This window comes from Rhodococcus sp. KRD175 (genome assembly GCF_017168275.1).
Classification (GTDB): Bacteria; Actinomycetota; Actinomycetes; order Mycobacteriales; family Mycobacteriaceae; genus Rhodococcoides; species Rhodococcoides fascians.
The window spans coordinates 1-115343 of the sequence record NZ_JABFAQ010000002.1 but is presented as its reverse complement, the minus strand read 5'-3'; the positions used below and the strand labels follow the sequence as shown (position 1 = coordinate 115343).

Genomic DNA, 115343 nt, shown 5'->3' with positions numbered 1-115343 from the left:
ACCGAGCACTCCGCCGAACATCACTGCGTAGAGGTGTGGGTTGGCCATGGCCCAGCGGCGGTACGCAAATGCCAGTTCGCGCAGGTCGACCTCGGATTCCCCGGTGACAGGAACGCTGCGTTGCGCGTCACCGAAACTCGAGAACGACGCGCCGAACAGAGCCACCAGCAGCTCCGCTCGACCGCCGAACAGCGAGTAGATGGCCGTGGTCGAGGTACCCTGCGCGGCCGCGAGTTTACGCAACGACAACGAGTCGACGCCATGGCGCGCAACGGTTTCCGCTGCGGCTTCGAGTAGCCGGGTGCGCAGTTCGGCATCGTGAATTCTGGGTCTCGCCACTTGCGCAATCTATCACAACAGTGTTTTATAACAGTGTCACGCCATGTGCTCGGCCCCGAAACGAACAGACGGGAATACGACATGCAATCCATCATCGACGGCCGCACCACGGTCGAATCCGACCGCGACACCGTCACGGTCTTCCTCATCGGAATGCGCATCAACAATCCCCTTGCCGTTCGCTCCTGGCTTCCCGCCGCGCGCGCGATGCCGCGGATGCTCAGCCACCTCGAGCAGGATCCCACCTCCGGACTGCTCGGCTACCACTCGTGGTTGGGCCGCACCACCATGCTCGTCAGTTACTGGCGCAACGCGGAAGACCTGACGCGATTCGCCTCCGATCCCGACGCACCACATGCCCCCGCCTGGCGTGCCTTCAACCGATCGGTCGCTGCGACCGGCCATGTCGGCGTATGGCACGAAACCTATACCGCGACAGCCCAGGACAGTGAAGCGATCTACGTCAACATGCCGAATTTCGGCCTCGCGGGAGCTATCGGTGGGATCCCCGTCGGCACCGGCTCGCACACGTGGAAGCAGCGAATGAAGTCCGCGAAGTAGGCCCGTACGTGCTAGAGGAAGTTCCCGGCCCGCGCGGCGATATCGAGAACGGGCTGAGGAAAGACTCCCAGTGCCACGGTGACGACCACCGACACCCCGATCGCACAGGCCACCGGCGCGGTAGGACGCACCACCGTGGCGGTCCGTTCGCTGGGTTCGGTGAAGAACATCAGCACGATCACGCGCACGTAGAAGAACGCTGCAATCGCACTGCACACCGCTCCGACCACGACCAGTGCGGCTCCCCCCGCACCCGAGGCTGCGCTGAACACCGCGAACTTACCGATGAACCCACTGGTGAGCGGGATCCCGGCGAACGAGAGCAGAAACAAACCGAACACAGCGGCGACGAGCGGCGAGCGGCGACCGATACCCGCCCATCGCTCCAGGTCGCTCACCTCACCGCGTTCGTCTCGGGCCAGACCGATGACCGCGAATCCACCCAGCGTGCTGAAGGCATAGGCAAGCAGGTAGAACATCGTGGCCGACACCCCCGAATCACGTACATCACCCGAACTACCCAGCGCAGTCACTCCGGTGAGGATGAACCCGGTGTGCGCCACGGACGAGTAGGCCAGCATCCGTTTGACGTCGGTCTGCGTCACCGCGACAACCGAACCGAGCACCATCGTGGCGATGGCGATCACCCACAACATCGGACGCCAACTCGACTCGAGACCGGGCAGCGCCATTCCGAAGATTCGCAGAATCGCACCGAAGGCCGCCACCTTGGTCACGGTGGCCATCAGCGCCGTCACCGGAGTGGGGGCACCCTGGTAGACGTCGGGAATCCACGAATGGAAAGGCACGGCACCGACTTTGAACAGCAGACCCACCGCAAGCAAGGCGGTTCCGATCAGTGCCAGTGATCTGCCCTGACCGTCTGCCGTGATGGCGTCGGCGATTCCGTCCAATCGGACCGTCCCGGCGTAGCCGTAGAGGAACGCGACTCCGAACAGGAAGAACGCAGACGAGAACGCGCCCAGCAGAAAGTATTTGAGGGCTGCTTCCTGAGAGAGCAGTCGTCCTCGTCTCGCCAGTCCGCACAGCAGATACAGCGGCAACGACAGCACTTCCAGCGCCACGAACATCGTCAGCAGATCCGTGGACGCCGGAAACAGCAGCATGCCTCCGATCGCGAACATCGCCAGTGGAAAGACCTCGGTCTGGGCGACGCCTGCATCGATGGCCTGCTTCTCTGCCACGCTGCCCGGCGTGGTCGAGGCCTGCGGAGTGAACGAGTCGATGCGGCGCTCGGCCCCGGCCCCGGTGACGGCGACGGTGCGCTCCGCCAACAGTGCGATGGCCGGAATTGCCACGAGCACAATGGTTCCCTGCAGGAACAGAGTCGGTCCGTCGATCGCGACGGCCCCGTTCATCGCGGCTGCCTCGGTGCCGGCCAGGCCGAGCACTGCCGCGAGGGCGCCGACCAGCCCTGCCAGAGCGAGACCCACGTGGGTTGCGCGACGAGCACGTAGCGGTACGAACGCCTCGACGAGAACCCCGAGAACCGCGACACCGAAGACGATCAACATGGGCGACAGCAGACCGTACTGCACTTCGGGAGTGGTCATCGTTGACCTCCTGCACTGTCGACGATCGTGGATTGCACTGCCGGAGTGATGATGTCGAGTGCCGGTTTCGGGTACACCCCGAACACGATCAGCAGCGCGAGCAACGGGACCACCACCAACGCCTCACGGGGAACGAGATCGGAGATCTTGTCGCTGCCCTCTCGGACGGGCCCCGTCATCACCCGTTGGTAGAGCCAGAGAATGTAGATCGCCGACAGCACGAGCGCACCGGTGGCCACGATTGCGGCGACGCCGTAGCGACCGAATGTGCCGATCAGCAACAAGAATTCGCTGATGAACGGGGCAAGACCGGGTAGCGAGAGCGTGGCCAGACCAGAGATCAGAAACGTTCCGGCGAGCACCGGCGCGACCTTCTGGACGCCGCCGTAGTCGGCGATCGCGCGTGAACCACGACGGGACACGAGAAAGCCTGCGATCAAGAACAATGCGGCGGTGGAGATTCCATGGTTGACCATGTACAGCGTGGCACCGGCCTGACTCTGACCGGTCATCGCGAAGATGCCGAGGATGATGAATCCGAAGTGCGAAATCGAGGTGTAGGCAATGAGTCTCATCATGTCGGTCTGACCGATCGCCAGTATCGCGCCGTACACGATTCCGATTACTGCGAGCGTGATGATCCACGGGGCGAACGTCTGCGACGAACCGGGAAAGAGCTCGAGGCAGAAGCGCAGCATGGCGAAGGTGCCGACCTTGTCCACCACCGACATCATCAGCACAGCAGTCGCCGGGGTGGACTGCACTGCAGCGTCGGGTAGCCACGTGTGGAACGGCCACAGCGGTGCCTTGATCGCGAACGCGAACATGAAGCCGAGGAACAGCGCGTTCAGAACCATCGGATCCACACCGAGTCCCCCCGATGACGCCGCATCCGCGATCGCGCGTAAATCGAACGTCCCGCCGTCGAACGGGCCGTCGGGCCTGGCCGTGACGACGTACAACCCAATGACGGCAGCCAGCATCACCAGGCCACCGAACAGGTTGTACAGCAGGAACTTCACCGCGGCACGCGTGCGCTCGGTACCACCGAAACCACCGATGAGGAAGTACATCGGAATCAACATCGCCTCGAAGAAGATGTAGAACAGCAATACGTCCAACGCGAGGAACGAGACGAGCACCATGGACTCGACCACCAGGATCAACGCCATGTAGGTGTGCGAGACCCGGCGCGATCCGTAGTTCGCCACACGGCTGCCGTCGTGCCAGCCCGCGACGAGGAGCAATGGGGTCAGAACGGTGGTGAGCAACACCAGCACGAGGCCTATTCCGTCGAGGCCGAGCGTGTAGCGCGCACCGAATGCCGCTATCCACGAATGGTCTTCGAGGAACTGGTAGCGATCGCCACCGGAGTCGAATGCCACGGCGAGTACCACCGACACCGCGAGTGTGCCGGCGGCGAAGCCCACGGCGACGCTGCGTGCGATCGTCGGTCGATCGGCCGGCACCAGGGCGACGACAATCGCGCCGAGAATCGGCAGAACCCACAGGACGGTCAGCCAGGGGAACGTCACAGGACCACCACCATCAGCACGACGAGAACTGCCCCCGCGAACATCGCCAACGCATAGGACCGTACGAATCCGGTCTGCAGCCGCCTCGATCGAGTGGATACTCCGCCGATGGATCTCCCCACCCCGTCCACGACCGCGTCGATACCCGCCTTGTCGGCGAATACCATTGTGTTCGTGAGCTTTTGACCGGGCCGCATGAATGCTGCCTCGTTGAAGACGTCGCCGTACAGGTCAGCGCGTGCGGCTCTGGTCAGCACCGATACGTCCTCGGGTGGAGTCGGGGGAACGTCACGAGCGATGTACTTCCGGTACGCGACGCCTGCACCCACGAGTACCACCGCCAAAACTGCGACCGTCACGACCCAGGCAGGTATCGCGTGTTCTTCGTGCGCCGATCCCACCACCGGTTCCAGCCACGTCTCGAGGCGTCCACCCACCGCAAGGAAGGCACCCGATGCCACCGAGCCGACGGCCAACAGAATCATCGGAGCCGTCATGGTCGCCGACGCTTCGTGCGGATGTGCCTGCGCCGACCAGCGTTTCGGGCCGAAGAACGTCATCAGCATCACCCGAGTCATGTAGAAGGCCGTCAAGCCCGCACCGAGCAACGTGACGCAGCCCAGCACCACACCTGCCGCTCCCCCGGCCGCGAACGCAGTCTCGATGATCGGATCCTTGGCGAAGAAACCGGAAAACGGCGGAACTCCGATGATGGCGAGGTAGCCGAGACCGAACGTGACGAACGTGATCGGCATCGCGGCACGGAGCCCGCCGAACCGTCGCATGTCGGTCTCGTCGTTCATCGCGTGCATCACCGAGCCGGCCCCCAGGAACAGGCCTGCCTTGAAGAATCCGTGCGACAGCAGCAGCACGATGGCGAAGGCATAACCGGACGGGCCGAGTCCGGCCGCGAGCACCATGTACCCGATCTGACTCATCGTCGAGGCGGCGAGCGCCTTCTTGATGTCGTCTTTCGCACAACCGATGACGGCACCGAACAGCAACGTCACCGCGCCGACCGTGACGGTCGCCGCCCGCGCCACCGGCGAGGCCTCGAACACCGGTCCGGATCGGACGATGAGATACACCCCGGCGGTGACCATCGTCGCCGCGTGGATGAGTGCGGAGACCGGCGTCGGGCCCTCCATCGCGTCGCCGAGCCACGACTGCAGCGGCACCTGGGCCGACTTTCCGCAGGCCGCCAGCAGCAACATCAGTGCCATGGCGGTCGCCACCGATTCACCCGCGTTCCCGATTCCCGCGAACACCACGTCGTACTGCACAGACCCGAAGTTCACGAACATGATCATCAGGGCGATGGCCAAGCCGATATCGCCGACGCGGTTGACCACGAACGCTTTTCGAGCAGCCGTCGCTGCCGATGGCTTGTGTTGCCAGAATCCGATGAGCAAGTACGACGCCAGACCGACACCCTCCCACCCCAGATAGAGGCCGAGGAAATTGTCTGCCAGCACCAGCAGCAGCATGGCTGCGAGAAACAGATTGAGGTACGCGAAGAAGCGTCGCCGCTCCGGGTCATGGCTCATGTACCCGATCGAGTACACGTGAATGAGTGATCCGACCCCGGTGATCAACAGGACGAAACAGATCGAGAGTTGATCGGCACGCATGCCGAAATCGACCTGCAATTCGTCGACGGGCACCCAGCGGAACAGCGTGTGAGTGAGTGTTCTGTCCGACTCGTCCCGTCCGAGCATCGACGAGAACACCAGCGCCGCAACAACGAACGACGACACCGCGGCGGCCGTCGCGAGAAGGTGGCCCCACGAGTTGCAGCGCCGGCCACCGAGCAGAAGGACGGCCGCACCGAAGGCCGGCAGAGCCGGGAGAAGCCACAGGATCGACATCGTTTCTGCTCCCCCGTCAGTTCTTCATCAGATTGTTCTCGTCCATCGAGATCGAGCGACGAGAACGGAAGATGGCCATGATGATCGCCAGGCCCACCACCACCTCGGCTGCAGCGACCACCATGGTGAAGAACGCGAACAATTGGCCGTCGAGATTGCCGTGCATGCGAGAGAACGTGACGAACGCGAGATTGACTGCGTTGAGCATCAATTCGATGCACATGAACACGATGATGGCGTTGCGCCTGACGATGACGCCCGCTGCGCCGATCGTGAACAGCAGAACCGACAGGTAGAGGTAATTTTCTGGATTCATCGCGCGTCACCCCCGTCCACCTTGTACTCGATGCCTCGATCGGCGAACAGTGCGTTGACGGACGAGTCCGACTCGCTTCCGTCCGGGAGCAGAGCCCGTCGATCGACGCCGTTGTGACGAGCGAACACACCGGGGCTCGGCAGCGGCGTCACCCTGGAGCCGTCACGGAACCGGTCCTGCGACATCTCCCGCTGACCCTTCACCGGTCCCAGAGCCTCCCGGTGCGCCAGAATCATCGCCCCGATGGTGGCCGTGATCAACAGCGCGCCGGTCAGCTCGAACGCCCAGACGTACTCGACGAAGATCAGCTCGGCCAGGCCTTCTACGTTTCCGGTGGAGTTGGCCGCGTCGAGTCCGGCGAAATCGAGTCGCCCGGCGCGGGCCGAGTCGCGCAGCAGCACCCCGATGATCAACAGCCCGAAGCCGATTCCGATGACGACGGCCGCGATACGGTGCCCGCGCAGTGTCTCGGTCAACGACTCCGAGGTGTCGACCCCGACGAGCATCAGGACGAACAGAAACAGCATCATGACCGCGCCGGTGTAGACGACGATCTGCACGACACCGAGAAACAGGGCCCCTTGGGCCATGTAGAAGGTAGCGAGAACGACCATGGTGGCCGCGAGGAACAGTGCCGAGTAGACGGCCTTCGTGCTCATCACCACACCCAGTGCACCCATGACCGCAACGACACCGAGGGTCCAGAACTGCACGGCCTCGCCGGTGGAGGTTGCCTCGAGCGCGAGCTGAACGGCGGCAGTCATCGAACCGGCCCTCGATCGGTGTCGGCCTCGCTCTCGGCACCGGTGACGGCACCGCGGTAGTAGTCCTCTGCCGAACACCCCGGTGCCATCGCGTGCGGCGGCGGCACCATGTCCGGCTCCAGCGGTGCCAGCAGCGAATCCTTCTCGTAGATCAGGTCGGCTCTGTTGTCACCGGCCAGTTCGTATTCGTTGGTCATCGTCAGAGCCCGTGTGGGACAGGCCTCCACACACAGTCCGCAGCCGATGCACCGGAGATAGTTGATCTGGTAGACCCCGCCGTATCGCTCGCCCGGCGAAAACCGTTCGGTCTCGGTGTTGTCGGCACCTTCGACATAGATCGCGTCGGCCGGGCAGGCCCACGCACAGAGTTCGCAACCGATGCACTTCTCGAGCCCGTCGGCGTACCTGTTGAGCTGATGGCGGCCGTGATAACGCACCTCGGTCGGCTTCTTCTCCTCCGGATACAGCTCGGTTTCGGGCTTTTTGAACATGGTGGCGAAGGTGACACCGAAACCTGCTATAGGACCGAGGAATTCAGGCATCGGCGTTCTCCTTCTGGGACGCGGCCACGGTGGACCGTGCGCCGGCGTGCCGGCTCGCGATGTTCGTGCCCTGCTTCGGAATGGGAGGTACGGGAAACCCGCCCGCCGCAGCGTCGAACGGTGCGACGGGTGCAGCAGGCGGCAGGTTTCGTGTGCGCGCGCGGCGGCGCAGTAAGAGCAGCAGCGAACCCAGGACGGCGACTGCAAAGATCGTCGACACCACGAACGTGACCAAAGGTACGTCGTATCGCCCGGCCCCCAGTACCCGCACCGTCGCGATCACCATCACCCAGATCAGAGCGACGGGAATGAGGATCTTCCAGCCGAAGTTCATGAACTGGTCGTAACGCAACCGCGGCAACGTCGACCGCAACCAGATGAAGACGAACAGGAACACCCACACCTTGGCGACAAACCACAGCACCGGCCACCACCCGGAATTGGCACCGCTCCACAGACTCAACGGAATCGGAGCCCGCCAGCCACCCAGGAACAACGTGGTCGCGAGCGCCGACACCGTGACCATGTTGATGTACTCGGCAAGCATGAACATCGCGAAACGCAAGGAGGAATATTCGGTGTGGAACCCGCCCACCAACTCCCCCTCGGCCTCGGGCAAGTCGAACGGCGCGCGGTTGGTTTCACCCACCATCGCCGTCACGTACACCAGAAACGACGGCAACAACAGGAACACGTACCAGGTGTTCTGTTGCGCACCAACGATTCCGGACGTCGACATGGTGCCCGCGTACAGAAACACCGCAGCGAACGAAAGCCCCATCGCAACCTCGTAGGAAATGACCTGAGCCGTCGAACGTAGTGCACCCAGCAACGGATACGTCGAACTCGACGCCCAACCGGCCAGGACGATCCCGTACACACCCACCGAGGTGACCGCGAGGATGTACAGAACCCCCACCGGCAGGTCGGTCATCTGAAGCGGAGTCGTAGTGCCGAACACCGACACCTCGGGACCGAACGGAATCACCGCGAAGGCCATGAAGGCAGGGACCACCGAAATGATCGGAGCCAGAATGTAAATCGGCTTGTCGACGCCGGTCGGAGTGATTCCCTCTTTCAGAGCGAGCTTGATCCCGTCCATCAGAGACTGCAGCAGTCCCCACGGACCCACACGATTGGGCCCGACGCGCATCTGCATCCACGCCATGATCTTGCGCTCGGCATAGATGGCCACGAGCGGTGTGAGCACCAGAAAAACGAAGACTGCCAGGGCCTTGCCGACCACCAGCCACCACGGGTCGGTGCCGAACATCGACAGATCGGTCGGCGCTGCGACAATCACGATGCACCACCCTCGGGTCGTTCCGCAGGCTCCACTCCTGCACCCTCGGGTCGATCCGCAGGCTCCACTCCTGCACCCCCGGGTCGATCCGCAGGCTCCACTCCCGCACCCTGGGGTCGATCCGCAGGCTCCACTCCCGCACCCTCGGGTCGTTCCGCAGGCTGATCCCTGCAAATCCTCACCACCGCACCCGACTCTGCGCCGAGTGAGCGGTACACCGAAGAACCGGGCGAGTTCATCGGTACCCACACCACGTTGTCGGGTAGATCGGTGATCTTCAGTGGCAAGGTGATCGAGCCCCGGCCCGTCTCGACCCTGACCAGGTCGCCGGGCGACGCTTCGATGCTCGACGCCGTCGTCTCGGACAGCCTGATCACGGGTGCCCGGCCGGTCTGCGCGAGATTGTCCTCGCCGTCCTGCATCCGTCCCGAATCGATGAGCATTCGCCAGGTGGCCAGAATTGCCTGGCCGATGGAGAGCGTCGGCATATCTCGCCGTGGTGCCACTCGAGCCACAGGAATCCGTGATCCGCTCCAGGCTCCCAGCCGTGCCAACTCGCCGCGCGCCGCAGCCGCGTCGGGTAGCGACAGTTCGACTCCCATCTGCGCGGCAATGGCGTCGAGAACGCGTTGGTCGGGCAATACTGCGCCGGCACCGAGTGCCGTGTCGAACGTGCGAGGCCTGCCCTCCCAGTCGACGAAGGTTCCGGGCTTGTCGACCACCGGTGCCACCGGAAACACCACGTCGGCCCGCTCGGTGACGGCGCTGTGGCGTAGTTCGAGGCTGACCACGAATGCCGATCGGTCCACCGCGTCGAGCACACCCTGCGGATCGGGCAGATCGTCCGGGTCGATCCCTGCGGTGATCAGGGCGCGGTCAGGCCCGGCATCCGCCAGTATCGCCGCGGTATCTCGGCCCGCGTCCGTAGGGAGTTCTGTCACTCCCCACACGGCTGCCACCTCGGCGCGGGCGGCGGCGTCGGCGACGGGCCGCCCGCCCGGCAGCAGGTTCGGCAACGCGCCTGCGTCGAGGGCACCGCGCTCTCCTGCCCGTCGCGGAATCCATGCCAGGTTCGCTCCGGTGTCGTCGGCCAACTTCGACGCTGCGGACAATGCACCGGGAACGGAACCGAGCCGCTCGCCCACGAGCACGATCGCTCCCGGGCTCCGGAGGAGCTGGGCGATCGATTCGGTACCCCGGTCACCGACGTGCAGTGCGTCGAGCCACTGTGGTTCCTCGCCGGGAATCGACTGCAGGAGCACCCCGTCGAGCTTGCGCAGACCGCGGCTGGCCCAGGGTGCGATCGACGCCACGACCACGCCGCGCGTCCGGCGCGCCTTGCGCAACCTGAGGAACATCAGCGGTGACTCTTCTTCCGGCTCGAACCCCACCATCAACACCACAGGAGCGTTTTCGAGATCCGAGTAGGTCACGCCCAGCCCCGTCGCCGCTATACGACCGGCCAGGAACTCCGCTTCCTCGGCGCTGTGAGCACGGTTGCGGAAGTCGATGTCGTTAGTGTGCAGCACTGTTCGCGCGAACTTGGCGTATGCGTAGGAGTCTTCGACAGTCGATCTTCCGCCCACGAGTACCGCAGCGTTCCCGATCGACGCAGCCAGTCCCGTTGCCGCCGCCGCCAATGCAGCCGACCAGGACGTCTCGACCAGAGCCCCCGATTCGTCTCTGACCATCGGTGCGCCGATGCGGTCCGGCTCGCTGGCGTACTTGAATGCCCACCGGCCCTTGTCGCAGTTCCACTCTTCGTTGACCTGGGGATCGTCACCAGCCAACCGGCGGAGGACCTTGCCACGACGATGATCCGTGCGTTGCGCACAGCCTCCTGCGCAGTGTTCGCACACGCTCGGCGAGGACGTCAGATCGTACGGGCGCGCTCGGAACCGATACTCGGTGTTCGTCAGTGCACCCACGGGGCAGATCTGGACGGTGTTTCCCGAGAAGTAGGAGTCGAACGGCTCGGTGCCGAAGATGCCGACCTGTTGCACGGCACCGCGTTCGAGCAGCTCGATGGATGGATCACCGGCAACCTGCGCCGCGAAGCGAGTACATCGAGCGCACAGGACACAGCGTTCGCGATCGAGCAGAACCTCGGCCGACAACGGAATCGGTTTGGGATACGTACGTTTGGTCTCGGTGAACCTGGACTCGGTGCGACCCGCGGCCATCGCCTGATTCTGCAGTGGACACTCACCGCCCTTGTCGCACACCGGGCAATCGAGAGGATGATTGATCAGCAGCAATTCCATGACGCCACGTTGCGCTTTGCCCGCGACCTCCGACGTCACCTGAGTGCGCACCACCATGCCCTCGGCCACGGTCGTCGTACAGGACGCCAACGGCTTGCGTTGCCCCTCGACATCGACCAGACATTGGCGGCAGGCACCCACCGGATCGAGCAGCGGGTGATCGCAGAATCGCGGAATCTGTACGCCCATCAACTCGGCCGCGCGAATCACCAACGTGCCCTTGGGAACACTGATCTCGTGGTCGTCGATGGTCAGTGTCACCATCTCTACTGGGGCGACCGACACCTCAGGAGATGCAGGAGTGGAGCCCGCGGAACGACCGTGTGCTGCTGCAGTCATGACGTCAGCTCCTCTGCCATCAGGGTCGATCGGTGTGGATCGAAGGGGCATCCCTGCTCGGTGACGTGACGGATGTATTCGTCACGGAAGTACTTCAGCGAAGACACGATCGGGCTGGCGGCACCGTCTCCCAACGCGCAGAAGGATTTTCCGGCGATGCCGTCGGCGATGTCGAGCAGGGTCGTCAGGTCGGCCTCGGTGCCGGTTCCACCGTCGAGGCGGCGCAGGATTTGCACCAGCCAGTACGTGCCCTCCCGGCACGGTGTGCATTTGCCGCAGGATTCGTGTGCGTAGAACTCGGTCCAGCGCAGCACCGCTCGCACCACGCAGGTCGTCTCGTCGAATATTTGCAGGGCCTTGGTGCCCAGCATCGATCCGGCGGCACCGACGCCCTCGTAGTCGAGTGGGACATCGAGATGCTCGCCGGTGAACATCGGCGTCGAGGATCCTCCCGGCGTCCAGAACTTCAGTTCGTGTCCCGGTCTGATCCCGCCCGCGTAGCCGAGCAACTCCCGCAGCGTGATCCCCAACGGTGCCTCGTACTGGCCTGGACGGCAGACGTGGCCCGAGATGGAGTACAGCGTGAAGCCGGGCGACTTCTCGCTACCCATCGATCGGAACCACTCGATTCCCTTGCGTAGGATCACTGGAACGCTGGCAATCGATTCGACGTTGTTCACCACCGTCGGGCGCGCGTAGAGGCCCGCCACTGCGGGGAACGGTGGCCGCAGCCGAGGTTGTCCGCGCCGACCTTCCAACGAGTCGAGGAGGGCTGTTTCCTCGCCGCAGATGTAGGCGCCGGCTCCGGCGTGGATCACCAACTCCAAGTCGAATTTCGTTCCGAGAACACCCTTTCCCAGATAGCCCGCCGCGTAGGCCTCGGCGACCGCAGCCTGCAGCCTGCGTAGCACCGGCACTACCTCGCCGCGGACGTACACGAATGCATGGGATGCGCGAATTGCGTACGCGGCGATCACTATTCCTTCGACCAGCGTGTGCGGGCTCGCCATCAGCAGGGGCATGTCCTTGCAGGTACCCGGCTCGGACTCGTCGGCATTGACCACCAGATAATGCTCTTTACCGTCGTTCTGCGGGATGAAGCTCCACTTCGTTCCGGTCGGAAATCCTGCGCCGCCGCGACCGCGTAATCCGGATTCCTTGACGAAGGCGATGAGGTCGTCGGGGTCCATCGCGAGGGCCTTCTCGAGCCCGCGGTATCCGTCGTGGCTGCGGTAGACGTCGAGCGTCCAGGAATTCTTCTCGTCCCAGAACTCGCTCAACACCGGCGTCAGGGCCATGTCACGCTCCGTTCGTCGGTGGATCGGTCTCGGTGGTGTTCGGTTGTGGTGGCACAGTCGCCGAGGGTGCCGGTGCGGGCTTGTCTCGCACCGTCTCCGGTGCGGCCGCGGCGCCGACGTCCGGGTGATCGTCGTTCGGTCGTGCCCCGGCCTCGGGTGCCGACATCGCGTGTTCGCGCGCGTATCGCAGTCCGGCCAGGGTGGCATCGCCTGCACTACCGGTCGCTTCGAGTGCCTCGGGCCGATCGTCGGAAAATCCGGCGAGAATCCGCTCGGTTTCGCGGAACGTGCACAGCGGTGCTCCACGCGTCGGTGTGACCTGGGTGCCGGATCGAAGTGCATCGACCAGATCCCGCGCAGACGACGGGGTGCTGTTGTCGAAGAACTCCCAATTGACCATCATCACCGGGGCGTAATCGCATGCGGCATTGCACTCGATGTGTTCGAGGGTGATCGTGCCGTCCTCGGTGGTACCTCCGTGCTCGACGTCCAGGTGATCACGCAGCGCGTCCATGATGGCGTCGCCGCCCATGACAGCACACAGCGTGTTGGTGCACACGCCGACGCGGTACGTCCCGGTGGGTTCGCGTCGGTACATCGAGTAGAAGGTCGCGACTGCAGTCACCTCCGCCCCGGTGAGTTCGAGTACCTCCGAGCAGAATTCGATTCCAGCGGGCGTGAGGCAGCCGTCCTCGGCTTGCACGAGATGGAGCAGCGGCAGCAGGGCCGATCTGGCCTGCGGATAGCGCGCGACGACGATATCGGCGTCGGCGTGCAGCCGGGCGAGCACCTCGGGGGGATACGACGTTCGTGCACCCGGCGTGGCCAGTTGCACCGGTTCGTCCGGCCGGGCTCCGAGTTGAATCAGAACCGGTTCCGACTGGGGCTGCGCGGTCATCGATCCACCCCACCCATCACCGGGTCGATACTGGCGACCGCGGCGATGACGTCGGAGATCATTCCGCCCTCGCACATTGCCGCCACCGCTTGCAGGTTGGTGAAGGACGGATCTCTGAAATGCACTCGGTACGGCCTGGTTCCACCGTCGCTGACGATGTGTACCCCGAGCTCCCCTCGCGGCGACTCCACCGAGGACAACACCTGGCCGGCCGGGACCCGCATTCCCTCGGTCACCAGTTTGAAGTGGTGAATCAGCGATTCCATCGAGGTGTCCATGATGGTCCGCACATGCTCCTGAGAGTTGCCCAGGCCATCGGGTCCCGAGACCAGCTCGGCCGGCCACGCGATCTTCTTGTCGTCGATGACGACCGGCCCGGGACGCAGGCGGTCGAGGGCCTGTTCGACGATCTTGAGCGATTCCTTCATTTCTTCGACGCGAATCAGATATCGCCCGTAGCAGTCGCATCCGGTGTCGGTCACCACGTCGAACTCGTAGTTCTCGTACCCGCAGTACGGATCGGACCGTCGCAGGTCGTAGGGCAGTCCGGTCGAACGCAGCACCGGACCGGTGACGCCCAGCGCCATACATCCGGTGAGATCGAGATAACCTACGTTCTCGGTTCTGGCTTTCCAGATCGGATTGTCGTTGAGCATGAGTTCGAGGTCGCGCAGGCGTCCCGGCAGCACGCGAAGGAGCTCACGTACTCTGCCGACCGCGTCCTCGGGTAGGTCCTGCGACAGTCCGCCCGGCCGGATGTAGGCGTGGTTCATGCGCAGCCCGGTGATGGCCTCGAAGACGTCGAGTATCAGCTCGCGCTCACGGAACCCGAACAGCATCGCGGTGACCGCTCCCAATTCCATTCCGCCCGTGGCCAATGCGACGAGATGCGACGAGATGCGATTCAGCTCCATCAGCATCACCCGGATCACCGTGGCGCGCTCGGGAATGTCGTCGGTTATACCCAGTAGCTTCTCTACGCCGAGGCAGTATGCGGTTTCGTTGAAGAACGGCGACAGGTAGTCCATGCGGGTGACGAACGTGACGCCCTGGGTCCAGTTTCGGTACTCGAGATTCTTCTCGATTCCCGTGTGCAGATACCCGATCCCGCAACGAGCCTCGGTGACGGTCTCGCCCTCGATTTCGAGAATCAACCGCAGCACACCATGGGTGGACGGGTGCTGCGGGCCCATGTTGACCACGATCCGTTCGGTACTCGATCCGCGGGCCAACTCGACGACGTCGTCCCAGTCCTGTCCGGAGACCGCGTAGATGGTTTCGTCCGTTGCACTCATCAGTTGTACGACCTGCGCTCGTTGGGAGGCGCGACGCGAGCGCCCTTGTACTCGATGGGAATTCCGCCCAGCGGATAGTCCTTGCGTTGTGGGTGACCGACCCAGTCGTCGGGCATCTCGATCCTCGTCAATGCAGGGTGACCGTCGAAGACGATGCCGAAGAAGTCGTAGACCTCGCGCTCGTGCCAATCGTTGGTGGGATACACCCCGCACAGCGACGGACTGTGTGGATCGTCGTCGGGGACGGCAACTTCGAGTCGGAGCCGACGGCCGTGCGTGATGGAGACCAGATGGTACACAACGTGCAACTCCCGGCCGACCAGGTCCGGATAGTGCACACCCGATGCGCCGGTACACAATTCGAATCGCAATTCTTCGTCGTCCCGTAGCGCCTGGGCGACGGCAGGCACATACTCCCGCACCAGATGCAGCGTCAATTCGCCGCGATGAATCACCACCCGTTCGACGGCGGCGTCGAACGTAGCGACGGGATTCACGGCCGGAAGGACGGTGGCCAACCGATCGACGAGGGCATCGAAGTAGCCGCCGTAGGGCCGCGTCGCGGTGTCCTCGGCTGCCGCCGGCGGCACCAATCGACCGTAGCCCGACGTGTCGCCACTACCGCGAACCCCGAACATCCCGCGTGGCCGCTGAGACATTTTTCCTGGCGGCTGAGACATCCCACCCGGCGGCTGCGCCGTCATCGGAGCAAACCCTTCAGATCGATCGTCGGGGTGGACGAGAGTGCGGCCGCCTCGGCGGCCGCTCGCACCTGTTCCCGGTTCACACCCAACGGCATCTGCTGAATCTTTTTGTGCAACTCTAGGATTGCGTTGAGCAGCATCTCGGGCCGAGGCGGGCACCCGGGCAGATAGATGTCGACGGGCACGATGTGGTCGACTCCCTGGACCACCGCGTAGTTGTTGAACATTCCGCCCGAGGATGCACAGACACCCATGGCGAGAACCCATTTCGGTTCTGCCATCTGGTCGTAGACCTGCCTCAACACCGGAGCCATCTTCTGGCTGACGCGGCCGGCCACGATCATCAGATCCGCCTGCCGGGGGGACGCGCGAAACGCTTCCATTCCGAATCGCGCGAGATCGAAACGGCCGGACGTGGTGGCCATCATTTCGATGGCACAACATGCGAGCCCGAAGGTGGCGGGCCACAGCGAGCCCTTACGTGCGTATCCGGCCAACCCCTCGACGGTGGTCAGCAGGAATCCGCTGGGTAGCTTCTCTTCGAGTCCCATCGATCACGCTCTTTCGCTTCCGCAGAATGAGAACAGTGCATCGTGCCGTCGTCGTATCCGAGATCGTGTGGTCAGTCCCAACCGAGCCCGCCTCGCCGCCACTCGTACACGTAGGCCACCGACACGTTCACGACGAACAACGCCATCGCGACGAGCCCGAACGCACCGAGAACGTCGAGGTGGACGGCCCAGGGATAGAGGAAGACGATCTCGATGTCGAAGATGATGAACAGCATCGCGGTGAGATAGAACTTCACCGGAAATCGTTGTCCCGTAGGCGCATGCATCGTGGGTTCGATTCCACATTCGTACGCGTCGAACTTCGCTCGGTTGTATCGGGCGGGTCCCACCATCGTGCCGACCATCACCGAGAAGACCGCGAACGCGACTGCGACGGCACCCAGGACGAGAATCGGAACGTAGGCGTTCATTCGGGCATCCGCTCCCTCGATCGACGACCGCGCCGCCGCGAAAGTAAATGCGACGGCCGTACCAATGTGACCTGAACCACACAGTATGGGTTCGGTGTGGATCTCGCGGGATTTCGAGCAGTCCAGTTTCGTAAACCGTTGACGCGCATGGGCCACCCACCCTCGGACCCACTCATCTATGTGATTCACATCACTCTCGCCTCACATGCGGTCCACACCGCGAGGGACGACCAATCACCGAACATTTCCGGCCACCCGACCCGGGCTGCCGCCATCACTAAGGAGAGACGATGAAGTCGATTTCCGTCTCGGCGCTCGCCGCCGAGGGACTGGGAACTGCCCTGCTCGTGATATTCGGCGTCGGCACCGCCGTCATCACGGGCGACACCGTCGGAACCCCGGGCATCGCCCTGGCGTTCGGACTCACACTGCTTGCCCTCGTCTACGCGATCGGCCCGATCTCGGGCTGCCACATCAACCCGGCCGTGACGATCGGAGCCCTGATAGCTCGCGCCATCACCCCGATCAAGGCTGCGTTCTACATCGCCGCCCAGGCCGCAGGTGCAGTGATCGGCGCGCTGGTCGTACTGTTGGTCGCATCAGGCCGTCCCGGGTACGACATGTCGTCGGACGGTCTGGGCACCAACGGATTCGGCAGCTCCTCGCCCGGAGCGTACGGCTTGGCGTCGGTCGCGGTGTTCGAGACGATCGCGACCGGCCTGCTCGTCCTCGTTGTACTCGCCACCACGGCCCCCACCGTTCACCCCGTCGTGGCGGCCGGCATCCCGATCGGCCTGACCCTGACCGTGGTTCACCTGCTGGGCATAGGAATCGACTCGACCTCGGTCAACCCTGCTCGGTCCCTCGGCCCCGCCCTCGTCGCCGGCGGCCCTGCCCTGTCACAACTGTGGGTGTTCGTGGTGTTCCCCGTGCTCGGAGCTGCTGTCGCCGGCTCGATCCACCGGTTCGTGCTGACGGTGCCCGCATCGGAGAAAACGGTCTGATCTACCGCGATCGAGAGACCCTGGCACCGACGCGACCCGAGTGCTGCCTCAGCAGATCGACCACCGCGCGCCCGAGTCGGATCGGATCCACTGGATGGGGAACTGCGGCCTCGGCGCGCGACCAGTCGGCCAACCACCGGTCGTCGGGGCGTCCGATGAGCACCAGCACCGGCGGGCAGTCGTCGATCTCGTCCTTGAGTTGCTTTGCCAAACCCAGTCCGCCGACGGGCGAGGACTCACCGTCGAGGATCGCCACATCGATTCCACCTGCGTCCAAGTGCTCGATGACCACGGCCGCGGTGGCAACCTCGACGAAGTCGACGACGCCGAGCGCCGGATCGGGCCGGGTGCCCACCGCAGACATCACCTGAGCGCGCGTGGCCGCGTTACTGCTGTACACGAGCACATGCACCTGACCTGCCGAACTTGCTCTCGCTGTGGCGTCGGACACACCGCGATGGTAGCGCGGCCCCCGGTGGACCGGGCCCGAACGCACGTCGCAGAGGTACTTTCGCGTCGTCGACGTCGTGTGGCGGCAGCTCAGGAGATGGTGACGACCACGGCGGCCGGTTCCTCGGTGCTGTGCACCGCGAAGTCCGGACGGTCGGACGCCACGGCGACGAAGGACTGTGAGATTCCATCGGCATCGGCCAGGAAGTCGACTGCCACCACGGCGGAGTCCGGCTCGTTGCGAATCCGATCCGGCCCGGCATACGGAACGACGGTGACATCCGGCTCGGTCGAGGTACCGGCGATGTCGACCTGGAGTACGGCTCGCCCGGGAAGCGCGACCGGCTCACTGGTTCCGTATCGGACGGCCTCGTCGACGTAGCGCACCGTGTAGGACACCGGCCCGTTGCCGCCCAGTCGATACTCGACGGAGGAGGCTCCCAACACCACGTCCGTCACCGCCACGGGTGAGCCGGAGGGTTGACCGACTCCCTCCAGCGACAGTCCCGGCACGACCGGCGGCAGTGTTTCGGTCGGGGCGGTCGGCGCGGTGAACGGGTCACCGACCACGAGCGAGCCGGTGGCGGTCTCGAAGTTCGGTGACGACGACGCATCGGGCGTCGGGCGAGCGGCCTCACCGGCGGAGCAACCGACGAGCAGCGCAGCAGCGAGCAGTAGCGTTAAGACCGACCCGGCCGCCACAGGCCTGCGATACCCCTCGCTCATCGACTCACCGTACAGATGAAACCGATCGGTTCGATAGTGTCGATCGGCCGCAGTTCGGTCACGGTCCCACCTGCCGCAAATCCTGCTAGCGTCGTCGAGCATGGAGCCCACGAGCTATTCGTCCGGTGAACGCGTGTTCGGACCTCCCAACGGGACGTTCGACGCGGACTGGGCGGCCACTGCGCTGCGGTCCAACCGACCGGAATTGGACCATCCGACCTCGGTGCGACTGGTCGAGCGGGCCTGGGAGTTGCTTCGATCGTCGAATCTTCGCGGCGAGCCACTCGCGACGGCTCTGGATCTCGAGCCCGGCCTCGCCTCGGCGGTCGCGGCCGTGGCAACGGAGACGGCGGAGCTCTACCTCGACCGACGGTAGGTCTATCGGTCGACCACCTCGGTCGCCAACCTCGCATTGCGGCGCCCGTAGGCGAAGTAGATCAACAGACCGAGGGCCAACCAGACCAGAAACCGTATCCACGTCTCCACCACCAGGTTGGCCATCAGGTAGACGCACGAGAGCCCGGACAGAATCGGTACGACGGGAGACAGCGGAACCCGAAAGGGCCGCTCGAGATCCGGCTTGGTCCGACGCAGGATCGGCACTGCCGCCGAGACCAGCAGAAACGCGAACAGGGCTCCGATGCTGACCATCTCGGCCAGTTCTTTCAGCGGTACCAGGGCCCCCAGCAGCGCCACGAACACCACTACGCCGACGGTCAACCGGGTCGGAGTCCCGAAACGGGGAGACACCTTCGCAACCGACTTGGGTAGCAAACCGTCCCGGCCCATCGCGAAGCCGATTCGGCTGATGGTCACCAACTCGACCAGAATGACCGACGTCAGACCCGCGACGGCCGCTATCGAGACCAGAACACCCGCCCAGCCTGCGCCCACAGAATCGAACGCCTTGGCAATGGGTGCGCTGTCGTCGAGCTCGGTGTATTTCACCATGCCGGTGACGACGAACGCGACCATCATGTACAGCAACGTGCATGCCACGAGCGTGCCGATCAGTGCACGAGGCAGATCATGGGCGGGCCGCTCGGCCTCCTCACTGAGATTGGCAACGGCCTCGAATCCTGTGTAGGCGAAGAACACGACCGCTGCAGCGGTGACGACGCCGGCAAATCCGAACGCCGAGGGTGCGATTCCGGCCACGGCCTGCATCAGGGGCTGATCGAGCGTCGAGCCACCGGCCTCGGCGGGCACGGACTCGGGCACGAACGGAACCAGGTTCGACTTCTGGACGAAGAACAGGCCGGCGATCACGATGAACACCGAAATGGCGACCTTGATCAGAACCAGCACGTTGGTCACTCGCGCCGACTCCTTGACTCCCACAGCGGCAATGACGCCCAGCACCGCGACGATGGCAACAGCACCGACGTTCACCGGCGCTTCCTCCGTGAACAAGCTGGGTGGCAGAGAAAAGAGATCCGCGAGGTAGCCGGACCAGCTTCGAGCGACAACGGCAGCACCCAAAGCGAATTCGAGGATCAAATCCCATCCGATGATCCACGCGAACAGCTCCCCCAGGGTGGCGTACGCGTACGTGTACGCACTGCCCGCCGTCGGCACGGCCGATGCAAGTTCCGCATAACACAGTGCGGCAAGCAAACTCACGACACCGGCGATGACGAAGGAGATCACGACCGCCGGGCCGGCATTTTCTTTGGCCTGTACACCGGTGAGCGTGAATATGCCGGTTCCGATGACGATGCCGACCCCGAAACCGACCAAGTCGCGTAACCCGAGCTGCTTGCGCAGACTGCCGGACCCCTCGTCGTCGACGTCGCTCTCGATCTCGTCGACGGACTTCGTGCGAAACATTCCCATTTCCCGACGCTAAGCCATCCACTGTTTCCGCGCCGGAGGAAAGGTGGTGTTTGTTCTCGCGATTGTCGGTTATTCGGACAAATCGGAAATGCTTGCGTCACAACCGTCCTCGGGACCGAGCGACACTAGGACCGTCCCAAGAATTGTTCGGCAAAAAATCCGGCCAGCAGTACCGCGGTCCCGCCGATCTCGCCGACGATCAGAGCGAGCATGAACAGGTGCGTCCCCGGAACGGGATGGACGAACTGATTCTCGGTGTCTCGCCGGATCCCGTGCACGGTGTAGCCGGCGATCGCGGCGACGAAGAACACCAGCACCACCACCGCTGCGGTCAGGTCGACCACCGTCGGCCAGGCGCTGTAGTGCGCGAGAGCCGCCAGAACGAGCGCAGCGAAGGAGTACATCAACGCTGCCCGATGCGCGATGTCGACGTATCGGTGCGCGGTTCCGTCGCTCGACGTGGACATCTGGTGGTACTTGAGCACTCCGAGCGCCAACGCCCACATCAGCAACACACCCGACGCGAACACGATCACTTTCGTGTCGATCTCCAGCTGCATCCGCGCCTCCCCTTGGGTCCGCTGTCCGGGCCGAACGTAGCACCGGACACAATGTTGGTTACGGTTCCGCAATGCCGGTCGACTCCGCCCACACTCAGAACGACTGCGCATTGCGCTTCGAGTGGGGCCTGTCCGCGATCGACGCTGTGGTCGCCGGTGCCGACATCGCCGTCGTCGTGGACGTCCTGTCGTTCACGACCACTCTGACGGTGGCGGTGGACGCCGGAATCGAGGTCGTACCCAGCCGATGGCGCGACGACCGTGCCACCCACCTGGCCGAGCAACACGACGCCGTTCTCGCAGTCGGCCGTTCGGTTGCCACGCCGGGCGACATCAGCTTGTGTCCTGCCACCGTGCGCGCCGCCGCACCGCCACCGAGTCGACTCGTGTTGCCGTCGCCGAACGGTTCCACGATCGCCCACGCACTCGCCGCCCGGGTCGACACGTGCGTGGGCGCATCGCTCCGCAACGCCGCCGCGATCGCGCAGTGGGTCGTCGATGACCATCCCCACAGCGTGATTGCCGTCATAGCCGCCGGTGAGAGATGGCCCGATTCGTCGTTGCGGCCCGCAGTGGAGGACTTGTGGGGTGCCGGAGCCGTGCTGGCACCGCTCGTGGAGTCCGGACTGTTCGATCCATCCCCCGAGGCGGTGGTCGCTGCGACCGCGTGGCACGCGGCCGCGGCGGATATAGCTACCGAGCTGCGGCGATGCGGCTCGGGGCGGGAGCTCATAGCGATGGGCCACCCCGAGGACGTCGACATCGCCGCCGAAGTCGGTTCGAGTTCCTGCGTGCCGATACTGCGCGGCGATACCTTCGTCGAGCACCGAGGCCGATAGCCCCATCGGGCCTCCGAAACCCGCACCGACGCGGCCGATCGTGTCCGAAATTTTGATCGGAACACGGAATCACGGATCATACGGTGGTGAGTACGGAACGAGTCGCCCCGAAGACCACCGTCGTTGTACCGACGTACAACGAACGCGAGAACCTCCCCAAGCTGGTCGAACTGCTGGCCGGGCTGAAGGTCGAGGGGCTCGGTGTTCTCGTGGTCGACGACAATTCCCCCGACGGAACCGGCGACATCGCCGACAAACTCGCCATCGACGGTCCCCTCGAGGTCTCCGTTCTGCACCGCACCGAGAAGAACGGTCTGGGCCGCGCATACGTGGCCGGCATGACACGGGCCCTCGACGAGGGAGCCGACATCGTGATCCAGATGGACGCCGATCTGTCGCACCCCACCGAGGTGATTCCGGCGATGATCGACAAGCTGCGGAGCACCGACGCCGCGGTCGTGCTGGGTTCGCGCTACGTCCCCGGCGGTTCGGTCGCGGCGGACTGGCCGTGGCACCGCAAGGCGCTGTCGGCGTGGGCCAACTTCTACGTGAACACGATTCTTCGTCTCGGAGTCAAGGACGCCACCGCCGGCTTCAAGGCATGGCATGCCCGCACGCTCCGCACGATCGACGTTGAGTCGGTGGAGAGCAACGGGTACGCGTTCCAGGTCGAGATGAACTACCGCACCGTCAAACACGGGCTCACGCTCGCCGAAGTCCCCATCACGTTCGAGGAGCGCAGCGAGGGCGAATCCAAGATGAGCCTGTCGGTCCAGCTCGAATCTGCCTTGGTGCCCTGGAAGTTGTTGCGGAACCGGAAGAAGCTCTGACCGAGGCACCGCGCCGTGATCACGGCGTGAAGCGTCGGAATCCGCCTTCGGCCCCGATGACCTGTCCGGTGATCGAACCCGAATCGGGCGAGAGCAACATCGCCACTACCGCTGCGGCCTCTTCTGGTGAGTTCCACCGACCGCGCGGCATGTGACGCTCTACGAATTCGTTCAGATCCGCACTTGCCCAACCGGTATCGGTCGGACCCGGATTGATCGTGTTGACGGTGATGCCACGTTCGATCAGGGAATCGGCCACGGTCGGTGTTATCGCGGCGATGGCACCCTTGGTCACCGCATAGGGAATCTCGGTTGGCATCGGCCCCTCTCCCTGCCCGGACGTGAACAGCACGACGCGTCCGCCGTCAGGATGATCGACGTACCGTTGCGCGAGTTCCTGCACCAGAAGCAACGACGCGCGCACGTTCACCGCCCACGTCAGGTCGAGGTTCTCTGCCGTCAGAGAACCCAGTTCGCCCAGCTGTGATCGCGCATGGTTGATCACCAACGAGTCGACGGCACCGAACCTGGATTCGACAGCATCGAACAGGACGGCAGGCGCTTCGACATCGGAGAGATCGATGTCCAGATTCCCGAGTCTGCTTGGCGCAGTGCACAACTCGGCGAGAACCTGTACCGCTCCCGGCGTTCCCACTCCCCACGGTTCACTGGCGTCGTAGGCATCGCATGATTGCGCGAAGACGCGGGCGCGCTCGTCCTGCAGCAATCTGCGGGTGATGGCGAAGCCGATTCCTTCCCTCCGACCGACGCCGGTGACGAGGACTGTTCTTCCGCGTGCCTGCGCGTCCGACGTCATGCCGCGTCCTTCACTGTCGCGGCGTACACGTCGACGTAGTCCTGCCCCGACAGGTTCGCCAGCGCTGCCATCACCTCATCGGTGGTCGCCCGCAGAATGGCTTTACTGTTTTCTCCCCCTGCGTATCTCGTGAAATTCAATGGTTCGCCGACGACCATGCGCACCTTGCCCGGCCGCCACATCCTCGAGCCCACCGGGTTGACTCCGAGCGTCCCGTGCATCACCACCGGCACGACGGGCGCTCCCGTCTCGAGCGCTACTCTTGCCAGCCCGGTCTTGCCCTTGTACAACCGGCCGTCGGGAGATCGCGTCCCCTCCGGGTACACCGCCCACACCTTCCGTTGTCGCAGAATGTTTTTCGCGGCATCGAGCGCCGGAGCCGAAGCACCTGCCCCGCGGCGGTCGACGGGAACCTGACCTGTCGCGCTGTAGAACCAACGAAGCGCCGCACCCTTGATTCCCCGGCCGGTGAAGTACTCGCTCTTGGCGATGAACGTGACTCGGCGACGAACCAGGAGGACGAGAAAGAACGAGTCGACGACGGTCAGGTGGTTGCCGGCGATGATCACCGGTCCCGTCTTCGGGATATTGTCTGCGCCGACCACCGAAGGACGGCCGAGAACTCGGAGAACCGGGCCGATCAGGACATATTTCAAGAGCAGGTACCACATCTATCGATCCTCTCGGCTGGACAACAGCAAGGCCGAGAGTAGACAATGTCTACGTGCCAGACAACCTCCGGACGCGGCTGATCGACGCGGGTGTACGCCTACTCGACAGCGAAGGGCCGGAAGGGCTGACCATCAGAGCGGTCACTCGCGAGGCCGGTGTTTCGCACGGCGCTCCCAGGCGGTACTTTCCGACGCTGAGCGCACTGGCCGCGGCCGTGGCCCGAGTCGGTCTGGTCGATCTCGAGACCGCACTGAATTCTGCTGCACAGCAGTCGGATGCGCCCCGAGATGCACTGGATGCGATGGCGCACGCGTACGTGCAGTTCGCGGCGCAGCGCCCCGCGATGTTCGCGCTCATCTTTCGACACGACCTGCTCGAGGGCTCCGGCGAGAATCTGCGCGGACAATCGCGACCCCTGTTCGAGGCTCTCACCTCGACACTCGATGCCGTCGTGCCGGAGAATCCACAGTTCACAGCGCTGAGACTGTGGACCTCCGTGCACGGAATTGCGGCGCTCCACGCCACCCGAGCGTTCGAGCCGATCACCGACACCTCGGCGGTGCCGGACCTGATCCGATGCGCAGTGCGCGACGCGATCAGGAACGTCAGCGAATCAGAGACTTGACCGACGCCGGCAGCTGGCGGACGTTCTTGTAGGGGCCGACCACTGCGGCACCGAAAGGCCGGTCGAGCAACACCGCCGCGACCTCACGCACCTCGTCGTTGCCGACACTGTCGATACGCGCCAGGGTGTCGGTGATATCTCGGTGATTGCCGTAGTTCAGTTCGCTGCGACCGATACGGTTCATCCGAGAGCCCGAATCTTCCAGTCCCAGCACCAATCCACCGCGCAACGAACCCTTGGCGCGAGCGCACTCGGCATCGGTGATGCCCTCGGCCGCAACCTTGGCGAGCACCTCGCGAATCACCGTGGTGACCTCGCCCAGGTTCTCCGGCTGGCATCCCGCGTACACCGAGAACGCCCCGCTGTCGGCAAACGTATCCACCGAGGAGTACACCGAGTAAGCCAGTCCGCGCTCTTCCCTGATCTCCTGGAACAGGCGAGAACTGAGCCCACCGCCGACAGCAGAATTCAGTACCGACAATGCCCAGCGGTGTCCTTCGTGACGTCCGAACGCCCGTACGCCCAGGCACAGATGCGCCTGTTCGCTGTCCCGGGTGGTCAGGCTCAGCGTCGGATTCTGCCGCAATCGCGCTGTACCGCTACGCCTTTCGGCCGGCCGCAGGCCTTTTTCCAGATGACCCGCGAAGGCGCGACGTACGAAGGACACAATCTGCTTGTGATCGACGTTGCCTGCGACGGCGACGACCATCCGTTGCGGCGTATAGCGGCGAACATGGAACGAATGCAGTTGGGAACGGGTCATCGATTCGATGGATTCGACAGATCCGATGATCGGACGCCCGATCGGGTGATCACCGAACATCGCTTCCAGGAAGGCATCTCCCAGGAGATCCTCGGGATCGTCGTCCCGCATGGAGATCTCTTCGAGTACGACCTGCCGCTCGACGTCCACGTCTGCCGATCTACACCGACCACGAAGCACCACATCGCTGACGAGATCGATCGCGAGCGCGACGTCCTCGTCGAGCACGTGCGCGTAGAAGCAGGTGCTCTCTTTCGAGGTGAACGCATTCAGCTCTCCGCCGACACCGTCCATCACCTGAGCGATCTCGAGTGCACTGCGCGTCGGAGTCGACTTGAACAGCAGATGTTCGAGGAAGTGCGCTGCACCGGCGACGCTGGGTTGCTCGTCGCGCGAGCCGACGCCGACCCACACACCGACCGAGGCCGAGCGGACCCCAGGAACGAACTCGGTGACGACCCGAAGGCCGCCGGGCAGAGTCGTGCGTCGAACGCCCGTATCGGTGCCGCTGGTCTCTGGAACGGCCGAACGGTACGTCCCGAGGGGACGTACCGTTCGACTCGCTTGCTTCTTACTCAGCGCTGACCTCGGCGGGTGCCTCGGGAGCGTCGGCGGGAGCAGCCGCGTTGTCGTCTTCGACGGGAACGAGGCTGATCTTGCCGCGGTTGTCGATATCGGCGATCTCGACGCGCAACTTCGATCCGACGCTCACGACGTCCTCGACCTTGTTGATGCGCTTGCCGTTACCGAGCTTCGAGATGTGCACCAGTCCGTCGCGGCCCGGGAGCAGCGAGACGAATGCACCGAAAGCCGTTGTCTTGACGACGGTTCCGAGGAATCGCTCGCCGACCTTCGGCAACTGCGGGTTGGCGATGGCGTTGATCATGTCGATCGCGGCCTGTGCGGACGGGCCGTCCGCTGCACCGACGTAGACAGTGCCGTCATCTTCGATCGAGATGTTGGCACCGGTCTGCTCGGTGATGGAGTTGATCATCTTACCCTTGGGCCCGATGACCTCGCCGATCTTGTCGACCGGCACCTTGATTGCGGTGACGCGAGGTGCGTACGGGCTCATCTCGTCCGGGGTGTCGATGGCCTCGGCCATGACCTCGAGGATCGTCGTGCGAGCATCCTTGGCCTGCGACAGCGCGCCGGCGAGCACCTTGGAGGGGATGCCGTCGAGCTTGGTGTCGAGCTGCAGGGCGGTGACGAAGTCCTTGGTTCCGGCGACCTTGAAGTCCATGTCGCCGAACGCGTCCTCGGCACCGAGGATGTCGGTGAGGGCGACGTAGCGAGTCTCGCCGTCGACCTCGTCGGACACGAGGCCCATCGCGATACCGGCAACCGGGGCACGCAGCGGCACACCGGCATTGAGCAGCGACAGAGTAGATGCGCAGACCGAGCCCATCGAGGTCGAGCCGTTGGAGCTCAATGCCTCGGAGACCTGGCGGATGGCGTACGGGAACTCGGCCTGGCTGGGCAGCACCGGCAGCAGAGCGCGCTCGGCGAGTGCGCCGTGACCGATCTCGCGACGCTTCGGCGAACCGACGCGGCCCGTCTCACCGGTGGAGTACGGCGGGAAGTTGTAATGGTGCATGTAGCGCTTGGACGTCTCGGGCCCGAGCGAGTCGACCTGCTGCGCCATCTTGACCATGTCGAGGGTGGTGACACCCAGGATCTGGGTCTCTCCGCGCTCGAACAGGGCAGATCCGTGGGTGCGCGGGATGATCGCGACCTCGGCGGACAACGACCGGATGTCGGTGATGCCGCGGCCGTCGATACGGAAGTGATCGGTGAGGATGCGCTGGCGAACCGACTTCTTGGTCAGTGCGCGGAACGCGGCACCGATCTCCTTCTCGCGGCCGGCGAAGCTGTCTCCGACCGAGGTGAGGACCTGAGCCTTGACCTCGTCGAGCTTGTTCTCGCGCTCGGCCTTGCCGGCAATGGTCAGTGCCTCGTTGAGCGGGATCTTCGCGGCGTTCTCGACGGCTTCGAAGACGTCGCTCTGGTACGCCGGGAAGACCGGGTAGTCGCCGGTCGGCTTGGCGGCCTTGGACGCGAGCTCCTGCTGTGCGGTGCACAGGGCTGCGATGAAGGGCTTCGAGGCCTCGAGGCCCTCGGCGACAACTGCCTCGTTGGGTGCGGTAGCGCCGCCCTCGATGAGCTCGATGACGTTCTCGGTGGCCTCGGCCTCGACCATCATGATCGCGACGTCGGCGTCGGCACCGGAGCCGGAGACGATGCGGCCGGCGACGACCATGTTGAACACGGCCTTCTCGAGCTGCTCGTTGGTCGGGAACGCAACCCACTGCTTGTCGATCAGCGCGACGCGAACGCCGCCGATCGGACCGGAGAACGGCAGGCCGGCGATCTGGGTCGATGCCGACGCGGCGTTGATCGCGACGACGTCGTACAGATCGGCCGGGTTGAGGCTCATGACCGTGATGACGACCTGGATCTCGTTGCGCAGTCCGTCGACGAACGTCGGACGCAGCGGCCGGTCGATCAGGCGGCAGGTGAGGATGGCGTCGGTGGACGGACGGCCCTCGCGGCGGAAGAACGATCCGGGGATACGGCCCGCGGCGTACATGCGCTCTTCGACGTCGACCGTCAGCGGGAAGAAATCGAATCCCTCACGGGGGTGCTTGCCCGCCGTCGTTGCCGACAGCAGCATGGTGTCCTCGTCGAGGTACGCGGCGACTGCGCCTGCGGCCTGCTGTGCGAGGCGACCCGTCTCGAAGCGGATGCTCCGCTTACCGAAAGAGCCGTTGTCGATGATCGCTGTTGCTTCGTAGACGCCTTCTTCGGCGTCCAATGTTGTGGTGTCCGACATGTGTTCTGTTCTCGTCCTCTCGTCTTTGCCGTGCCCGCGTGGACACACCACCAGCCCTCCTGGCTGTGGCGGCATACCTGTGCCGTCCATCTCCGAGAGTTCGTCTCGGGACGCGGCTGCGCGGAGGCGGCCATCGATCGAAGCCCTCCGGATCTCGTATCCGAAAAGCCACTACCGAAGACCGACACCACGGCGTGACAGGCATACACGGCGGTGTGCGGATACCGTGTATCCGCTGGTCGTGCTGACTATCCTGATGTTGCGGTACAAACACAGAAAGCCAACGAGGAACAGTCTAAGCACTGCCTCGTTGGCTACTGCACTATTGCTGCGAGTCGGGTGTACACCGGCGCGTCGAACCATGCATCGGCAACATCCTCGCGTCGATCGAAATTATCGACGCAGACCCAGACGCTCGATGAGCGAACGGTAGCGAGTGACGTCTACCTTCGCGATGTACTTGAGCAGACGACGACGACGTCCGACCAGCAGCAACAGGCCGCGGCGGGAGTGGTGATCGTGCTTGTGCATCTTGAGGTGCTCGGTCAAGTCGACGATGCGCTTGGTGAGCATTGCAACCTGCGCCTCGGGCGAACCCGTGTCGGTGGGGTGCAAGCCGTACTCGCCGAGAACGGCCTTCTTCTGTTCGGTGGTCAATGCCACTGGTACTACTCCTGATCAATGACGTCCGCGTGAAAGGAAGCAACGGGCCCCGCCGTGGACGATGCATAATCATCCGGGCGGTATCGAAGCCGGTGCAGCCGCCGCGGACCGCAGCGAACACCGAGGAGTCAGCCTATCAGGCTGCGCTGGCGGCCAGGATCGAGCGGGCCCGGTCGGCGTCCCGGCCCATCTCCTCCACGAGAGCCTCCATGGAATCGAACTTCTCCATTCCGCGCAGTCGCTCGACGAAGTCGACGGCCACGTGCTGCCCGTAGAGGTCTCCCTCGCCGTCGAGCACGAACGCCTCGACGGTCCTGGTGCGTCCCGAGAACGTGGGATTCGTGCCCACCGACACCGCCGCCGGGTGCCGCTCCCCCGGAGTGACCGTCCCCATGATCGGACCCGGACCGAGCACGGTGAACCAGGCGGCGTAAACCCCGTCCGCCGGTATGGCCGAGTACATCGGCGGAGCGACATTGGCTGTGGGATAGCCCATTTGACGGCCGCGTCCGTCGCCGTGCACGACGACACCCTCGACGCGATGCGGGCGGCCGAGCGCTGCAGCTGCTGCCGCGACGTCCCCGGCGTCCACGCACGACCTGATGTAGGTGGACGAGAACGTGACGGCATGCTCGGCCAACAGGTTGACTCCGTCGACCGCGAAGCCGGACCGTTCGCCGATCTTGCGCAGCATGGGGACCGTCCCGAGCGCCTTCTTCCCGTAGGTGAAGTTCTCGCCGACGACCACTTCCGCAACGTGCAGGCGTTCGATGAGGATCTCGTGCACGTATCGCTCGGGGGTGAGTTTCATCAGTTCGGGCGTGAACGGCATGACACAGAACACGTCGATACCCAGTTCCTCGGCCAGTTCGGCACGCCGGGTCAACGTCGTCAACTGCGCGGGGTGGCTACCCGGACGGACCACTTCCATCGGGTGGGGATCGAAGGTCATGAGCACGCTGGGTACGCCGCGTTCCCGAGCTGCGGCCACTGCTCTACCGATCAACTGCGCATGTCCGCGGTGAACGCCGTCGAACACACCGATCGTGAGCACACATCGGCCCCAGTCGGCAGGTACATCGTCGAGACCTCGCCATCTCTGCACACCGCGAAGCCTACGGCCCGGCGGCCGCTCGGTCATCCTCGGACAGGCGTGTCGCGTGCGGCAGGTATGGACAAAAGGGTGTCCCCACGGTAAATATTTCGGGGTGCCTAACTTATTTCTTCGATCTCGCGGATCTCGCGTGGGTCGAATCGTTGCGAGCTGGGCCGTGGCGGGACTGCTGGTAGCGACGTCGAGCGGATGCGCTCGCACGGTCGACGACGAGGAGCCGACGTCGATGGACGACGGCAGACCGTTGGTGCTGACGACGTTCACGGTGCTGGCCGACATGGCCGCGAACGTTGCAGGCGACCATCTCCGTGTGGAGTCGATCACCAAGGCCGGAGCCGAGATTCACGGGTACGAGCCCACACCCGGCGACCTACGCACTGCCGAAAGCGCCGATCTGATCCTGGACAACGGTCTGGGACTCGAGGCGTGGTTCGAGAAGTTCGTCGAGCGGGTGCCCGCACCGCACGCGGTCGTCAGCGCACACGTGGAACCCGTCTACATCCGCGACGACGCGTATGCGGGCAAGGCCAATCCACACGCCTGGATGTCGCCGGTCGTGGCGGAGACCTACATCACCAACATCGCCGACGCGTTCGTGGCGCTCGACGCTGCCCATGCCGAGGAATACCGTGCCAACGCCGCCGCGTACATCACCGAGCTGCGGTCGGTCGGCGACGAACTGGAATCCGATCTGGCCCAACTTCCGGCGCAGCAACGTGCTCTGGTGACGTGTGAGGGCGCGTTCGGCTATCTGGCCCGCGACTTCGACCTGCAGGAGGCGTACCTGTGGCCGGTCAATGCCGAACAGGAAGGGACACCCAAACAAGTGGTCCGCACCATCGATTTCGTACGTGACAACGACGTGCCTGCCGTCTTCTGCGAGTCGACCGTCTCGGACAAGGCTCAGCTCCAGGTCGCCGAGGACACGGGTGCCCGCTTCGGCGGAAAGCTGTACGTCGACTCCCTCAGCGCCGCCGACGGACCCGTGCCCACCTACCTCGACCTGCTGCGTTACGACGCGCGGCTGATCGCCGACGCGTTGGTGGGCACGCGATGACCCGGCACATCTCGGGTGCGAACCGGGACGGCGCCGCGCTGACCGTCGACGCCGTCGACGTTCGGTACCGAGACGTCGTGGCGCTGGTCGGCGCGAGCCTGACCCTCGCACCCGGACGCGTCTGCGGCCTGGTCGGAATGAACGGATCGGGTAAGTCGACGCTGTTCAAGGCCATCATGGGCGTCGTCAAGACCGATGCCGGTTCGATCACGGTCTTCGGCGGCGACCCCGCCCGGGCCCGCAAAGCCGGGACGGTCAGCTACGTGCCCCAGGCCGAATCGGTCGACTGGACCTTCCCCATCAGCGTCCGGGACGTGGTGATGATGGGTCGTTACGGCAAACAGAACTTTCTCCGAACCCCTCGTGCGGCAGACAGAGCTGCGGTGGACGCGGCCCTGAGACGAGTCGATCTCACCGAGCTCGCCGATCGACAGATCGGGCAACTCTCCGGCGGACAGCGCAAACGGGCATTCGTGGCCCGCGCCATCGCTCAGGAAGCGTCCTTGCTGCTCCTCGACGAGCCGTTCGCAGGAGTGGACAAGAAGACCGAGGCGACGATCACGCGACTCCTCCGAGAACTGGCCGCTCAGGGTGCGTCCGTCCTGGTGTCCACCCACGATCTGCACGCCCTTCCGGAACTGTGCGACGAGGCCATCCTGCTGCAGCAGCGGGTCCTGATGCACGGCAGTCCAGCCGAGGTGTTGCGCCCGGAGAACCTGGCACTGGCCTTCGGCATGGACCCGTCGAAGATCGACGAACTGGGCGCGAGCTCTCCAACGTCGGAAGTGAGCTGAACCGTGTACCTGATCGACTTCGTCGTCAATCCTCTCGAATACACCTTCATGCAGCGTGCGCTGTTGGTGACCGTCACCGCCTCGATCGTCTGCGCAGTGTTGAGCTGCTGGCTCGTACTCATCGGCTGGTCACTGATGGGGGACGCCGTATCGCACGCGGTACTCCCCGGCGTCGCCCTGTCCTATCTGCTGGGTGCGCCGTTCGCCATCGGCGCGCTGCTGTTCGCACTCATCGCGGTCGGTGCCATCGGGGTGGTTCGCAACACCACCATCGTCAAGGAGGACGCCGCGATCGGCGTCGTGTTCACCACGTTGTTCGCCCTCGGCGTCGTCCTGATCTCCAAGTTTCCGAGCCAGATCGACCTCAACCACATCTTGTTCGGAAACCTGCTCGGGGTGTCGCAGTCGGACATGATCCAGGTGTTCGTGCTCGGCGGGCTGGCGTTGGCCGTGATGGTGATCAAGCGTCGCGATTTCACTCTGTTCGCCTTCGACCGCACGCAGGCTCGCGCGGTCGGTATCAATCCGAGCGTGATCTCGGCCGCGATGTTGACGCTGCTCGCGCTGACGACCGTCGTGGCGCTACAGGCCGTCGGCGTCATCCTGGTCGTCGCCATGCTGATCACACCCGGCGCAACCGCATACCTACTCACCCACAGCTTCGGCCGCATGCTGATGATTGCCCCCGCCATCTCGGTGGGCTGCGCCCTGGTCGGTATCTACGCCAGTTTCTATCTCGACGTCTCCTCGGGTGGCAGCGTGGTGCTGGCCCAAGGCCTGGTGTTCGTGCTGGCGTACCTGTTCAGCCCGGCGCAGGGCATCGTCACGCGCGCTCTGCGCCGCCGAGGACAGGTGACGGTGGCTCCGGCCGGGTGAGATGTCTTTTTCCATTGGATTGCCTAAGCTCGGCGACGTGGCGCAACGAAAAGACGATCCAGCTCCGGCCGACGAGGGCGTCCAGCTGTCCGCAGTTGCGCAGGACTACCTCAAGGTCATCTGGACGGCCAGCGAATGGAGTGAAGACTCCGTCAGCACCAAGATGCTCTCCGAACGAATCGGCGTGTCCGCATCCACTGTGTCCGAGGCGATTCGCAAACTGGCCGATCAGGGCATGGTGGACCACGCCCGGTACGGTGCCATCTCACTCACCGAGAAGGGCCGACTGGCGGCCATCGGCATGGTCCGTCGACATCGCCTCATCGAGACCTACCTCGTTCGCGAACTCGGGTACGGCTGGGACGAGGTCCACGACGAGGCAGAAATCCTCGAACATGCGGTATCCGATCTGATGATGGATCGGATAGACGCCAAACTCGGCCACCCCGAACGAGATCCACACGGGGACCCGATTCCGTCGGCCAACGGGTCGATCGACACGCCGTCCGCAACCAGACTGAGCGAGTACCTCGACGGTCAGTCGGGACGAGTGGCTCGTATCTCCGATTCGGACCCCGCGATGCTCCGGTACTTCGATTCGGTCGGCATCGAGCTCGATCTACCGATCACCGTGGTCGAACGACGCGACTACGCCGGCACGGTGGCGATCGAACTCGCCCGACGCGGCAGCACGGAGTCCATCGATCTCGGTCACCGCGCCGCCGAAGCGATCTGGATGGTTCCGGCCACCTGAGCGGTGCAGTCCCCTCGGTCGCAGGGCCGACTCGAACGGGAAATCAGTACCCGCGCAGTGTTGCCGGCCGCACCACCATCACCGAGCTCGCCCGCTTGCCCTTTTCCTGCAGCAACGCGATGGTGTGCCCGGTGGGATCGACAGCCGCGTAGACCCCCTCGATTCCGACGGGATCGAGCCAGCGTCCCTGGCTGAGCGACTCCGCTTCGGCGGCATCGATCTGTCGGTGCGGAAATGCGGTGCGCGCAGCCTCGTCTATATCGAGGCCCACAGCGGGATTCTCGGCCAATTCCTCGAGCGTCACGGCGTGGTCGAGCGTGAACGGCCCGACCCTGGTTCTGCGCAGAACCGTCAGGTGGCCGCCGACGCCCAGTGCTGCGCCGAGATCCCGTGCGAGCGCGCGCACGTACGTCCCCGACGTGCAGTCCACCTCGACATCGAGGTCGACGAACCGGCCATCGGAATCGACGACATCGCGGCGAGCCGTCACGTCGAAGCGAGTGACAGTGACCTTGCGAGCGGCGAGGGTGAACTCCTCACCGGCGCGCGAGAGCTTGTGTGCCCGCTGACCGTCGACCTTGATGGCACTGACACTGGCCGGAACCTGCTCGATGTCACCGGTGAGTGCGGCAACCCCGGCCGCGATGTCCGAATCCGAGACATTCGTGGCCGGGACGTCGGCGAGCACCTCACCCTCGGCGTCATCGGTCGTCGTACTGCGCCCCAGTCGCACGGTGGCGGTGTACGACTTGGTCGTCAGCGTCAGCAGTCCGAGCATCTTGGTCGCCCGCTCCACGCCCAGAACCAGCACCCCGGTCGCCATGGGGTCCAACGTCCCCGCATGACCGACCTTTCTGGTCTGCAACAACTTTCGGCACGACGCGACGACATCGTGGCTGGTGACGCCCGGCCCCTTGTCGACCACCAACACACCGGCACCGACGAGACCGGACGAGATCTTTCCGCGAGCACTCACGAGAGTGCATTGTGCCAGGCGCGACGAGCCGGTCGTCACATCACCGAGATCGCCGTCATCACCAAACCGTCGGACACCATCCATCGACCGTCGAAAGCCGTCAACGGAGGTCCGGATACGGTGTCGCCCGGGACCAGCAGTTCGGATCGAAACGTTCCCGAGATGTCGTCGCCGCTGCCGGTGCGCTCGAAGGTGATGTGCGCGTCCTCGAACCCCAGCCAGCGACCGGTCAGCGGCTCCCAGGCCTTGTACGTCGCCTCCTTGGCGCAGAACAACACTCGATCCCAGTGGACGTCTTCTCGGCCCGCGGTCGAGAGCCACTCGCGCTCGGCTTCGAGGCTGACCGCGTCGAGCACGCCGTCGGGAAGAGGTCCGTGTGGCTCGGCATCGATTCCCACCGAGCGAACCTGCATGGCGTAGCCCAGAACGGCACCCCGGTAGCCGTCGCAATGCGTCAACGACCCCACCACTCCCTTCGGCCACTGCGGTGCGCCGGAGGTGCCGCGCATGATCGGCGCGGGCTCCACACCGAGCTTCTGCATCGCCACACGCGCGCAGTGTCGAGCCGAGGTGAACTCACGCTTGCGCTTGTCCACCGCCTTGGCGACCAACGGCGCTTCGAGTGGGTGCGGCATCAAACCCGGTGGATCGGTGAACAATTCGGCCGAGACAACACCATTGGGGAGAATCGATTCGATCACTGGCCTGCCCTCATCTTCTCGACCTCTGCCTCCATCTCGGACGTCACGGTGAAGTGCCCGCCCCATTTGTTCAACGTGCCCGGCGGATACTCGGGAACCGGAAGAATTTGGCGCAGAACGTTGTTCGGCAGTCCACGGCGCTGCCATTCGCGCGGGTAACCCACCGAGACCTCCTCGAAGCGGACGCCGTCGTAGTAGGTGGTCCGCGGGATGTGCAGGTGACCGTACACCGAGCAGATCGCGTTGTACCTGGTGTGCCAGTCCGCCGTCAGCGTCGACCCGCACCACAGGGCGAACTCCGGGTAGAACAACACCTCGGTCGGCTGACGCACCATCGGAAAGTGGTTGATGAGCACGGTGGGAACCGTGGTGTCCAGCGCGTCGAGGCGCTCGCGGGTGGCGTCGATGCGGGCATGGCACCAGGCATCGCGCGTCGCATACGGCTGAGAGGACAGCAGGAACTCGTCGGTGGCGACGACGTTCTTCTCGCGCGCGATCGCCAGCCCGTGCTCCTTGTCCCGCGCACCCTGCGGGAGAAACGTGTAGTCGTACAGAAGGAACATCGGCACTATCGTCGCGGGTCCACCTTCGCCTTCCCAGAGCAGGTAGGGATCCTCGGGAGTGACGACGTCGATCTCGCGGCAGAGATTGACCAGGTACTCGTACCGAGCCGCTCCGTGGATCTGAACGGGGTCCTTCACCGTCGTCCACAACTCGTGATTGCCCGGAACCCAGATCACTTTCGCGAAGCGGCTGCGCAGCAGCTCGAGCGCCCATTTGATGTCGTCGGTCTTCTCCGAGACGTCTCCGGCGACGATCAGCCAATCCTCGGGTGACTCGGGATGAATATCCTCGGTGACAGGTCGATTGCCTCGATGTCCGACATGAATGTCGCTCACTGCCCATAACTTGGCTGCCACTGATGATCCCTTCCGATGCACTCGGCCGCCGACGTCGAATCGCCACAACCGCCCAGAACGTACCAACCTCCAATACTCCCCGGAGATTCCGCAGCGGTGCACGCGGGGTGAACCGCTACGGTTCGTCGAGCGGCTCCGAAAGAAGGATCCACGCAGCAACGACCGCAGATTCGGGTATATGGTGCCATCCATGACGCTTTTGCGGATAGCTGCAGGAAACGGCATCGTGCGATGACGGCACCGCCGATACGCGTACGCGACGCCGCCGCACTGCTCGGAGTCAGCGACGACACCGTCCGCCGGTGGATGGACAGCGGGACCCTGCCCTCCCGCGACGACGAGACGGGCCGCAAGGTCGTCGACGCGCGCGCTCTCGCGCAGTACGCCCGCGAGCACGCCGCTCCCCCGCCCGAGGTGGCATCGGGCGGTAGCTCGGCCCGGAACCGACTCGTGGGGCTGGTCACCGACGTGGTCTCCGACGCGGTCATGAGCGAGGTCCGCATGCAGTGTGGGCCGTTCACCATCGTGTCCCTGATGAGTACCCGATCGGTCCAGGAATTGGGGCTCGAACCGGGCTCCATCACCGTCGCGGTCGTCAAGGCCACGACCGTCATTGTCGAAACTCCCTAGAACCGAAGGACGATGTCAGTGAAAAACATTCGAGCGGTTCACGGTGCTCTGGTCGCGGTCGCCCTGATGCTTGCAGGGTGCGCGGCCGACCCCGCTGCCGAGGACGCTCCGCAGGACGGGGGTTCGAGCACGCTGACCGTGTTCGCGGCGGCATCACTGCGCTCGACGTTCACCGCCCTCGGCACCCGCTTCGAGCAGGAACATTCCGGCACTACCGTCGATTTCAGCTTTGCGGGCTCCTCCGATCTGGCCGCGCAACTGGTCAACGGTGCACCTGCCGACGTGTTCGCCTCTGCCGATACCAAGAACATGAGCACGATCGTCGATGCCGGCCTCGTCGCCGGCGACCCGGTGGATTTCGCCTCCAACACCCTCACCATCGTCACTGCCCCGGGTAACCCCAAGGCCGTCCGGTCGTTCGCCGATCTGGCGAAACCCGATGTGCTGACGGTGATCTGCGCGCCGCAGGTGCCGTGCGGCGCGGCCACGGCAGCCGTCGAGAACGCCACCGGAACCGACATCCCGGCAGTCAGCGAGGAGTCGTCCGTCACCGACGTTCTGGGCAAGGTCACCTCCGGTCAGGCCGACGCCGGACTGGTGTACGTCACCGATGCAACGGGGGCCGCAGACGCCGTCAGCGCCGTGCCTTTCCCGGAATCGAGCGGGGCGGTCAACACCTATCCGATCGCAGCGTTGAGCGGATCCGACAACGTGGACGCGGCCCGCGCCTTCACCGACTTCGTCGCCGGACCGATCGGCCGTGAAATGCTGACGCAGGCCGGTTTCGCGGCACCGTGACCGGGCACGCCGCGGGCACAGGTCCGACCGTAGGTGTACCCGGATGGATATTCGTCCCTGCCGCTGCCGGAGCACTTCTCGTCGTCGCACCGTTGGCCGCGATGTTCACCCGAATCGACTGGACGAACTTCTTCGGGCTCATCACGTCCGAGTCCGCAGTAGCCGCGCTGCTGCTGAGTCTGAAGACGGCCTCGGCAAGCACGGTGTTGTGCGTGCTCCTGGGTGTGCCGATGGCGACGGTCCTCGCCCGCGGTTCGTTTCGCGGTCTGTCGACGCTGCGTTCCCTCGTCGTCCTCCCACTGGTGCTCCCCCCGGTGGTCGGCGGCATCGCCTTGCTCTACACGTTCGGTCGCCAGGGGCTACTGGGCGAACATCTCGATGCCTTCGGAATCCGGATCGCGTTCACCTCGACGGCCGTGGTGCTCGCCCAGGCCTTCGTGTCGTTGCCCTTCCTGGTGGTCAGCGTCGAGGGCGCGCTGCGCACTGCCGGGGATCGATACGACGTGGTGGCCGCAACCTTGGGCGCACCCCCTACGACGGTCCTGCGCCGCGTCACCCTCCCCTTGATCCTGCCCGGGTTGACGTCCGGAATCGTTCTCGCGTTCGCGCGCGCACTGGGAGAGTTCGGCGCGACGCTGACGTTCGCCGGTTCTCTCGAGGGAGTGACCAGAACCCTGCCCCTCGAAATCTATCTGCAACGCGAGTCCGACCCCGACGCAGCGATAGCCCTGTCGCTCGTCCTCGTCGTCGTCGCGGCAGTGGTGGTCCTGGCCGCTCGCGGTACTCGAACGACGGGAACACCATGAGTTCGCTACACCTGCGCGCCACCGTCGCGGCCCGGGGCGTCGATCTCGAGCTGGATGTCGCCGAGGGTGAAACAACGGCGATCCTGGGACCGAACGGCGCAGGTAAATCCACACTGCTGCAGCTCGTCGCGGGCCTGGTGCCACCCGACGACGGCATCGTCCGCCTGGGCGAGGACGTTCTGACCGACACGGCCGCAAGGACGGCCGTTCCGGTGCACGCCCGCGGCATCGCGACTCTGGCACAGGAGACACTGCTGTTTCCTCACATGACCGCACGGACGAACGTCGCATTCGCACCACGTAGTTCCGGCGCCGACCGGAGGACGGCTAGGGCAGTGGCCGATCGATGGCTCGACGCAGTCGGAGCCTCTCACCTGGCCGAGCGCCGCCCGGCACAGCTGTCCGGGGGCCAGGCTCAGCGGGTTGCCATCGCCCGCGCACTCGCCGCCGATCCCCGACTCCTCCTGCTCGACGAACCGCTCGCCGCGCTCGACGTCGACACGGCCCCGGCCATCCGGAGACTGCTGCGCACCGTACTCCGAGAGAACGGTCGTACGGCACTGATCGTCACCCACGATCTGCTCGACGTCGTCGCACTCGCCGATACCGTTGCCGTCGTCGACGGTGGACGCGTCGTCGAACGCGGTTCGGTCGCCGACGTTCTCACCGCCCCGCGAAGCGAGTTCGGTGCTCGCATGGCCGGGGTCAATCTGATCTCGGGCCACGCACTCACCGTCGGCGACACCACCGCGCTGCGCACGCCGTGGGACACCGTCGTGCACGGCTCGGGGCAACACGGTTCCGGGACGCCGGTGGTCGCAGTCTTCTCCCCCGCTGCCGTTTCGGTACACCTCACCGCGCCGCACGCCAGCCCGCGCAACGTCTTCGAAGTAGTCATCGAGGAGATGGAAGTGCAGGGCTCGGGCATCCGCGTCCGAGCTCGTCCGCACCCCGACGGCACACCGGGTATCGCGGCAGACATCACCGCCGCCGCGGTGTCGGAGCTGGGCCTGGAACCCGGCCGACGGGTGTTCTTCGTCGTCAAGAGCCGCGAGGTGGTGCTGCATCCGGCCCTGGTGTCACGGCGGTGATGCATGCGAACGCGATCAGTCTCGCAGTTGCCGATCGCTACCGGTCACGAGCCATTTACCCGACAGCACTCGACCGGCGACCGCGACCATGCGCAGGCAGACGAACACACCCAGACCCAGCCAGATGCCCACGACACCCCAGTCGAACACCAGGGCAGACCAAATGAACGGCAGGAACCCGACGATCGCACACGCCATCGTGGCGTTACGCAAGAACGCGGCATCGCCGCTGCCCAACAGCACCCCGTCCAACGCGAACACCACACCGGCGACCGGAATGATCGCCACGAAGATCCACCAGATCGCCTGCATCTGATCGATCACCGAGACGTCGGTGGTGAACAATCCCGGGACGACCGGCTGCCCGGCGGCGAACACCGCGGCCAGGATCACCGCGAAGACCGTCGACCATGCCGTCAACCGGCGAGCGAGCGCACGCGCATCCTCGGTCCTGCCCGCACCCAGGGCCGCTCCCACGAGTGTCTGCGCGGCGATGGCCAACGAGTCGAGCATCAACGACACCAGGTTCCACAGATGCAGCACCACCTGATTTGCCGCCACCGATGCGGCACCGAATCTCGACGCGACCGCTGCGGCAGACAGGAAGCACGCCTGGAACGCGAGACTGCGCACGATCAGATCGCGGCCGAGTACCAGCTGCGCCCGCATGACCGACCAGCGCGGGCGCAACGGCGCACCCGACCGCCCGAGGGCACCGACGAACAGAGCGCCTGCGACACCTTGGCCGATGACGTTCGCAACGGCCGAGCCCACCAATTCGAGCCGGGGAAATCCGAGCAGGCCGTGGACGAGGAGTGGACACAGCACCGCCGACACGCCGAAACCGAGCACGACGAACCGCAATGGTGTCGTCGTGTTCTGCACGCCGCGCATCCAGCCGTTCCCGGCCAGCGATATCAGAATGAACGGCACCCCCACCAGCGCCACGCGCAGCCACAGCAGTGCCTCCGCGGCAATGTCACCGCCACCGGCCAATAGCGACACGACGGGGGCGGCGAACAACTGGACCACGAGGACGATCGCGAGACCGATCGCCACCGCCAGCCACGTCGCCTGCACCCCTTCCCCGACGGCGTCGCGCTCACGACCGGCACCGTGCATGCGCGCCGCACGCGCAGTGGTTCCGTAGGACAGGAAGGTCAGCTGCGTGCTGACCTGAGCGAGGACGAGCCCCCCGATCGCCAGGCCGGCCAGAGCCAACGCGCCGAGCCGCCCTACGACCGCCGCGTCGAACAGGAGGTAGAGGGGTTCGGCGGCCAGAACTCCGAGCGATGGAAGCGACAGCCCGAGAATTCTGCGAGCCGTGACAGGGGTGGAACTCACGACGCCGACAAGGCCTCACGCAGCGCATCGATCACGTCGGGGAGCTCACCGGTCGCGGTGTAGCCCGCGGCGTTGTGATGCCCACCGCCGCCGAACCCGGTCGCCACTGCAGATACGTCCACCTGCGTCTTGGATCTGAGCGACACCACCCAGACCGACCCGAAATCCTGCTGCTTCAACACCGCGGCCACCTCCGCCTCGGAGGTGGTCCGCACGATGTCGATGACACTCTCGATCTCCTCCGACCTCAGACCGGCCGAATCCTCGCTCCGGATGACGGCGTACACGAGCCCCCGTCCGCCCGCCGCGTCGGGCAGCAACTCGGCCGAACCCAGTACCGCCCCGAGCATCGGCAGCCAGTCGAAGGGGTGCGTATCGAGGAGGCGACGGGCGATACGTGCACCGTCGATGCCGGTCGCGAGCAACCTCTCCGCGAGCAGATGCGAACCCGGCCGCACCCACCGGAACGACCCGGTATCGGTGACCAGACCCGCGAACAGCAGATGCGCCAGGTCCGCATCGATGTCGACACCCCACCGATCCAGCAGGCGGACGATCACGGCCGTGGTGGATTCGGCGGACGCGCGGACGACGTTCAGTGTTCCGAACCGCGTATTACTCCGGTGATGGTCGATGACCAGGGACTCCGATGCGGAGTCGAGTCGCTCGCCGAGCGAACCGAGTCGACCTCGGCTTCCGGCGTCCACGGTGACCACCAGATCGACCGATTCGGCCACCTTCTCCGGCTCCACCAGCAGATGCCGGTTCGGTAGCTCTTCCATCGATTGCGGCAGAAACGCGGGCGCGGCGAACGCCACCTGCACCTGCGCGCCGCGACGTTCGAGTACCGAACCGATTGCCAATCCGCTGCCGATCGTGTCGGCATCCGGCTGGACATGGCAGAGCACGGTCACCGAGGAAGCGCGCTCGAGCATCTCGATCGCACGCGCCAGATCCTCGTCCAGCTCGAACTCCGAACCAGAGCCATCGGACATCTCAGTCGGCTTCGGCTGGCTCGACGGCTTCTGCATCGCCGCGATCCGCGGGGGACTCCTCGCGGGGAGCCTTGTACGGGTCCGGGTCTCCGGCAGGCTTCGCGTTCGCCCGGGCGCGAGCCAGCTCCTCGTCGGCTGCGCGAGCGCGTTCGAGCAGCTCTTCCATGTGCCGGGCGGTGTCGGGGACGGTATCCGTCACGAACGTCAGCGTCGGAGTGAACCGCACACCGGTACCGGCTCCGACCTTCGAGCGGAGAACGCCCTTGGCCTTCTCCAGACCCGCCGCAGCTCCCTGCAGATCGGGCGGGGTATCGAGATCCTCGCCCATCACGGTGTAGTACACCGTGGCGTCGTGCAGGTCGGCCGTCACCTTCGTGTCGGTGATGGTCACGAACGCCAACCGTGGATCTTTGATCTCGTGGTCGATCGCCGTCGCAACGATAGCGGCGATTCGCTTGGACAACTTACGAGCCCTGGCCTGATCCACCACGACAATCACACTCCTCTTTCATGGCCGGACGTCACTGCAATGCGACGTCTCGGCGATTACGCTCCAACATTCGCCGAACACGTTCGACGAACTCCCCGATCTAATCCTCGGGGCCGAAAATTCTCCGGCGTACTGCCAACAGTTCCAGATCCTGACGCTCGGCGACGTGCCGCTCGCACTCGTCGAGCTTGTCGTGTAACAGGTCGACGTTCGTGCCCGCCGCTGCCACGCCCAACATCGAACGCCGAATACGTTCTCGCTCACCGGTTTCGGCGGCAGACACTCCCAGCCTCTGCAGATCGCCGAGAACCGGTTCGACCATCGACCGTTTCTCGGCGAGCGAACGCACGTCCCCCAACAACACGTCCAACTCCAAAGCACCCAGATACACGCTGACGTCGCCCCTTCGATCAGCTCCGACGACAAAGCCGGTGGCGGTACATATGTCGTACCACCACCGGCTCGTCCCCGGAGTGCAGTGTCACTCCCCTGGCTTCACCACCGAGCCGACGCGACCGGGAACGGAGCTGTTCAGCTCCGGACCTGTTCTAGTCGCGCGGCTTTTCACGGAGCTCGTACGCCTCGATGACATCGCCCACCTTGATGTCGGAGTACGTCACCGTCAAACCACACTCGTATCCTTCACGAACCTCGACTGCGTCGTCCTTCTCGCGGCGAAGCGAGGAGATCGTCACGGTCTCGGCCACGACCGCATTGTCACGGAGCAGGCGCGCCTTGGCGTTGCGACGGATCGTACCGGAGGTGACGAGGCAACCGGCGATGTTTCCGACCTTCGAGGAACGGAACAGCGCGCGGATCTCGGCCTGGCCCAGTGCGACCTCTTCGTAGATCGGCTTGAGCATGCCCTTGAGGGCCTTCTCGATCTCGTCGATGGCCTGGTAGATCACCGAGTAGTACCGAATGTCGACGCCCTCGCGGTTGGCGAGTTCGGTTGCCTTGCCCTCGGCCCGCACGTTGAAGCCGATGATGATCGCGTTGGATGCCGACGCCAGGTTGACGTTGGTCTCCGTGACGCCACCGACACCGCGGTCGATGACGCGCAACTCGACTTCGTCGTCGATCTGGATACCGAGCAAGGCCTCTTCGAGCGCCTCGACGGTGCCCGAGTTGTCACCCTTGAGGATCAGGTTGAGCTGCGAAGTCTCCTTCAGAGCTGCATCGAGATCGTCGAGGCTGATGCGCTTGCGACTCTTGGCCGCCAGAGCATTGCGCTTACGGGCATTACGGCGATCGGCGATCTGACGGGCGATCCGGTCCTCGTCGACGACCAGAAGGTTGTCGCCTGCACCGGGCACCGACGTGAAGCCGATGACCTGAACGGGCCGGGACGGCATCGCTTCGGTGACGTCCTCGCCGTGCTCGTCGACCATGCGACGCACGCGGCCGTAGGCATCGCCGGCGACGATCGAGTCACCGACGCGCAGCGTTCCGCGGGCGATGAGCACCGTGGCCACCGGACCGCGACCGCGGTCGAGGTGTGCCTCGATGGCGACACCCTGGGCATCCATGTCCGGGTTGGCACGCAGATCGAGTGACGCATCGGCCGTCAGCAGCACCGCTTCGAGGAGGGCATCGATGTTGGTGCCCTGCTTGGCGGAGATGTCGACGAACATCGTCTCGCCGCCGTATTCCTCGGCGACCAGACCGTATTCGGTCAGCTGCTGCCGGATCTTGTCCGGGTTCGCGCCTTCCTTGTCGATCTTGTTGACCGCGACCACGATCGGCACGTCGGCCGCCTGGGCGTGGTTGATGGCTTCGACCGTCTGCGGCATGACACCGTCGTCGGCCGCGACCACGAGGATCGCAAGGTCGGTGGCCTTGGCACCACGAGCACGCATGGCCGTGAAGGCCTCGTGACCGGGGGTGTCGATGAAGGTCACGAGACGCTCGTTGCCTTCGAGCTCGGTCAACACCTGGTACGCACCGATGTGCTGAGTGATGCCGCCGGCCTCGCCTTCGCGCACCGTGGTGTTACGAATCGAGTCGAGCAGTCGAGTCTTACCGTGATCGACGTGGCCCATGACGGTGACCACAGGGGGACGCTGCTCGAGATCTTCCTCGCCGCCGGCATCTTCGCCGTAGGTGAGGTCGAACGAATCGAGCAGTTCGCGATCCTCGTCCTCGGGACTGACGACCTGCACGACGTAGTTCATCTCGCCGCCGAGAAGCTCCAGCGTCTCGTCGTTGACCGACTGCGTCGCGGTGACCATCTCACCGAGGTTGAACAGTGCCTGCACGAGTGCAGCGGGGTTGGCGTCGATCTTGTCTGCGAAGTCCGACAGCGATGCTCCGCGCGCGAGACGAATGGTCTCGCCGTTGCCGCGGGGCAGCCTGACGCCGCCGACTGCGGGAGCCTGCATGCTCTCGTACTCGGCGCGTTTCGCCCGCTTCGACTTGCGACCGCGGCGGACTGCTCCGCCGGGCCGACCGAACGCACCTGCTGCTGCGCCACGCTGACCGGGACGGCCACCGCCGCCGGGACGGCCACGGAAGCCACCTGCGGGAGCGCCACCTGCCGGTGCACCACCGGGAGCGCCGGGAGCGCCACCGCCGCGGTAGCCACCGCCACCGCCGCCGCCCGGACGTCCACCCGGTGCGCCGCCGGGGCGACCGGGACGTCCTGCTGCGGGGCCGGGACGTGCCGAACGAGTCGGCATCGCACCCGGATTGGGGCGAGGAGGCATGGAGCCCGGGCTGGGCCGAGGTCCGGCCTGACCCGGTGCGGGACGGGGGCCGCCCTGTCCGGGAGCCGGACGAGCGCCGCCTGCCGGTGCGGCCGGGCGGGGTCCGCCCTGTCCGGGAGCCGGTCGTCCGCCGCCGGGGCGCGGAGCACCGGCACCGGGAGCGGGTCGCGGGGCCGGTCGTTCGACCGGAGCCGACGAGTACGGATTCACCGCAAACGCCGTCAACGGCGCCTCGGCAAGCTCACCCCTATCGAGTTTGAGACAATCAACCGGACCGCACACGCGGCCTGAATCGCTCAACCCCACTAGTCAACTGAAGTCGGGGCAGTCCCGACAGTCGATGCCGGCCCTTTGCATGCTTGGGGTCGAGACGTGATTGCCTTCGGGGCGTTGCCTCAGTCTGAATGGTGCAAGTCTGCCCACTACCTACGCACATTGTTCGCATGATCAAGCAGGACGCGAGAGGCTGCCTCACACTGAGTAGCTCTCTCACAAGTCGTACGCGACGGCGTCGCCGATGACGCAGATGGCGACTCTGTCGCCGGGCGTCAGAGCCGTGGTGCCGAAGCGACGTACGGTGATCCGCTGGGCCATGGCGGTGTCCGCGGTGTCGAGGCGGATCCCGAGCAGCATCTCCGATCCGAAGTACTGCACGTCGACGATGGTCCCCGATGCACCCATGCCGTCGGGTGCCACCTCGATTTGCTCTGGTCGCAACAGGATTCGGGCTGTGCCTTCGATGGCGTTGAAGGAGGGGGCGATGTCGACGTCGCCGAGGGCGCAGCGGGCACGGCCGTTCTCTATGTGGGCCGTCAAGATCACGGCGTCACCGATGAATTCCGCGGTGGTGACGTCCACAGGGCGGGAATAGACCTCACGAGGTGTACCGATCTGTGCGAGCCTGCCCGAGTTCATCACCGCAACCCGGTCGGCGAACGACAGGGCCTCGGGTTGATCGTGGGTGACGAGGATGGTGGTGATCGCGGCCTTGGCGAGGACGTCGGCGACGATCCGTCGGGTGTTCGCCCGCAAGCCGGCATCGAGTGCGGAGAACGGTTCGTCGAGCAGCATCAATTGAGGTTCACGCGCCAGCGCCCGCGCAAGGGCGACCCGTTGCTGCTGGCCGCCGGAAAGCTGGTCAGGTCGACGTGACGCGTAGGACGAATCCAGCGACACCATCTCGAGCAGTTCGGTAATCTTCGAGACGGTCCGGGCACGGCGTGGCAGGCCGAATCCGATGTTCGCGCCGACCGTGGCGTGTGGGAACAGTGCCCCGTCCTGGGCGACGTACCCGATGGACCTTCGGTGCGCAGGCGTCCAGCCGGTTCCCGCGACGACCTTCCCGGTCAGTGCGACGGTGCCTGCGTCGGGTCTGTCGAAACCCGCGATCAGACGCAGCAGCGTCGTCTTACCGCAACCGGACGGTCCGACGATGGCTGTGGTGGATCCAGCCTCGACAGCGAACTCAACTCGACGTAGCACCGTCACAGGACCGAACGACTTGTCCAGCCCATCCACCTCCAACGCGTATGTCATAGTCCTGCCGCCTTTTTCGACTGGGAGAAGAGAACGTAGGTCATGGGCAGCGACAGCACGATCATGATCAACGCGTACGGAGCAGCCCCCGAGTAGTCGATCTCGCTGCTCAGCGACCAGAACTGCATCGACAGCGTGCGGGTTCCGGTCGGTGCCAGCAGCAATGTTGCGGTCAACTCGTTCACGATCCCCAAGAACACCAACGCACCGCCCGCTGCGGTGGCCGGTGCAGCCAATCTGAGAGTCACCCGAAAGAAGCTCGACAGCGGTGACAGACCCAGTGACCGAGCCGCCTCGTCCAACCCGACGGGCGCTTGCGCGAGCCCGGCGCGCAGGTTGACCAATGCGCGTGGCAGGAAGAGCAATGCGTAGGCCGCGATCACGACGACAACTGTTTGATACAGCGGATTTGCGTACCGAATGGCGGTGGTGACGAACGCCAACGCAACGACGATGCCGGGCAACGAACTCGAGATGTAGGTACCGCCCTCGAGGACACGGCTGAACCGTCCGCGGTGGCGAATCGAGATCCACGCGACCGGGAACGCGAGTGCACACGTAATGACCGCACCGGCAATTCCGAACCCGAGCGTTTGCAGCAGCGCGGAAGAGACCTCGTCCCACTCCCACACCGCGCTGCCGCCGATGACAAGCCACCGCAGAACACTGGCGATCGGGACTCCGAGAGACAGTGCGATCAACATCCCCAGGAAGACGAGCGCGATCGGCGAGTACTGCCAACCGAGTTCTGCAGGCACGGCCGGGCGGGCTGCACCCGAGCCGATGCGGGCATACCTGGCACTGCCACGCACAACCGCTTCGATCACCAACAGCGTGAGGCACAGCAATACCAGCACCCCGGCGAGCATAGTGGCCGCAGCTCCGTTGAACGTCGATTGATACTGCTCGAAAATCGCTGTCGTGAAGGTGTCGAATCGGATGAAGACGAAGGCACCGTATTCGGCGAGTAGGTGCAACGCGACCAGAAGCGCTCCGCCGGCGATCGCCAGCCGCAACTGCGGCACCACGACGCGAAAGAACACTGCCCACGGTCCGATTCCGAGTCCTCGCGCCGATTCCTCGACCGCGGGGTCGAGCCTGCGAAGCGTCGCGGCAACGGGAATGTAGACGAGCGGAAAATACGAGAGCGTCGCAATCAGAACGCCGCCGCCCAGTCCGCCGAGGGAAGGGATCGCCGTCACCCACGAGTAGCTGTTCACGAACGCCGGGACAGCCAGCGGCGCGGCAAGCAATACCGCCCAACCCTTCGCTCCGAATACTCGTGTGCGCTCGACCAACCAAGCAGCCGCGACGCCGATTGCGACACAGATGGGCACCGTGATCACTACCAACATCACGGTGTTGGCCAACAATTCGCGGACCCGCGGCCGGAACAGCAGCGCCGACGCGGTGGCCCAGCCGGTGTCCACGCTCTCCACGATCACGTACCCGAGCGGGATGAGCGAGATCACCACGACAATCACTGCGGTGACAGCCAGAGGCAAGGGCATACGCGGCCGGCCTGCTGAGCGACGCAGCTTGTCGGCCGGCCCCCGTTGTTCTCGACCGTTCGTCGTTGGAATCAGAGCAAACCGGCTTCGGTCATGAGCTCGGTGACCTGCGGGCTGTTGAGCGTCGCCGGGTCCACCTGCGGTGCCTGCAGTTCGATCAGAGGAACCAGATCCGCGTTGGCCGGCACTGCGCTGCCCACCGAGTACTCGAACGACGTTCCGTCCCTGAGGATTTGCTGGCCTTTCGGTCCGGTGACGAACGCCAGGAACTTCTGTGCTGCATCTTGTTTCGCGCTGGATTGTAGGACGCCACCGCCGGAGACGCTGACGAAGGCACCGGGGTCTTCGTTCTTGAAGTAGTGCAGGGCGACGTTACTGCTGTTCTCGCCGGTCTTGGCCTGATCGCCGAACCAGTAGTAGTGGTAGATCACGCCGCCGGGGATCTCTCCGGCGTTGACGGCTTTCATCACCGTGCCGTTGCCGTTGTAGGCGCGGACGTTGTTCTTCATCCCCTCCAACCAGGTGCGTGTAGCGTCCTCGCCTTTCAACTCGAGCAGCGCACTGACTATGGCTTGGAAATCGGCTCCCGACGGCGATGCTGCCCAGCGGTCCTTCCAGGCGGGGTCCTGCAGGTCGAGGAGTGAGGCCGGGAGCTGATCGGGTGCCAGCATGTCCGTGTTGTAGGCGAACACGGTCGAGCGGGCGGCGATACCCGTCCACTTGCCGTTCGACGGGCGGTATTGGCTCGGAACCTGGGCCAGCACGGCCTGGTCGACGTCGGTGAACAGACCCGCGTTCTCGACGAGCGTCATCGCCGGAGAGTTCTCCGTGAGGAACACATCCGCTGGCGATCGGTCACCCTCCGCTACGAGTTGGTTGCCGAGTTCGGTATCGCTCCCTTGGCGCAGGTCGACCTCGATGCCGGTCTCCGCGGTGAACGCGTCGGCCCATTCTTTCGTCAGCGACTCGTGTTGGGCGTTGTAGACGGTGATCCGGTTGTCCCCGCCCGGGTCGGACTCAGCGCTCGAACACCCCGACACCGTCAACAGTGCTGCGGTCGCCAGTGCGAGGCCCGCCATCAGTTCGATCCGCTTGCTCATCGTCCGTCCTTCGCATTTACCGGACCACCTCCGGTCGTCCCCGCCGCCATGGTACTTAGAGGATTGGCAAACCTAATGCCCGGCCCTGCCCCGCTCCACGGTAGACGGGCGAGCACGAAGGTCGCAGCCTGCCAGTAGACAACCCCCACGACGATCGACAGGGCGAATGCTGTCCAGGGATGGTCGTCGCGCAGCGGTAGATAGACCTGAAAATGGGTCAGGTAGATGTAGAGTGACGCGCTTGCCAACACCCCCGCAACCCGGCCCACAACTGCGGGACATGGGACGGATGTGAGCCACACCAGCAGGCAAAGTCCGACAATCACGATGACTTCTCGCTGGATGTCGCCGAAGAAGAACCCGGGAATCGATAGCACGATCGCCGCGGTGACCCCCACTCGATGCCACACGGTCTGCGCCCGTGCGGCGGCCCAGCCGAGGGCGAACAACCAGAAGACAACCGCCGCGGTCAGAATGCGATTGCGGCTGTCGTCGATCTCGATCAATCCGTAACGGGTAACCAGGCCCAATGCCACCAACCCCATAGGAAACCAGAACGGGTGACGGCGTTCGAGACGTGCGACCGCCGGAACATAGAGCACAGCGGCGGCTACGAGGACGATGTACACAATCGCCTCGACGAACCAGTATCGCCATTCGACAGACCAACCGTCCGGGCCGAAGATTCCGTTGAGCAGCAATGCACTGGTGATGCGGTAGTCCCCGGTCAGAGCGATGACGGCCCCGATCCACACCATGCTGGGGATGGCGATCCGAGCGACGCTGCGCACCGCATTGCGTGCGCGGGCGGTGCGATCGACCGCGCCGAGGTGGAAGCGGGCGAAGTTGTAGCCGGCGATTCCGAGAAGCACGTGCGCCCCGCCGAGCACCGAAAACAGGTGTATGTGCGAGCCGGCGATCAGCACGATCGCAAGGGCGCGCAGCACAACGTTGGTCTCCACCCGTCGCCAGCCGCGGCGCAGGTGCGGTGCCTGAACGAAGTCCACGACTCGGGTGTTGTGCCAGTCCGCCGGGAGGTGACCGAGCAGCTCCTCCAGCCGAATGGACATCCGCACATACGACAAAGAGTCACCGCCCAAGCTCACGAACGTGCTGTCGTCGTCGACCCTTGCGTGATGCAGGACCTCGGCATACATCGCTTTGACATCGGTGGTCTCGGGCTTTGTCTTCGTCGAGGTGGGCTGAACAGGGCCGGGCTTGCCTGCGAATTCCGCGACCGCTCGCGCATCGGGTTTGCCGGTGGAGGTGCGCGGCAGCTCATCGACTACACACACCCGAACTGCTGTTGCGGGAAGGCCGCTGAACTGGGCTGTCAAGCGTCGCACGTCGTCGACGTCAGCGTTCTCCGCGACGACGACGAGTTCGTCCGTGCCGTCGGTGCAGCACACGGTCAATCCCAGGTGTGCGAGCGCGGACTCGACGCGGTGCAGATCGATACGTAGACCGAACACTTTCGCGAAACCGCTGCGTCGGCCGACCACTTCGTACAGTCCATCGGCCGTTCGCCGGGCCAGGTCGCCTGTTCGCAGCTCGCCGGCGAGCGTGTCACCCAGGCGCAAGTCGCCGGGGTCGTGTGCGTAGCCGAGCATGACGTTCGGCCCCGAATAGACGAGCTCACCCGTCCCGTCCGGGGCATCCGCGACCGGATCGAGCCGAAAGGACCCGCCGGGAATCGGCCGTCCGATGGAATGCGGATGAGCGGCGGCAAGATCCGGTGGCAGATACGCCATTCGGGCGGTCGCCTCCGTTTGCCCGTACATGACGAACAAGTCCCATCCCTGGCGTCGGCCCAGCTCGGCATACGTGCGGACGCGATCGGGCGACAGCTTTCCGCCGGCCTGCGTGACGTACCGCAGGTCGTGAAGATTCAGCTGGTCGAACCCGATACGGTCGAGCAGATCGAAGGTGTACGGCACACCCGCAAAGGTGGAGGCGCGGTGGGTGCGCGCAAGGCCCCACAGTCGAGGATCAGTGACCGAAGAGTTGGTCAGAATCAAGGCAGCACCGCGCAGGAGGTGGCTGTGGACGACCGAAAGCCCATAGCAGTAGTGCATGGGTAGCGTGGTCACGGCACGGTCGGTGGGTCGGATGCCCAGGTATTCGGCAATCGACTCGGCGTTGGCCTGCACGTTGTCGTGCGAGAGACGGACGAGTTTGGGTGATCCGGTCGAACCCGAGGTGCTCAGCAGCAACGCGAGATCAGGGTGCAGCTCATGTCTGGATTGTCGATCGAATTCCTCGACGACCGTGTTGCCGTCGAGGGTGCGCACCACCACATCGGGCCGATATGTGTCGATGAGCCCGTCGAGATGGTCGGGATTGTCGTCCGAGGCCAGCAGTACGGGGTGTCCTGCACGCAGCGCCGCGAGGTAGGTGACGACGACCTCGACCTTGTTGGTGCCGGCGATCAGTACCAGACGACGGCCACGTCCAAGTCTGGCCGCCTGCCGGTCGATGCGCTCGTCCAGGTCGCGGTAGGTGATCGTCTCGTCCACCGATATCAGACCCGGTGCGTCACCGAATCTGCCCAAATCGTGCGCTAAGCGCACACTGGGGCGTTTCGGGCGGTTGAAGTCTCTGGGCACCGAGCGAGTCTATAAGGGCTGCCGAACCTAACCTTCCGGCGACGAATACGACTCCGCGCCCGCGCGGACGAGCGTGGCTCGTCTGTCCACACACCGCTCGGACACAGATGATCGGGGTCAGCGACGCCTACTCGGCGGTCGATTCGGCAAGTCCGGTCCGATTGTCGCACCGTGGTCGATCTGATGATCGCCGACGGATCGACCGAGTATCGATGCGCCGCCCTTTGCTCACCCTCACGCTTCGATCGATGGCATGGAGGTGACGCCACCGGGCGGTGGCGGGAACCGATCTGAGTCGGGCCGTAGCGGTTCCGCAGGCTGCGCGCGAGCGGGTGTCGGTCATGACGCGGCGGCGATCAGCCGGGCGAGAACTCCGGATTCGAGGAGGATGAAGAGACCCAAGCCGATGAACACCGCTGGGACGAGCCAGTGCTCGACCCGTTCGAGAGTGTCGACGACCTTCCTGCGAGTGCCCAGCAGCCTGCCGGCGTAGCACCAGATCCCGACGCAGATCAGGAACACGGCGATGGTGACTGCGGTCTGTGGTGGACCGAGCGTCCGAAAGACCGGGGTGTAGACGGCGATGTTGTCGGCACCGTTGGCGATGGTGATGGCAGCAACGCCTGCCATTCCGGTGGCAGCGACCGGGGGTTCGTCCTCGTCGTCGCTGCGCAGCCAGCGGATCAGCGTCCAGAGCCCCAGCGACAGGGGCAGCACACCGAGTAGCCCGACCCATTCTTGCGGCACGATCACCAGTCCCAGAGCGGCGACGACGCTGGTCGCGACGAGGGTGATCAGGCCGAGGTACTGGCCGGTGACGATCTGCCACGCCCGCGGCCTACCCTGGCTGGCGGAGGCGACGAACAGCACCGTCAGCACGACGATGTCGTCGATGTTGGTGCCGGCGAACATCGCCACTGCCGCGGCGATGGTGGTGATCACTGCCGCACCGGGCGTCGGTGAGGATGTAACCGGACGCCCCCGGTGCCGCACGCGACCGTCATGGAGGTCGATCGGATTCGAGGTCGGGGAGCAGTCATACGGATCGTTGCTCCGTGCCCGTGGGATCGACGCGGGTTCGGCCCTCCCGGAGCGACGCGAGGACGACCAGGACTACGCCGCATGTGAGGTAGGTGTCGGCGAGGTTGAAGGTGGGCCACCATCCGGTGTGGAAGTAGTCCGTCACGCGGCCGTCGGCAGCGCGGTCGATGACGTTGGCGGCCGCTCCGGCGACGACCGCCGACAGCCCCACCGTCCCGGTCAGTGAGCCGACGGGGACGGTGCGCCACGCGTACACGGCGATGGCGAGAGTGATGATGGCGGTGACCGCGATGATGACCCCTGGCGGCAGCCCGTTCCCGACGCTGAAGGCGACACCGCTGTTGTAGGCAAGCCTGAGTTGCAGCAACCCCAGTTCGATGACGCGGCCGTCGGAGAGTGCGCGGCGGGCGACGGGGTCGGCCGCGAGTGCCGCCGCGACGAGGACGGCGACGACGATCGCCAGGGTCCACCGGGATCGAGTCGCCGAGCGTCCCCCGGTCGAGACACCCGGCATCGGGCCCGAAGTGGGGTCTGGGCTCATGTCCAGGCCTCGGCTGCTGCCGGGGCAGGTGCGGGCACCGCTGCGGCGGACAGGGGGTGGGTGCGGCCGGCGCGGACTCCGTTGGCGATGACCACGATCTCGGCGAGTTCGTGCACCAGCACCACCGCGGCCAGGCCGAGGATTCCGAACAGGGCGAGCGGCATCAGCACGGTGATGATCGCCAGCGACAGCCCGACGTTCTGCAGCATGATGCGTCGGGATCGGCGCGCGTGGGCCAGGGCGTGCGGCAGGTGCCGCAGGTCCTCACCCATCAGGGCGACGTCGGCGGTCTCGATGGCCACGTCGGTGCCCATGGCGCCCATGGCGATACCGAGGTCGGCGGTGGCCAGTGCGGGGGCGTCGTTGACGCCGTCGCCGACCATCGCGGTCGACCGGCGGCCCTTCAGGTCGCCGATGATGCGTGCTTTGTCCTCCGGTCGCAGATCCGCGTGGACCTCCTCGATGCCGACGTCGGCGGCCAGTGCGCGGGCGGTGCGTTCGTTGTCCCCGGTGAGCATCGCGACGTGGTACCCGTCGCGGCGGAGACCGGCGACGACTTCCGCGGCTTCGGGTCGCAGTTCGTCGCGGACCGCTATCGCGCCGAGGGTGCGGCCGTCCTGTTCGACGAGGACGGCGGTGGCTCCGGCGTGCTGCATCCGTTCCACGTCCGCGGCCAGCGGGCCGGGGTCGATCCACCCTGGTCGGCCGAGGCGGACGTCGTCGCCGCAGAGGCGGCCGGTGAGGCCGGCTCCGGTGACTGCGACGACGTCGTCGGCGGGTGTGTGGTCGTCGACGGCGGCGAGGATCGCCGCGGCCAGGGGGTGCTCGCTGCGCACTTCCAGCGCTGCGGCCACGGCGAGGACCTGTTCGCGGGTCGCACCGTCCGCGGTGGCGACGTCGATGACGACCGGCTTGTTGCGGGTCAGGGTGCCGGTCTTGTCGAGCGCGATCACGCGGATGCGGCCCAGCGCCTCAAGAGCTGAGCCTCCCTTGACCAGGACGCCGAGTTTGCTGGCGGCGCCGATCGCCGCGACGACGGTGACCGGGACGGCGATGGCCAGTGCGCACGGTGAGGCGGCGACGAGGACGACCAGTGCGCGTTCGATCCATACCCGTGGTTCGCCGAGCAGGCTGCCCACGGCGGCGATGAGGGCGGCGGCGACCATGATTGCCGGCACCAGGGGCCTGGCGATCGTGTCGGCCAACCGCTGAGCCTCACCTTTGCGGGACTGCTCGGCCTCGACGATCCGGACGATCTTGGCCAGCGAGTTGTCCTCGGCACGTGCGGAGACCTCCACCTCGAGAACGCCGGTTCCGTTGATCGCCCCGGCATACACGTCGTCGCCGGGCCCGGCCTCGACGGGCACCGATTCGCCGGTGATCGCCGAGGTGTCGAGCGCGGTGGTGCCGCGGCGGATGGTGCCGTCGGTGGCGATGCGCTCGCCGGGCTTGACGATCATCATCTCCCCGAGCATCAACTCGGTCGGCGACACCGCCTGCTCGAGGCCGTCTCGTCGGACTGTGGCGGTGTCGGGAACCAGGGACAACAGTGCCCGTAGACCTCGCCGTGTGCGGGCGACCGCGTACTCCTCGAGGCCCTCGCTGATCGCGAACAAGAACGCGAGCATCGCGGCCTCGCCGACCTCACCAAGGATCACGGCACCGACCGCCGCGATGGTCATCAGGGTGCCGACACCGATCTTGCCGCGCGCGAGCCGCCGAAGGGTCGACGGGACGAAGGTGTAGCCGGCGACGATCAACGCGAGTGATTCGAGCACCAGGGTCAGCCGATCAGGGCCGCCGATCCAGTCAATGATCAGCCCTGCCGCCAGCAGTGCACCGGCCACCGCGGCAGCTCGGATCTCGGTGATCTGCCACAGCTTGTCGGGTTCGTGCTCCTCGTCGCCGTCCAGGCGGGGTTCGTCGTGGCCGCAGCCGCATGCGTCGCTCATCCGGTCACCGCCGACCCGGCGGGCGCGGTGCCGTAAACCGGGCAGAGTGCCACCGCGTTCCCCGTGACGGCGAGGAGGGTCTCGGCCGAAGCGAGCAGGTCCAACAGTTCCGGCCGGACGAGGGAGTAGAACACCTGCCGGCCCTGGGGGCGACCGACGACCAATCCGCAGTCCCGCAGGCACGCCATGTGCGCCGATACCGTCGACTGTGCCAGCCCCAGCTCGCTCACCAGGTCCGCTACACGCACCTCCCTGCTGGCGAGACGGCGAACGATAGCCAACCGTGTCGCATCGGAAAGGCTGTGGAACAACGACACTGCCGCATCGAAAGTCGACGTGGAACCGCCGGGCAGGCGGCCATCCTTATTGATCGTCATGCAACGATGATAGCATCTAAGCCCGGTATGATCGCTATGCGTGAATGCTCGGCCCCGGTCTCGTCGGCACGAGTCCGATCCTCGTCGTGCCGTACTGAGACAGGACGACGGCACGACGAAGAACACCTCCGTGGTGTGGGACCCGGTCACCGGACCTGCGGACGCACGCGACAAACCGCAGTTGCTCCGTACGGCGCGGTCGAGATCGCCGACTTCCCGATCGCGGTGGCACCTGCTACGAAGGCGCTTTCGATTCCCTACTCGCCGAATCCGTCCGAGACGGCGAGGAGGCCGAGGTCAACCAGCTGCATTGCGGGTCGAACGGCGCGCCGACGCGTCGGGAGTGTCGTCGAGACGATCGAACGCACCGGTCATTGCGGCATGCAGCTCGGTGAGCTGCGCGATCGACTCCTCCTCCCGGGTGATGTGCTCGCGCAGTGTTGGCCGCAGCCCGGTCTTCACAGCGGCGCAGGAGTCGTTCTCCCATGCGCGCAGCATCGTCTTGATCTGTGGCAGCGTCAGTTTCGAGCTTTTCGCGGCGGTGATGAACGCCAACCGTTGCTGTGCTCGTTTGTCGTAGACGCGGTACCCGTTCGGGGCTCGGTCCGCCGGCAGCAGCCCCTCGCTTTCGTGGAAGCGCAGCGTCGTCGCCGGCACCCCGTCGCCGAGGAGAGTTACGAGATCAGATCAGCAGGGCTTCGGCAAGCCTGGTCTTCGTCCGTACGCAATCGTCAAAGACTGCGCTCGCCCTGTCGATTCGTTCTGTACGACGCCGCGCGAGAGGCTCGCCCGGCAAGCTTCCCCCGACTTTCGGGAAGTCGGGGGAAGTATCCTATCGCAGGTCGTCAGCCGGTCAGCAACACATCATTGCGGCGCACATGTCCCCACACATGCCGGTGGCCATCATGATCTGGCAATCCCACCACGTCTGCAGGTTGGTCATCAGTTCGGTCATCGGAATCTCCCTCAATTCTGGTCCCGAGGAGACGGGACATCACGACCATATACTGAGTACGTACATAGATAGTAGATGTCGTGTTACCGACGACCCTAGGATCAGGAGACGACAGGGCAGGAGGCGATAGGTGCGGGTGAACGGATTCGGTGAACTCGAGGCGGTAGTGATGGATCGCCTGTGGGCCCGCGGTGCGCGAAGCACCGTGCGGGAGTTGTTCGACGAATTGGCCGAGCAGCGGGTGATTGCCTACACCACGGTGATGTCGACGATGGACAACCTGCACCGTAAGGGCTGGTTGGAGCGCACCCGTAGGGGCAAGGCGTTCGACTACTGGCCGACGTTGTCTCGCGAGGAGCACAGTGCCCGGCTGATGCGTCACGCGTTCGCTGCGGGCGGCAAGTCGGACCTGGTGCTCACCCATTTCGTCGAGCAGATGAGCGACGAAGAGTCGGAGCGTGTGCGAAGAGCGTTGCGCAGACTGACCGACCCCGGCCAGTCGCGATGACTCTGACTCTGTGCCTGCTGCTCTACGGGCTCGTGGTCTCGGTAGCCGGTCCGCCTGTGCTCGCGCGACTGACCCGCCGGGGCATCGCTCCGCAGCTCGGGATAGCTGCCTGGAGTGCAGCAATGGCGGTGGTGATCCTGACCTGGACCGGCGCGGCGATCATGCTCGTCACCGAAGCGGTGCATTGGAACAGAGACGCTCACTGGGTGTCAGCGTGCGTCGTCGAGGTGCTCCGGTCGATCGACGGCCGTGCCGCAGCACTGCTTCAGGGAACACTGATAGCAGTCTCCGCGGTCGCTGCGGCGGCGCTTCCGTTGGTGGTGTGGAGGGCTGGGCGGGGCATGCTGCGGATGCGAACGCACACGCTTCGCCACGCCCGGACGGCGAGGGTGATCGGCCAACGCCTGCCCGGTACCGACGCGGTGGTCGTCGACACCGCGGATCGGCTCGCCTACTGCGTTGCTGGCCGTCCGAAGACCATCGTGATCACTACTGGTGCCCTGGATGCACTCGTCCCGGATCAGTTAGGCGCCGTCTTGGCGCACGAACGTGCTCACCTAATCGGTCGCCATCACCTGCTGCTCGCCTCTGTTCGCGGACTCGCCGCGGCAGCTCCATGGATGCGGTTGTTCCGCGACGGGGCGACCGAGATCGCCCTGCTGCTCGAGATGTGCGCGGACGACAGCGCTGCCCGCTCCCATGGTCGGCGGGCGCTACTCGGTGGTCTGCTCGCCCTCACTGGTTCGTCCGTCGCTCCCGCGGGTGCCCTCGGCGCGAGCGGAGGCGACGTGCTCGCTCGTGCTCATCGCCTCACCGTCGCTGTGTCCACCCCCGTGCACGCGCGGGCCCGCACCCAACTGTCCTTGATCGTCCTCTCGATCACCGCGAGTCCGATCGTGTTCGGTGCCCTCGCCGCTGCGGGTGTGATCATGTGTGGTCCGATGGGCTCTTGAGTGGTCCTGCCAAGAGCGGGTCGATCGGTCAGTGGTGACGGCAGTCGCCGCGCCGAGCCAATTTCAATCGTGCGCCCTCGTCCGTCGAGCGACGGGTAGAACTGTCCCTCGGGTGCGGGGGCGTCGTTATGCAAGGCGATCAGGTTGCCGTCGGTGTCGACGGTTGCGAACTGCGTCGATCCCTGGTCCGTCGAGACGGGACGGCCCGCATCTGCGGGATGAAGAACGCCCGCACGGGACATCTCGTCGGATCGACGACCGCCGGATTCAGCGACGTCCGCGACTCCGCACTCAAAAAGGGATGCGGGCCCCCGAGCACGGCTGTATCACCTTCATTGTTCGGTGTCACCGAAGGCATTAACAGCACGCCGAACACCGTCAGTGCTTTCAGCAAACCGGCCTCCGGAGCTGTGCCCCGTCGACCATGCCGATCAGCTGACTGTATGTCACCGACGATACCAATGAGTACCCCCTGGGGTATCCCGATTCGGGTGTCAGCCGAGGATGGCTTCCCGGAGCTGAGCCATGCTCGGCGCACCCGCCGGCCCGTCACCTGTCATGTACACACGGCAGGCCAGACCGACTGCGGCGGATGTGTCGCCCATGACGTCGACGCCGTCGACGAGAACGGTCGGAGAGCCACGAAAACGCACCTGTTCGGCCATGTCCACCGTGTCCACGCGTTGATAGACGAGCACGGCGTCCGAGTGTTCCGCGGCGAGGAGCTGCAACCGTTCAGCAGTGACCGTCCAGTTCGGGCAACCGTCGAAATACTGCAGGGTGATCTCCATCCACCCACGGTATATCCGTGCTGAAGTTGGCAGCGCACAGGTCGTAGAATTCGATTACGCGGAAGGAGACGGAGTGCCGAACTTCTCCCGTCACTCTCGACGGAAAGGGCTTGCTCATGAATCTGTCCAGTGAGAGTGACGGCACCTCGGCCTGTTCCTGCTGTGGTCGCGATTTCCCGACCGTGAAGTTGCACTCCCTGGCAGGGGGAGCTGCCTATATCTGCCGACGTTGCGGACTGTGGGTTGCGATCCGTCGACGCTAGAGAGAACAGCGTGGGTGTACCGCTCTTCAGTAGGCTGCCTGCACCGATACGTCGTCTCGGCCATGGCGTACCGCCGTACGCAACCGGCGCGCGTCGCCCGTGCGGCTCGATCCGGCCCGTACCAAAGCCCGGGTCGGCGGCGTCCACCGCCGCGACCTTTCGCGGCCATGTCGCGCAGATTCTGCGATTGGTTCCCGTCGACCACGTGAAGAGGCTGTTGCTGCGCCTCGTCCAGCGTCACTCGTACACAGATCGGGTTGTCGGACATGTGCAATGCGTTCACCGACTCGTCGATCGACCCACCGAGCGCGATGGCCAACGCGTAGCGATGCGGGCGAACCACCCGCGGTTGTCCACAGCGGGAGACCCAGAAAGCTGGCAAGGGACACGTATTCGAAGCATGCAGTATTCCCTTGCTCCTGCGGTCGCGGCTGTGCCCGGTGTACGTAGCAGACCACTTTCGCTGATCTTTGCGTTAGCTTTGCCCTGGGACTGTCTGAATAACGGTGGATCCGGTCCTTGGACAGTGGAAACCTCGTAGACAAGACCGCGAGGCACACTCGGTGGCAGTATTTTGGATCTGGGTCTCCTCACCGCAGCGGCCTGAATGTGGGCCGACCTCACCACAGTGTGAACGGCAGCCCGGCGTGCTCGGCCACGTGAATTCTCTCCTCGATAGTGTCGCGGTCTTCGTGTTGTTCAAGGCTGGTTCGGATGGCGTCGGCGATGGCGCGGGTGCGCCCGGCCGGTCCGCGGACGTCGGCCAGTGGGCTGGAAATGTTGCGGCGGCGTAGGTCGTATTCGCTGCGGTTGGTGCGGTTCGTTCCCAGACGTAGGTGGGTGGGGTTGGTGCAGCCGGCGAAATCGCACTGATGGCACAGCACCGCATCATCGGTGTTGGACCACCCCAACCGCGGAATGACGCCGTATTCGAGCTGGTAGGCGAACAAATGCGCCGGCACGGTCCCGCGGCGGGACGGCCCGGGCAGACTCGCGGCGCGGAACGATCCGTGCCCGGTCGAGGACACCCTGGCAATCCAGGGCCAGCACCGATCGTGTTGGCGTCGATAGCGTTTGGACTCGAACCGGGCGACAACAGCAGGATTGTCGAGCCAGGACCGCCACAGACGTTCAGGGATCCGGACCGGTTGCGGCTGCCCGATCAGCGTCATCTGGAACGCCGGCGGCGCGGGAATGGCGTCCGGCATGCCGGGAAGGGGCAGCGGAACATCGCTGACGAACGACATCACCGACCTCCTGAAATCTCGATTCAAGCTGTTACCGCAATTGACGGTAGGCGCGGGGTCCGACAGGAACCAGGGGCTGTGGCCTGGAAGTTTTCACTCGGGTGGGTTGTCGATGCGGGCGGCGAGGTACTCAGCGTTGTCGCGGCCGGCGAGAGCGGACCAGCGGGTCGCCGCAGCCACCGACACTCCGAGCAGATCAGCAAGGACCGGTGCAGGGAGATCAGCTGCCAGCGCGCACAGCGCCGCACCGCGGGCCGGCTTCGTGAAGATTCCGGCCGTCTTGTTGAGGTTGGTGGAGAGCCTGCTTCCCGAAAAGTGTGTTCCAGGCCGGTATCCGGGGAAGAGCCACACCGGGGCATCCGGCGGTTGCTGCCGCGGTTGTTGCTCGTTTTCTTCGAGGAGTTCGGCCACCAGGGAGGCCAACGGCGGCGGAATCAGCACCGGCACCGTATGCAATATCAGGTGCATGCCAGTGTCGTCGGTGACGACGTCATCTGCGGTGAGTTCGACGATGTGGGTAGGGATTTGGGCGTACAAAAGCAGCAGGGCACCGGCGACCCGAAGCGTGAGGTCCAGATTGGGGTCGCGCAGGCATCGTCGCAGCAAGGCCCAGCGTTGGTCGTCGCCGAGGATGTGTTGCGGCAACCCTTCGCGTCCGAGGCTCGGTACGTGGAGGTCGGCGGTGAGGTGGTGAGAGTTCGCCCAGAGGAGGAAGTCGCGCAGTCGCCACCGGGTGGTCGTCCCGTCGTCGAGCCAGCGATCGACGTCGGCTTGGCGCGCGCCGGCCAGGTCGCGGTCGTGGTCGGTGAGCCAGGTCAAAAACTGTGCCGCGGCGGTAATGCGGGCGCGGGCGTAACGCGAGACGCTTCCCGCCGCCGGTGGGTGTGCTCCGCCTCCCTGGGCACGGTGCCGGGCTCGGTGCAGCACGGACCAGGCTGCGTAGGGGCGCAGCAGCAGAGCGATGTCGCGGGGCAGACCGTCGAGCAGTTCGTCGATCCAGGCATCTACGGCGTCGAGGTCGTGGCTGCGGTCGTCGAGAACACCGGTGTAAACGAGGACAGTACGCAGGTGGCGCACGTGGGTGCCTTGTTTGAGCCGGTCGAGGCTGGCATGAGTGATCGGATCACCCGACTCGACCAGCGAGCGCAGAAGGGTGACCCACTGCGCGCGGTTGAGCAGCTGGTGAGAGCGTTCCCTCGGGGTTTCGTCGAGCAGAAATGTGGCAACACTGGCGAGTTGAGGATGAACGCGTCCGCCGGGGCCGGTGAGGAGATCCCGGACGCGGGATTCGACGCTGCAGGACAGGCAGAAGGTGTTCTCGATCAACAGGCCCACGATTCCACAATGGCGGCAACGCCAGTTCCGGCAGTCTCCGGAACAAGGTCCGCAGATCCGGTTGCCGTGGGTGTCGATCCCGACGAGCGGCCGACTCTGACCGCACCCGGCGCAGGGTGCGGGGGTGCGTCGCAGGTGCCGGTAGCAGGACCCGCAGATGGCACCGATCGGCAGCGTCGTCTGAATTTTCACTGTCCGTGAGCATTGGACGCACCGGCGTTTCTGCTGGCGGCGGGCCCGGCAGGTCGAGCAGATCGGTTTTCCGGATGTTTTTCGCCCGCAGGGTTTGTCGGCGCCGCAGACGCTGCAGGTTCGGGTCGGCGGCACCCAGCAGCGGTAACAGATCCACGCGTCCATCGTCTCGGTGACGCGTCGGGCATACTCGGTTTCTTGCCCGCATTCGCAGCACTGATGAACACGTCCGCGGTGGTAACAGCGTGAACAGAGCGGCCCGTGTTCGGTGAGAGCGTGTGCGGGTGTGTTCTCTCGTCCGCATGAGCTGCAGGTGTGCAGTTTTCGGGGACCGCAGTTCTGGCACACAGGGTTTCCGTCGACGCGGTAGTAGATGCGCGCAGCCTTGCCGCATATGTGGCAGGTGTGTATTCGGTTCGGATCGCGTGCTGCGCAGCGGCTGCAGATGGTGCCGCCGGGTTCGCGGACTGTGGGTATGCCGAGTTCGCCGCACTGTACGCAGGTCGTCAGCCGCGTCTTGTTGTAGCAGCTTCGGCAGATGCCGGCGCCGTCGTCGCGGTACGGCAACGTCCGCACTTTTCCGCAGCGATGACAGTGGACTCGCCGCACACTCGGGTGCTCGGCGGCGAGCAGATCGAGAAGTGTCCGCAAGACGGCCGGCCCGGCCGGATCGCCGGCGGTGAGGGCGCCCGGGTGCTCGCTCAGATAGGTGAGCAGCCGCCGGGCGTTCGCCGGTAACAGTCCCAGAGCCGCGATCTGGGTGTGGAGGCGATCGGGGTCGGATCCGGGGATCCGCTCGGTCAGGAGTGCGACGATCTCCGCGCAGGTGTCTTCCGCGTTTGGGGGCGGGCGGCTGGTCACAGACCTTCGGGACGACGGATGGTGGTGCGCCGCACCACCGGCTGCGGGCGGGGTGCGTGGGTGTCGCCGGATGTTTTGGGGACTTGATGGTCGGCGGCGGTGATGTCGATCAGATCGGCGACGCCGACGTCGAGGATGTCGCACAGGGCGGCGAGGGTGTCCAGGCTCAGGCGCTGTGGGGTGGTGGTGACGAGGCGGAAGACTTGTTCGCGGGAGAGGTGGATTCCGCGTTCGGCCAGAAGCGGGACGAGGTCGGTGGTGGCGAACATGTTCCGGGTGGCCATGAGTTGGCGCAGGTTCCACCGGTAGGTCATCTTCTTGTTCACGGCTGCTCCCACAGGTCGGGGTGCCGGCTGAGGGCACGGAGGAGGAGTCGGTTGCGGTACTCGTCGGAAACTCCGGTGTAGATGGCGGTCGTGGCGGCGTAGGTGTGCCCGACCTGGGTGGAGACGAACTTTTCCGGGTAGTCGAACTCGACCAGATGGGTGATGTAGGAGTGCCGCAGACAATGCAAATCCAACGTCGGATCGAGGCCGGCGGCGTCGCGGGCGGTGACGAACGCTTCGTTGATCCGGCGCAGCGAGATCCGTCCGGCGCGTTCGGTCACCCACACCGCGGGATGCGCGCCGACACCGAACGCGGGCCGGATCTCGCCGCACCACTGTTCGAGGACGGGAACGATCCAGTCCATTTCCGGGACGGTGAGCACGGTCCGGCGTTTCGGGGCGCTCCCGCGGGACGATTTCCCCCAACGCACGAACAGAGCGCCGCAGCGCCCGAAGGCGGGCGCTTTCGGATTGTGCCGCAGGTCCGCGAGGTCGAGTCCCCAGGCTTCGCGGCGGCGGAGCCCATAGGCGTAGATCGTTTTCAGGAGCGCGGCGTCGCGCATCGCGGCCAACGATCCTTTGCGGCGGTGGGCGCGGATGTCGTCGACGCGGCCGTCGGCGGCGTCGAAGAGGGCTTGGATTTCGTCGTAGGTCAACGGTCGCCGGCGGGGGTCGCCTTCGTAGTCGGCGACGTGGACGATGCTGTTCCATTCGTGCAGCACCTGTGAGGGGGCGACGCCGAACCGGTCGAGACATTCGGTAGTCCAGCCGTAGCGGGGATCGGTCAGATATTGCAGGAACATCCGCAGAGTGGTCTCGTAGAGGCGTGCGGTGGTAACGACGATCGGCTGCGGCCTGCTCCGGCAGTGGCCGATGAATGCTTCGATGTCCGCGCACGTCCACTGCCACGGGTATTCGTTGGCGAATTCCATGACTCGGCGGACCAGGATCAGGCGGGAGTCGATGGTGGCTGCTTTGAGGAATCGGGTTCGTTGTTGCAGCGCCCATCCGGCGAGCATCGCCTCGAACACCGCGGTGTGCGGGTCGAGGTGGGTGACCCCGCCGGCGAGGACGAGGTGCGCGGCACCGGGAAGATCGACCGTATCGACCATGTTGTAAACGATGCAACATTGCTGCACTGTTAGCAACAGCTAACCGATTTCCTACTCATTCGAGCGGAAACGTTGCGGCGCCGTCCCCAGATGGGCAGTCATACGGAAACAGCGCACGGCACCGAAAAACCGACATATTGGTAGACACAATCATGACGAACGTCGAGGGGCCCTGAGGGGGCGGGTGCCCTAGCCGGTGAGGATGCGGTAACGCGGTGAAACGAGATGGTAACGGATTAAATCGGTATTTGTAATACTGATTTGCGATCTTGGTGTGAGCTCCGCAAGCGACGAAGCTCGCGGCAGCCTGGTAGGTCACCGAATCACTTCCCCCACAATGGAGTCAGCCATGACCATCAACTTCACGATGTCCACCGAACAACGGAAGCTTCAGCATGAAGTACGCGAGTTCTCGGAAAACGTGCTCGCTCCTGTGATCACAGCGGCCGATGCAGAGGTTGACCCCCTCATTGGTTTTCAGATGACGAAACCCGCTTATATCGAGGCCTATCGCGCAGGAATTTCTATGTGCATGCTACCGAAAGCGTATGGCGGCGGCGGGGTCTCATGCGTCGACCTGGTTATTGCCGCCGAAGAGATTTGCGTCGTGGACCCCGGGTTCGCCTGCACGGTTCTCTGTAACGGCCTTGGCCTGATGCCAATTGCCTGGTACGGCAACGACGAGCAGAAGGAAAGGTTCCTGACCGCAGCAACTTCCGATCCTACCGGCGAATACCTCGGCGGCTGGACTGCGAGCGAGCCACCCGGAAACCCCTCCGGCACAGCCAACTTCGATATCGATCTACCACGGCCAGCCGGAGTCGGGCTCACCGCAGTTCTCGACGGCGACGACTACGTAGTGAACGGACGAAAATACTGGCCCTCCTCCGCGGGATGGGACGAGCAAGGAACCAACGCAGGGACGCTGATCGTGCGCACCGACTCGGAGAAGGGAGGTACGCAGGGGTTGTCGGCGTTGATCCTCGAACGAGGAACTCCCGGCGTCACCTACCGCCACCTGGACAAGATCGGCCACCGACTTGCCTCGAACGCGGAAATCGTCTTCGACAACGCCCGAATCCCCGCTGCCAACCTCCTCCCCGGTGCAGCCGGCAACGGCGACCTGGTCATCAACCGCAACTTCGCCTGGTCAGGACCCGTCGCGGCCATCGCCGCCGTCGGCATGGCACGCGCGGCGTACGAAATGGCGCTCACCTGGGCGAAGACGAACACTGGCGGCGGTTTGAAGCCCATCATCGGCTTCCAGAACGTCGGGTACGTACTCGGTGACGTGGCATCCAAGATCGAGATGGCGCGGTACTTCTCCTGGCGAGCTGCCGATTATTTGGACAAGCACGACCAGCACGCCGAACTGGTCGGAGCGATGAACAAGATCCAGGTCACCGAGCTCATGTTTGACTGCGTGTACAAATGCATGCAAATCGTAGGCGTCAACAGCCTCGAGACGCAGAACGGATTCGGCAAAATCCTGCGCGAGGCCGCCGTGCTCCCGATTTACGACGGCGGAAACATGGGCATGCAACGTCGCCGCGTCCACGGAATCCTCGCCGATCCAACATTCAACCCGCGGGCCATCATGGAAGACGAGTACGTCAGGTTCGGTAAAGAGCACGAAGGCATCGGAACACTCGCAGGCTGATTTTCTCGGGATCGCTTGTTCGGCCGGTAGAGGAACTGTCCTCTGCCGGCCGAGTCCCCTGAGGTTCGTCGAGTCCATGCTCAGCAAGCAATGCACTGACCCGCACCTGTAGAGTCCGGACCAGTAGCAACGGAGGCGAACAGGATGAAACACACGAGTCACGCCGACTACGCATTGCGGGTTCTACTGTACTTACGTGTCGCGCCTGGACAGCGCGGTTCGGTCAGCGAGATAGCTACAGCCCACAAGATCTCACGAAACCACCTCGACAAGGTCGTGCAAAAACTCGCCGGCGCCGGATTGGTCGAGACTGTGCGCGGTAGAGCGGGCGGGGTGAGTCTCGTCAAGGACCCATCGGACATCACCGTCGGCGAGATCATGAGAACGATGGAAACCGATTACGCCGTCGTCGAGTGCCTCGGCGCCGTTCGGTTCTGCCGCGTTGCCGGCGTCTGCGGCGCACGAGATGTCTTCAGTCGCGCCCTGGACGCATACTTCGAAGTCCTGGACCAGTCGACACTCGAGGAGATCGCAACAAACGATTACGGGCTGCGCGGCGCACTCGGCCTATCCGGACGCGCAACCACACACTAATCGACACCGACCCATCGACAATCCGATCTCACACAACCCTTCACCACACCGTACGTGAACATCGAAGCCGTACAGCGGCAACGCTGTTGACACGAAGGTCCTCCTATGCCCATCGACTTCGATCTGACCGACGAGCAAAAGCAACTCAAATACCACGCGCGAGATTTCGCAACCGGCGTTCTGCGCCCAGTCTCGGAACACGCCGACGCCATTACAGACCCCCAACACGCGTTCGCCACGATGAAACCGGTCTACCGCGCTGCCGCCGAAGCAGGTTTCACCACAATGTTTCTCCCCCGAGAATTCGGGGGCGGTGGAGCATCGAACATCGACTTCCTCATCGCAATCGAAGAACTGTGCGCGGTCGACCCAGGCTTTCCCACCATCGTGCTAGTGAACGGACTCGCGCTCATGCCCATCGTGTGGCTGGGCAGCGACAGTCAGAAGGAAAAATGGCTGCGCAGAGCCACATCGGACCCGGACGGCTCGTTTCTCGCAGGATGGGTTGTCAGCGAACGCGGAGGAACTGCTAACTTCGACCACCCAAGCCCATCCGCTGGAATACAGTTGCTGGCCGACCACCACCCGCGCCAAAGAAACTACGCACTGAACGGCGAAAAACACTGGCCCTGCAATGCGGGCGGTTGGGACTTGAACGGCGCCGATCTCAACGTCTGCGTGGCACGAACCGACCGAACTAAAGGCGGAGAGAGCGCCCTCAGCGTATTCGTCATCGAACGCGGCACCCAAGGCATCGAATACGAAGTCATCGACAAGATGGCCCATCGGACATGCCAAAACGTGACAATGACCTTCCGCGATGTACGTATCCCGGAAGAGAACATCTTGACTCAGGGTGACGGCGACCTGCTCATCCAACGCAACTTCACCTGGTCCTCCCCTATCGCCAGCATCGCCGCCGTCGCGGTGGCACGCAGCGCCTACGACTTCACCCTCAAATGGGCCAAAACCTACACCGGAGGTGGAACCTCACCGATCATCAACCATCAGGCCGTCGGAAATCTCCTCACCGAGGTTGCATCACGCATCGAGGCCGGCCGCTACTTCTGCTGGAAGACCGCCCATTACATGGATAAACATCCAGGCCAGGGACATGCGCTGGGTGGGATGAACAAAACCTTCTGTGGTGACCTCATGCAAAAAGTTGTCTACGACTGCATGCGTATCGTCGGCGTCAACGCCCTCGACCGCCGCTTTCCCTTGGAGAAGCTCTACCGCGAAGCAATGGTCTTTCCGCTCTACGACGCGGGAAACCTCGCCATGCAACGGCGCCGCGCGTGGGGCGTCATGGCCGATAGCTCGTTTTCCGCCGACACCTTCGTAGATGGGAATCCACTCGAATTCACGCGCTCGATGCAGGGTTACGGTTCCCGTATCGATCACAGCTGAAGCCAGGACCCCAGGAGCACTTCGAACTGTGCTTGTCGCGCACTTCGTGAATCGCGAACTCGGAACCGGTCAACGGCCGGCTGAGTTCGAGCATCAACGCGTACCGATGCGGGCGCACGACCCGCTGCCGTTCGTCGTGCATCAGCCAAAAGCCGGCAACGCGTAACTATTCGAAACATAGATCCGCGCAAGGTTTGAGAATCTCCTGCGGTAAGTTGGTATCGGTCGAATGCGTCCCCGGATGCAATTCCGCTCAGTTTCTGCCGTATCCGTCGTCGGCAATGGCTCCGATCCGGATCGCACACGGGGACCGATGCGGCCGTGCACGACGTAGCTGCGAAACCGAGCTCGCTCGTCGGCGTCGCCGACTATTGACGGTTTCGGCACCGACCTCCCAACCCACCTAGCAACTACCGGCATCGCTGACGCCTTGGCGAAGAGATCAGGGCCAAGCGAGAGATGGTGTGTATCGAACATCCTCTCCACACGCTCAAACCGATTGATTCACGTTGCGACAGTGTTTCTGTTGGTCGAGTCCGCCGGTGGAGCAGAACGATCTCGGGAGCGCGGACCCGTAGGTTTTCGCTGGCCGGGAATAGACCTATCCCCATAGGGATCGTCGCTCGGTGTGAGTGAAGGTGAAGATGCTTGCAAGCAGGCTGATGGCTGCGGTAACCAGGAGTACTTGAGGTCCGGTGATCGCGGCACCGATCAGAGCCCCGGCTGCGCCTCCGGCTGCGAAGGACCCGAGAAGCATTGCATAGCAAAGCCAGTCGAGGTAAGTACCGCCGCCCAGTAGGTGTCTTTCGATCCCTTGGCCCAGTTTGACGACGGTGCCGGTGACGTAGCTCAGGGGGATGTAGGTTTCTTCTCGTTTCGTGAATGCTGTGTTGAGCGCGCCGAGAGCGAACGCAACCAACAGAATGGGATAGAAATTTACGTCGTCGGACGCCCAGCCGGATATCCCGATATCGATGAGCCCTGCCGCGGCGAGGGCGATGGTCGTGACAACTGTTGCTCCGTGTGGGTGATTGGACCAGTATCGGCGGCGGCAGATCGACGCGATCACCACTCCCGCCAGAAAGGCACCCATCAAAGCCAGCGCCGCCCACGGCGATGCGCCGGGTGCAACGGGCTTACCTTCCGGACTGCCGAAATGCCCGATGACGGCGCGTTCGGTGTTGCCGGTCATGAACGTCACGAAATACCCCGCCGAATGCAGAAATGCGACAGCACCCACCATTCCGGCCAGCGCGGACAGTATCCACGACAGTCGCGCCTCCGCGCCGACGGCTGTTTCGCGGCTGAGTGCCACAGAAGATGTCATGCAACCAAGTCTCCCGGCCGTGTACGGAGCCGCAAGTCGATGAGGTGCAGCTCACTCGGCGGTTCTTCGGTGTTCGTATTCCCTTCGGAAGCAATCGAACTCCCACCTGCACCTCGTCTGCCGACCTCGGTGACAAGCCCACCCAGCGGTGTAATTTGCGTGCTCAAGTAGCACGAACTCGCGGCCCATCCGCGCGTGGTCAGTTCCATCCCTGTGGATCGGTGGGCGGCACAGTGTCCGGATATCAGCCGATGAGTCGGAAGGCTTCCGTCCCGCCGAGATGTGGGAACGCTGGCGTACTGTCCTGCGGTTCTATCGCTACCCCTCGACGCTACTACTCACCGAGCACGTACCGGGGGAGACTTTTCCCGGTATGTGCAGGTGGCCGGTGCGTCCAGGCCCCGTCGCCGTTCCGATCGACCGGTGGGGTCGTGCCGTTTCCCGCCGACCCGATGCCCCAGGTAGCGGTCGGGGCGGTCATCGCTGCTCACCGCTCCGGGCGACTGCCCCGGCGCGATCCACGCCCGCCCCTGTCGTGGCGACGCGGTCGTGGCGAGCGGGAAACTGACGTCACCGGCACACCACCGCACCCGGTGTCAGCTGCACCAGGCTCGGACTACTAGCTAATCGGTGTCGATGCCCGCCGCCGTGCCCACGCCGCTCTGGCCGATGTGCCTGACCTCGTCGATGATCTCGAGTATCGGATCGAGACTCTGATGCACCGCACCCTGGAACTACTAGACATCGAGCCGGACGCCGAAGCGTCCGTCGAATGGGTCGGCGAACAGTGACCGACACGGACGATCCGCCAACGCCAACGCCAACGCCAACGCCGAAGTCCGTGCGCCGACGTCACGGTTTGTCGGTGCCGGGTCGTCCCGCCGCGGGGCCTCGCTTCTTGATCGAGCGCGTGCGATCGACTGCTTCGATGTCCGCATTGATGGTTCGGCGGAGCTTCCTCAGGGTCAGTGCCGACAGCGGCAGGCTTGCTGCAAGTGCGCCAAGCAGTACCAACACGAAGGAAATGTCAAGGCTCGTCAGTGCGTCGACGGCCAAAAGCACTCCTGCGGCGACACACACGAAGAGCAGGCGTGCACCGTTGTAGGCCAGCACATGAAGGGCAAGCTGCCCGCGAGCAGTTGAGGGTGCGCGGAACACCGGCATCGGCCGTCCTGTCGTGCGTAGGGGCTTCCTGGGACCTTGATTCAAATACTATGGTGCATAGTATTTGATGGAGGAGCAATATGAACAGCAGCAGAAACCCCGCCCGAGGCCGACGGAGCTCGACTCGGCGATCACGCCCAGCCGGAGTGCCCGGGGGCGTGCGCGCTCCCTGGGCGGTGATAGGCGCGGGTGTCGTCATCGTCGTGCTCGTCGGTGCGATCGGATACAACCTGGCCCCCCGCGTCCTCGAACGCAATCAGGCCGAGCGGTTCGCGCCGACCGCCGACGACCCGGACCCCTCCCGCGGCATCGACGGCGTCGTCGAGGTCGAGTATCCGGCCGCGCGGCACGTCGAACCAGCTCAGAGAGTTGCCTACGATCAGAGTCCGCCGTTCGGCGGCCCTCACGACCAGACCTGGGCGACGTGTACCGGAGTGGTGTACCCCGTCCCGCTACGCAGCGAGAACGCGGTTCATTCGCTCGAACACGGGGCGGTGTGGGTGACGTACGACCCGAACCGGGTCTCCTCCGACGAGGTCGGTTCACTCGCCGGGCGGGTCGAGGGCGAGCCCTACACGATGATGTCGCCCTACCCGGGCCTGACGGCACCGATCACGCTGCAGTCGTGGGGCCATCGACTCGAGCTCGACAATGCCTCCGACCGGCGCATCACTCAGTTCGTCGCTGCTCTGCGACAGAACCCCTCGACCCACCCCGAGAGCGGAGCCAGTTGCTCGACCATTCCCGGCGCGTTCGATCCCGACAACCCGCCGCCGTTCGACGCCAGCGAGCCAGGACCGGACGCGGTGCCCCTCGAGGAAGACCCGGCCCTCGACAGTGCGCCAGCGCCGATGGGGGAGGGGAGTCGATGACCGTGCACGGCCAGGCCGACGATGCCCAGATCGACGATGCACAGAACGACAGTGCACAGAATGACGCCGCGGAAACGGGACCCAGATCCAGGCCCAGGGCACTGCTCATCGGCTTGGCGGTGACAGCTCTCGTCCTGTCCGGCGTCCTCATCGGCGTACTGCTCACACCGGACAGCGCACGAGTGGCCGTACCGGCATCGAATTCGGTGGATGTGGGTTTCGCGCAGGACATGTCGGTCCATCACAACCAGGCGATCGAGATGTCGGCGATGGCGTTGGGACGCTCGACGGATCCGGTCATCCGGACCCTCGCCTTCGACGTGTTGACCTCGCAGCAGAGCCAAGTCGGCACGATGCAAGGCTGGTTGACACTGTGGGACAGGCCATATCTGCCCGACGGCCCGACGATGACGTGGATGACCGGGGCCAGCTCGACAGGGGGTCACCCGATGGACATGAGCGCGTCCGCGAACGACAGCGGACAGGACGCGACGTCGATGCCCGGCATGGCCAGTACCGCCGAGCTGACGGCACTTCGCCGGATGAACGCCGAAGAATTCGACGGCCGGTATCTACAACTGCTCCGCCGCCACCATCGTGGGGGAATCCCGATGGCAGAGCAGGGAGCAGCGAACGCGACAGTTCCCGCTGTCGCCGCGCTCGCGGGCTCGATCGCCTCCGCGCAAACCGCCGAGGTCGGTCAGATCGATGTCCTGCTGAGCGCACACGGGGTCTCACCGTTGCCGGAGAGCTGACGCCGATATCTAAATACTATGTTGCATAGTAATAACGATTGGGATGACCCCCATGACCGGCATCGGCACGCATGAAAAGGCGTCGAATCGTCGAGTTACTGTGCAAAGCACTCACTTTCGACGCCGAATCGATAGGCGAAACAGCGACGAATGCAGTCGAGAGTGTGACAGAAGGGGCTTGTGGTGTCGATGGGATCACGCAACACTGACCCACGGCCGACACGGCATCCACTGCGATCGTGACCGGCATTCAACGAGAAGGGTGGGGTGACCACGTGAACAACGCGGGAAAGACGACGCCGAGCGGCGGGCGACGTCGCGCATGCCGAGGTGCGCGGACATACGTGATCGTCGGTGCCGCACTCGGTGCGGTGTTCCTGCACGCCCCGGTAGCCGAAGCGAATCCGGGTCAACCGGCCGTGGAGTCCGGGGACGAGGTCGAAGGTCAGCAGACCGCCGACGCCGTCAGCCGGTTGATCCGCCTGGCCGATCGGGCCGCGACAATCGGTACCGATCCGATCGCGGTGGCAGACCTCGCAGCCTTCGCATCCTCGACGTGGGCCGCCGCCCAGGCCGGCGGCGTCATCGCGGACACCGCCGGCCCGGTGTCCGCGTCGGCAGGATGCATCGTCGACGCCATCGCCCGTGGAGTCTCGAATGCCCCGGCGCAGTCCCTGTCCTGCCTGGCCCCGTTGGCGACTCTCGACCCACTCCTGGCCCTTCGTATCGCCGCATCGCTCCAGGTCGACGCCCTCGACCCCGCAGTCCCGCATGACGGCGACCGAGGTGGGGAACAGGATCCGGTGACGGGCAACACCGGCCGCGATTCGCCCGTGCCCGGCACCACCGACACCCCTCCCGCATCCGAGACGACCGCGCCCGAAGATTCTGTTCCTGATGCAGCACAGCAGCGCGGTTCCACGTCCGGTGGCTCGGCCACCTCCCGAGGTACTGCGTCTGCTGTCGCACCCAGCAGCGGACTGGTCACCTCGAATTTCGGCACCCGAAGCGGGACACAACACGGCGGTGTCGACATCGCCGACTCACTGGGCTCACCGATCGTCGCCGCGGCCGATGGAACGGTCATCAGCGCCGGGCCCGCACAGGGCTTCGGGCTGTGGGTTCGGATCAGACACGACGATGGATCGATCACCACCTACGGGCACAACAACGGAAATTCGGTCACGGTGGGTCAGCGCGTCCGTAAGGGCGATCGGATTGCAGAGGTCGGGAACCGCGGTAACTCGACGGGTCCGCATCTGCATTTCGAGGCGACTTCTCCCGCGGGACAGAAGGTCGATCCGCAAGCCTGGCTCGGTGAGCGTGGAGCCAGAATCGGGGTGGGCACACGTGCGCGATGAATGCGCCCGATCAGGCCCTTGCCAGTAAGCGCGATCAGGCGATGAGCTCGCGGCAGTCCCCGAGCGCGGGACGGCCGCGACAGCTCAGGTCCGTTGACTGGTCTCGCTACCGATCTTTTTCAGAAAGTCGTTGTAGGCGTTGAGTTCGCTGTACCCGTCTTCTTCGGCGTGCCGGTCCGCGGCAGCCGATTCCTCCTTTTCGTCCCGGTTCCACCGAATGCAGAAGATGAGCACCACCAGCAGGGCCACCGGCTCACCGTAGGACCACGCAAGCGCCCCGGCGAGCTTCTGATCGGATACCGGATCGACACCCCACTGCGGGGGAGGGGAGGCGAACGTGGCGAGCATGGGGGTGCTCGACATCATCAGGATGACACCGAAGAACACATGCAACGGCATCTCGACGAACAGGTCGAACAACCGGCCCAGATTGCTCTGCCGAACGGGGAGGGGGCCGACGGCGAGCACAGGGATGATGAACAGCAGCCCGCTGGCGAAGAAGAAGATCTCCATCGATACGTGCCCGATGACTGTGATGGCGAGAACATCGAAGATCGACGACAGATACAGCCCGTAGTAGCTGAAGAGGAACAACGGGATCGTCAGACCTGGATGTAGTGCGATGCGCCCGGCGCGGCTACGCAACCCCGTCAGCGCCGCGATCAGTACCCACCGCCCGGCTCCGTGATGAGCGGTGGCACGCAACAGAAGTCGTCCGGGCGAACCCACCACCAACAACGGTGGGATGGTCATCGACAACGTCAGATGCTGGAACATGAAGACGCTGAACAGGCTGTATCCGTAGCGTTCGACCTGCAGTCCGGTCACCAGGACCAGCGCCGCGCAGCCGAGCAGAAAACTCGCACTCCGCCACCGTGACCATGCGATACCCCGGCCGCGGATCCGGTAGAGCCCCCAGCAGTACAGTCCGGCCATGACGATGCCGGCGATCGGCAGGATCGGGAGCGGCGGAAGATCGAAGCTCAGCAACGCTGCCAGGGTCGGCGGGCCTTCCGGGGGAGTTACGGCGGCGATGTTCATCGGGCCCCTGTCATTGCTTGTCCTTGCCTCGGATCACCAACGTCAGGGCGATGGCAGCGAGACCGAGGACAGTCAGGCCCACGATGGAGAGCAGCATCATGGTGTTCTGTTTCGGTGGCCGGTCCTCGCTGGCGGACGGGTTGTTCGGATCGTAGGCCTGCGTCGGCGTGGTCGAGGGAGCCGGCGAGGTCGCACCGCCCTGCGATTGCTGTGCAGCAGCGTCCGGGCGGGTGGCGGTCTCCGCGACGTCGACCGAAAAGCCGTACGACCCGGTGATCGGGTGCCCGTCCGCGGAGGTGACGCGGTAGCCGACGGTGTACTGCCCGTTGGGTAGGCCGTCCTCGAGCAGGACCGATACGTCGGGGCCCTCGACCGTGGCCGTACCCTGCGTCCACTGAGTATCGCCAGGACCTACCACGCTGATGGTCGCGAACGATTCGTTGATGTCCTGATTGAACTTGAGGCCGACGCCGATCGGTGCGAACTCGAGCGTCACATCGGCCGGGGGGTCGGAGCTGACGAGTTCACTGTGCGCCGATGCCGGGGCCGCGGAGAACAGTGCTGTGCCGCACATGAGCACGGCGACCAGCATCCATCGTTTCACGTTCGGTTCTCCTCTGGTCGTACTGATTCTCCTTACTACTATGCGCACTAGTAGTAAGGGGGTGTGAGCCTACGGGGGTCGGTCGACCGTGTTACTTGTCGACGTCCGGCCGTTTCGATACGTCCGGTCCGGCAATCGCTTCGGTGATCACTTCCGAGGGCGCGATCGAATCCGAGTGCGGGCCACCGACGTGCTGCTCGGCGCGGATGCGTTCGACCATGTGCGGATAGTGCAGCTCGAACGCCGGCCGCTCGGAGCGGATCCGGGGCATCTCGATGAAATTGTGCCGCGGGGGTGGGCAACTGGTCGCCCACTCGAGGGAGTTACCGAAGCCCCAGGGGTCGTCGACGGTGACCACTTCGCCGTAGCGGTAGCTCTTGAACACGTTCCAGATGAACGGCAGCGTCGAGGCCCCGAGGACGAACGATCCCACGGTCGAGATCTGGTTGAGGGTGGTGAATCCGTCGGACGGGAGGTAGTCGGCGTAGCGGCGCGGCATTCCTTGGGCGCCGAGCCAGTGCTGGACGAGGAAGGTGGCGTGGAAGCCGAGGAACGTCAGCCAGAAGTGCCACTTGCCCAGTCGTTCGTCGAGCATGCGGCCGGTCATCTTGGGGAACCAGAAGTAGATGCCGGCGTAGGTCGCGAACACGACCGTTCCGAACACGACGTAGTGGAAGTGCGCGACGACGAAGTAGGTGTCGGTGACGTTGAAGTCGATGGGCGGGCTCGCCAGGAGCACTCCGGACAGTCCACCGAAGACGAACGTGATCAGGAATCCGATGGAGAAGAGCATGGGGGATTCGAGGGTGACCTGGCCGCGCCACATGGTGCCGATCCAGTTGAAGATCTTCACCCCGGTCGGCACGGCGATGAGGAAGGTCATGAACGAGAAGAACGGCAGCAGCACGGCACCGGTGGCGTACATGTGGTGCGCCCACACCGCGATGGACAGGGCGGCGATGCCGACGGTGGCGTAGATCAACCCCTTGTACCCGAAGATGGGTTTGCGGGAGAAGACCGGGAAGATCTCCGAGACGATTCCGAAGAACGGTAGCGCGATGATGTAGACCTCGGGGTGTCCGAAGAACCAGAACAGGTGCTGCCAGAGCAACGCTCCGCCGTTGGCGGGATCGAAGATGTGGGTGCCGAGTTTCCGGTCGGCGAGCAGGCCCATCAGTGCTGCGGTCAGCAGTGGGAACGCCAGCAGGATCAAGATCGAGGTCACCAGGATGTTCCAGGTGAAGATCGGTAGCCGGAACATCGTCATTCCCGGTGCGCGCAGGCACACCACGGTGGTGACCATGTTGACCCCGCCCAGGATGGTGCCCAGGCCGGCGACGAGCAGGCCCACGATCCACAGGTCGGATCCGATACCGGGGGAGTAGACGGCGCTGCTCAACGGGGTGTACGCGGTCCAGCCGAAGTCTGCGGCACCGCCGGGGCTGATGAAACCTGCGGTGGTGACCAGTGCGCCGAACAGGTACAGCCAGTAGGAGAAGGCATTGAGCCGGGGGAAGGCGACATCGGGTGCGCCGATCTGCAGCGGCAGGATGTAGTTGCCGAAGCCGAAGACGATCGGGGTGGCGTAGAGCAGCAGCATGATCGTGCCGTGCATGGTGAAGAGCTGGTTGTACTGCTCGTTGGAGAGGAACTGCATTCCCGGGACCGCGAGTTCGGAGCGCATGATCAACGCCATCAGGCCACCGACGAGGAAGAACCCGAACGAGGTCACCAAGTACATCAGCCCGATGACCTTCGGATCGGTGGTGGTGACCATCGTGTGCAGGAACGACCCCTTGCGTGCCCCGCGGGGAGGATAGGGGCGGACCGCCGGCGCAGCCGGAGGAGATGTCAGCGCCGTCATGGAACCACCTTCGAATCGCACGCGAATTACAGGACGCGTCCGACAGCCTAGCCCAAATACTATGCAGCATAGTATTTTGGGGGTGGTTCAAGTCAGCAGAACCGCGCACGCTGCGGCGGAGACCGCACTGAGGGTGAGGATTGCCATAGCGGCCGGCACCACGAGCGGCAGCACGGCGGCGGCAGCGTACGCGCCTGCTCCGGTTCGGGTCGGCGTGTGCGCGCTCGTGTCGAGGTGATGCAACCGCTCGGCGGTCGATTCCCCGATCAGGCCCAACGCCCACAGTGGACGCGCCGAATGCGCCTGCGAGACCGTCGACAAGGCCGAACGCACAGTGTCGGCGCTGGTGACCGCGGCCGCGGACCGGTCCGCGGCGACCTCGACCAGAACCCGCACCGCTGCAGGTGCTGCGGCGAACAGGGGAACGCGAGGAAGTGCTTTGGCCAGGATCTCGCAGATGTTGACGATGCGGTGGTGGCGCCCGCGCAGGTGGGCACGTTCGTGTGCGATCACTGCCCGCTGTTGATCGGGATCGAGATGGGCAAGCAGGCCTTCGGTGGCCACGACGTAGCCGGGGCGACCGTCGATGCTGTAGGCCAGCGGGAGCGGGTGGTCGAGCCACATGATCGGTTCGGGTCCGGGGTCCGTGCGCGCGACGACGGCGATGACATCGCGGTGATAGTCGCGGACTTTGGACCGGGCTCGAAGCTGACGGCGAGTCGAGCGCAGGACGCGCGCCGACGCCGATACCGCGAGGACGACCGATGCCCCGGCGACCGCTTCCCCGATCCACGGCTGCGCCGCGTGTTGCAGTGACCCCAGACAGCGGACGGCGAGTTCGACCATGCCCTCGGCGGGCGCATGACCGGGCCAGAGCAACACGGCCACCGCGGATCCCACGAGAAACAGCACCCCGGCGATGCTGCCGATCCATGCGGTCAAGGCGAGAGTGGGGCTCACGGTGCGGGTGAGCGAGGTCAGCGGCTGCGGCAGGGCGACGGCCGCGATGATCGCCGCGAGGAGCAACACCAGCGCGACGATCACCGGTTCACGTCCGGCAGGTTCCCCCGCAGAGCGTCGAGCTCGTCGTCGGTGACGGTTTTCGCGAAATGCATCAGCACCGCGGCCGAGTCGGTACTGGTGTCGAGGATTTCGCGCAGCGCTTGCGAGGTGGCCTCCGCGCGCGACTGCACGGGCGAGTAGAGATAGGCGCGTGACTGCTTGGTCCGCTCGACCCACCCTTTCTCGTGGAGATGGGTCACGACGGTCAGGATCGTGGTGTAGGCGGGGTTTCTGTCGGCCATGAGTTCACGCAGGTCGTGGACCGACTGTGGTCGGTCACATTCCCAGAGCACGTTCATCACCTCCGCTTCGAGATCACCGAGCCTTTTCATCGCCAGATCTTCTTTCCTCGTCGTGTCAGCTGATATCGACTCCGCGTGCCGACAGCCACGCCGTCGGGTCGGACTTGGCACCGTCGGGTTGCCACACTTCGTAATGCAGGTGGGGTCCGGTGGATTGGCCTCGGTTGCCTACCGTAGCAATGAGCTCGCCGGCTTTCACGCGTTGACCGGCGGTGACGAGCGCCTGGTCTATGTGGCCGTACACCCCGATCGTGCCGTCGTCCTGACGTATACGCACCCACAGGCCGAACCCTTGCGCCGGCCCTGCTTCGATGACCTCGCCGTCGGTCACCGATACGATCGGCGTCCCGATCGTGTTGGCGATGTCGAGTCCGTAATGCGTTGTCCCCCAACGTGGCCCAGAACTGGAGGTCAATGTGCCCGACACCGGCACCACCGAGAGCGGGCGCCGCGCCTCGGCATCGCGTGCGGCGCGCTCCGCCGCCCGAACTCCCCCCTCGGCGAGTTGCTCGGTCATGCGCTGCGCGACCCGGCCGACGTCGAGATCGGGCATTTGCAACACCTGCGGGGGTGAGGTAACGACCGGGCTCGGCGGCAGGACGCCGGCGGGAGGGCTATCGATACTCGCAGCGCTGAGCGCCACACTGTCCTGCGACCCGGTGTTCGGAGACGTCGCTGCCGCGGACAGAAAGGCACCGACCGCGACCGACGCAGCGATGGCGCGGCCACCCGGCTTCGGCACCCGGCGGCGATGAAGTCCGCGGCGAGCACGTCGCGACACGGGCTGGACTACATCGCGGTCACCCTCGCTGTGCGTCGTCTCGTCCGGACCGGCCACGTGCACCCACATCGACGCGGTAGCGTCCGCGGCCGCGGTGTCCCAGGCGGCGCTGACCGCGTGAGCGGGTACATCCGGTGCGGGCGTCTGCGCCGAAGGCGTGTGCTCGTCCTGCGACCGATTGTCGGAGTACACGGTCTCGGCGGGCGACTCGGTCACGAAACGCGAGGGTGCGAACCCGGCGTGTCGATGACGGGGGTGATCGATGAGCGCCGTCGGCCTGTTGCCGACGGGCATCGAGACCGCGACGCCGGGTGCCGGCGCTGCGTAGTCGTCGTCGATCGGATCGGGTGTGCGGTGTCGGGCCAAGATCACAATCCTTGGTGGCTACGAGGCCGTGGCCTCGCTCGAGATAACGAAATGGTGACGGTCAGGCCACAGGTTACTACTATCGAGCATAGTTTTTCCATCCCACTCGACCCGGATTCGTCCGTACCGCTGGTCACGGTCCTCGGAGGACATCCCGCCGGGCTACGACATCCCGCCGGGCTACGACATCCCGCCGGGCTACGACATCCGCACCGGAACAGGGCTGGGCGTTTCGGGTATCAGGGGTGATCGCGCCGAGAGGACAGGCCACCGAGCATGGTGTTGTACGCCTCGAGTTCGGTATCACCTTGATCGTCGACTCGGCGGTCTCGTTGCCGTGCCGCGCTCTCGTCGGCCGCCGACCACCGGACCGCGGCGAGAACCGCGGCAGCGAGCAACGGCAACTCCCCGATGCCCCACGCCAGAGTGCCGCCGCGCCGCTGGTCGGCCAGCAGGTCTGCGTTCCAGTCCAGACGCAGTCCGCTGTAGAAGCTCGCTCCGAGCGCGGTCTCGAGATCGATCGTCACGACGAGGAAGAATGCGAACCCGGCCAATGCGGTGATACTCGCGAGCAACTTCGTCAGTCCCGCGATCGGTCTCGGTACCGGGTCTTCGCCGACCGTGCCCCAGAACATCACCATCCCGACGGTCAGGAACCAGCCCTTCATCACCATGTGTGCCACATGCGAGTCGGCGACGGTGTCGAACAGTCCGCCGGGGTAGAGCAGGTAGAAGCTGCTCAGGAACACCGTGGTGCTGACCCACGGGTGTATCGCGATCCGGGCTGCTCGGCTCTGCCATGCAGCCCGGAGCCATTCGCGCGAGCCCGGTGCTTCGGCGGCCGACGCGGTCGGCAGGACCGAGGCGAACAAGGTTGCCGGTCGGCCGAGGACCAACAGCAACGGCACGGCGACGGCGACCGCGGTCAGTCCCGCCATGTGCACGCTGAACATCGCCGGGCTGTAGAACCCGACCCCGGACGAGGTCGCCACGAGCAGCACCGCAGTACCCGCCAACCAGCTCGCTGTCCACCGCCGCCGCCATGACAGGCCTGCCCGCCGACGGCGCCGCACGGCCACCAGATACAGGACGGCCGCGATCACCGCCGCGGAGCCGAACACCAGGTCGAAACGCCACTCGAACGCCAACCGCGCAGCGGTGGGCGGGCCGTCCAACACGTAGCCCAAGGCCTCTTCGTGCGCCTGGGGCAGCGAGGTGTCCTGCGGCGGGGGCGGGGGAGTGCGGCCCAGTGCGACCGCCAGGCCCACGGTGGTGACGAGAACGAGGGTCTCGATCATCGACAACGTGATCAGGGATCTGCGCCTCGCGGGGTCGTGAGCCAGAGCGCGGACCGTTCGTCGTCGCTGTATCCACCCGAGGGTCCCCACGATCGCCAGAGCTGCGATCTTCGCCAGTATCAGAGCGCCGTACGTCGAATCCCACAGCGACGTCACGGGCACTCGCACGGCAGCGTTGACCACTCCGGAGACCGCCATGATCACGAACGCGACCAGAGCGAGCGTCGAGTAGCGGCGGGTCGCGACGGCAAGGTGCCCACCTCCGCGCAGCGCATGAGCGAGAAGTGCGAGGAGTCCGCCCACCCACAGCGCGGCAGCGAGGATGTGCAGGATCAACGAGTTCGTCGCGATGTCGTGATTGCCGCCGGTCGAGGAGTGGCCGGTGACCGCGCGCGGGATCAACGCGAGCATCGACAGGGCGAACAAGGCGGGGGTCCATCGATGCCGCAACACCGCCGCGCATGCTGCGGCGGTGATCGCCGCGACCGCAGAGGTGATGGCCCATGCAGTGGAGGCCTCGACATCGCCGATCGCACCGAGGAACTGCACCGGTTGCGCTGCAACGGATCCGACAGGTTGACCCGAGGCGTCCGAGAGTGTCAGCGGCACCAACGCCGCCGCGCACACCGCCCACACTGCGGAGGCCTTCGCCGCGGTGCGGACGGCTACGTACCCGTCGATGTCGAGCACACCCGACCTCTGAGGCGGAACGAGAAATGCCGCGAGGAGCAGCGACCCCGCCGCCACGACGGCAGCCACCTCGCCGATCGCGGTCAGTGCCGGGATCCCATACGTGGTGACCGGGCCGGGATCGGGCAGACCCAACAGCACGAGCGCTTGCGACGTCGACATCGCGGCGAGCAGTGCAGCGACCACCGCGGCAATCGCTGCGCACAGCACCATCACCTGCGATCCGGAGCGTCGATCCACTGCGCCGCGGGTCGAGCGGGCCGCTTCGGTGGCCATGGTGTGCGCCTCTTCCCGGTGGATCGTGTTTCCGACATGGGCGCGAGGCAGTCCGACCTGCGCCGACAATGAACTACTACGAATGATAGTTGTACGAGTCCGGGCAGCCACCGCCGGACAATCCTTCAACACTTGCATGTATGCGCATATCGCAATATATTGTCGTTCTGCGGACCGGACACGACGAAGGAGCAACGATGGGGCACGGACACGGCCACGGGATAGAGCCGGGTTCACCGGCCAGCGCGTCCGGAAAACACCTCGGCCGACTGTGGATCGCTGTCGGCCTGGGGGCGGTCACCCTCGTGACGCAGGTCGTCGTCGGCCTGTCCACCTCGTCGCTGGCCCTGCTCTCCGATTCCGCACACGTGTTCACCGACGTGTTCGGGATACTGATGGCGATCGTGGCGATCACACTCGCACAGCGACAATCGACCAAGGCTGCCCGCACGTTCGGGCTCTACCGAGCCGAGGTGTTCGCCGCATTGTTCAATGCACTTCTGCTGTTCGGTGTGGCCGGTTGGATTCTCTACGAAGCCGCGCAACGCATCACGAATCCGCCCGAGGTCCCCGGCGTCCCGGTGATGGCGGTGGCCACCCTCGGGCTCGTGATGAACCTCATCGCGTTCGCCCTGCTGCGCAGCGGCGCCAAGGACAGCCTCAACGTTCGGGGTGCGTATCTCGAGGTGATGGCGGACATGCTCGGCTCGATCGGCGTACTCGTCAGCGGGCTGGTCACCGTCCTGTTCGGATGGCGGTACGCCGATCCGGTCATCGCGGTCGCCATCGGCGTGTTCGTCCTGCCGCGCGCGTTCAACCTGGGCCGTCACGCCGTGCGGATACTGCTGCAGCACGCCCCGTCGGGCATCGACGTGGCAGCGGTCGAGAAGTCGTTGGCCGCCGTCGAGGGTGTCGAGGACGTGCACGACCTGCACATCTGGACCCTGACGTCCGGGATGGAGGTCGCGTCGGCGCATTTGACCGTGACCCCGGGTACCGCCTCACCGCCGGTGCTCGCTGCCGCTCAACAGGTCCTTCTCGATCAGTACGGTCTCGACCACGCCACGCTGCAGGTCGAACCTCCACGCGGTGAGGGTCGATGTCGGGAAGTGGCGTGGTGACAGGGAGCAGTCGAGGTCTTCGAAGTGGGTGAGGCGGGGTCGTGCGAACCCGCCGGCTCGGGTCACGCGGGGTCGTGAGATGGATCTGCGCGGCGCGTTCGGTGGTCCACAGGGACGTCCGTAGCGAGCACTGCACCGGCGACACGGCGAAGGAGCCGCAGACGGTGAGGTCCACGGTCAGGTGTGCGCGGCCGCCGAATCGGAACCGGGCTGCCTCTCGGCTGTATCCCGCACGAACACCGACGCACCGATCAGCACCACGACACCGCTGGTGATGTAGACATCGGCGAGGTTGAACGTCGGCCACCATCCAGTGTGGAAGTAGTCCGTGACCGCACCGTCGACAAGCCGGTCGAGGACGTTGGACAGGGCACCGGCGAGGATCAACGCCAGCGCCACCGTGGTCCACTGCTCCCCGTGCCGAGCGCTGTGCCATCCGTAGGCCGCGACCCCGGCGGTGATCGTCGCCGTGACCGACACGATCACCCATAGGGGCAGTGAATCGCCCAGGCTGAAGGCCATTCCGCGGTTGAAGGCGAGTCGCAGTTCGAGGATCGGTAGTGCGATCGGAGAGCCGGGCAACGCTTGTTGCGCCCAGTAGTCGACGGTCAGCGCGGTAGCGACCAATGTCAGCACGAGAGTCACTGCGTAAGCACGCAGCCGCGTGGGAGACGTGGTGGGGGAGCGGTTCACGGATCCTCGTTCTCGGGTGTACCTCGGACAGGTGCTGGGTGTCGACGGAAGGGATCGGTCACCGCCGCAGAGTTGCCATCACATAAAATACTATGCACCATAGTAGTTGATGAACGGCAGAGATTTCTCCGGTACCGGCTGCTTGCTCATGTCGTCATGAGAGCGGCTCCTGACACAGAACCCGGACCTCGACGACCCGGCGACGACTCGAACCGGGCGCGGTGGGTGACCGGCAGCAACGGAGTCCGTGCCTGGATCCGGCTCCTCGCGGCTGCCTCGTCCGGGTTGCTGTTGTACGCCACATTCCCGCCCCTAGATCTGTGGTTTCTCGCTCCGGTAGCAATTGCAATGCTGCTGTTGGCTGTGCGCGGGCGAGGGACGCGTGCGGGGGCCGGGTACGGCTTCGTCGCCGGCTCGGCGCTCTTCGTGCCTCTGCTGCCGTGGGTGGGGGAGTACGTCGGATCGGTGCCGTGGCTGGCGCTGTCCGTCGCTCAAGCCCTCTTCGTGGCGATGTTCGGCGCAGTAGCGGATCGGATGTCCCGACTGCCGTGGGCGCCGGTCTGGGTGGCGAGCGCCTGGGTGGCGATCGAAGCTGCGCGATCTCGGATCCCGTTCGGCGGATTCCCTTGGGGCCGCATCGCATTCGGTCAATCCGACGGGCCGCTACTGCCTCTGGCTGCGTTGATCGGCGCACCGGGGTTGTCGTTCGTCGTGGTGCTGATCGGGTCCGCTCTGGCCGGCGCTGTTGCCTCCGATCGCATCACCCGCAGAACTGCAGCAGCGTCGTGCATCGGTGCGGCCACTGCTGTAGGGGCGCTCACGGTGGTAGCTCCACTGTTCGCTCCGCCGCCGCAGGACACGGTCACCGTCGCCTTGGTGCAAGGCAACGTCCCGCGGCTCGGTCTCGACTTCAACGCCCAACGACGAGCAGTGCTCGACAACCACGTTCAGCGCACCATCGAGCTCGCCGACGACATCGACTCCGGCCGCGTACGCGCACCCGATCTGGTCATCTGGCCGGAGAACTCCTCCGACATCGATCCCCTGCGCAACCCCGATGCCGCCGCACGTATCGACGCCGCGGCCCGCGCCGTCGGAGTGCCCATTCTCGTCGGCACGGTTCTCCGCCGAGACGACGGCACCACCACGAACACCTCGATCGTGTGGGATCCCGCCAGCGGGCCCGGGCAGAGGCACGACAAGCGGCAACTGGTGCCGTTCGGGGAGTACCTGCCGATGCGCACGATCGTCACCGCACTCTCTCCCTATGCCGCCCAAGCAGGACGCTTCGTTCCGGGCCAGGGCAACGGCGTCGTCGACCTCGCCGGAGTGCCCGTGGCGGTGGCCACCTGCTACGAGGTCGCCTTCGACTCGTTGCTCACCGACTCCGTGCGCGCCGGTGCTGCGCTGATCGCGGTGCCGACCAACAACGCCACTTTCGGTCGGACGAACATGACCTATCAACAACTCGCCATGTCGCGGGTACGAGCGGTCGAACACGGGCGCAGCGTCGTCGTTTCGGCCACCAGCGGAGTCAGCGCCGTCATCGATGCACGCGGGGAGGTCGTCGAGCGCACGGAGCTGTTCACCCCCGCAGCTGTCGTCACCGAGGTGTCACTGAGCACCACCCTCACCCCGGCGACGATCACCGGCAGCGTTCCGGAATGGATTGCCGCCACCGGCGCTGGTGCAGCACTGGCGTTCTCGCTGCTGTGCCGACCACGCTCCATCACACCGAACCCCGCAAACTACTATGTCGCGTAGTATTTAGATGGTGGTCGGTGAAGGGCGTGCGGAGATGACGATCGACGAACACCCCCGTGCGCACTCGCCGGGACTGGTGCGCAGAACAGTGGCGATGCTGCGCAACCGGTGGCGACAACTGACGTCGATGCGGACAGCGTTGGTGCTGCTGTTCCTCCTCGCCGCCGCAGCTGTCCCCGGCGCTTTGCTGCCGCAGCGCAATCTCAATACCCAGGCCGTCGATTCTTTCATTGCCGCGCGTCCGGTTCTCGGGCCGGTGATGGACACGCTGGAATTGTTCGACGTGTTCGCGAGTTCCTGGTTCACCGCGATCTACGTCCTGTTGTTCGTGTCGCTGATCGGCTGTCTGACTCCCCGGTTGATCGAGCACGGCAAAGCTCTTCGCGCACAACCTGTTCGAGTACCGCGAAACCTCACTCGACTACCGTTGCATCATTCGGGCACCCTCGCCGGTGACCCCGAGAAGGTGATCGCCGACATCGCGCGGCACTTGAAAGGGTGGCGTACCGCCGTTCGACCCGAGCCCGATGGGGCACTGACTCTCTCGGCGGAGAAGGGCTACACCCGCGAGGCCGGGAACTTGCTGTTTCACTTCTCGCTGATCGGTCTGCTCGCCGCGATCGCGATCGGCAAACTGTTCGGCTACGAAGGCTCGGTCATCGTCATCGCCGACAACGGGCCCGGTTTCTGCAACACCTCTCCCGCCGTCTACGACTCCTTTCGCGCCGGCAACAGCACCGACGGCACCGGACTCGAGCCGTTCTGTATCCGGGTCAGAGATTTCACCGCCGACTACCTCGAGAACGGTCAGGCCGAGATGTTCACCTCGAACATCTCCTACCAGAGCGCCGACGACATCGCCGCCGACACCTGGCGCGATTATCAACTCAAAGTCAACGAACCCCTCCGGCTCGGCGACGAACGCATCTACCTCACCGGACACGGCTACGCCCCCGAGTTCACCGTGACCTTCCCCGACGGCCAGACCCGCACCGAAGCGCTGCAGTTCCGCCCCGACGACGCCACCACGTTCCTCAGCAGCGGCGCGCTGCGATTCGACCCACCCGGGGGGACCTACGCCACCGCCGAGGAGCGCCGCCGAGGGCAGATCGCCATCGAAGGACTCTTCGCGCCCACCGCGCAATTCAACGGCAACCTGCTCTCCTCCCGCTTCCCGGAATTGGTCGATCCCGCGGTGGCAGTGGACATCTACAAAGGCGACACCGGTCTCGACACCGGCATCCCGCAGTCGATCTTCTCCCTGGACCAGGAGATGATCAACCAGGGCCGGCTGGTCAAGCAGGACCGGGTCAACCTGCGGCCCGGAGAATCGACAACCCTCTCCGACGGCACCCTCGTCCGGTTCGACGGTGCCAAGGAATTCGCGAATCTCCAGGTCGGATACGACCCCGCGCAGCGGTGGGTGCTCGTGTTCGCGGTCACGATGATGACCGGACTACTGGTGTCCCTGGTCATCACACGCCGTCGCGTCTGGTTCCGGGCCCACCTTGGCGAGCGCGGTCTCTCGCGAGTGGACATGGGTGGCCTGGCTCGCACCGATCACGCCGGCTGGGGACCGGAATTCCAGACCCTTCGGTTGAAGATCTGGCCGCACACGCAGAGCCCGTCCGAGAACCACGACAGAGAAACGGTGTAGCACCATGCCGATCGACGACACCCTCGCCCGGTGGAGCGACATCAGCTTCGAGACCGCCTTCGTGGTCTATCTCCTCGCCGCGATCGCATTCCTCGCACAGCTCGCAACGACCCGTAGCGCGGAACTGCACAATACGGAGCGACTTCGTGCTCGGATCATTGCTGCCACGTCGACGACGCCCGGACGCATTCCCGACGCACCCCGGCGAGTTCCATCCGAACGTTTCGGGCGTAGCGGACTCGGGCTGGTGATGGTGGCACTGACCCTGCATATCGGGTCGATCATCCTTCGCGGGATCGCCACCGGCAGGCCGCCGTGGGGCAACATGTACGAATTCGTCTCGGTCACCTGCGCAGCAGGTGTAGTCGCTGCACTGGTGGTGCTGCGCTCGACGCAGCTACGCACCCTGTGGTTGTTCGTTCTGGTGCCGACGTTGATCCTGCTGTTCGTCGCCGGCACCGTGCTGTACGCCGACGCAGCACCGGTGGTACCGGCACTGCAGTCGTACTGGCTGCCGGTGCACGTCTCGATCGTCTCGCTGGGCAGCGGGGTGTTCCTGATCTCCGGGGTTGCGAGCATACTGTTCCTGATCCGGATGAAGCATCCCGAGGCCTCGGGGAGCAGAATGAGCCGAATCGTCGCCCGTCTGCCCTCCGCGCAGACTCTGGACATCGTGGCGTACAAGACCACGATCTTCGCATTTCCACTCTTCGGCGTCGGCGTCATCCTCGGTGCCATTTGGGCCGAAGCCGCGTGGGGCCGGTTCTGGGGCTGGGATCCGAAAGAAACGGTCTCCTTCATCACCTGGATCGTCTACGCCTCCTACCTGCACGCCCGCGCCACCAGCGGGTGGCGCAACACCCGCGCAGCATGGATCAACATCGCCGGATTCGTGGCGATGCTGTTCAATCTGTTCATCATCAACATGGTCGTCTCCGGCCTGCACTCCTACGCAGGCCTGAACTGATGACCGCTATCTGCCTCTCAGCGCGTCCGTACGGTCCTGCGGAATGGGCATCGGCGACATCGGTCCCGCCTCGACCCGGCCGGTGTTACCGGCCGGGTATCGCCCCGACCACGATCCTGGAGCAGCGATCACGATCCGGATCACCTGACCCCAGGATTCGCGCCGATCATGTTCTACCGCCGCAGCTTTCACCATCGCGGCGTGGTTGCGAGTATGCAATCACGGATAGTGCTGCGAGAGGATGTGTGTTCGTTCGAGGTGGTGCCAGCGCACCTCTGTTGTCGATGCCGCTGCTGCTGGGGTCATGTCGATCCCGTAGAGCCTGCGTGCAGTCCGATCACCGCTCACAGGTCTCTACCTCTGTCCGCGGAAGAGTTCGCCGTAAGCGGGGGTCGATGTGCAGCAGGTACATCCATCCGAGCACCCGGAGCTGCTGCCGTCGTCTGCTGCGATCGCCGAGGGTGACGGTGCGGTGGTGGCGGCCAGTAGGTTCCCAGATGCGAGAGGTGCGGTGTTCCTCGGCGTCGGGGCCGGAGCGCAGCAGGCATCCTCGAAGGCCGCTGCGGGTGCGATCGTGACGTTGAGGGCACCGGACGCCGCGGGCGGGGGCACGAAACCGTCCAAGGGCGTGGTGCGGGCGGCGCGAATCGCATTGGCAATGACCAGGACTTCGGCGAGTTCGTGGACGAGCACCACGGTGGCCAAGCCCAGGACGCCGGTGGCAGCCAGTGGGACGAGCACGCCGATGATGGCAATCGACAGGGCGATGTTCTCGATCATGATGCGCCGGGCGCGTCGAGCGTGGGCCAGCACCTGCGGTAGATGCCGGAGGTCTTCCCCCATGAGGGCAACATCGGCGGTCTCGATGGCAACGTCGGTTCCCATTGCGCCCATGGCGATACCGACATCTGCGGTCGCCAAGGCGGGAGCGTCGTTGATGCCGTCGCCGACCATGGCAATCTTGCGTCCGGCCGCGATGTCGGTCAGCAGGGCCGCTTTGTCCTCGGGCAGTAGTTCGGCGTGGACGGCGGTGATGCCCGCCTGGGTCGCCAGGGCCTGCGCAGTGAGTGCGTTGTCGCCGGTGAGCATCGCAGTGTCGATACCGAGCGCGGTGAGTTGGCGGACAGCCTCGGCGGCCTCGGGCCGCAGTTCGTCGCGGACGGCGATCGCAGCGATCAGGACTCCGGCGCGTTCGACGAGAACGACTGTGGCACCGCTGCTTTGGAGACGAGCGACGTCGGCGCGGAACTCCTCGGAGCTGGGGTGGGTGTCGAACCAGCTCGGTTTCCCGAGCCTGATCGCGGCTCCGTCGAGGGTGCCGGTCAGGCCGTGTCCGGCGATGGCAGTGACATCATCGGCTGCCGCGACGGTCGATACGGAAGCGAGGATGGCGCGGGCGAGTGGATGCTCGCTGCGCGCTTCGAGCGCAGCAGCAACGGCCAGCGCGGCGTCGCGGCTGATTCCCGCAGCGGTGACGACGTCGACGACCTCCGGTCGTCCTGCGGTGAGGGTGCCGGTCTTGTCCACGGCGACGACGCGGATGCGGCCCAGCTCTTCTACTGCTGCACCGCCTTTGATCAATGCCCCGTTGCGGCTCGCAGCCCCGATCGCCGCCACCACCGACAGCGGCACCGAGATGGCCAATGCGCACGGTGATGCCGCGACCAGGACCACCAGTGCGCGTTCGAGGCAATGTATCAGCGCATGTACGAAACGCAGGCGCAGTGGGGCGAACAGCAGGTTCCGCAGGACGAGTTGTTCCGCAGCTTCGCCGTCGAGCAAGGGCTCGACATGAGCGCCTTCGATGCCGCCTACACCGACCCTGCGACGCTCGCGCGCATCGAGGCCGACGTCGCGGACGGGATCGCGCTCGGCGTGCAGGGCACCCCGACGTTCTTCCTCAACGGCACCAAGATCGAACCCACCACGTACGGAGACCTCGCCGATGCCCTCGACGCTGCACTCGGCTGACCTCCCAGCGGCCGAGACCGGACCCGGTGGATCGTTCGGCCGGAGCCTGCCCTGGCTGCTGCTGGTGGGCGGCGTGACCGGACTGGTCGCCGCGTTCGTGCTCACGGTAGAAAAGTTCGCTCTGGCACTCGATCCCGACTACGCCCCGACCTGCAGCATCAACCCGGTGCTCAACTGCGGATCGGTGATGGACACCCCGCAGGCGTCTGCGTTCGGATTTCCCAATTCCCTTCTCGGGATCGCAGGCTTCGCCGTCGTGGCGGCAGTGGGTGCCGCCCTTCTCGCCGGTGCGGTGTTCGCACAGTGGTTCTGGGGCGCAGTGCAGGTCGGTGTCACTGCTGCCGCAGTCTTCGTGCACTGGCTGATCGCGCAGAGCCTCTACGACATCGGCGCGCTGTGCCCGTACTGCATGGCGGTGTGGGCGGTCACCGTACCGATCTTCTGGTACGTCACGCTGCGCAACCTCGACCGCGCCAGGTCGAAATCCGCTCTTGGGCAATGGTTTCGGCTATGGCTTGACTCGCTGATTCGCAATCACTCGCTTCCGCTGACCGTGTGGTTTCTCGTCCTCATCGCCCTGATCGCGCAGCGTTTCTGGTCGTACTGGTCCACGCTCCTATGATCCGCGACGTACCGTTCGCCCCTCTGCCGCTCTCTCGAGAAAGAAGGTCACGGCGATGACGCGCGGCTGGTCGCTCGTCATGCTCGTCGTTGTCGTTGCATCGATCGTTGCACTGTGGCCCCGCTCCGGTGGCGTCGAGGGCGGCCCGTCCGAGGCCATCGCCAACAATGTCGCGCCGGTCGGACCCGAACCCACATTGTCCCGCCCGCCGGATGACGCGGCACGAGCAGCAGCGCTACCGCTGTGTCCGCCGCCGGTACCGCGTGAAGGCGGTCCGCTGGCAGGAGTGATAGCGCGCTGCATCGGCAGCGCCGACGATGTCGATCTCGCCGACGTTCTCGGCAGCGAGGTGACGCTGATCAACCTGTGGGCATCCTGGTGCGGCCCGTGCCGCACCGAGATGCCCGTACTCGATGCCTACGCCGCAGAACCCGACGCGATCCCAGTCATCGGAATCAACGTCGAGGACCGACCCGAGGACGCGGCCGCGCTGCTCACGCAACTGGGCATCCGCTATCCGAACTACATCGACGGCGGCAGCGTCCAGGACGCGCTCTCGGCACCGCCGGTCCTTCCCCTGAGCTTTCTCCTCCACCCGGACGGAACGATCGAGCGCATCACCGACCCGACAGTGTTCGAGACGACAGACCAGATCCGCACTGCAATAAAGGACTTCACCTCATGACACGCTTCCCACCAGTGTGGGTCGGTACTCGACGACAAGGCGGCACGCCCACCGCGGCAATCGGATCGATTCTTGCCGTCGTACTACTGATCTCCGGATGCTCCGCTGGTGCCGACGCTGCACCGTCCGGCGGGAGCTTCGACTTCGTCGCGCCCGGTGGCCGAACCGACATCGTCTACGACCCTCCCGAAACACGCGGAACCATAGGCGAGCTCGCCGGCCCCGATCTGATGGAGGAAGGCAAGACGACCGCTCTGGCGGACTACGACGGCAAGGTCGTCGTGATCAATCTCTGGGGTCAATGGTGCGGCCCCTGCCGCGGCGAAGCCGACGACCTCGAAGAGGTCTACGAGGCCACCCGTGAGCGCGGTGTGCAGTTCCTCGGTATCAATGTCCGAGATCCGCAGAAGGACAAAGCGCAGGACTTCGTGGTCGACAACGACGTCACTTACCCTTCGATCTACGACCCCTCGATGCGGACGCTGATCGCCCTCGGCGGGAACTATCCGACCAGCGTCATTCCCTCGACGCTGGTACTCGATCGCCAGCACCGCGTGGCCGCGGTCTTCATGCGAGCCCTGCTCACCGAAGACCTGCTTCCCGTCGTCGAACGGATAGCCGCGGAATGACGACTCTTCTCGCCCAAGACATCGGGTCGACGTTCCAGAACGCGGCATCGAGTGGGCCCCTACTGCTGGCGATCGCGGCATGCATGCTCGCCGGGTTGGTCTCGTTCGCCTCACCGTGCGTGGTGCCGCTGGTGCCGGGATACCTGTCCTACCTGGCAGGCATCGCCGGCGCCGACGCCCAATCAGCCCGCGACGCCCAATCAGCCCGCGGCACCCAATCGGCCTGCGAGGCTCAGTCAGCCGATGCCCGGACACCCAGCACCGCGACCGCCGGTACGTCGTCGACGGGTCTCGTGAATCGCTGGCGTGTGGCCGGTGCAGCGTCGTTGTTCGTCGCCGGATTCACCATCGTCTTCGTCCTCGCCACAGCCTCGATCTTCGGAGTCATCGGCACCTTGCGCATCAACGAGCAAGTACTCCAACGAGTCGGCGGCGTCATCACGATCATCATGGGTGCAGCGTTCATCGGATTGATACCCGCACTGCAACGCGACACCCGATTCGCACCTCAGCAGATCTCGTCCCTCGCCGGAGCGCCGCTGCTCGGCGGTGTGTTCGCGCTCGGCTGGACACCGTGTCTGGGCCCCACCCTCGCCGGTGTTCTGTCTGTCGCGGCAGGAACCGAAGGTGCAACCGCAGCCCGCGGGGTCACTCTCATCGTCGCGTACTGCATGGGACTCGGCCTACCGTTCGTCGTCCTCGCGTTCGGTTCGAGTTCGGCGATGCGCGGGGTGGGATGGCTTCGAAGGAACTCACAGAAGATCAAAGTCGCGGGCGGTGTCATCATGATCGCCGTCGGCGTGGCACTGCTGACCGGAGTGTGGGGGTTGTTCATCGCCTGGATCCGCAACGAATTCGTCAGTGCAGTGGTCCTGCCCATCTGATCGAGATGTCGCCGAACCACCACGCCGCATTGCATTGTTCGGGTAGCCGAACTATATTTTCAGGGTCCTGACATATTGTTGGTGCCGGAGGGTGTGGTCATGTCTGTGCTGCAGCGCCGATCGTCTCGGCCGCCCTCGAGGTTTCGGTCGGGCCTGGTTCTGCTCGGCCCGGCTTTCGTCGCAGCGATCGCCTACGTCGACCCCGGCAACGTCGCCTCCAACGTCAGTGCCGGCGCGCAGTTCGGATACCTGCTGGTCTGGGTGATCGTTGCCGCGAACGTGATGGCCGGTCTCGTCCAGTTCCTCTCCGCCAAACTCGGCATCGTCACCGGAATGACACTGCCCGAAGTAGTCCGCGAGAAGTCGAGCAGGACTGTGCGACTGGCATATTGGGGGCAAGCGGAGGTGGTCGCCATGGCGACCGACCTCGCCGAAATCGTCGGCGGTGCAATTGCCCTCTACTTGCTCTTCGACCTGCCGCTCCTGATCGGCGGCCTCATCACCGGGGCCGTATCGATGATCTTGCTGATGGTCCAGGATCGCCGGGGCCAACGGCCCTTCGAGTTCGTGATTCTCGGGCTACTCGGTGTCATCGCCGTCGGATTTCTTGCCAGTGTCGTCGTGGAACCGCCATCGTTCACCGAGGCCGCCGCCGGTCTGATTCCGCGGTTCGACGGCGCGGAAAGCGTGTTGATCGCCGCCGCGATGCTCGGTGCGACGATCATGCCGCACGCGGTGTACCTGCACTCCGGCCTTGCACGTGACCGGCACGGACACCCCGAGGCAGGGCCTGTCCGTCAGCGGTTGTTACGGATCACCCGGATCGATGTCGGGTTGGCGATGCTGCTGGCCGGGGCAGTGAACATGTCGATGCTGCTGTTGGCGGCATCGACGTTGGGGGGCCGCGAGGGCGTCGATTCCATCGAAGGAGCCCACGCAGCGGTAGGTGACACCCTGGGGCCGGTCGTAGCGCTGCTGTTCGCGGTGGGCCTGCTGGCCTCGGGCCTTGCATCGACATCGGTCGGGGCGTACGCCGGCGCGATGATCATGGATGGGCTACTACGTAAGCGCATTCCCATTCTGGTGCGACGACTGGTGACACTTGTTCCCGCACTGGTAATTCTGGCAGCAGGAGTCGACCCCAGTCGGGCACTAGTCGTCTCGCAGGTCGTGCTGTCGTTCGGTATCCCGTTCGCATTGATTCCCTTGGTGCGGTTCACCTCGGACCGCATCCTGATGGGCGGCGATGTCAATCACCGGATCACGGCATACGCGGCATGGCTCATCGCGGGAATCGTCGTCGCACTCAACATTGCACTGATCTATCTGACCGTGGTCTGACTGCACCAAAACCGGGATCGCATCAGTCCTCGGTATCGGCAGAGTCACCCTCTACCGACACCTTGCCGCCCTTTAGCAGTCAGCGGGGGAGAGGCCGCGTACCTTTCTTCCACACAAACGGGCCACAGTGCCACTGCGGCAGCGAGAGTCGAGCACTCCTGCCTCAATTTTTGCAGGATTCTGTGGATCTAAGTCACACGCTCTGAGCCCAACGGCGTCCTCAAGCGCTTCGACGGCACCGCACCACCACACCTGCTCTATCTCTGAAGCCAGGACGAAGTACGGGGCGACCCGAAACTGTTGCAACAGAATAGCTCTGTCAGTGCCCAATTGTCATACTCGCCGTCATGCGGATAGAACCATCGGCGGACCACCACTACCCGCCGAAATCGCCGAGCAGGCGGTGCAATCGTCCTCACCGCCCTGCAAACAATCGACCAAGCTCGCAGTGAGCCAGCCGATGGGGGTCGATCAAGCGCCGCCGGTAGGCCGGTCCACTGACTCCAATACGTCCGCGAGCATCGGAACGTCTCAGTCGCAACCCGTCGAGATCCGCGATAGCCCTCGCCGTCAGATCGTTGAATGCTGTCCCCCTTCCAAACAATACGGGGAGGGGGTATGGTCCGAATCGTCGCTGGATACCCCCTGGGGGTATCACTCAAGATGAAGGAGTACCTCATGATCACCACGAATTACCGAGTCACCGGCATGACCTGCGGACACTGCGAGGCGTCGGTCCGGGAAGAAGTCAGTGCTGTGGTCGGGGTCGACACGGTCGAAGCATCGGCGTCGGCGGGGACGCTGACGGTGACGAGCGCCGATGAGCCCGACCACGCCCAGGTCGTCGCCGCCGTTCGCGATGCCGGATACACAGCCGAACCGCAACCCGCAGATTCACGCACCGCGTAGCCGCTGAACTCGGCGGAGAGAAGGATTCGCACGATGAACAACCACACACATGCCGATGTCGGCGTGGCCGAGACAGCGGGCACACAGTCGGGCCACGACCCGTCTGGACACAGCGCAGCCCACACCGGACACGGCGAGCAGACTGAACACGAAGGCCATACCGGGCACGGTGGCCATGCCGGTCACGGCGATCACGTCGGCATGTTCCGTCGCCTGTTCGCGATCATGCTGGTCCTCGCCGTCCCGGTGATCGTTGCCTCGAACATGTTCGCGATGCTCCTCGGATACTCGCTGCCCGACGCAGCGTGGATCGCGTGGGTCTCCCCGGTACTGGGCACCGTGATGTATGTCTGGGGCGGTTCCCCGTTCCTCACCGGCGCAGTCAGCGAAATCCGTTCACATGCACCAGGAATGATGCTGCTCATCGCCCTCGCGATTACCGTCGCATTCGTCGCGTCGATGGGAGCGAGCCTCGGCGTACTCGATCATCAGCTCGACTTCTGGTGGGAACTGGCCCTGCTGATCGTGATCATGCTGCTCGGGCACTGGATCGAAATGCGATCCGTCGCCCAGACCACCTCCGCCCTGGATTCATTGGCCGCATTGCTGCCCGATACCGCCGAACGAGTCGAGGGCGACGATGTGGTGCCGGTGCCCCCCTCCGAGCTGCAGCTCGGTGATGTCGTCGTCGTCCGCCCCGGTGGCCGCGTACCCGCGGACGGCACCATCGTCTCCGGATCGGCGAGCATGGACGAATCGATGATCACCGGCGAATCACGCACGATCCGCCGCAGCGATGGCGACCAGGTCGTCGCCGGCACTGTCGCCACCGACTCCGGTCTCCGCATCAAGGTCACCGCAGTAGGGGAGGACACCGCCCTCGCCGGCATCGGCCGCCTGGTCGCCGACGCCCAGAACTCGACCTCGCGGGCCCAGCGCATCGCCGACACCGCCGCCGGCTGGCTGTTCTGGTTCGCTCTCGGATCTGCGATCATCACCGCGTTGGTATGGACGCTATTCGGGATGCCCGACGACGCGGTCATCCGCACCATCACCGTGTTGGTCATCGCCTGCCCGCACGCACTCGGACTCGCGATCCCGCTGGTGGTCTCCATCGCCACCGAACGTGCCGCCCGCGGCGGGGTTCTGGTCAAGGACCGGCTCGCACTCGAAACCATGCGCACGGTGGACACCGTGCTCTTCGACAAGACCGGGACCCTCACCAAGGGTGAACCCACCGTCACCGCAATCGAGGTGACGAACGGGCGCACCGCCGACAATGTCCTCGCTTTGGCTGCTGCCGCAGAAGCCGACTCAGAGCACCCACTCGCACGGGCTATCGTTGCGGCCGCACGCGCGCGGAACCTGACCGTCCCGGCTGCAGCAGACTTCCAGTCGTCCCCCGCCGTCGGGGTCGCAGCCGACGTCGACGGCACCCGGGTCCAGGTCGGCGGGCCGGCACTGCTCGAGCAGGAACGCGGATCCGAACTCGCCGTCGCCGATCGGTGGCGCGGGGACGGGGCGATCATCCTGCACGTCCTCGCCGGCGGTGTGGTGATCGGTGCACTCGCGCTGGCAGACGAGATCCGCCTCGAATCACGCACCGCAGTCGATGCGCTCCACGCCCGCGGAATCACGGTCGTGATGATCACCGGTGATGCCGATGCTGTCGCGAAGTCCGTCGCGACCGAGCTCGGTGTGGACCGCTACTTCGCCGGGGTGAAACCGGAAGACAAGTCCCACACCGTCGCTGCACTCCAGAGCGAAGGACGCACCGTGGCGATGGTCGGCGACGGAGTCAACGACGCGCCCGCTCTCGCGCAAGCGGACGTCGGCATCGCGATCGGGGCGGGTACCGACGTCGCTATCGCGTCGGCCGGGGTGATCCTCGCCAGCGACGACCCGAGGTCGGTGTTGTCGGTGATCGAACTCTCGCGGGCCTCGTACCGGAAGATGAAGCAAAACCTGTGGTGGGCAGCGGGATACAACCTGATCTCCGTTCCGCTCGCGGCGGGAGTGCTCGCGCCGGTCGGGTTCGTGCTGCCGATGTCGATCGGCGCGATCCTGATGTCGCTGTCGACGATCATCGTCGCCGCGAATGCGCAGCTGCTGCGTCGCCTCGACCTCGCGCCCGACGCCATCGCCGGAGCGGTGAACGAGGGGAGTTCCAATCCTCCGTCGCAGCGCACACCGTCACTGTGAGAGCTGATCTCGTACCGGGAACGCAGCCCTGACAATTGTGGAACGTTGATGGCCGCACCTTCTCCGCCGGAGAGGATGCGGCCATCGTTGTCTATAGCGGGCCGGGTCAGCCGAGCAGCCGCTGCATGGTGTCGATTTCCTGCTGCTGGGTGGCGACGATGGTGCGGGCCATCTCCAGGGCGTCAGGATTGGAACCGTCTGCGATTTCGGTGTTGGCCATCTCGATGGCGCCGGTGTGGTGGGCGATCATCATCGTCAACCACTGGCGGTCGAATTCCGGTCCCGACGCTGCCATCAACGCGTCCATGTCCTGAGCGGTCATCATGCCGCTGCCGGAGCTGTGGTCCATCCCGCCCATGTCACCCATGTCACCCATGTCACCCCTGTCCATGTCGGGCATGGGCTGGCCCCACTCGGTGAGCCAGGTGGTCATCTGGTCCATCTCGGGCTGTTGCGCGGCGGCGATCGCCGATGCCAGCGACAGCACCTCCGGGTTGTCGGTGCGGCCGTTCGCCATGTCGGCCATCTCGACTGCTTGGGCGTGATGCGGGTACATCATCTGCGCGAACATCACGTCGGCATCGTTGAACTGCGCCGTCGAGCTCGCCGGCGCGGACGATGCCGGCGTCGAGGACATCGATCCCATCGAATGGCCATCCATCGACGAATCGGCCCCGTTGTCGCTACAGCCGACGACGAGGAACGCGCTCGCGGCGGCAGCAGCGATCGAGGCAATGACTTTGGTACGCATGAGGAAACTCCTTGCAAGAGTGAGTAGTGCAGAGAATTGGATGTCGTTCGATCCGCCGACAGACACGCGTCTGACGGGCTCCCTGTCACACTCGCAAGGTCACCGATCTGTCCAACTCCCATAACGTCCACGGCGGCGCACGCTCAAGCGTGGAGTCGGCCCGTCCAATGATCCGGTTCACCGATGTCGGCGCCAGGTCGAGGGCTGCGCTCATCGCCGGGACCGTCAGCGCGGGCCACGACACCGTCGTGCCGACGCAGGGATGCATCATCTGGTGCCCCGACGGGCAGTCATGTTCCCCGGTCATCACCGGAACCGTGGCGTCCGTGTGGGACGGTGCTGCGAACGAGGCATGGCCGCCGCTCATTGATGTGGACATCGAGCCGGTCACGGGCATCGACATCGGTGTCACCGAATGCATCAACAGGACACCGAACACCGTCAGTGCAATCAGTAAAGCTGCCGTCGGAGCTGTGCCCCGTCGACCGTGCCGATTCACTGAGTGCATGCGGCCGATGATACCAACATATACCCCCTGGGGGTACGCCTGTCTCGTCGCGTTCGGTCGTCGAAGCATTTCGTCATGTCTTCGAGGTGTCGAGTCCGAGATCTGTTGCGCGGTTGTAGTCGTCGTCGATGAGCACCACGCTGCGATGTTCCCGGTCGAGTAGTGAGGCCGCGATCGAGGCGCGATAGCCGGAGGCGCAGTGCACCCACACTTTGCCGTCGGGAACTTCTGCGAGTCGGTGCGGCAGTTCGTGGAGGGGAATGTTGATCGCACCGGGGATGTGGCCGTCCGCGTATTCGGACTGTTGACGGGTGTCGAGCACTGCAATGTCCGAGTCCTCTGCGGCGAGTCCGGCGAAGTCGGACACTTCGTAGGACCGTACGCGCCCGTCGCTGGCGAGCGAATGAATCTCTCCGACAGCGGAGCCGGAGGGGTGGTCGATGCCGATACGTGCCAACTCCCTTGTGGCCTCGTCGATTTGATCGGATGTGTCGCCGATCAAGGTCAGCGGCGCACCCCACTGGTAGAGCCAGCCGAGGTAGGTGACGAATGTCGTCGACAGCTCGAAGCCGAGGGAACCGTCGAGATGTCCGGCAGCGAAGGCGGTGCGTGCGCGGAGGTCGACGACCCATTGTCCGTCGTCGATGCGGCGGCGTAGTTCGTCGGGGTCGACGGGTTCTGGGGTGGACAGGTCGATCGGTGCGGGGCCTTCGGTGTTGATGACGCCCATGTGGGCGTAGTACGCGGGGTAGGCCGACAGTCCTGCGATCAACTCGTCGACGTAGGTTTGTTCGTCCTGGGTCAGCGCGGGATTGGACTGTTGCTGTTCACCGATGGTCGACGAGTCGCCGCTGGTGGGGGTCGCGGAGCAGAAGCTACCGAATCCGTGGGTGGGGTAGACCTCGACGTCGGCGGGGAGTTCGGCGGCGATTCGACGGACCGAGTGGAACTGGGCATGGGTGAGCTCGTCGGTGTGTTCGGAGCCGAGTAGGTCGGTGCGGCCGGTGGATCCGTAGAGCATCGAGCCGCCGGTGAAGATCGCGATCGGTTCGTCTCCGAGTTGCAGTACGTAGCTGACGTGATGATGTGTATGGCCCGGGGTGTGCATGACCTGAAACGTCGCCGATCCCGCGTCGACGACATCGCCGTCCCCCACTGCCCGTCGCTCGAATTCGACCGGGTCACCCTCGGGCACAACGTATTCGGCTCCGGTGGCGCGTGCGAGTTCGAGTCCGCCGGTGACGTAGTCGTTGTGGATGTGGGTTTCGAGTACGTGGGTGATCGCGGCGTTCTTCTCCGTGGCCAGTGCCAGGACGCGGTCGATGTCACGTTGGGGATCGATCACGACGGCGATGCCGTCGTGGCTGATCAGGTAGCTGCGGTCGCCGAGGCTCGACGTTTCGATGATGGCGATGTCTGGATCGGTGGTGCTCACGGGGTACTCCTACGGTGTAATCGGGTCGGCCTCGTTTCTGACGTGAAACGTCCTCGTTCAGGCCAGTGCGAGGAAGAGCTTTTCCAGTTCTGCTTCGGTCATGGGCTCTTTGTTGTCTGCGGTGTCGCCGGTCATGCATTCACGAAGGCCGGTGGCCACGATCTTGAATCCGGCTTTGTCGAGGGCGCGGGAGACGGCGGCGAGTTGAGTGACGACGTCTCGCAGTCGCGTCCGTTCTCGATCATGCCGATCACACCGGCGAGTTGGCCGTGTGCGCGGCGCAGACGGTTGAGTACCAATGCGATGCTGTCTTCGTCGCCGATCATTGCGGTCTCCTGAGGGTGTGTGATGGTGGTAGTCCTTCCAGATTACCCCCGGGGGCATCGGTTCGGTGTGTGCAGTCGGTCATGAAAGAACGAGGGTGTCGACAAGTACATAGCCCGCGACGGCGAACACCAGGTAGGCGAACCACGTGCGCAGCTTGTCGGTGTCGATGCGTGTGCTCAGTTTTCCGGCGACCAGCGAGCCTGCGATCGCCGCACCGGCGAACGCGGCTGTCAGTGGCCAGTTCCCGCCGAGCCCGTCGGCCTGAGCGATCAGTCCGGCGGCGGAGTTGGCGACGATGACCACCAGCGACGTTCCGACAGCGACACTCATCTCGATTCCCAGCAACAGCACCAGAGCGGGGATGATCAGAAATCCTCCGCCGACGCCGAACAGTCCGGTGAGGACACCGACCCCGAACCCGGTCGGTATGGACCGTGGTGCGCATCGCCGCCAATCGATCCCGGAACTTCCTGTCTTGCAAGCGGTTCCGACATCGTCGGTGCTGCGCAGCATCCGCGCCCCGGCGATGATCATGACGATCGCGAAGCCGATCATCACTGCGGCCTCGGGCAGATGCCTGCCCAGGACGCTGCCGACCAGCGTGCCGACGATACCGGTGGCCGCGAAGATCGCCGCCAGTCGCCATTCGACGAGCTTCGCCCGCACCTTGGGGATGGCCCCGGTCGCCGAGGCGACACCGATCACCAGCAACGATGTCGGTATCGCCTCCGACAGGTCCATTCCGAGGGCGTAGACGAGAACCGGGACGGCGAGGATCGACCCGCCGCCTCCGAGGAGACCGAGCAGGATGCCGACGGCGACGCCGAGGACCAGTGCCAGCGTCAGGGTCATCAGCTGTGGGCTGTGTCCTGGCCACCGAGTGCGTCGATGGCGGCCTGGAGCTTGGTGGTGGCCTCGGCCGCGACGTCGGACAGTGCTGGTTCTCCGGTCGCTTGGACCATGATGTCGGGGTTCATCGCTTCGACAATGACCGATCCGGATGTGGCGGTGTCGGCGCGGACGACGACATTGCACGGCAGCAGCAAGCCGATCTGGCGCATGACTCCGACGGCGCGGTGCGCGAGGGTGGGATTGCAGGCACCGAGGATCAGATACTGCTCCATGTCTTCGCCGAGTTTGGCCTTCAACGTGGCCTGCATGTCGATTTCGGTGAGAACACCGAAGCCCTGATCTGCGAGGGAGGCTTTGACGGAGTCGACTGCGGTGTCGAAGTCGGTGTCGGTCAGAGTGGTCGAGAGTGCGATGTTCATAAGGGAAGTTCCTTTCGGTGGTCGAACTGTGGTGGTGTGGGCCTACCCGATTCGGGGCCGGCGAATACTCGGCACGCCCGCTTTGGTGAGCAGTGCGCTGGCCGGGCACCAGCCGACCGCTGCGTAGAGGGCGAGGTTGGCGGCAGCGAACGCGCTGAGCAGTCGCCACTGCGGTGCGTGGAGTTCGCCGAGGGCCAGGCCGGTGGCGGTGACGCCGGCGGCGAGGGCGGGGACGATACGTTCGATCGGCCATCCCGCGAACGCGGACGAGCGGGTGGTGTTCGGATCGGTCATGATTGCTCCGTTCGGTGCGGTGAGAGTGTCAGTGCGAGAAACTGATCGAGGGCAACACCTTGCGCAACCAGGCCGGTGACCACCATGCGGCGTGACCGGTCAGACGCAGCAGGACCGGCAGCAGGATGAGCCTGATCAGGAAGGCGTCGAGCAGTACCGCGACACCGAGAATGATGCCCATTTCTTTCGGTGGGAGCGGATCGGAGAGTGCGAAGGTGAAGAACACGGCGACCATGACCGCGGCGGCAGCGAAGATGACGCGGCCGGAGTGGGCGAGGCCGTCGACCTGAGCGGCTTTCGGGTCGCCGGTCTTCTCGTAGTGCTCTTTCGCGGTGGCGAGCAGGAACACGGTGTAGTCCATGGCGATGGCGAAGATCATCGCGAAGAAGAACACCGGACCCCAGCCGTCGAGGAAGCCTTGCGGGGTGAAGCCGAGCAGTGACGCACCGTGCCCGTCCTGGAAGATCAGCTTCGCGACTCCGAATGCGGCTGCGGTCGAGAGCAGACTGACGGCGGTGCCGAGGATCGCGATCAGCGGTGCCTGCAGTGCAACGAGCAGCAGGATGAAACCGAGCGCCAAAATGATGCCGATCACCAGCGGCAGGTAGTCGTTCAGTGCTTGCTGCAGATCGAGGTTCTCCGCCGGTGCCCCGCCGACCAACGCCGACTCCGGGAGCTGCGCGCGCAGGTCACCGAGGATGGCGCCCATTCTCTCGTCCGAAGGGTCCACGGTGGGAAGTGCTTGCAGCAGTGAATAGTTCGAGCCATCGGACGCAGGTTGAGGCGGGGTGACCATCGAGATTCCGTCGACGGTAGTGGCTGCGGTGGCGGTCGCGGCCGCATCCGACGCTGGCACGACGATCTGCAGTGCGCCGGGTGCGCCGTCGCCGAACTGGGCTTGGACGAGCTCGTAGCCTTGGCGAACCGGTGCGTCTTCTGGGACGACGGTGATCGAGGGCATTGCGACTTTCAGTCCGAGGACCGGAAGGGCCAGCGCAATGAGGATGCCGACGGAGACCAGTGCGAACGGCCAGGGGTGCTTGTGGAGTAGTTCGCCCCAGGCTGCGAATTTCGGGGAGCGGTGCTGCTGGCGCTTGGCGTAGGGCAGGGAGGCGGCGTTGACCTTGGAACCGAGTGCACCCAGGGTTGCGGGGAGCAGGGTCATGGTGGCGATCAGCACGAACGTGACGGCGAGCATGATGCCGACGGCCATGGTGCGCACCGCCGGTGCGGGAACGAGCAGGACGGCCGAGAGGCTCACCAAGACCGTCAGACCGGACAGGACCACGGCTTTGCCTGCGGTGTCCATGGTTTCGGCGACCGCGGCACGTGGATCGGCGTTGCGCAGTGCGTCGCGGAACCTGGCGACGATGAACAGGGCGTAGTCGATTCCGAGGGCGAGGGCGAACATCATCGCGAAGTTCATCGCCCACACCGAGATCGGCGTGACGCCGTTGAGCAGAACGAGTCCGCCTGCGGATGCGACCAGGCCGGCAACGGTGAGTAGCAGCGGCAATCCCGCGGCGACGAGGGAGCCGAACGCGAGCACCATGATCGCCAAAGTGACCGGCCAGGAGAACAATTCGGCCTGAATCATGGCGTCGTGGTTGGCCTTGTTGAAGTCCGACCACAGTGCGGAGGATCCGGTCGGGTAGACCTCGATGCCGTCGCCGGAGAGTTCGGTCAGCTCGCCCTTCACCTCGTCGACGGCCTTGACCATGTCGTCGGTACTCGCGTTTGCGCCGGCGATCAAGATGCCGGTGTGACCGTCGGGACTGATCGTCATGCCCGGCTGGGGGGCGATGACCTCACCGAAGCGAGTGTCACCGTCGAATACGGCCGCGACGTCGGTGAGTGTCTGCTGCATCGCTGCGTCTTCGATCGTGGCGGTGTCGGAGTGAACGACCACCTGCACTGCTGCAGAGGAATTGCCGCCGAAATGCTGCTGGGCGAGCTCGCGGACCTGGACGGATTCGGAACCGTTGGCCTGCCAGCCGGCCCCGGCCAAGGATGAGAACACCGATGGTGCAGCCGATCCCAGTGCAACGAGGGCGATCAGCCAGATGCCGAACACCCACCGGCGGCGGGCGACCATCGTGCTTCCCAGGCGGCCTAGTGCGCCGGGTGCCGGTGGCCGATGGCGGTCGTGGCGGCCGGTGGCCGCCGCGGTAGCGGGCTTGGTCACAATTGCTTCTCCTAATACGGGTGGGGGTATTCAGAAGTGTTGAAGACGCCCAGAGATTCCTGCGAAATGCAGTGGAGTGCTGTTGGGGTGGGGGTCAGCGACGAAACAGGGAACGAAAGAAGTTGTCGCGTGTAGCTGGGGCGGGTGTCTCCATGGAGCAGGAGCACTGCTGCGACCGCGGAACGTTCTTCATGACGCTGTCGACATGTCGACCGCAGCCAGCCCAGGTGGTCTTACCGCATGCCGGGCACGGGACGGGGTAGCACATGGCGGTCCTTTCTGGCGGGTACATCACTACTGTGACACATACCTAGGGGGGTATGCAAGTACCCGTGGGGGTATGAGGGAAGGGGTGGGCCGGAGCCGATCGGTAGACGGCAGTGGTTTTGCCGGATCCAACGCGAGGCTGTGCTGGCGGCCGCAGGAGGCGTTTGATGGTCGCCAGTCTGCGAATGCGGTTGTCCCTCAGGGGTTGATGCTCCACCCACGCGCGAGTTGCGCCGCTATCGTCCGCGAGTTTCTGTGAACCCGCGCAGTTGCGTCCCACTTCCATTCCCACACCCAGGCCGGTCCGGACGGGAGTGGCCCAGGAGTGGCGAGCATCGGAGACAACGGATTCGGGGGCATCGACGACGGATGCCCGCGCAGGGGATCGGCGAACCATCGAAAGCCGACCGCAGGCGGTCGCACGTCCCCTCCGGGGCCGCCCCATATGGGTCACCAATGTGGTCGTACGAGTCGCCCGAGTCTGACATGCCGGGGACCCCGACCAGTCAACCCACGGTCGCAGGCTCCCTCTTCGGGGTTGACAGGCCACCCTCGTCATGTCGATCGGGGACGTCTCATCCGAACCTTTGGAAGGTGTCCCTGCCATGAACAACAACCTGCTCAACGATCACCAGATCATCACCGAGCTCATCGGCAATGCCGCTCAGCTCCCCGCCGAAGATCCGCGCGCGGCCCGGTGGGCCACCGAAGCGCTCGCGCTCGCCAGCGCAGCAGAGCTGCCCATCCTCATCGAGGAGGCCGAGGGAGTGCTCGGCCGGATCGAGCACGACACCACCTGCCGGTGGTGCGCCGGGCAGCCAGGAGCAGCCATCCCGGTCGGGTCCTTCTGGTGCACCCACTGAGCACCAGGCCCTCCGGGGTCCCGGTCCCACCACGGGGCCGGGACCCCCCCCTTTTTGTCTCCCGCACGGGCTGGAATACCACCGACAGCACTGTCGTTGTAGAAGTCGACGGCGTTCGATCCCAATGCCCCGGGTACCAACCATCAGCCGCTACGAGCGGCCACCTGCCGAGAGGCGCACTGGCGAACACCGTCACCCAACATCGAACAGGGCCACGCATCACAGATGCGTGGCCCTGGCTCGTTCGAAACGACCCGTCGACGCGGCCACCGCCGCGCCTCCGAACCTTCTCGTCCAGTCATTCGAGTAAATGACTGCTGCCGGAACCGCCGCACCGCCCCGTGCGTCCAATAAGACATGGACGACGACGAGCGCGCAGCCATCCGATCGGAAGGCCACGACCCCGACCACCCGGCCGTCTCTCACGCCCTCGACCAGGTCAAACACGTCCTCCACCGGTACCGGCACCTCGCCTGGACCTTCACCAAGGATGACCTCGACGGAGTCTCCGTTCCCCGTCGAAAGAGCTGACCAGCACATTCGACAGTCGAACACCCGTTCGATACGCTGGCGGTAGTTCCTACCGGCACGGCGAAAGGTCGATCCTCATGGCCACCGTCGACGCGATCGCAGACCTCACCGGACTCGACAAGGCCACCCAGCTCGACGTTCTGCGCCGCCGGATGGCCACCGTCCCGGGCGGTCGCCGTGACCACGCGCCGACGGACCTCCCCACCATCACCGCACCCGAACCGGCGGCACCCACCGCAAGCAGTACGGACCTCGCGGGCGAGCCCGACGACTTGGAGCCGCTCAGCGGCGCAGTACGCGGCAAAACCCTCCGCACCATGCCCGTACCCCCACCGCTCGCCGCGCTGCTCCCACGCCGAGCCCTGGCCCGCGGAACCGCCGTCACCGTAACCGGCGCCGGGTCCATGCTCATCGCGCTCGTCGCCGAAGCATCCGCCGCCGGCCACCACGTCGCCCTCATCGGTCAACCCCGACTGAGCCTGCTTGCCGTCCACGAACACGGAGGCGACCTCGCGAAAGTCCACCTCGTCGATCCCGGGGCAGGTGACCCGCTCGACGCCGCCTCGATCTGTCTCGACGGGCTGGATCTGGTCGTCACCACCGTGCACGGCCGAGACGTACCCCCAACGCGCGCAAGGGCTTTGCTCGCCAGGAACCGCTCCGTTGACCGGACTACGCAGCGACACGCCTGATCGCATGAATCCGATCCGAGTGTCGCGGGGTAGACATCACCTACCTCGGCCTCAAGAAAGCGGTGTCGCATGATCGACGAAGCAGAGCGAAACATCGAGCAAGTCCAGATCCCCCGATGGGGCAAGGTCGAAAAATCCGACGGAACCATCCCCTGGCTGGTCGTCGACGAGGATCTGGTGCCGGTAGAGCCGATCCGGCGGTTCCTCCTCGACTTCGTCGCACGGGGTAATCGACCGTGGTCGGTCCGCAGCTACGCCTACGACCTTTTGCGATGGTGGCGATGGCTTCGTGTCTACGAGATCGACTGGGAAAGAGCGACTTCCGCTGAGTCACGGGATCTGGTTCTGTGGATGATGCGGGCCGACAAGCCTCGGAACGCAGCGCGGACCAAATCGCGGACCACTGTGGGAACAGTCAACGTGATCACCCGCAAGCGATATCTCGACGACCGATATTGTGCCCGCACCATCCGCCATTCCAATGCAGTGGTGCGGGCGTTCTACGAGTTCTGGATCGAACGCGGTGAAGGCCCACTGGTCAATCCGATGCCGGTGGCACGAGGGGCGGCCCGGGTGAATGCGCATCACAACCCGCTCGAACCGTTTCGGCCCGGTGGACGGTTGCGGTACAACCCGAAACTTCCCGTCCAGCGTCCCCGGTCCATACCCGACGATCGGTGGCTCGAGCTGTTCGGTGCGCTGCGCTCGAACCGGGATCGGGCATTGTTGGCTTTGGCGGTCAGCAATGGTGCACGAGCTGCGGAAATCCTCGGAATTTCTCTCGAAGACATCGACTGGGGAGACCAGTTGATTCGAGTGACACGTAAGGGGACACGCGTCGATCAGTGGCTCCCAGCCAGCCCGGAAGCGTTCGTGTGGCTTCGCCTGCATCTCGCGGACCTGGGAACATCCTTGGACGTGAACGGATCGCTGTGGCTCACCCTCCGCCGCAGATCCGACTCCTCCGCTGCTCTGGAGTATCGACCATTGACCTACGACGCGCTGCGCAAGGTGCTGACGCGGGCAAACGACGTTCTGGGCACCAACTGGACGATGCACGACCTCCGCCACACCGCAGCCATACGAATGGCACACGACGGAACACTCACCTCGCGCGACATACAGACGATCCTCGGGCACGCGCACCTGTCGACCACGACCGAGATCTATCTCGTCGAAGACCAAGACGACACCATCCGAAGGGTCCAGCATCATCTCGCGCACCGAGCCGAACACATGATCAGCAATCCCCCTACCGTGGCCGCTGGTTACGACTCTGCGGATCTGAATGTGCTGTTCGGAGCGGTCGAGTCATGAACGTGACACCCACCGAGCTGCCGGTCGCACAGCGGGCCAACCCACGGTTGCAGTACCGATTCAAGCGCCACGAAGACCTTGCCGACTCCGCTCCGATCGGCGGGGCCAAGGATCTACTCGACATCGAAGAGATCCTCGATACTGTTCCAGTATTTCTGTATCCCAATGGTTCTCGTGAACACGGTGCCAAAAGGGCATGCCGACTGATCCTGGAGTGGCTTCTGACCTTCCCCGGCGCGGGATGGCAGGAGCGCTGGGTTCATTCCGGTGCCGACGTAGGATCGTCCGACTGGCTCGACACCTTCCACGACAATGCCGACCCACGAACAGTGGTGACCCGAAGCCAAGAACTGCGGCGCGGCCTGATCCTTCTTCTGGTCGCGCGGGTTGTCTTTCCCAGTTACGAGTCCATGTCAGCAATGCAGTGGACCGGGCTATACGCCAAGCTGCGCACCGCTCACCACCCCGAGATGTTCACAGCGTTGGAGGCCCGTGTCTCGGTTCTGGCGGCGAACTCCAAACAATGCAGCACCGCGATGCTGGTGGCATGCAAGATCGTTCTGCATACGGGGCGCGATCTCCATGAACTCACTCCGGAAGACCTGCTGGGCTACCGCGCCTGGAACATGGTCAGTGATCGCCCGACCTCGGCCAGCGTGCAACTGGTGTGGGCGGGACTCGACGGTATCGCCGACCTGCGGGGAATCAAGAGCTTCGCTGCAGCAATTCGGCGCGGACCCCGCCCGACGGGTGAATTGGTCGACCGATACAACCTCGTGAACACGACGGTGCGGAACGTTCTGGTGCGCTACCTCGACGAACGACGACCGAGTCTGGACTACGGCGGCTTCGCCGCCCTTACCGGAGTTCTCGCCGGCAACTTCTGGGCCGATATAGAACTCCACGATCCAGGCCTCGACACCATCGACCTCCCGCCGGACGTTGCGGCCGGGTGGAAGCAACGACTGTCGGTGATCACCGACAAAGACGGAACCACACGCCCACGAGCAGGGCGACTGGCAGTGATGATGACAGTGCGCGGCTTCTACCGCGACATCGCCGAATGGGCAGCCGAAGACCCCACCTGGGTGCAGTGGAGCGTTCCGAACCCCATCCGCAAAAGTGACGTCGAGGGATACAGCAAAGAACGCGCGAAGACGACAGCGGTCGTGCACCAACGAATTCGCGAGCGTTTGCCGCACCTTCCCTCGTTGGTCGATGCCGCTCACGATCGCCGTGACCGATCGGCCGCGCTACTCGCTGCCACCGCGTCGGTGGCGGTCGGAGAGACCTTCGAGCATCTCGGAGTGCGCTACCGCCGGTCCATCGCGCCCTCGTTCACGAAATCCAGCTACCAGCACGATCATCCACCGGTGCTCGCCGAAGTCATCGACACCGGCGAGATCATCGAAATCGAAATAGAAGAGCACGAGGCATTCTGGGCATGGGCGGTGATCGAGACGTTCCGCCACACCGGAATTCGAGTGGAGGAACTCCTCGAACTCACCCACCTCGCAGTCGTGTCCTACACACTGCCATCGACCGGCGAGATCGTGCCGATGCTGCAAATCGTCCCGTCCAAAACCGGCGAAGAACGCCTTCTGCTGGTCAGTCCGGAACTCGCGAGCGTGCTGGCAACGATCATTGCCCGCCTCCGAACCGCCAATGACGGCACAGTCCCGCTGACCGCGCGATACGACGGCCACGAACGTATTACCGATCCACCGCTACCGCATCTGTTCCAGCATCGAATGGGCTGGCTATGGACGGTGCCGACTCGAAACTTGATCCAGAAGTGGCTCAACCAAACCCTTGCCGCCACCGGAATCGTCGACAACGCGGGCAACCCGCTCCGATACACAGCACACGATTTTCGGCGGATGTTCGCCACCGAATCGGTCGGCAGCGGACTGCCGATCCACATCGTCGCAAAACTGCTCGGGCACAAGCACATTTCCACAACGCAGATCTACACTGCCGTGTTCGACGAGGAGCTCGTTCGTTCCTTCCGCACCTTCCTCGACGCACGCCGCGCCCAGAGACCGGAGGACGAGTACCGCAGCCCCACCGACGCGGAGTGGAACGAATTTCAGCAGCACTTCGAGCATCGCAAACTCGAACTCGGAACCTGCGGGCGTCCCTACAACACCCCATGCAAGCACGAACATGCCTGCATCCGATGCCCCAGCCAGCAGGTTGACCCCAACGCCCGCGTACGGCTGACGGAGATCATCGCCAACCTCCGCGACCGCATCGCTGAGGCACGCAACAACGGCTGGACCGGCGAAGCCGAAGGCCTCCAAACCAGCCTCACCGCGGCAGCAACGAAGCTCGTCAGCCTCGACCGAACGGCAGGCCCGAACGCCATGACATCGCTCGGAATCCCTGCCATGCCTTGAGGGAGCTCCATCAGTTTCTACGCGGGCCGGAGACAGGTGCGCTGCATCTAATTTGGTAAGGACACGGCGACCAGGTCATCTGTTCGCGGCTCCATCTCGCGAAGTAGGTCGAAGGCCTCGGTGTCGGGTCTACCGCAGTGATTCTTCGGAAACTGCGGCCGGTACCCGGCTCCGGACGCATCGACGAGCCACACCGCCGGAGGGTTGAGATAGTCACCCGAGCACGAGTAGAGGATCGACACCCGAAACCGGTAAGACGTGGCCTCGAATGCTGCCGCGACTTCATCGACGCCGTCGCCGGAGTAGGTCAGTTGCCGCACCGCGTAGAACGGAACCTCCACCAACTGCTGGTCCGGGCTCCCACACACCATCACCGACGCGACCGTGAAATCGGCGGGTCGGGAACCGAATTCGGGACTGTGCGGAATGCTCAGTGTTGCCCCCGACAGCACACCGCTCGACACTTCGCGATCGGCGACACACGACGGCACCGTCGCAATCGCCGTCCTCGGGGAGGGCTCAGGCCAGAAGTAGACAGACAAACCCGCAACCAGAACTGCCACCACAGGCAGCACGATCAACCATCTCCGTCGGGTCACGTCAGCTCTCCTCGGTGCGAGCCCTTGTGGTGCAGGGCGTTTCGCTATGACCATCGAGGGCAGCAGTCACGACCGGCGTCGAGTCAGAGACAAGCCCGCGACCGTCGAGACCAAGATCCACCAGCGCACCGTAGAACCAAACCACGATCTTCGGCCATCGGCGAATACCTCACAGCTTCAGTGTGCGAACTCGCCGCGTTGCGGCTGCTGCCGCATGCTGCTCGTGGGCGAACAGCAGTCCGTAGGTGAAACCGTTCTCTGCGGGTCGGGTTCCCGCCGCGGCTCCGAGGCGACGAAGGAACCCTGCTGCGACGAGGCTGTCCTGGTGTTCGCCAAGTACTTCTTGGAAGTGTTTGTAGCGCCGGATCGTTTTCTTCGAGCGCTTCGTGCCGAGTAGCGGTGTCGCCAGCTCCGCGGCGTACCGCGCACGCTTGAACGCCTTACGTGCTCGGTGCAGAGCTTCGTCATCGCCGGCCACGCCTGAGACTGCGGTCTTCAGGCGGATGCGGGCTTTCTTGCCGGCCTTGGTCGCCAGCGACGTCACGTTCCTGCGTGGGAGTGACCGCACCGAGGAGTCGAGGGTGTCGAGGGCCTTGATCAGGGTGGCATACCGGTCACCGGCGAGGACGGTATCGACGTCGGCTCGGTAGGTGCGCTGTTCGGCAGCGAGGGTGGTCTCGATATCGGCGGCCACGGGACCAAGCACCCACTCGTCGGGAAGATCGGCCACCGCTTGAGCGAAGCGGGCGCGCTGTACTTCGTGGTCGCGGACGTGGCCGAGGATTCCGGCGTACCAGGACAGTTCCTCGTCCAGACCGGTGGCGACGGCCGGGTCGAAGGCGCCGCCGAACACTCGCACGGTGCTGCGGAGTCGCCGGATCGCAACGCGGGTGGCATGGATCGGATCCTCACCGCGCCGCAGCGCTGCATCTCCTCCTCGAATGGCACTGATCTGCTCACGCACGTAGGCGGCAACGGGCGCTGCGCCAGCATCTCGAGTCGATGTCGAAGGTTTCGTCGATGTCGTCATCGTTATGGATGCCCCGGATGCGTGCCGATCGAAACCACCACGGTCGATCCACGCAGTCGCCGACCCACCCGCGCGGAGAACGGCTTCACATACGGCATATTGTTCGCGAACGAGCCTCAGGCGGCCGGAGCCGCGCAACGACGCGCTCGCGCACTGAATCTCTGACCGGTGGTCGCAGCCGCTGAGCGTCTGGCGCGCTGTCGGCCCCCTGCGTGTCAGCGATCGTCAGTTCGGGCGTGAACGACTCGCATCACGAACCCTGGATGCCGATCGCGACCGTACTCCCAGCGGATGGTTCGGGTGGGACCGTCCCGAGGAGGCCTGACGCTGATTCCGCGGTAGTCGTACCCGTCTTGCGGTACCTGCTCCCACTCGAAATCTACGGTCTCACCTTCGACCAGGTCGACGCTGGAGCCTGTGATGTAAACCGTCTCGTGCTCGCGTGTCGGAGGCAGGGTGATCGCCCGCAACATGCTGATGTGAACCCAGCAGCCGCTGGGAGTGTCGGCCGACTCGACGACGCCCCACCCTTCTTCACCACTCCACACCGCAACGACACCTGTACAGGTCACCGGCTCAGCGTAGCGACGCCGGTCGCTCCGACTCCACGCATTCCCCCCCTGCGGCGAGTTCCCACAGTGTCAGGTGAGCCGCCTGCCCTGACACGGGCATGCAGGGTGGTGGCGCGTAGAGCGGGGGAGCTTGAGGGCTTCTATCTCTCCTCTAGGGGTGCGGTAGTCGAGGAACCTGCTCCAGTAGTCGAGATGCGTGAGTCGATCGAGAACCAGTGGATCCGTACACCGAATAGTCAGGCATTCGGTAACGCAGTGGGAGGTGCGCCGTCCGTGGCGCACCTCCCACTGCCTTACGCCGGGAGTTCATACTCCTGTGTGGTGACCGCAGGTACTCTTTCGATGGCCGTGAGCGGGTCGCCCTTGAGTTGACCACAGCTGTCTTTCGGCAGCTCGAGGCGCACTGCGCGAGATTGTGGATCTACAGCCCACACCACCGGGATCGGCGCTGAGCCGACAGCATCGCAATCCTCTGGATCGCGGGGTGGGTCGGTCGGTGTGTTCACAACCGCTAGCGCACCGACCACGTCCCCGCCTGCGCGTTCGGTCTGGCGCATTATCTGCGTGCCGTTCTCCGGTCGGTCACCGTAAAATTCACACACCACAAAGCCCACTGCATCGAAGGTGGCCGGAAGTGCGCCTGCGACTGGGGCATTAGGGATACCGGGATTACTGGTCGCGGCACCAGGCATCGCACTCACGACGACGTTCGGGGCAAGGCAAGATGCCTGCGGGACGACCTGACCTGCCGGTAAGGCTACCGATTCGCCGCGGGATTGAAACCAGAACGTAGCCCCGGCGACAACAATGAGCAGCGCGACTCCACCGATAGCCACGCTGCGTCTTCTAGACATGGTCGCATCGTAAGCGCACCACACCCCTAGAGCTTGCTGGTCAGATGTAGAGCAGGTGGGTGGCGGTACCGTCGAAGCGTTCGAGGTTGTCGAGGACGCCGGTGTAGTTTGCGGGCCCACAGGCGACGATAATCCATGGGTCGGCATGGCACCGATCGAGTCGCCCCGTCGATATCGATCATCGGCGACCCGCTCGTCCTCAGGACTGGGCCGGGGCCAGCCGCGCGGACGGGTCGGTGTCGTAGTGCTCACGGGTCTGCGTTCCTGACAGAGTGGAGTCACATTCAGGGCGTTTGTTCACTGTTCACCTGTCCGTCGCCCTATGGTTGCTCGCGGCGGCTGCGACGGTCGACGGGCCGGGTGATACTGCAGTAATGCCGCCGACACCTGACACCCCGCACGAGCGAGATCGGATGCTCGCGTTCGCCGTGCAGTGGATGCCGTACGGGGGCGGCGACGCCGAGGACATCATGGTTGCCTTCGGGATTCCGCCGGAGACGTATTTCCGCAGGCTGCGACACCTGCTGGCCGACCCCGCGCGGCCCGTCGACCTCGATTCCCGGACCACGGACGCTTTGCTGCACGTATGCCGTCGTCGCCTCGAACACAGCGCGGCATCCGCCGGCCGCCCACAGGTAGGGCAATGACCAGCACACGCGAAGCGGCCACCGCCAGGGAATCGGCGCAGTTCATCACACATTCACCTGGGGCGGAACACTCGCCACGTTCCGGTGGCCAGAAGATGAACGCACCCAGCACGAAACCGTCGTCGACCACATCCCGGCGAGGGCCCGACAGCTCCGATCGTGCGCAGGCGCAGATCTTCGCGGCAATGCTGACTGTCGAGATCAACGCTGTTTCGGCGCTCGTCGACGAAGCCGAACAACTCGCCCACAAAGCCGGGCGAATCGGCCAAGGCACCGCCCGGCTCTGGCACAACGAAGAAGCCCGGTCGCAGCGAAAATTGCTGTACGCGCTGCACCGCCAACTCGACGCCCTCCACACACGGTTTACCGATGTCTCGGGGTAGGCACCGACTGCCCGACTCCGGAACCACGCCGGACACCCAATTGACCACACCCCGAACAGAGCGGATCGTTCAAAAGATGACTACCACCGAACACGAGCACATCGACGCCGTCCGCGATCGCCTCGGTGCCCAGTTTCCCGATGTGCCGCGCCCGGTCATCGACGACACCATCGCCGCCGAGCATGCCCGTTTCGAGGGCAACTCCATCCGCGATTTCGTCCCGTTGTTCGTCGAACGCAAAGCCCGCCAAGCACTCCAGGCCCACGCCCACTAGCGGTCCGCGACACTCCGCCGGTTCAGGTCGAGGGAACGCTTTGGTGCAGCCACGAACTCTGCCCGTTCTCGGCAGCACGATCAGCTTCACCGATGCGGGTACCGGTCCACTCGTACTGTTCCTGCACGGCAATCCCACCTCGTCCTACCTGTGGCGCAACATCACGCCCGCCGTCGCAGCACACGGCTACCGCACAATCGCGGTGGATCTGATCGGCATGGAAGCCTCAGGCAGGGTACGGTCCGTCGAGAGCGTGTGACTGGCTAGCTCAGACACCTCGACTTGCTAACCCCGCTTAGTCCGGATAAGTCGACATGCCAGCATCCTGGTCCTAACGGATGGACACATGCCCGGTACCGATCTCACGATCGCCTCCACCGTCGCCGGTTACGGCGGAATCGAACAGGGCCGAGGGCGCATCAAATCGATCACCCTCGAAACCACCGTCCACGGCCGCGGAACACCACACCGCACCGGCCGCTACACACTCACCGCCCCCACCTTCGGCGAGACAGGGCTGCGCTGGACACCCACACCCGCCGACGACCTCACCGTCCACCGGCCCGTCGCCGTCGCGCAATGACCACCGACAACGAGACCGCAGGCATCTTCGATGCCTGGCCAACCACCTTCGAACCACCCACCCGCCGCATCGTCGACCCACCCAAATCGGTGAACGTCAATATCTTGTAGACGGGGTTTGCCTCTGACCACTGTGCATCCGATTAGTATCCCGCTGTTTCGGGCCATCACCAACGAGGGTTCGACACCTGCCCGAATCACGCTCGGACCATGAGCTGCCGCTGTAGCGGAG

At 64.8% G+C, this 115343-nt stretch carries 111 protein-coding genes and 4 pseudogenes (1 of these 115 running past the window's edge); 45 read left to right on the top strand and 70 right to left on the bottom strand.

What is annotated here, in order from left to right; translation table 11 throughout:
- Window positions 1-339: the 5' portion of a TetR/AcrR family transcriptional regulator gene (locus tag J1M81_RS01195; RefSeq protein WP_027496788.1), read on the bottom strand. The gene continues 255 nt to the left of window position 1, outside the view; only the first 339 of its 594 coding nucleotides appear in the window; its start codon is at window positions 337-339; its stop codon lies beyond the left edge, outside the window.
- Window positions 340-420: 81 nt separating this feature from the next.
- Between J1M81_RS01195 and J1M81_RS01190 the strand changes: the two genes are divergently transcribed.
- Entirely contained in the window at window positions 421-900 is a 480-nt protein-coding gene (locus J1M81_RS01190) for a DUF4188 domain-containing protein (RefSeq protein ID WP_206497485.1), read from the top strand.
- An 11-nt stretch (window positions 901-911) separates the two neighbouring features.
- Here the strand turns inward: J1M81_RS01190 and nuoN are convergent, their stop codons facing one another.
- The 14 genes from nuoN to J1M81_RS01120 all read right to left on the bottom strand — a co-directional run bounded on the left by nuoN (window position 912) and on the right by J1M81_RS01120 (window position 16582).
- A complete protein-coding gene (nuoN, locus tag J1M81_RS01185) occupies window positions 912-2474 on the bottom strand; it encodes an NADH-quinone oxidoreductase subunit NuoN (RefSeq protein ID WP_206497484.1) in 1563 nt (520 codons plus the stop codon).
- Window positions 2471-4009 carry an NADH-quinone oxidoreductase subunit M gene (locus J1M81_RS01180; RefSeq protein WP_206497483.1) on the bottom strand — a complete coding sequence of 513 codons (1539 nt, stop codon included), beginning with the start codon at window positions 4007-4009 and terminating at the stop codon, window positions 2471-2473. Before J1M81_RS01180 ends, nuoN begins: the two co-directional genes overlap by 4 nt.
- Window positions 4006-5877, bottom strand: a complete 1872-nt coding sequence (nuoL, locus tag J1M81_RS01175) for an NADH-quinone oxidoreductase subunit L (protein WP_045841817.1) — start codon at window positions 5875-5877, stop codon at window positions 4006-4008. Before nuoL ends, J1M81_RS01180 begins: the two co-directional genes overlap by 4 nt.
- A 16-nt stretch (window positions 5878-5893) precedes the next feature.
- On the bottom strand, window positions 5894-6193 hold the full coding sequence (gene nuoK / locus J1M81_RS01170) for an NADH-quinone oxidoreductase subunit NuoK (protein WP_032383367.1): 300 nt from the start codon (window positions 6191-6193) through the stop codon (window positions 5894-5896).
- A complete protein-coding gene (locus tag J1M81_RS01165) occupies window positions 6190-6957 on the bottom strand; it encodes an NADH-quinone oxidoreductase subunit J (RefSeq protein WP_206497482.1) in 768 nt (255 codons plus the stop codon). Before J1M81_RS01165 ends, nuoK begins: the two co-directional genes overlap by 4 nt.
- Window positions 6954-7499: an NADH-quinone oxidoreductase subunit NuoI gene (nuoI, locus tag J1M81_RS01160; protein ID WP_032372587.1), complete on the bottom strand. Its 546-nt coding sequence runs from the start codon at window positions 7497-7499 to the stop codon at window positions 6954-6956. The genes J1M81_RS01165 and nuoI overlap by 4 nt, the downstream gene beginning before the upstream one ends.
- Window positions 7492-8772: an NADH-quinone oxidoreductase subunit NuoH gene (gene nuoH / locus J1M81_RS01155; protein ID WP_032391636.1), complete on the bottom strand. Its 1281-nt coding sequence runs from the start codon at window positions 8770-8772 to the stop codon at window positions 7492-7494. Before nuoH ends, nuoI begins: the two co-directional genes overlap by 8 nt.
- A 26-nt stretch (window positions 8773-8798) precedes the next feature.
- The gene (locus tag J1M81_RS01150) at window positions 8799-11405 is read right to left on the bottom strand and encodes an NADH-quinone oxidoreductase subunit G (protein WP_206497481.1); all 2607 of its coding nucleotides are present in this window, start codon (window positions 11403-11405) and stop codon (window positions 8799-8801) included.
- Window positions 11402-12703: an NADH-quinone oxidoreductase subunit NuoF gene (gene nuoF, locus J1M81_RS01145; RefSeq protein WP_032366451.1), complete on the bottom strand. Its 1302-nt coding sequence runs from the start codon at window positions 12701-12703 to the stop codon at window positions 11402-11404. Before nuoF ends, J1M81_RS01150 begins: the two co-directional genes overlap by 4 nt.
- 1 nt (window position 12704) lies before the next feature.
- On the bottom strand, window positions 12705-13601 hold the full coding sequence (nuoE, locus tag J1M81_RS01140; protein ID WP_206497480.1) for an NADH-quinone oxidoreductase subunit NuoE: 897 nt from the start codon (window positions 13599-13601) through the stop codon (window positions 12705-12707).
- On the bottom strand, window positions 13598-14896 hold the full coding sequence (nuoD, locus tag J1M81_RS01135) for an NADH dehydrogenase (quinone) subunit D (protein WP_032366449.1): 1299 nt from the start codon (window positions 14894-14896) through the stop codon (window positions 13598-13600). Before nuoD ends, nuoE begins: the two co-directional genes overlap by 4 nt.
- Window positions 14896-15600 carry an NADH-quinone oxidoreductase subunit C gene (locus J1M81_RS01130; protein WP_196249491.1) on the bottom strand — a complete coding sequence of 235 codons (705 nt, stop codon included), beginning with the start codon at window positions 15598-15600 and terminating at the stop codon, window positions 14896-14898. The genes nuoD and J1M81_RS01130 overlap by 1 nt, the downstream gene beginning before the upstream one ends.
- A complete protein-coding gene (locus J1M81_RS01125; RefSeq protein ID WP_027496776.1) occupies window positions 15597-16151 on the bottom strand; it encodes an NADH-quinone oxidoreductase subunit B family protein in 555 nt (184 codons plus the stop codon). Before J1M81_RS01125 ends, J1M81_RS01130 begins: the two co-directional genes overlap by 4 nt.
- Before the next feature lie 71 nt (window positions 16152-16222).
- Window positions 16223-16582, bottom strand: a complete 360-nt coding sequence (locus J1M81_RS01120; RefSeq protein ID WP_027496775.1) for an NADH-quinone oxidoreductase subunit A — start codon at window positions 16580-16582, stop codon at window positions 16223-16225.
- A gap of 290 nt (window positions 16583-16872) precedes the next feature.
- Between J1M81_RS01120 and J1M81_RS01115 the strand changes: the two genes are divergently transcribed.
- Window positions 16873-17586 (top strand): aquaporin, encoded by a 714-nt coding sequence (locus J1M81_RS01115; protein ID WP_206497479.1) that lies wholly within the window; start codon window positions 16873-16875, stop codon window positions 17584-17586.
- A gap of 1 nt (window position 17587) precedes the next feature.
- On the opposite strand, the gene J1M81_RS01110 is transcribed toward J1M81_RS01115, so the two are convergent.
- The gene (locus tag J1M81_RS01110; protein ID WP_051365375.1) at window positions 17588-18037 is read right to left on the bottom strand and encodes a chemotaxis protein CheY; all 450 of its coding nucleotides are present in this window, start codon (window positions 18035-18037) and stop codon (window positions 17588-17590) included.
- Window positions 18038-18126: 89 nt separating this feature from the next.
- Window positions 18127-18762 (bottom strand): hypothetical protein, encoded by a 636-nt coding sequence (locus J1M81_RS01105; protein ID WP_206497478.1) that lies wholly within the window; start codon window positions 18760-18762, stop codon window positions 18127-18129.
- A gap of 100 nt (window positions 18763-18862) precedes the next feature.
- Here J1M81_RS01105 and J1M81_RS01100 point away from each other — a divergent pair, with 100 nt between their 5' ends.
- Window positions 18863-19138: a hypothetical protein gene (locus J1M81_RS01100; protein ID WP_027496773.1), complete on the top strand. Its 276-nt coding sequence runs from the start codon at window positions 18863-18865 to the stop codon at window positions 19136-19138.
- A 2-nt stretch (window positions 19139-19140) separates the two neighbouring features.
- Here the strand turns inward: J1M81_RS01100 and J1M81_RS01095 are convergent, their stop codons facing one another.
- Both J1M81_RS01095 and J1M81_RS01090 read right to left on the bottom strand, forming a co-directional pair.
- The gene (locus tag J1M81_RS01095) at window positions 19141-20598 is read right to left on the bottom strand and encodes an APC family permease (protein ID WP_027496772.1); all 1458 of its coding nucleotides are present in this window, start codon (window positions 20596-20598) and stop codon (window positions 19141-19143) included.
- 125 nt (window positions 20599-20723) lie between these two features.
- A complete protein-coding gene (locus tag J1M81_RS01090) occupies window positions 20724-21158 on the bottom strand; it encodes a hypothetical protein (RefSeq protein WP_032366446.1) in 435 nt (144 codons plus the stop codon).
- 71 nt (window positions 21159-21229) lie between these two features.
- Between J1M81_RS01090 and J1M81_RS01085 the strand changes: the two genes are divergently transcribed.
- Complete coding sequence (locus tag J1M81_RS01085) at window positions 21230-21997, top strand: 2-phosphosulfolactate phosphatase (protein ID WP_206497477.1); 768 nt, start codon at window positions 21230-21232, stop codon at window positions 21995-21997.
- Between the two features lie 86 nt (window positions 21998-22083).
- Window positions 22084-22827 carry a polyprenol monophosphomannose synthase gene (locus tag J1M81_RS01080; RefSeq protein WP_206497476.1) on the top strand — a complete coding sequence of 248 codons (744 nt, stop codon included), beginning with the start codon at window positions 22084-22086 and terminating at the stop codon, window positions 22825-22827.
- Between the two features lie 19 nt (window positions 22828-22846).
- Here the strand turns inward: J1M81_RS01080 and J1M81_RS01075 are convergent, their stop codons facing one another.
- Both J1M81_RS01075 and J1M81_RS01070 read right to left on the bottom strand, forming a co-directional pair.
- A complete protein-coding gene (locus J1M81_RS01075) occupies window positions 22847-23644 on the bottom strand; it encodes an SDR family oxidoreductase (protein ID WP_206497475.1) in 798 nt (265 codons plus the stop codon).
- A complete protein-coding gene (locus J1M81_RS01070; protein ID WP_206497474.1) occupies window positions 23641-24315 on the bottom strand; it encodes a 1-acyl-sn-glycerol-3-phosphate acyltransferase in 675 nt (224 codons plus the stop codon). Before J1M81_RS01070 ends, J1M81_RS01075 begins: the two co-directional genes overlap by 4 nt.
- A gap of 53 nt (window positions 24316-24368) precedes the next feature.
- Here J1M81_RS01070 and J1M81_RS01065 point away from each other — a divergent pair, with 53 nt between their 5' ends.
- Window positions 24369-24941 carry a TetR/AcrR family transcriptional regulator gene (locus J1M81_RS01065; RefSeq protein WP_206497473.1) on the top strand — a complete coding sequence of 191 codons (573 nt, stop codon included), beginning with the start codon at window positions 24369-24371 and terminating at the stop codon, window positions 24939-24941.
- Here the strand turns inward: J1M81_RS01065 and J1M81_RS01060 are convergent.
- The 4 genes from J1M81_RS01060 to J1M81_RS01045 form a co-directional block, all read right to left on the bottom strand.
- Window positions 24922-26181 (bottom strand): pitrilysin family protein, encoded by a 1260-nt coding sequence (locus tag J1M81_RS01060; protein WP_241257602.1) that lies wholly within the window; start codon window positions 26179-26181, stop codon window positions 24922-24924. The two genes, J1M81_RS01065 and J1M81_RS01060, sit on opposite strands and share 20 nt — an antisense overlap.
- Window positions 26182-26275: 94 nt before the next feature.
- Window positions 26276-28537, bottom strand: coding sequence for a polyribonucleotide nucleotidyltransferase (locus tag J1M81_RS01055; RefSeq protein ID WP_027496765.1), 2262 nt, complete (start codon window positions 28535-28537; stop codon window positions 26276-26278).
- Window positions 28538-28930: 393 nt separating this feature from the next.
- Complete coding sequence (gene rpsO, locus J1M81_RS01050; RefSeq protein WP_027496764.1) at window positions 28931-29200, bottom strand: 30S ribosomal protein S15; 270 nt, start codon at window positions 29198-29200, stop codon at window positions 28931-28933.
- A gap of 136 nt (window positions 29201-29336) precedes the next feature.
- On the bottom strand, window positions 29337-30305 hold the full coding sequence (locus tag J1M81_RS01045) for a bifunctional riboflavin kinase/FAD synthetase (RefSeq protein ID WP_027496763.1): 969 nt from the start codon (window positions 30303-30305) through the stop codon (window positions 29337-29339).
- Between the two features lie 103 nt (window positions 30306-30408).
- On the opposite strand from J1M81_RS01045, the gene J1M81_RS01040 reads away from it, so the two are divergent.
- Genes J1M81_RS01040 through J1M81_RS01025 form a run of 4 tightly spaced genes read left to right on the top strand, consistent with a single transcriptional unit; the run spans window position 30409 to window position 33795 of the window.
- Window positions 30409-31371: a metal ABC transporter substrate-binding protein gene (locus tag J1M81_RS01040; protein ID WP_371831400.1), complete on the top strand. Its 963-nt coding sequence runs from the start codon at window positions 30409-30411 to the stop codon at window positions 31369-31371.
- A complete protein-coding gene (locus tag J1M81_RS01035) occupies window positions 31368-32165 on the top strand; it encodes a metal ABC transporter ATP-binding protein (RefSeq protein ID WP_052053322.1) in 798 nt (265 codons plus the stop codon). The genes J1M81_RS01040 and J1M81_RS01035 overlap by 4 nt, the downstream gene beginning before the upstream one ends.
- Window positions 32166-32213: 48 nt before the next feature.
- Window positions 32214-33041 carry a metal ABC transporter permease gene (locus J1M81_RS01030; protein WP_205912357.1) on the top strand — a complete coding sequence of 276 codons (828 nt, stop codon included), beginning with the start codon at window positions 32214-32216 and terminating at the stop codon, window positions 33039-33041.
- A gap of 1 nt (window position 33042) precedes the next feature.
- Complete coding sequence (locus tag J1M81_RS01025) at window positions 33043-33795, top strand: metal-dependent transcriptional regulator (protein ID WP_370878688.1); 753 nt, start codon at window positions 33043-33045, stop codon at window positions 33793-33795.
- 43 nt (window positions 33796-33838) lie between these two features.
- Here the strand turns inward: J1M81_RS01025 and truB are convergent, their stop codons facing one another.
- The 3 genes from truB to J1M81_RS01010 are packed head-to-tail and all read right to left on the bottom strand — an operon-like array spanning window position 33839 to window position 36392.
- The gene (gene truB / locus J1M81_RS01020; RefSeq protein ID WP_027496758.1) at window positions 33839-34771 is read right to left on the bottom strand and encodes a tRNA pseudouridine(55) synthase TruB; all 933 of its coding nucleotides are present in this window, start codon (window positions 34769-34771) and stop codon (window positions 33839-33841) included.
- A 35-nt stretch (window positions 34772-34806) separates the two neighbouring features.
- Window positions 34807-35472, bottom strand: a complete 666-nt coding sequence (gene npt / locus J1M81_RS01015) for a 4'-phosphopantetheinyl transferase Npt (RefSeq protein ID WP_032370820.1) — start codon at window positions 35470-35472, stop codon at window positions 34807-34809.
- Entirely contained in the window at window positions 35469-36392 is a 924-nt protein-coding gene (locus tag J1M81_RS01010; RefSeq protein ID WP_032372597.1) for a metallophosphoesterase, read from the bottom strand. The genes npt and J1M81_RS01010 overlap by 4 nt, the downstream gene beginning before the upstream one ends.
- A gap of 231 nt (window positions 36393-36623) precedes the next feature.
- On the opposite strand from J1M81_RS01010, the gene J1M81_RS01005 reads away from it, so the two are divergent.
- The 4 genes from J1M81_RS01005 to J1M81_RS00990 are packed head-to-tail and all read left to right on the top strand — an operon-like array spanning window position 36624 to window position 39717.
- The gene (locus J1M81_RS01005) at window positions 36624-37022 is read left to right on the top strand and encodes a molybdopterin-binding protein (RefSeq protein ID WP_032372598.1); all 399 of its coding nucleotides are present in this window, start codon (window positions 36624-36626) and stop codon (window positions 37020-37022) included.
- Window positions 37023-37034: 12 nt separating this feature from the next.
- A complete protein-coding gene (gene modA / locus J1M81_RS01000; RefSeq protein WP_032372599.1) occupies window positions 37035-37820 on the top strand; it encodes a molybdate ABC transporter substrate-binding protein in 786 nt (261 codons plus the stop codon).
- The gene (locus J1M81_RS00995; RefSeq protein ID WP_032372600.1) at window positions 37817-38626 is read left to right on the top strand and encodes an ABC transporter permease; all 810 of its coding nucleotides are present in this window, start codon (window positions 37817-37819) and stop codon (window positions 38624-38626) included. The genes modA and J1M81_RS00995 overlap by 4 nt, the downstream gene beginning before the upstream one ends.
- Window positions 38623-39717: a sulfate/molybdate ABC transporter ATP-binding protein gene (locus J1M81_RS00990; RefSeq protein ID WP_032372601.1), complete on the top strand. Its 1095-nt coding sequence runs from the start codon at window positions 38623-38625 to the stop codon at window positions 39715-39717. The genes J1M81_RS00995 and J1M81_RS00990 overlap by 4 nt, the downstream gene beginning before the upstream one ends.
- A 15-nt stretch (window positions 39718-39732) precedes the next feature.
- On the opposite strand, the gene J1M81_RS00985 is transcribed toward J1M81_RS00990, so the two are convergent.
- From J1M81_RS00985 to J1M81_RS00920, 14 genes and pseudogenes are all read right to left on the bottom strand, one after another.
- Window positions 39733-41061, bottom strand: a complete 1329-nt coding sequence (locus J1M81_RS00985; RefSeq protein WP_032391521.1) for an MATE family efflux transporter — start codon at window positions 41059-41061, stop codon at window positions 39733-39735.
- Window positions 41058-42056, bottom strand: coding sequence for a bifunctional oligoribonuclease/PAP phosphatase NrnA (locus J1M81_RS00980; protein ID WP_206497472.1), 999 nt, complete (start codon window positions 42054-42056; stop codon window positions 41058-41060). The genes J1M81_RS00985 and J1M81_RS00980 overlap by 4 nt, the downstream gene beginning before the upstream one ends.
- Window position 42057: 1 nt before the next feature.
- The gene (rbfA, locus tag J1M81_RS00975) at window positions 42058-42546 is read right to left on the bottom strand and encodes a 30S ribosome-binding factor RbfA (RefSeq protein ID WP_027496749.1); all 489 of its coding nucleotides are present in this window, start codon (window positions 42544-42546) and stop codon (window positions 42058-42060) included.
- Window positions 42547-42646: 100 nt separating this feature from the next.
- Complete coding sequence (locus J1M81_RS00970; RefSeq protein ID WP_027496748.1) at window positions 42647-42937, bottom strand: DUF503 domain-containing protein; 291 nt, start codon at window positions 42935-42937, stop codon at window positions 42647-42649.
- A gap of 157 nt (window positions 42938-43094) precedes the next feature.
- A pseudogene (gene infB, locus J1M81_RS00965) lies at window positions 43095-45458 on the bottom strand (translation initiation factor IF-2); the annotation flags it as partial.
- Between the two features lie 282 nt (window positions 45459-45740).
- Entirely contained in the window at window positions 45741-46787 is a 1047-nt protein-coding gene (locus J1M81_RS00960) for an ABC transporter ATP-binding protein (RefSeq protein WP_008709885.1), read from the bottom strand.
- Complete coding sequence (locus J1M81_RS00955) at window positions 46784-48298, bottom strand: iron ABC transporter permease (protein WP_206497471.1); 1515 nt, start codon at window positions 48296-48298, stop codon at window positions 46784-46786. Before J1M81_RS00955 ends, J1M81_RS00960 begins: the two co-directional genes overlap by 4 nt.
- Before the next feature lie 71 nt (window positions 48299-48369).
- Window positions 48370-49398, bottom strand: a complete 1029-nt coding sequence (locus J1M81_RS00950; RefSeq protein ID WP_008709882.1) for an iron ABC transporter substrate-binding protein — start codon at window positions 49396-49398, stop codon at window positions 48370-48372.
- Window positions 49395-52004, bottom strand: a complete 2610-nt coding sequence (locus tag J1M81_RS00945; RefSeq protein WP_230558229.1) for an AMP-binding protein — start codon at window positions 52002-52004, stop codon at window positions 49395-49397. The genes J1M81_RS00950 and J1M81_RS00945 overlap by 4 nt, the downstream gene beginning before the upstream one ends.
- A 339-nt stretch (window positions 52005-52343) precedes the next feature.
- Entirely contained in the window at window positions 52344-52946 is a 603-nt protein-coding gene (locus J1M81_RS00940) for a cadmium resistance transporter (RefSeq protein ID WP_008720461.1), read from the bottom strand.
- 94 nt (window positions 52947-53040) lie between these two features.
- Window positions 53041-53586, bottom strand: coding sequence for a signal peptidase II (locus J1M81_RS00935; protein WP_008720462.1), 546 nt, complete (start codon window positions 53584-53586; stop codon window positions 53041-53043).
- A complete protein-coding gene (locus tag J1M81_RS00930; RefSeq protein WP_008720463.1) occupies window positions 53583-55538 on the bottom strand; it encodes a cation-translocating P-type ATPase in 1956 nt (651 codons plus the stop codon). Before J1M81_RS00930 ends, J1M81_RS00935 begins: the two co-directional genes overlap by 4 nt.
- Complete coding sequence (locus J1M81_RS00925; protein WP_008720464.1) at window positions 55535-55915, bottom strand: helix-turn-helix transcriptional regulator; 381 nt, start codon at window positions 55913-55915, stop codon at window positions 55535-55537. Before J1M81_RS00925 ends, J1M81_RS00930 begins: the two co-directional genes overlap by 4 nt.
- Window positions 55916-56212: 297 nt before the next feature.
- The gene (locus tag J1M81_RS00920; protein WP_008720465.1) at window positions 56213-56572 is read right to left on the bottom strand and encodes a MerR family transcriptional regulator; all 360 of its coding nucleotides are present in this window, start codon (window positions 56570-56572) and stop codon (window positions 56213-56215) included.
- A 428-nt stretch (window positions 56573-57000) separates the two neighbouring features.
- Between J1M81_RS00920 and J1M81_RS00915 the strand changes: the two genes are divergently transcribed.
- Window positions 57001-57378: a BlaI/MecI/CopY family transcriptional regulator gene (locus J1M81_RS00915; protein ID WP_008720466.1), complete on the top strand. Its 378-nt coding sequence runs from the start codon at window positions 57001-57003 to the stop codon at window positions 57376-57378.
- Window positions 57375-58331 carry a M56 family metallopeptidase gene (locus tag J1M81_RS00910; RefSeq protein WP_008720467.1) on the top strand — a complete coding sequence of 319 codons (957 nt, stop codon included), beginning with the start codon at window positions 57375-57377 and terminating at the stop codon, window positions 58329-58331. Before J1M81_RS00915 ends, J1M81_RS00910 begins: the two co-directional genes overlap by 4 nt.
- Before the next feature lie 494 nt (window positions 58332-58825).
- Here the strand turns inward: J1M81_RS00910 and J1M81_RS00905 are convergent, their stop codons facing one another.
- The 5 genes from J1M81_RS00905 to J1M81_RS00885 form a co-directional block, all read right to left on the bottom strand.
- Window positions 58826-59122 (bottom strand): hypothetical protein, encoded by a 297-nt coding sequence (locus tag J1M81_RS00905; protein WP_008720468.1) that lies wholly within the window; start codon window positions 59120-59122, stop codon window positions 58826-58828.
- Window positions 59123-60005: 883 nt separating this feature from the next.
- Window positions 60006-60632, bottom strand: a complete 627-nt coding sequence (locus J1M81_RS00900) for an HNH endonuclease (protein WP_008720508.1) — start codon at window positions 60630-60632, stop codon at window positions 60006-60008.
- Window positions 60633-60725: 93 nt separating this feature from the next.
- Window positions 60726-61967 (bottom strand): hypothetical protein, encoded by a 1242-nt coding sequence (locus J1M81_RS00895; RefSeq protein WP_042940323.1) that lies wholly within the window; start codon window positions 61965-61967, stop codon window positions 60726-60728.
- Between the two features lie 1049 nt (window positions 61968-63016).
- Window positions 63017-63346: a helix-turn-helix transcriptional regulator gene (locus tag J1M81_RS00890; RefSeq protein ID WP_008720505.1), complete on the bottom strand. Its 330-nt coding sequence runs from the start codon at window positions 63344-63346 to the stop codon at window positions 63017-63019.
- Window positions 63343-64458, bottom strand: coding sequence for a site-specific integrase (locus tag J1M81_RS00885; protein WP_042940320.1), 1116 nt, complete (start codon window positions 64456-64458; stop codon window positions 63343-63345). Before J1M81_RS00885 ends, J1M81_RS00890 begins: the two co-directional genes overlap by 4 nt.
- 349 nt (window positions 64459-64807) lie before the next feature.
- Between J1M81_RS00885 and J1M81_RS00880 the strand changes: the two genes are divergently transcribed.
- The 3 genes from J1M81_RS00880 to J1M81_RS00870 all read left to right on the top strand — a co-directional run bounded on the left by J1M81_RS00880 (window position 64808) and on the right by J1M81_RS00870 (window position 68122).
- On the top strand, window positions 64808-66118 hold the full coding sequence (locus J1M81_RS00880) for an acyl-CoA dehydrogenase family protein (RefSeq protein WP_008720500.1): 1311 nt from the start codon (window positions 64808-64810) through the stop codon (window positions 66116-66118).
- A 144-nt stretch (window positions 66119-66262) separates the two neighbouring features.
- On the top strand, window positions 66263-66712 hold the full coding sequence (locus tag J1M81_RS00875; protein WP_008720498.1) for an Rrf2 family transcriptional regulator: 450 nt from the start codon (window positions 66263-66265) through the stop codon (window positions 66710-66712).
- A gap of 105 nt (window positions 66713-66817) precedes the next feature.
- The gene (locus J1M81_RS00870) at window positions 66818-68122 is read left to right on the top strand and encodes an acyl-CoA dehydrogenase family protein (protein WP_008720496.1); all 1305 of its coding nucleotides are present in this window, start codon (window positions 66818-66820) and stop codon (window positions 68120-68122) included.
- A gap of 601 nt (window positions 68123-68723) precedes the next feature.
- Here J1M81_RS00870 and J1M81_RS00865 read toward each other — a convergent pair.
- Complete coding sequence (locus J1M81_RS00865) at window positions 68724-69449, bottom strand: YoaK family protein (RefSeq protein ID WP_008720488.1); 726 nt, start codon at window positions 69447-69449, stop codon at window positions 68724-68726.
- An 852-nt stretch (window positions 69450-70301) separates the two neighbouring features.
- A complete protein-coding gene (locus J1M81_RS00860; RefSeq protein WP_008720486.1) occupies window positions 70302-70613 on the bottom strand; it encodes a DUF4229 domain-containing protein in 312 nt (103 codons plus the stop codon).
- Window positions 70614-70693: 80 nt separating this feature from the next.
- Here J1M81_RS00860 and J1M81_RS00855 point away from each other — a divergent pair, with 80 nt between their 5' ends.
- From J1M81_RS00855 to J1M81_RS00845, 3 genes are all read left to right on the top strand, one after another.
- On the top strand, window positions 70694-71485 hold the full coding sequence (locus J1M81_RS00855) for a DUF3105 domain-containing protein (RefSeq protein ID WP_032373348.1): 792 nt from the start codon (window positions 70694-70696) through the stop codon (window positions 71483-71485).
- Window positions 71482-72240, top strand: a complete 759-nt coding sequence (locus J1M81_RS00850) for a DUF305 domain-containing protein (RefSeq protein WP_008720482.1) — start codon at window positions 71482-71484, stop codon at window positions 72238-72240. Before J1M81_RS00855 ends, J1M81_RS00850 begins: the two co-directional genes overlap by 4 nt.
- A gap of 239 nt (window positions 72241-72479) precedes the next feature.
- Window positions 72480-73601 (top strand): M23 family metallopeptidase, encoded by a 1122-nt coding sequence (locus J1M81_RS00845; RefSeq protein WP_230558228.1) that lies wholly within the window; start codon window positions 72480-72482, stop codon window positions 73599-73601.
- Window positions 73602-73685: 84 nt separating this feature from the next.
- Here J1M81_RS00845 and J1M81_RS00840 read toward each other — a convergent pair whose 3' ends face one another.
- From J1M81_RS00840 to J1M81_RS00810, 7 genes are all read right to left on the bottom strand, one after another.
- The gene (locus J1M81_RS00840) at window positions 73686-74642 is read right to left on the bottom strand and encodes a cytochrome c oxidase assembly protein (RefSeq protein WP_008720478.1); all 957 of its coding nucleotides are present in this window, start codon (window positions 74640-74642) and stop codon (window positions 73686-73688) included.
- 10 nt (window positions 74643-74652) lie between these two features.
- Entirely contained in the window at window positions 74653-75246 is a 594-nt protein-coding gene (locus J1M81_RS00835) for a copper resistance CopC family protein (RefSeq protein ID WP_008720475.1), read from the bottom strand.
- Between the two features lie 91 nt (window positions 75247-75337).
- Window positions 75338-77110, bottom strand: coding sequence for a cytochrome c oxidase subunit I (gene ctaD / locus J1M81_RS00830; RefSeq protein WP_072692203.1), 1773 nt, complete (start codon window positions 77108-77110; stop codon window positions 75338-75340).
- 87 nt (window positions 77111-77197) lie between these two features.
- Complete coding sequence (locus tag J1M81_RS00825; RefSeq protein WP_008720974.1) at window positions 77198-78154, bottom strand: M56 family metallopeptidase; 957 nt, start codon at window positions 78152-78154, stop codon at window positions 77198-77200.
- Window positions 78151-78504 carry a BlaI/MecI/CopY family transcriptional regulator gene (locus J1M81_RS00820; protein WP_032382574.1) on the bottom strand — a complete coding sequence of 118 codons (354 nt, stop codon included), beginning with the start codon at window positions 78502-78504 and terminating at the stop codon, window positions 78151-78153. The genes J1M81_RS00825 and J1M81_RS00820 overlap by 4 nt, the downstream gene beginning before the upstream one ends.
- Window positions 78505-78529: 25 nt before the next feature.
- Window positions 78530-79324, bottom strand: a complete 795-nt coding sequence (locus J1M81_RS00815) for a M23 family metallopeptidase (RefSeq protein ID WP_206497581.1) — start codon at window positions 79322-79324, stop codon at window positions 78530-78532.
- Between the two features lie 536 nt (window positions 79325-79860).
- Complete coding sequence (locus J1M81_RS00810) at window positions 79861-81885, bottom strand: cytochrome c oxidase assembly protein (RefSeq protein ID WP_206497470.1); 2025 nt, start codon at window positions 81883-81885, stop codon at window positions 79861-79863.
- Window positions 81886-82082: 197 nt separating this feature from the next.
- Here J1M81_RS00810 and J1M81_RS00805 point away from each other — a divergent pair, with 197 nt between their 5' ends.
- The gene (locus tag J1M81_RS00805) at window positions 82083-83006 is read left to right on the top strand and encodes a cation diffusion facilitator family transporter (protein WP_008720079.1); all 924 of its coding nucleotides are present in this window, start codon (window positions 82083-82085) and stop codon (window positions 83004-83006) included.
- Window positions 83007-83183: 177 nt separating this feature from the next.
- On the opposite strand, the gene lspA is transcribed toward J1M81_RS00805, so the two are convergent.
- Complete coding sequence (gene lspA / locus J1M81_RS00800) at window positions 83184-83699, bottom strand: signal peptidase II (RefSeq protein ID WP_008720077.1); 516 nt, start codon at window positions 83697-83699, stop codon at window positions 83184-83186.
- Window positions 83700-83855: 156 nt separating this feature from the next.
- Between lspA and lnt the strand changes: the two genes are divergently transcribed.
- Genes lnt through ccsB form a run of 3 tightly spaced genes read left to right on the top strand, consistent with a single transcriptional unit; the run spans window position 83856 to window position 88087 of the window.
- Window positions 83856-85463 carry an apolipoprotein N-acyltransferase gene (lnt, locus tag J1M81_RS00795; RefSeq protein ID WP_206497469.1) on the top strand — a complete coding sequence of 536 codons (1608 nt, stop codon included), beginning with the start codon at window positions 83856-83858 and terminating at the stop codon, window positions 85461-85463.
- A 34-nt stretch (window positions 85464-85497) separates the two neighbouring features.
- Window positions 85498-87120: a cytochrome c biogenesis protein ResB gene (locus J1M81_RS00790; RefSeq protein WP_241257578.1), complete on the top strand. Its 1623-nt coding sequence runs from the start codon at window positions 85498-85500 to the stop codon at window positions 87118-87120.
- 4 nt (window positions 87121-87124) lie between these two features.
- Window positions 87125-88087, top strand: a complete 963-nt coding sequence (gene ccsB / locus J1M81_RS00785) for a c-type cytochrome biogenesis protein CcsB (protein WP_206497467.1) — start codon at window positions 87125-87127, stop codon at window positions 88085-88087.
- A gap of 6 nt (window positions 88088-88093) precedes the next feature.
- Here ccsB and J1M81_RS00780 read toward each other — a convergent pair.
- Window positions 88094-88393 (bottom strand): annotated as a pseudogene (locus J1M81_RS00780) (DUF3703 domain-containing protein).
- A 48-nt stretch (window positions 88394-88441) separates the two neighbouring features.
- The gene (locus tag J1M81_RS00775; protein ID WP_241257577.1) at window positions 88442-89869 is read right to left on the bottom strand and encodes a heavy metal translocating P-type ATPase; all 1428 of its coding nucleotides are present in this window, start codon (window positions 89867-89869) and stop codon (window positions 88442-88444) included.
- Here J1M81_RS00775 and J1M81_RS26115 point away from each other — a divergent pair.
- From J1M81_RS26115 to J1M81_RS00740, 8 genes and pseudogenes are all read left to right on the top strand, one after another.
- Window positions 89762-90058 (top strand): annotated as a pseudogene (locus J1M81_RS26115) (DsbA family protein); the annotation flags it as partial. The gene J1M81_RS00775 and the pseudogene J1M81_RS26115 sit on opposite strands and share 108 nt — an antisense overlap.
- Window positions 90033-90680, top strand: coding sequence for a vitamin K epoxide reductase family protein (locus J1M81_RS00770; protein ID WP_008720057.1), 648 nt, complete (start codon window positions 90033-90035; stop codon window positions 90678-90680). The pseudogene J1M81_RS26115 and the gene J1M81_RS00770, both read left to right, overlap by 26 nt.
- Before the next feature lie 55 nt (window positions 90681-90735).
- Complete coding sequence (locus J1M81_RS00765; protein WP_008720055.1) at window positions 90736-91365, top strand: TlpA disulfide reductase family protein; 630 nt, start codon at window positions 90736-90738, stop codon at window positions 91363-91365.
- On the top strand, window positions 91362-91994 hold the full coding sequence (locus J1M81_RS00760) for a TlpA disulfide reductase family protein (RefSeq protein WP_206497465.1): 633 nt from the start codon (window positions 91362-91364) through the stop codon (window positions 91992-91994). Before J1M81_RS00765 ends, J1M81_RS00760 begins: the two co-directional genes overlap by 4 nt.
- Window positions 91991-92878, top strand: a complete 888-nt coding sequence (locus tag J1M81_RS00755) for a cytochrome c biogenesis CcdA family protein (protein ID WP_206497464.1) — start codon at window positions 91991-91993, stop codon at window positions 92876-92878. The genes J1M81_RS00760 and J1M81_RS00755 overlap by 4 nt, the downstream gene beginning before the upstream one ends.
- Before the next feature lie 99 nt (window positions 92879-92977).
- Entirely contained in the window at window positions 92978-94219 is a 1242-nt protein-coding gene (locus J1M81_RS00750) for an Nramp family divalent metal transporter (protein ID WP_008720039.1), read from the top strand.
- 678 nt (window positions 94220-94897) lie between these two features.
- Window positions 94898-95128 (top strand): heavy-metal-associated domain-containing protein, encoded by a 231-nt coding sequence (locus J1M81_RS00745; RefSeq protein WP_042940234.1) that lies wholly within the window; start codon window positions 94898-94900, stop codon window positions 95126-95128.
- Between the two features lie 33 nt (window positions 95129-95161).
- Window positions 95162-97330, top strand: coding sequence for a heavy metal translocating P-type ATPase (locus J1M81_RS00740; RefSeq protein ID WP_206497463.1), 2169 nt, complete (start codon window positions 95162-95164; stop codon window positions 97328-97330).
- Between the two features lie 106 nt (window positions 97331-97436).
- Here J1M81_RS00740 and J1M81_RS00735 read toward each other — a convergent pair whose 3' ends face one another.
- The 8 genes and pseudogenes from J1M81_RS00735 to J1M81_RS00700 all read right to left on the bottom strand — a co-directional run bounded on the left by J1M81_RS00735 (window position 97437) and on the right by J1M81_RS00700 (window position 104011).
- Complete coding sequence (locus tag J1M81_RS00735) at window positions 97437-98081, bottom strand: DUF305 domain-containing protein (protein WP_206497462.1); 645 nt, start codon at window positions 98079-98081, stop codon at window positions 97437-97439.
- A gap of 85 nt (window positions 98082-98166) precedes the next feature.
- Window positions 98167-98589: a DUF6153 family protein gene (locus J1M81_RS00730; protein ID WP_027494146.1), complete on the bottom strand. Its 423-nt coding sequence runs from the start codon at window positions 98587-98589 to the stop codon at window positions 98167-98169.
- 73 nt (window positions 98590-98662) lie between these two features.
- Window positions 98663-100024 carry a rhodanese-like domain-containing protein gene (locus tag J1M81_RS00725; protein ID WP_008720030.1) on the bottom strand — a complete coding sequence of 454 codons (1362 nt, stop codon included), beginning with the start codon at window positions 100022-100024 and terminating at the stop codon, window positions 98663-98665.
- A gap of 57 nt (window positions 100025-100081) precedes the next feature.
- Window positions 100082-100350 (bottom strand): annotated as a pseudogene (locus J1M81_RS00720) (metal-sensitive transcriptional regulator).
- Window positions 100351-100429: 79 nt separating this feature from the next.
- Window positions 100430-101203, bottom strand: a complete 774-nt coding sequence (locus tag J1M81_RS00715; RefSeq protein ID WP_027494149.1) for a sulfite exporter TauE/SafE family protein — start codon at window positions 101201-101203, stop codon at window positions 100430-100432.
- Window positions 101203-101622, bottom strand: a complete 420-nt coding sequence (locus J1M81_RS00710; RefSeq protein WP_206497461.1) for a DUF302 domain-containing protein — start codon at window positions 101620-101622, stop codon at window positions 101203-101205. Before J1M81_RS00710 ends, J1M81_RS00715 begins: the two co-directional genes overlap by 1 nt.
- A 42-nt stretch (window positions 101623-101664) precedes the next feature.
- The gene (locus J1M81_RS00705; RefSeq protein ID WP_008720024.1) at window positions 101665-101916 is read right to left on the bottom strand and encodes a YgaP-like transmembrane domain; all 252 of its coding nucleotides are present in this window, start codon (window positions 101914-101916) and stop codon (window positions 101665-101667) included.
- A gap of 28 nt (window positions 101917-101944) precedes the next feature.
- Window positions 101945-104011 (bottom strand): MMPL family transporter, encoded by a 2067-nt coding sequence (locus J1M81_RS00700; protein ID WP_241257593.1) that lies wholly within the window; start codon window positions 104009-104011, stop codon window positions 101945-101947.
- A gap of 962 nt (window positions 104012-104973) precedes the next feature.
- Here J1M81_RS00700 and J1M81_RS00695 point away from each other — a divergent pair.
- The 5 genes from J1M81_RS00695 to J1M81_RS00675 all read left to right on the top strand — a co-directional run bounded on the left by J1M81_RS00695 (window position 104974) and on the right by J1M81_RS00675 (window position 110170).
- Window positions 104974-105231, top strand: a complete 258-nt coding sequence (locus J1M81_RS00695) for a hypothetical protein (RefSeq protein WP_048320462.1) — start codon at window positions 104974-104976, stop codon at window positions 105229-105231.
- Window positions 105232-105588: 357 nt separating this feature from the next.
- Window positions 105589-105762 (top strand): hypothetical protein, encoded by a 174-nt coding sequence (locus tag J1M81_RS00690; RefSeq protein ID WP_179276683.1) that lies wholly within the window; start codon window positions 105589-105591, stop codon window positions 105760-105762.
- Window positions 105763-105839: 77 nt separating this feature from the next.
- Window positions 105840-106454 (top strand): hypothetical protein, encoded by a 615-nt coding sequence (locus J1M81_RS00685; RefSeq protein ID WP_241257576.1) that lies wholly within the window; start codon window positions 105840-105842, stop codon window positions 106452-106454.
- 69 nt (window positions 106455-106523) lie between these two features.
- Window positions 106524-107771 (top strand): site-specific integrase, encoded by a 1248-nt coding sequence (locus J1M81_RS00680; RefSeq protein WP_008720613.1) that lies wholly within the window; start codon window positions 106524-106526, stop codon window positions 107769-107771.
- On the top strand, window positions 107768-110170 hold the full coding sequence (locus tag J1M81_RS00675; protein ID WP_182262635.1) for a site-specific integrase: 2403 nt from the start codon (window positions 107768-107770) through the stop codon (window positions 110168-110170). Before J1M81_RS00680 ends, J1M81_RS00675 begins: the two co-directional genes overlap by 4 nt.
- A gap of 47 nt (window positions 110171-110217) precedes the next feature.
- On the opposite strand, the gene J1M81_RS00670 is transcribed toward J1M81_RS00675, so the two are convergent.
- Complete coding sequence (locus J1M81_RS00670) at window positions 110218-110769, bottom strand: hypothetical protein (RefSeq protein WP_157226224.1); 552 nt, start codon at window positions 110767-110769, stop codon at window positions 110218-110220.
- Window positions 110770-110938: 169 nt separating this feature from the next.
- Window positions 110939-111799 carry a CHAD domain-containing protein gene (locus tag J1M81_RS00665; protein WP_051048276.1) on the bottom strand — a complete coding sequence of 287 codons (861 nt, stop codon included), beginning with the start codon at window positions 111797-111799 and terminating at the stop codon, window positions 110939-110941.
- Between the two features lie 21 nt (window positions 111800-111820).
- Between J1M81_RS00665 and J1M81_RS00660 the strand changes: the two genes are divergently transcribed.
- The gene (locus tag J1M81_RS00660) at window positions 111821-111964 is read left to right on the top strand and encodes a hypothetical protein (RefSeq protein ID WP_157226225.1); all 144 of its coding nucleotides are present in this window, start codon (window positions 111821-111823) and stop codon (window positions 111962-111964) included.
- A gap of 50 nt (window positions 111965-112014) precedes the next feature.
- Here J1M81_RS00660 and J1M81_RS00655 read toward each other — a convergent pair whose 3' ends face one another.
- Entirely contained in the window at window positions 112015-112371 is a 357-nt protein-coding gene (locus tag J1M81_RS00655; RefSeq protein ID WP_051048277.1) for a hypothetical protein, read from the bottom strand.
- 1228 nt (window positions 112372-113599) lie between these two features.
- On the opposite strand from J1M81_RS00655, the gene J1M81_RS00650 reads away from it, so the two are divergent.
- The 5 genes from J1M81_RS00650 (at window position 113600) to J1M81_RS00630 (ending at window position 115112) form a co-directional block, all read left to right on the top strand.
- Window positions 113600-113872: a DUF3263 domain-containing protein gene (locus tag J1M81_RS00650; RefSeq protein ID WP_241257575.1), complete on the top strand. Its 273-nt coding sequence runs from the start codon at window positions 113600-113602 to the stop codon at window positions 113870-113872.
- Complete coding sequence (locus J1M81_RS00645) at window positions 113869-114255, top strand: hypothetical protein (RefSeq protein ID WP_008720645.1); 387 nt, start codon at window positions 113869-113871, stop codon at window positions 114253-114255. Before J1M81_RS00650 ends, J1M81_RS00645 begins: the two co-directional genes overlap by 4 nt.
- 76 nt (window positions 114256-114331) lie before the next feature.
- Complete coding sequence (locus J1M81_RS00640; protein WP_008720647.1) at window positions 114332-114529, top strand: three-helix bundle dimerization domain-containing protein; 198 nt, start codon at window positions 114332-114334, stop codon at window positions 114527-114529.
- A gap of 43 nt (window positions 114530-114572) precedes the next feature.
- Window positions 114573-114788, top strand: coding sequence for an alpha/beta fold hydrolase (locus tag J1M81_RS26770; protein ID WP_259349311.1), 216 nt, complete (start codon window positions 114573-114575; stop codon window positions 114786-114788).
- Between the two features lie 87 nt (window positions 114789-114875).
- On the top strand, window positions 114876-115112 hold the full coding sequence (locus J1M81_RS00630; RefSeq protein WP_241257574.1) for a hypothetical protein: 237 nt from the start codon (window positions 114876-114878) through the stop codon (window positions 115110-115112).
- Window positions 115113-115343: the final 231 nt, after the last annotated feature.

Coding starts and splice junctions, on each gene's coding strand:
- J1M81_RS01190 (WP_206497485.1), top strand. CDS start 421: ATGCAATCCATCATCGACGGCCGCACCACGGTCGAATCCGACCGCGAC.
- nuoN (WP_206497484.1), bottom strand. CDS start 2,474: ATGACCACTCCCGAAGTGCAGTACGGTCTGCTGTCGCCCATGTTGATC.
- nuoL (WP_045841817.1), bottom strand. CDS start 5,877: ATGTCGATCCTGTGGCTTCTCCCGGCTCTGCCGGCCTTCGGTGCGGCC.
- nuoK (WP_032383367.1), bottom strand. CDS start 6,193: ATGAATCCAGAAAATTACCTCTACCTGTCGGTTCTGCTGTTCACGATC.
- J1M81_RS01165 (WP_206497482.1), bottom strand. CDS start 6,957: ATGACTGCCGCCGTTCAGCTCGCGCTCGAGGCAACCTCCACCGGCGAG.
- nuoI (WP_032372587.1), bottom strand. CDS start 7,499: ATGCCTGAATTCCTCGGTCCTATAGCAGGTTTCGGTGTCACCTTCGCC.
- nuoH (WP_032391636.1), bottom strand. CDS start 8,772: ATGTTCGGCACCGACCCGTGGTGGCTGGTGGTCGGCAAGGCCCTGGCA.
- J1M81_RS01150 (WP_206497481.1), bottom strand. CDS start 11,405: ATGACTGCAGCAGCACACGGTCGTTCCGCGGGCTCCACTCCTGCATCT.
- nuoF (WP_032366451.1), bottom strand. CDS start 12,703: ATGGCCCTGACGCCGGTGTTGAGCGAGTTCTGGGACGAGAAGAATTCC.
- nuoE (WP_206497480.1), bottom strand. CDS start 13,601: ATGACCGCGCAGCCCCAGTCGGAACCGGTTCTGATTCAACTCGGAGCC.
- nuoD (WP_032366449.1), bottom strand. CDS start 14,896: ATGAGTGCAACGGACGAAACCATCTACGCGGTCTCCGGACAGGACTGG.
- J1M81_RS01130 (WP_196249491.1), bottom strand. CDS start 15,600: ATGACGGCGCAGCCGCCGGGTGGGATGTCTCAGCCGCCAGGAAAAATG.
- J1M81_RS01125 (WP_027496776.1), bottom strand. CDS start 16,151: ATGGGACTCGAAGAGAAGCTACCCAGCGGATTCCTGCTGACCACCGTC.
- J1M81_RS01120 (WP_027496775.1), bottom strand. CDS start 16,582: ATGAACGCCTACGTTCCGATTCTCGTCCTGGGTGCCGTCGCAGTCGCG.
- J1M81_RS01115 (WP_206497479.1), top strand. CDS start 16,873: ATGAAGTCGATTTCCGTCTCGGCGCTCGCCGCCGAGGGACTGGGAACT.
- J1M81_RS01105 (WP_206497478.1), bottom strand. CDS start 18,762: ATGAGCGAGGGGTATCGCAGGCCTGTGGCGGCCGGGTCGGTCTTAACG.
- J1M81_RS01100 (WP_027496773.1), top strand. CDS start 18,863: ATGGAGCCCACGAGCTATTCGTCCGGTGAACGCGTGTTCGGACCTCCC.
- J1M81_RS01095 (WP_027496772.1), bottom strand. CDS start 20,598: ATGGGAATGTTTCGCACGAAGTCCGTCGACGAGATCGAGAGCGACGTC.
- J1M81_RS01090 (WP_032366446.1), bottom strand. CDS start 21,158: ATGCAGCTGGAGATCGACACGAAAGTGATCGTGTTCGCGTCGGGTGTG.
- J1M81_RS01085 (WP_206497477.1), top strand. CDS start 21,230: ATGCCGGTCGACTCCGCCCACACTCAGAACGACTGCGCATTGCGCTTC.
- J1M81_RS01075 (WP_206497475.1), bottom strand. CDS start 23,644: ATGACGTCGGACGCGCAGGCACGCGGAAGAACAGTCCTCGTCACCGGC.
- J1M81_RS01070 (WP_206497474.1), bottom strand. CDS start 24,315: ATGTGGTACCTGCTCTTGAAATATGTCCTGATCGGCCCGGTTCTCCGA.
- J1M81_RS01055 (WP_027496765.1), bottom strand. CDS start 28,537: ATGTCGGACACCACAACATTGGACGCCGAAGAAGGCGTCTACGAAGCA.
- J1M81_RS01035 (WP_052053322.1), top strand. CDS start 31,368: ATGACCCGGCACATCTCGGGTGCGAACCGGGACGGCGCCGCGCTGACC.
- J1M81_RS01030 (WP_205912357.1), top strand. CDS start 32,214: ATGCAGCGTGCGCTGTTGGTGACCGTCACCGCCTCGATCGTCTGCGCA.
- J1M81_RS01025 (WP_370878688.1), top strand. CDS start 33,043: ATGTCTTTTTCCATTGGATTGCCTAAGCTCGGCGACGTGGCGCAACGA.
- J1M81_RS01005 (WP_032372598.1), top strand. CDS start 36,624: ATGACGGCACCGCCGATACGCGTACGCGACGCCGCCGCACTGCTCGGA.
- modA (WP_032372599.1), top strand. CDS start 37,035: ATGTCAGTGAAAAACATTCGAGCGGTTCACGGTGCTCTGGTCGCGGTC.
- J1M81_RS00990 (WP_032372601.1), top strand. CDS start 38,623: ATGAGTTCGCTACACCTGCGCGCCACCGTCGCGGCCCGGGGCGTCGAT.
- J1M81_RS00980 (WP_206497472.1), bottom strand. CDS start 42,056: ATGTCCGATGGCTCTGGTTCGGAGTTCGAGCTGGACGAGGATCTGGCG.
- J1M81_RS00960 (WP_008709885.1), bottom strand. CDS start 46,787: ATGACATACGCGTTGGAGGTGGATGGGCTGGACAAGTCGTTCGGTCCT.
- J1M81_RS00955 (WP_206497471.1), bottom strand. CDS start 48,298: ATGCCCTTGCCTCTGGCTGTCACCGCAGTGATTGTCGTGGTGATCTCG.
- J1M81_RS00950 (WP_008709882.1), bottom strand. CDS start 49,398: ATGAGCAAGCGGATCGAACTGATGGCGGGCCTCGCACTGGCGACCGCA.
- J1M81_RS00935 (WP_008720462.1), bottom strand. CDS start 53,586: ATGAGCCCAGACCCCACTTCGGGCCCGATGCCGGGTGTCTCGACCGGG.
- J1M81_RS00930 (WP_008720463.1), bottom strand. CDS start 55,538: ATGAGCGACGCATGCGGCTGCGGCCACGACGAACCCCGCCTGGACGGC.
- J1M81_RS00925 (WP_008720464.1), bottom strand. CDS start 55,915: ATGACGATCAATAAGGATGGCCGCCTGCCCGGCGGTTCCACGTCGACT.
- J1M81_RS00910 (WP_008720467.1), top strand. CDS start 57,375: ATGACTCTGACTCTGTGCCTGCTGCTCTACGGGCTCGTGGTCTCGGTA.
- J1M81_RS00905 (WP_008720468.1), bottom strand. CDS start 59,122: ATGGAGATCACCCTGCAGTATTTCGACGGTTGCCCGAACTGGACGGTC.
- J1M81_RS00900 (WP_008720508.1), bottom strand. CDS start 60,632: ATGTCGTTCGTCAGCGATGTTCCGCTGCCCCTTCCCGGCATGCCGGAC.
- J1M81_RS00885 (WP_042940320.1), bottom strand. CDS start 64,458: ATGGTCGATACGGTCGATCTTCCCGGTGCCGCGCACCTCGTCCTCGCC.
- J1M81_RS00880 (WP_008720500.1), top strand. CDS start 64,808: ATGACCATCAACTTCACGATGTCCACCGAACAACGGAAGCTTCAGCAT.
- J1M81_RS00875 (WP_008720498.1), top strand. CDS start 66,263: ATGAAACACACGAGTCACGCCGACTACGCATTGCGGGTTCTACTGTAC.
- J1M81_RS00870 (WP_008720496.1), top strand. CDS start 66,818: ATGCCCATCGACTTCGATCTGACCGACGAGCAAAAGCAACTCAAATAC.
- J1M81_RS00865 (WP_008720488.1), bottom strand. CDS start 69,449: ATGACATCTTCTGTGGCACTCAGCCGCGAAACAGCCGTCGGCGCGGAG.
- J1M81_RS00860 (WP_008720486.1), bottom strand. CDS start 70,613: ATGCCGGTGTTCCGCGCACCCTCAACTGCTCGCGGGCAGCTTGCCCTT.
- J1M81_RS00855 (WP_032373348.1), top strand. CDS start 70,694: ATGAACAGCAGCAGAAACCCCGCCCGAGGCCGACGGAGCTCGACTCGG.
- J1M81_RS00850 (WP_008720482.1), top strand. CDS start 71,482: ATGACCGTGCACGGCCAGGCCGACGATGCCCAGATCGACGATGCACAG.
- J1M81_RS00840 (WP_008720478.1), bottom strand. CDS start 74,642: ATGAACATCGCCGCCGTAACTCCCCCGGAAGGCCCGCCGACCCTGGCA.
- ctaD (WP_072692203.1), bottom strand. CDS start 77,110: ATGACGGCGCTGACATCTCCTCCGGCTGCGCCGGCGGTCCGCCCCTAT.
- J1M81_RS00820 (WP_032382574.1), bottom strand. CDS start 78,504: ATGAAAAGGCTCGGTGATCTCGAAGCGGAGGTGATGAACGTGCTCTGG.
- J1M81_RS00815 (WP_206497581.1), bottom strand. CDS start 79,324: ATGTGGGTGCACGTGGCCGGTCCGGACGAGACGACGCACAGCGAGGGT.
- J1M81_RS00810 (WP_206497470.1), bottom strand. CDS start 81,885: ATGGCCACCGAAGCGGCCCGCTCGACCCGCGGCGCAGTGGATCGACGC.
- J1M81_RS00805 (WP_008720079.1), top strand. CDS start 82,083: ATGGGGCACGGACACGGCCACGGGATAGAGCCGGGTTCACCGGCCAGC.
- lnt (WP_206497469.1), top strand. CDS start 83,856: ATGAGAGCGGCTCCTGACACAGAACCCGGACCTCGACGACCCGGCGAC.
- J1M81_RS00790 (WP_241257578.1), top strand. CDS start 85,498: ATGACGATCGACGAACACCCCCGTGCGCACTCGCCGGGACTGGTGCGC.
- ccsB (WP_206497467.1), top strand. CDS start 87,125: ATGCCGATCGACGACACCCTCGCCCGGTGGAGCGACATCAGCTTCGAG.
- J1M81_RS00770 (WP_008720057.1), top strand. CDS start 90,033: ATGCCCTCGACGCTGCACTCGGCTGACCTCCCAGCGGCCGAGACCGGA.
- J1M81_RS00765 (WP_008720055.1), top strand. CDS start 90,736: ATGACGCGCGGCTGGTCGCTCGTCATGCTCGTCGTTGTCGTTGCATCG.
- J1M81_RS00760 (WP_206497465.1), top strand. CDS start 91,362: ATGACACGCTTCCCACCAGTGTGGGTCGGTACTCGACGACAAGGCGGC.
- J1M81_RS00755 (WP_206497464.1), top strand. CDS start 91,991: ATGACGACTCTTCTCGCCCAAGACATCGGGTCGACGTTCCAGAACGCG.
- J1M81_RS00750 (WP_008720039.1), top strand. CDS start 92,978: ATGTCTGTGCTGCAGCGCCGATCGTCTCGGCCGCCCTCGAGGTTTCGG.
- J1M81_RS00745 (WP_042940234.1), top strand. CDS start 94,898: ATGATCACCACGAATTACCGAGTCACCGGCATGACCTGCGGACACTGC.
- J1M81_RS00740 (WP_206497463.1), top strand. CDS start 95,162: ATGAACAACCACACACATGCCGATGTCGGCGTGGCCGAGACAGCGGGC.
- J1M81_RS00735 (WP_206497462.1), bottom strand. CDS start 98,081: ATGCGTACCAAAGTCATTGCCTCGATCGCTGCTGCCGCCGCGAGCGCG.
- J1M81_RS00730 (WP_027494146.1), bottom strand. CDS start 98,589: ATGCACTCAGTGAATCGGCACGGTCGACGGGGCACAGCTCCGACGGCA.
- J1M81_RS00715 (WP_027494149.1), bottom strand. CDS start 101,203: ATGACCCTGACGCTGGCACTGGTCCTCGGCGTCGCCGTCGGCATCCTG.
- J1M81_RS00710 (WP_206497461.1), bottom strand. CDS start 101,622: ATGAACATCGCACTCTCGACCACTCTGACCGACACCGACTTCGACACC.
- J1M81_RS00705 (WP_008720024.1), bottom strand. CDS start 101,916: ATGACCGATCCGAACACCACCCGCTCGTCCGCGTTCGCGGGATGGCCG.
- J1M81_RS00700 (WP_241257593.1), bottom strand. CDS start 104,011: ATGGTCGCCCGCCGCCGGTGGGTGTTCGGCATCTGGCTGATCGCCCTC.
- J1M81_RS00695 (WP_048320462.1), top strand. CDS start 104,974: ATGAACAACAACCTGCTCAACGATCACCAGATCATCACCGAGCTCATC.
- J1M81_RS00690 (WP_179276683.1), top strand. CDS start 105,589: ATGGACGACGACGAGCGCGCAGCCATCCGATCGGAAGGCCACGACCCC.
- J1M81_RS00685 (WP_241257576.1), top strand. CDS start 105,840: ATGGCCACCGTCGACGCGATCGCAGACCTCACCGGACTCGACAAGGCC.
- J1M81_RS00680 (WP_008720613.1), top strand. CDS start 106,524: ATGATCGACGAAGCAGAGCGAAACATCGAGCAAGTCCAGATCCCCCGA.
- J1M81_RS00675 (WP_182262635.1), top strand. CDS start 107,768: ATGAACGTGACACCCACCGAGCTGCCGGTCGCACAGCGGGCCAACCCA.
- J1M81_RS00665 (WP_051048276.1), bottom strand. CDS start 111,799: ATGACGACATCGACGAAACCTTCGACATCGACTCGAGATGCTGGCGCA.
- J1M81_RS00650 (WP_241257575.1), top strand. CDS start 113,600: ATGCCGCCGACACCTGACACCCCGCACGAGCGAGATCGGATGCTCGCG.
- J1M81_RS00645 (WP_008720645.1), top strand. CDS start 113,869: ATGACCAGCACACGCGAAGCGGCCACCGCCAGGGAATCGGCGCAGTTC.
- J1M81_RS00640 (WP_008720647.1), top strand. CDS start 114,332: ATGACTACCACCGAACACGAGCACATCGACGCCGTCCGCGATCGCCTC.
- J1M81_RS00630 (WP_241257574.1), top strand. CDS start 114,876: ATGCCCGGTACCGATCTCACGATCGCCTCCACCGTCGCCGGTTACGGC.